The organism is Nocardia sp. NBC_01503 (assembly GCF_036327755.1).
GTDB lineage: Bacteria > Actinomycetota > Actinomycetes > Mycobacteriales > Mycobacteriaceae > Nocardia.
In genome coordinates this window covers 4,864,552-4,979,894 of record NZ_CP109596.1, presented here as the reverse complement: position 1 = coordinate 4,979,894, position 115,343 = coordinate 4,864,552, and the positions used below count along the sequence as shown (strand labels likewise).

At 66.4% G+C, this 115,343-nt stretch carries 98 protein-coding genes, 1 other RNA gene and 4 pseudogenes (2 of these 103 only partly in view); 47 read left to right on the top strand and 56 right to left on the bottom strand.

The window, feature by feature from the left end; genetic code table 11:
- The 4 genes from infB to rimP form a co-directional block, all read right to left on the bottom strand.
- Window positions 1–2,543: the 5' portion of a translation initiation factor IF-2 gene (infB, locus tag OHB26_RS22360; RefSeq protein WP_330179221.1), read on the bottom strand. It extends 568 nt beyond the left edge of the window; only the first 2,543 of its 3,111 coding nucleotides appear in the window; it begins with the start codon at window positions 2,541–2,543; its stop codon lies off the left edge, out of view.
- A gap of 104 nt (window positions 2,544–2,647) precedes the next feature.
- The gene (locus OHB26_RS22355; protein WP_442942699.1) at window positions 2,648–2,983 is read right to left on the bottom strand and encodes a YlxR family protein; all 336 of its coding nucleotides are present in this window, start codon (window positions 2,981–2,983) and stop codon (window positions 2,648–2,650) included.
- Between the two features lie 115 nt (window positions 2,984–3,098).
- Window positions 3,099–4,127 carry a transcription termination factor NusA gene (gene nusA, locus OHB26_RS22350; protein WP_067568090.1) on the bottom strand — a complete coding sequence of 343 codons (1,029 nt, stop codon included), beginning with the start codon at window positions 4,125–4,127 and terminating at the stop codon, window positions 3,099–3,101.
- Window positions 4,124–4,789, bottom strand: coding sequence for a ribosome maturation factor RimP (rimP, locus tag OHB26_RS22345; RefSeq protein ID WP_442942698.1), 666 nt, complete (start codon window positions 4,787–4,789; stop codon window positions 4,124–4,126). Before rimP ends, nusA begins: the two co-directional genes overlap by 4 nt.
- A 272-nt stretch (window positions 4,790–5,061) precedes the next feature.
- On the opposite strand from rimP, the gene OHB26_RS22340 reads away from it, so the two are divergent.
- The 4 genes from OHB26_RS22340 to OHB26_RS22325 all read left to right on the top strand — a co-directional run bounded on the left by OHB26_RS22340 (window position 5,062) and on the right by OHB26_RS22325 (window position 8,386).
- Entirely contained in the window at window positions 5,062–5,610 is a 549-nt protein-coding gene (locus OHB26_RS22340; protein ID WP_330179220.1) for a hypothetical protein, read from the top strand.
- The gene (locus OHB26_RS22335) at window positions 5,607–6,041 is read left to right on the top strand and encodes a ferritin-like domain-containing protein (RefSeq protein ID WP_330179219.1); all 435 of its coding nucleotides are present in this window, start codon (window positions 5,607–5,609) and stop codon (window positions 6,039–6,041) included. Before OHB26_RS22340 ends, OHB26_RS22335 begins: the two co-directional genes overlap by 4 nt.
- Window positions 6,042–6,173: 132 nt before the next feature.
- Window positions 6,174–6,827, top strand: coding sequence for a Uma2 family endonuclease (locus OHB26_RS22330; protein ID WP_330179218.1), 654 nt, complete (start codon window positions 6,174–6,176; stop codon window positions 6,825–6,827).
- A 155-nt stretch (window positions 6,828–6,982) separates the two neighbouring features.
- Window positions 6,983–8,386, top strand: a complete 1,404-nt coding sequence (locus OHB26_RS22325) for a three-helix bundle dimerization domain-containing protein (protein WP_330179217.1) — start codon at window positions 6,983–6,985, stop codon at window positions 8,384–8,386.
- A 94-nt stretch (window positions 8,387–8,480) separates the two neighbouring features.
- Here OHB26_RS22325 and OHB26_RS22320 read toward each other — a convergent pair whose 3' ends face one another.
- On the bottom strand, window positions 8,481–10,238 hold the full coding sequence (locus OHB26_RS22320; protein ID WP_330179216.1) for a proline--tRNA ligase: 1,758 nt from the start codon (window positions 10,236–10,238) through the stop codon (window positions 8,481–8,483).
- Window positions 10,239–10,320: 82 nt separating this feature from the next.
- On the opposite strand from OHB26_RS22320, the gene yaaA reads away from it, so the two are divergent.
- Both yaaA and OHB26_RS22310 read left to right on the top strand, forming a co-directional pair.
- The gene (gene yaaA, locus OHB26_RS22315; RefSeq protein WP_330179215.1) at window positions 10,321–11,064 is read left to right on the top strand and encodes a peroxide stress protein YaaA; all 744 of its coding nucleotides are present in this window, start codon (window positions 10,321–10,323) and stop codon (window positions 11,062–11,064) included.
- 58 nt (window positions 11,065–11,122) lie between these two features.
- Window positions 11,123–11,911 carry an alpha/beta fold hydrolase gene (locus OHB26_RS22310; RefSeq protein WP_330179214.1) on the top strand — a complete coding sequence of 263 codons (789 nt, stop codon included), beginning with the start codon at window positions 11,123–11,125 and terminating at the stop codon, window positions 11,909–11,911.
- A 48-nt stretch (window positions 11,912–11,959) separates the two neighbouring features.
- Here the strand turns inward: OHB26_RS22310 and OHB26_RS22305 are convergent, their stop codons facing one another.
- Window positions 11,960–12,451: a carboxymuconolactone decarboxylase family protein gene (locus tag OHB26_RS22305; protein ID WP_330179213.1), complete on the bottom strand. Its 492-nt coding sequence runs from the start codon at window positions 12,449–12,451 to the stop codon at window positions 11,960–11,962.
- Entirely contained in the window at window positions 12,448–13,521 is a 1,074-nt protein-coding gene (locus tag OHB26_RS22300) for an NAD(P)H-dependent amine dehydrogenase family protein (RefSeq protein WP_330179212.1), read from the bottom strand. The genes OHB26_RS22305 and OHB26_RS22300 overlap by 4 nt, the downstream gene beginning before the upstream one ends.
- A gap of 175 nt (window positions 13,522–13,696) precedes the next feature.
- Between OHB26_RS22300 and OHB26_RS22295 the strand changes: the two genes are divergently transcribed.
- Complete coding sequence (locus OHB26_RS22295) at window positions 13,697–14,176, top strand: nuclear transport factor 2 family protein (RefSeq protein WP_330179211.1); 480 nt, start codon at window positions 13,697–13,699, stop codon at window positions 14,174–14,176.
- Here the strand turns inward: OHB26_RS22295 and OHB26_RS22290 are convergent.
- From OHB26_RS22290 to OHB26_RS22270, 5 genes are all read right to left on the bottom strand, one after another.
- Window positions 14,173–14,853 (bottom strand): NADPH-dependent F420 reductase, encoded by a 681-nt coding sequence (locus tag OHB26_RS22290; RefSeq protein WP_330179210.1) that lies wholly within the window; start codon window positions 14,851–14,853, stop codon window positions 14,173–14,175. The genes OHB26_RS22295 and OHB26_RS22290 overlap by 4 nt on opposite strands.
- Window positions 14,854–15,006: 153 nt before the next feature.
- The gene (locus OHB26_RS22285) at window positions 15,007–15,966 is read right to left on the bottom strand and encodes an isopenicillin N synthase family dioxygenase (RefSeq protein ID WP_330179209.1); all 960 of its coding nucleotides are present in this window, start codon (window positions 15,964–15,966) and stop codon (window positions 15,007–15,009) included.
- The gene (locus OHB26_RS22280) at window positions 15,963–16,412 is read right to left on the bottom strand and encodes a nucleoside deaminase (protein WP_330179208.1); all 450 of its coding nucleotides are present in this window, start codon (window positions 16,410–16,412) and stop codon (window positions 15,963–15,965) included. The genes OHB26_RS22285 and OHB26_RS22280 overlap by 4 nt, the downstream gene beginning before the upstream one ends.
- A gap of 5 nt (window positions 16,413–16,417) precedes the next feature.
- Window positions 16,418–17,809: a purine-cytosine permease family protein gene (locus OHB26_RS22275; protein ID WP_330179207.1), complete on the bottom strand. Its 1,392-nt coding sequence runs from the start codon at window positions 17,807–17,809 to the stop codon at window positions 16,418–16,420.
- 15 nt (window positions 17,810–17,824) lie between these two features.
- Complete coding sequence (locus OHB26_RS22270) at window positions 17,825–19,339, bottom strand: APC family permease (protein ID WP_330179206.1); 1,515 nt, start codon at window positions 19,337–19,339, stop codon at window positions 17,825–17,827.
- Window positions 19,340–19,551: 212 nt separating this feature from the next.
- Here OHB26_RS22270 and OHB26_RS22265 point away from each other — a divergent pair, with 212 nt between their 5' ends.
- A complete protein-coding gene (locus tag OHB26_RS22265) occupies window positions 19,552–20,394 on the top strand; it encodes an SCO6745 family protein (RefSeq protein ID WP_330179205.1) in 843 nt (280 codons plus the stop codon).
- A gap of 4 nt (window positions 20,395–20,398) precedes the next feature.
- Here the strand turns inward: OHB26_RS22265 and OHB26_RS22260 are convergent, their stop codons facing one another.
- The 4 genes from OHB26_RS22260 to OHB26_RS22245 form a co-directional block, all read right to left on the bottom strand.
- Window positions 20,399–20,974: a methyltransferase family protein gene (locus tag OHB26_RS22260; RefSeq protein ID WP_330179204.1), complete on the bottom strand. Its 576-nt coding sequence runs from the start codon at window positions 20,972–20,974 to the stop codon at window positions 20,399–20,401.
- Between the two features lie 432 nt (window positions 20,975–21,406).
- On the bottom strand, window positions 21,407–22,951 hold the full coding sequence (locus tag OHB26_RS22255; RefSeq protein ID WP_330179203.1) for an HNH endonuclease signature motif containing protein: 1,545 nt from the start codon (window positions 22,949–22,951) through the stop codon (window positions 21,407–21,409).
- A 154-nt stretch (window positions 22,952–23,105) separates the two neighbouring features.
- Entirely contained in the window at window positions 23,106–23,435 is a 330-nt protein-coding gene (locus tag OHB26_RS22250) for a hypothetical protein (protein ID WP_330179202.1), read from the bottom strand.
- Window positions 23,436–23,552: 117 nt separating this feature from the next.
- Window positions 23,553–25,151 (bottom strand): PucR family transcriptional regulator, encoded by a 1,599-nt coding sequence (locus OHB26_RS22245; protein WP_330179201.1) that lies wholly within the window; start codon window positions 25,149–25,151, stop codon window positions 23,553–23,555.
- Between the two features lie 353 nt (window positions 25,152–25,504).
- Here OHB26_RS22245 and OHB26_RS22240 point away from each other — a divergent pair, with 353 nt between their 5' ends.
- From OHB26_RS22240 to OHB26_RS22205, 8 genes are all read left to right on the top strand, one after another.
- Window positions 25,505–26,995 carry a CoA-acylating methylmalonate-semialdehyde dehydrogenase gene (locus tag OHB26_RS22240; RefSeq protein ID WP_330179200.1) on the top strand — a complete coding sequence of 497 codons (1,491 nt, stop codon included), beginning with the start codon at window positions 25,505–25,507 and terminating at the stop codon, window positions 26,993–26,995.
- A gap of 12 nt (window positions 26,996–27,007) precedes the next feature.
- A complete protein-coding gene (locus OHB26_RS22235; RefSeq protein WP_330179199.1) occupies window positions 27,008–28,369 on the top strand; it encodes an aspartate aminotransferase family protein in 1,362 nt (453 codons plus the stop codon).
- A 116-nt stretch (window positions 28,370–28,485) separates the two neighbouring features.
- Window positions 28,486–29,973 carry a gamma-aminobutyraldehyde dehydrogenase gene (locus tag OHB26_RS22230; RefSeq protein WP_330179198.1) on the top strand — a complete coding sequence of 496 codons (1,488 nt, stop codon included), beginning with the start codon at window positions 28,486–28,488 and terminating at the stop codon, window positions 29,971–29,973.
- Window positions 29,974–30,244: 271 nt separating this feature from the next.
- Window positions 30,245–31,462 carry an ABC transporter substrate-binding protein gene (locus OHB26_RS22225; protein ID WP_330179197.1) on the top strand — a complete coding sequence of 406 codons (1,218 nt, stop codon included), beginning with the start codon at window positions 30,245–30,247 and terminating at the stop codon, window positions 31,460–31,462.
- 8 nt (window positions 31,463–31,470) lie between these two features.
- Window positions 31,471–32,556, top strand: coding sequence for an ABC transporter ATP-binding protein (locus tag OHB26_RS22220; RefSeq protein ID WP_330179196.1), 1,086 nt, complete (start codon window positions 31,471–31,473; stop codon window positions 32,554–32,556).
- The gene (locus tag OHB26_RS22215) at window positions 32,556–33,458 is read left to right on the top strand and encodes an ABC transporter permease (protein WP_330179195.1); all 903 of its coding nucleotides are present in this window, start codon (window positions 32,556–32,558) and stop codon (window positions 33,456–33,458) included. Before OHB26_RS22220 ends, OHB26_RS22215 begins: the two co-directional genes overlap by 1 nt.
- A gap of 1 nt (window position 33,459) precedes the next feature.
- Window positions 33,460–34,290: an ABC transporter permease gene (locus tag OHB26_RS22210; RefSeq protein ID WP_330179194.1), complete on the top strand. Its 831-nt coding sequence runs from the start codon at window positions 33,460–33,462 to the stop codon at window positions 34,288–34,290.
- Window positions 34,291–34,422: 132 nt separating this feature from the next.
- Window positions 34,423–35,841 (top strand): NAD(P)/FAD-dependent oxidoreductase, encoded by a 1,419-nt coding sequence (locus tag OHB26_RS22205; RefSeq protein WP_330179193.1) that lies wholly within the window; start codon window positions 34,423–34,425, stop codon window positions 35,839–35,841.
- Window positions 35,842–35,901: 60 nt separating this feature from the next.
- Here the strand turns inward: OHB26_RS22205 and OHB26_RS22200 are convergent, their stop codons facing one another.
- The 3 genes from OHB26_RS22200 to OHB26_RS22190 all read right to left on the bottom strand — a co-directional run bounded on the left by OHB26_RS22200 (window position 35,902) and on the right by OHB26_RS22190 (window position 38,953).
- Window positions 35,902–36,396, bottom strand: a complete 495-nt coding sequence (locus tag OHB26_RS22200; RefSeq protein WP_442942697.1) for an alpha/beta hydrolase — start codon at window positions 36,394–36,396, stop codon at window positions 35,902–35,904.
- Between the two features lie 367 nt (window positions 36,397–36,763).
- On the bottom strand, window positions 36,764–37,720 hold the full coding sequence (locus OHB26_RS22195; protein WP_330179192.1) for an Rpn family recombination-promoting nuclease/putative transposase: 957 nt from the start codon (window positions 37,718–37,720) through the stop codon (window positions 36,764–36,766).
- Between the two features lie 111 nt (window positions 37,721–37,831).
- Window positions 37,832–38,953, bottom strand: a complete 1,122-nt coding sequence (locus OHB26_RS22190) for a metallophosphoesterase (protein WP_330179191.1) — start codon at window positions 38,951–38,953, stop codon at window positions 37,832–37,834.
- A gap of 161 nt (window positions 38,954–39,114) precedes the next feature.
- On the opposite strand from OHB26_RS22190, the gene OHB26_RS22185 reads away from it, so the two are divergent.
- Together OHB26_RS22185 and OHB26_RS22180 are read left to right on the top strand one after the other, a co-directional pair.
- Window positions 39,115–39,600: an Lrp/AsnC family transcriptional regulator gene (locus tag OHB26_RS22185; RefSeq protein WP_330179190.1), complete on the top strand. Its 486-nt coding sequence runs from the start codon at window positions 39,115–39,117 to the stop codon at window positions 39,598–39,600.
- 108 nt (window positions 39,601–39,708) lie between these two features.
- Window positions 39,709–41,091: an aspartate aminotransferase family protein gene (locus OHB26_RS22180; protein WP_330179189.1), complete on the top strand. Its 1,383-nt coding sequence runs from the start codon at window positions 39,709–39,711 to the stop codon at window positions 41,089–41,091.
- Between the two features lie 109 nt (window positions 41,092–41,200).
- On the opposite strand, the gene OHB26_RS22175 is transcribed toward OHB26_RS22180, so the two are convergent.
- On the bottom strand, window positions 41,201–41,836 hold the full coding sequence (locus OHB26_RS22175) for an HD domain-containing protein (RefSeq protein WP_330179188.1): 636 nt from the start codon (window positions 41,834–41,836) through the stop codon (window positions 41,201–41,203).
- An 84-nt stretch (window positions 41,837–41,920) separates the two neighbouring features.
- On the opposite strand from OHB26_RS22175, the gene OHB26_RS22170 reads away from it, so the two are divergent.
- On the top strand, window positions 41,921–42,913 hold the full coding sequence (locus tag OHB26_RS22170; RefSeq protein ID WP_330179187.1) for an SMP-30/gluconolactonase/LRE family protein: 993 nt from the start codon (window positions 41,921–41,923) through the stop codon (window positions 42,911–42,913).
- Here the strand turns inward: OHB26_RS22170 and OHB26_RS22165 are convergent.
- The 4 genes from OHB26_RS22165 to OHB26_RS22150 all read right to left on the bottom strand — a co-directional run bounded on the left by OHB26_RS22165 (window position 42,910) and on the right by OHB26_RS22150 (window position 47,889).
- Window positions 42,910–44,370, bottom strand: a complete 1,461-nt coding sequence (locus OHB26_RS22165) for an MFS transporter (RefSeq protein ID WP_330185742.1) — start codon at window positions 44,368–44,370, stop codon at window positions 42,910–42,912. The genes OHB26_RS22170 and OHB26_RS22165 overlap by 4 nt on opposite strands.
- Before the next feature lie 90 nt (window positions 44,371–44,460).
- Entirely contained in the window at window positions 44,461–45,738 is a 1,278-nt protein-coding gene (cobA, locus tag OHB26_RS22160; RefSeq protein WP_330179186.1) for a uroporphyrinogen-III C-methyltransferase, read from the bottom strand.
- Between the two features lie 133 nt (window positions 45,739–45,871).
- Window positions 45,872–46,276, bottom strand: coding sequence for a PPOX class F420-dependent oxidoreductase (locus OHB26_RS22155; RefSeq protein ID WP_330179185.1), 405 nt, complete (start codon window positions 46,274–46,276; stop codon window positions 45,872–45,874).
- Between the two features lie 266 nt (window positions 46,277–46,542).
- Window positions 46,543–47,889, bottom strand: coding sequence for a DoxX family protein (locus tag OHB26_RS22150; RefSeq protein ID WP_330179184.1), 1,347 nt, complete (start codon window positions 47,887–47,889; stop codon window positions 46,543–46,545).
- 328 nt (window positions 47,890–48,217) lie between these two features.
- On the opposite strand from OHB26_RS22150, the gene OHB26_RS22145 reads away from it, so the two are divergent.
- Window positions 48,218–49,351: a phosphotransferase family protein gene (locus OHB26_RS22145; protein WP_330179183.1), complete on the top strand. Its 1,134-nt coding sequence runs from the start codon at window positions 48,218–48,220 to the stop codon at window positions 49,349–49,351.
- 16 nt (window positions 49,352–49,367) lie between these two features.
- A complete protein-coding gene (locus OHB26_RS22140) occupies window positions 49,368–50,468 on the top strand; it encodes a hypothetical protein (RefSeq protein ID WP_330185741.1) in 1,101 nt (366 codons plus the stop codon).
- A gap of 126 nt (window positions 50,469–50,594) precedes the next feature.
- Here OHB26_RS22140 and OHB26_RS22135 read toward each other — a convergent pair whose 3' ends face one another.
- The 6 genes from OHB26_RS22135 to mqo all read right to left on the bottom strand — a co-directional run bounded on the left by OHB26_RS22135 (window position 50,595) and on the right by mqo (window position 58,212).
- Window positions 50,595–50,978 (bottom strand): cobalamin biosynthesis protein, encoded by a 384-nt coding sequence (locus tag OHB26_RS22135; protein ID WP_330179182.1) that lies wholly within the window; start codon window positions 50,976–50,978, stop codon window positions 50,595–50,597.
- Window positions 50,979–51,237: 259 nt separating this feature from the next.
- Entirely contained in the window at window positions 51,238–52,791 is a 1,554-nt protein-coding gene (locus OHB26_RS22130) for a cobyrinate a,c-diamide synthase (RefSeq protein WP_330179181.1), read from the bottom strand.
- A 109-nt stretch (window positions 52,792–52,900) separates the two neighbouring features.
- On the bottom strand, window positions 52,901–53,521 hold the full coding sequence (gene cobO, locus OHB26_RS22125) for a cob(I)yrinic acid a,c-diamide adenosyltransferase (protein ID WP_330179180.1): 621 nt from the start codon (window positions 53,519–53,521) through the stop codon (window positions 52,901–52,903).
- Window positions 53,522–53,718: 197 nt separating this feature from the next.
- Entirely contained in the window at window positions 53,719–55,875 is a 2,157-nt protein-coding gene (locus OHB26_RS22120) for a magnesium chelatase subunit D family protein (RefSeq protein WP_330179179.1), read from the bottom strand.
- 399 nt (window positions 55,876–56,274) lie between these two features.
- The gene (locus OHB26_RS22115; protein WP_330179178.1) at window positions 56,275–56,727 is read right to left on the bottom strand and encodes a GNAT family N-acetyltransferase; all 453 of its coding nucleotides are present in this window, start codon (window positions 56,725–56,727) and stop codon (window positions 56,275–56,277) included.
- An 18-nt stretch (window positions 56,728–56,745) separates the two neighbouring features.
- Window positions 56,746–58,212 (bottom strand): malate dehydrogenase (quinone), encoded by a 1,467-nt coding sequence (mqo, locus tag OHB26_RS22110; protein WP_442942696.1) that lies wholly within the window; start codon window positions 58,210–58,212, stop codon window positions 56,746–56,748.
- Between the two features lie 283 nt (window positions 58,213–58,495).
- Between mqo and OHB26_RS22105 the strand changes: the two genes are divergently transcribed.
- On the top strand, window positions 58,496–59,497 hold the full coding sequence (locus OHB26_RS22105; RefSeq protein ID WP_330185740.1) for an alpha/beta hydrolase: 1,002 nt from the start codon (window positions 58,496–58,498) through the stop codon (window positions 59,495–59,497).
- A gap of 219 nt (window positions 59,498–59,716) precedes the next feature.
- Here OHB26_RS22105 and OHB26_RS22100 read toward each other — a convergent pair whose 3' ends face one another.
- From OHB26_RS22100 to map, 3 genes are all read right to left on the bottom strand, one after another.
- A complete protein-coding gene (locus OHB26_RS22100; protein WP_330179176.1) occupies window positions 59,717–60,280 on the bottom strand; it encodes an alpha/beta hydrolase in 564 nt (187 codons plus the stop codon).
- 442 nt (window positions 60,281–60,722) lie between these two features.
- Window positions 60,723–62,333 carry a cobyric acid synthase gene (locus tag OHB26_RS22095; RefSeq protein ID WP_330179175.1) on the bottom strand — a complete coding sequence of 537 codons (1,611 nt, stop codon included), beginning with the start codon at window positions 62,331–62,333 and terminating at the stop codon, window positions 60,723–60,725.
- Between the two features lie 61 nt (window positions 62,334–62,394).
- Window positions 62,395–63,258 carry a type I methionyl aminopeptidase gene (gene map, locus OHB26_RS22090; protein ID WP_330179174.1) on the bottom strand — a complete coding sequence of 288 codons (864 nt, stop codon included), beginning with the start codon at window positions 63,256–63,258 and terminating at the stop codon, window positions 62,395–62,397.
- 255 nt (window positions 63,259–63,513) lie between these two features.
- Between map and OHB26_RS22085 the strand changes: the two genes are divergently transcribed.
- On the top strand, window positions 63,514–64,527 hold the full coding sequence (locus tag OHB26_RS22085; protein ID WP_330179173.1) for an LLM class flavin-dependent oxidoreductase: 1,014 nt from the start codon (window positions 63,514–63,516) through the stop codon (window positions 64,525–64,527).
- Between the two features lie 8 nt (window positions 64,528–64,535).
- Here OHB26_RS22085 and OHB26_RS22080 read toward each other — a convergent pair.
- A pseudogene (locus OHB26_RS22080) lies at window positions 64,536–65,975 on the bottom strand (GMC oxidoreductase); the annotation flags it as partial.
- On the opposite strand from OHB26_RS22080, the gene OHB26_RS22075 reads away from it, so the two are divergent.
- The 7 genes from OHB26_RS22075 (at window position 65,925) to OHB26_RS22045 (ending at window position 70,569) form a co-directional block, all read left to right on the top strand.
- The gene (locus OHB26_RS22075) at window positions 65,925–66,116 is read left to right on the top strand and encodes a hypothetical protein (protein ID WP_330185917.1); all 192 of its coding nucleotides are present in this window, start codon (window positions 65,925–65,927) and stop codon (window positions 66,114–66,116) included. The pseudogene OHB26_RS22080 and the gene OHB26_RS22075 sit on opposite strands and share 51 nt — an antisense overlap.
- A gap of 223 nt (window positions 66,117–66,339) precedes the next feature.
- Window positions 66,340–66,555 (top strand): hypothetical protein, encoded by a 216-nt coding sequence (locus OHB26_RS22070; RefSeq protein WP_330179172.1) that lies wholly within the window; start codon window positions 66,340–66,342, stop codon window positions 66,553–66,555.
- Between the two features lie 213 nt (window positions 66,556–66,768).
- Window positions 66,769–67,314 (top strand): carboxymuconolactone decarboxylase family protein, encoded by a 546-nt coding sequence (locus OHB26_RS22065; RefSeq protein ID WP_330179171.1) that lies wholly within the window; start codon window positions 66,769–66,771, stop codon window positions 67,312–67,314.
- Between the two features lie 246 nt (window positions 67,315–67,560).
- Window positions 67,561–67,872: a hypothetical protein gene (locus OHB26_RS22060; protein ID WP_330179170.1), complete on the top strand. Its 312-nt coding sequence runs from the start codon at window positions 67,561–67,563 to the stop codon at window positions 67,870–67,872.
- Between the two features lie 174 nt (window positions 67,873–68,046).
- Window positions 68,047–68,451, top strand: coding sequence for a hypothetical protein (locus OHB26_RS22055; RefSeq protein ID WP_330179169.1), 405 nt, complete (start codon window positions 68,047–68,049; stop codon window positions 68,449–68,451).
- Window positions 68,452–68,872: 421 nt separating this feature from the next.
- The gene (locus OHB26_RS22050) at window positions 68,873–69,142 is read left to right on the top strand and encodes a hypothetical protein (RefSeq protein ID WP_330179168.1); all 270 of its coding nucleotides are present in this window, start codon (window positions 68,873–68,875) and stop codon (window positions 69,140–69,142) included.
- 323 nt (window positions 69,143–69,465) lie between these two features.
- The gene (locus tag OHB26_RS22045) at window positions 69,466–70,569 is read left to right on the top strand and encodes a hypothetical protein (RefSeq protein WP_330179167.1); all 1,104 of its coding nucleotides are present in this window, start codon (window positions 69,466–69,468) and stop codon (window positions 70,567–70,569) included.
- 649 nt (window positions 70,570–71,218) lie between these two features.
- Here OHB26_RS22045 and OHB26_RS22040 read toward each other — a convergent pair.
- A pseudogene (locus OHB26_RS22040) lies at window positions 71,219–72,061 on the bottom strand (IS701 family transposase); the annotation flags it as partial.
- A 56-nt stretch (window positions 72,062–72,117) separates the two neighbouring features.
- Between OHB26_RS22040 and OHB26_RS22035 the strand changes: the two are divergent.
- Window positions 72,118–73,763: pseudogene (locus OHB26_RS22035) on the top strand (ISAzo13 family transposase); the annotation flags it as partial.
- Between the two features lie 38 nt (window positions 73,764–73,801).
- Here OHB26_RS22035 and OHB26_RS22030 read toward each other — a convergent pair.
- Window positions 73,802–74,170: pseudogene (locus OHB26_RS22030) on the bottom strand (transposase); the annotation flags it as partial.
- A 744-nt stretch (window positions 74,171–74,914) separates the two neighbouring features.
- The gene (locus OHB26_RS22025) at window positions 74,915–75,262 is read right to left on the bottom strand and encodes a hypothetical protein (RefSeq protein ID WP_330179165.1); all 348 of its coding nucleotides are present in this window, start codon (window positions 75,260–75,262) and stop codon (window positions 74,915–74,917) included.
- Between the two features lie 340 nt (window positions 75,263–75,602).
- On the opposite strand from OHB26_RS22025, the gene glnA reads away from it, so the two are divergent.
- From glnA to OHB26_RS22010, 3 genes are all read left to right on the top strand, one after another.
- On the top strand, window positions 75,603–77,039 hold the full coding sequence (gene glnA / locus OHB26_RS22020; protein WP_330179164.1) for a type I glutamate--ammonia ligase: 1,437 nt from the start codon (window positions 75,603–75,605) through the stop codon (window positions 77,037–77,039).
- Window positions 77,040–77,141: 102 nt separating this feature from the next.
- Window positions 77,142–77,543, top strand: a complete 402-nt coding sequence (locus OHB26_RS22015) for a hypothetical protein (RefSeq protein ID WP_330179163.1) — start codon at window positions 77,142–77,144, stop codon at window positions 77,541–77,543.
- A 175-nt stretch (window positions 77,544–77,718) separates the two neighbouring features.
- Window positions 77,719–78,627 (top strand): tyrosine-protein phosphatase, encoded by a 909-nt coding sequence (locus tag OHB26_RS22010; protein ID WP_330179162.1) that lies wholly within the window; start codon window positions 77,719–77,721, stop codon window positions 78,625–78,627.
- 68 nt (window positions 78,628–78,695) lie between these two features.
- On the opposite strand, the gene kstD is transcribed toward OHB26_RS22010, so the two are convergent.
- The 5 genes from kstD to OHB26_RS21985 all read right to left on the bottom strand — a co-directional run bounded on the left by kstD (window position 78,696) and on the right by OHB26_RS21985 (window position 83,632).
- Window positions 78,696–80,363 carry a 3-oxosteroid 1-dehydrogenase gene (gene kstD, locus OHB26_RS22005; RefSeq protein ID WP_330179161.1) on the bottom strand — a complete coding sequence of 556 codons (1,668 nt, stop codon included), beginning with the start codon at window positions 80,361–80,363 and terminating at the stop codon, window positions 78,696–78,698.
- Between the two features lie 66 nt (window positions 80,364–80,429).
- On the bottom strand, window positions 80,430–81,023 hold the full coding sequence (locus tag OHB26_RS22000) for a TetR/AcrR family transcriptional regulator (protein ID WP_330179160.1): 594 nt from the start codon (window positions 81,021–81,023) through the stop codon (window positions 80,430–80,432).
- Window positions 81,024–81,207: 184 nt separating this feature from the next.
- Window positions 81,208–82,095, bottom strand: a complete 888-nt coding sequence (locus OHB26_RS21995) for a LysR family transcriptional regulator (RefSeq protein ID WP_330179159.1) — start codon at window positions 82,093–82,095, stop codon at window positions 81,208–81,210.
- Window positions 82,092–82,823, bottom strand: a complete 732-nt coding sequence (locus OHB26_RS21990) for a TetR/AcrR family transcriptional regulator C-terminal domain-containing protein (protein WP_330179158.1) — start codon at window positions 82,821–82,823, stop codon at window positions 82,092–82,094. The genes OHB26_RS21995 and OHB26_RS21990 overlap by 4 nt, the downstream gene beginning before the upstream one ends.
- 374 nt (window positions 82,824–83,197) lie before the next feature.
- Window positions 83,198–83,632, bottom strand: a complete 435-nt coding sequence (locus OHB26_RS21985; RefSeq protein WP_330179157.1) for a TY-Chap domain-containing protein — start codon at window positions 83,630–83,632, stop codon at window positions 83,198–83,200.
- Between the two features lie 149 nt (window positions 83,633–83,781).
- On the opposite strand from OHB26_RS21985, the gene OHB26_RS21980 reads away from it, so the two are divergent.
- Both OHB26_RS21980 and OHB26_RS21975 read left to right on the top strand, forming a co-directional pair.
- A complete protein-coding gene (locus OHB26_RS21980) occupies window positions 83,782–83,979 on the top strand; it encodes a hypothetical protein (protein WP_330179156.1) in 198 nt (65 codons plus the stop codon).
- A gap of 250 nt (window positions 83,980–84,229) precedes the next feature.
- Window positions 84,230–85,144: an oxygenase MpaB family protein gene (locus tag OHB26_RS21975; protein WP_330179155.1), complete on the top strand. Its 915-nt coding sequence runs from the start codon at window positions 84,230–84,232 to the stop codon at window positions 85,142–85,144.
- Here OHB26_RS21975 and OHB26_RS21970 read toward each other — a convergent pair whose 3' ends face one another.
- Complete coding sequence (locus OHB26_RS21970) at window positions 85,145–87,112, bottom strand: WD40 repeat domain-containing serine/threonine protein kinase (RefSeq protein ID WP_330179154.1); 1,968 nt, start codon at window positions 87,110–87,112, stop codon at window positions 85,145–85,147.
- A gap of 166 nt (window positions 87,113–87,278) precedes the next feature.
- On the opposite strand from OHB26_RS21970, the gene OHB26_RS21965 reads away from it, so the two are divergent.
- The 3 genes from OHB26_RS21965 to OHB26_RS21955 are packed head-to-tail and all read left to right on the top strand — an operon-like array spanning window position 87,279 to window position 91,181.
- Window positions 87,279–88,931: a CocE/NonD family hydrolase gene (locus tag OHB26_RS21965; RefSeq protein WP_330179153.1), complete on the top strand. Its 1,653-nt coding sequence runs from the start codon at window positions 87,279–87,281 to the stop codon at window positions 88,929–88,931.
- On the top strand, window positions 88,928–90,310 hold the full coding sequence (locus tag OHB26_RS21960; RefSeq protein ID WP_330179152.1) for a M20 family peptidase: 1,383 nt from the start codon (window positions 88,928–88,930) through the stop codon (window positions 90,308–90,310). Before OHB26_RS21965 ends, OHB26_RS21960 begins: the two co-directional genes overlap by 4 nt.
- 28 nt (window positions 90,311–90,338) lie before the next feature.
- Entirely contained in the window at window positions 90,339–91,181 is an 843-nt protein-coding gene (locus OHB26_RS21955) for an alpha/beta hydrolase (RefSeq protein ID WP_330179151.1), read from the top strand.
- Between the two features lie 129 nt (window positions 91,182–91,310).
- On the opposite strand, the gene OHB26_RS21950 is transcribed toward OHB26_RS21955, so the two are convergent.
- Window positions 91,311–92,393: an endonuclease/exonuclease/phosphatase family protein gene (locus tag OHB26_RS21950; RefSeq protein WP_330179150.1), complete on the bottom strand. Its 1,083-nt coding sequence runs from the start codon at window positions 92,391–92,393 to the stop codon at window positions 91,311–91,313.
- A 209-nt stretch (window positions 92,394–92,602) separates the two neighbouring features.
- On the opposite strand from OHB26_RS21950, the gene OHB26_RS21945 reads away from it, so the two are divergent.
- Window positions 92,603–93,424 carry a class I SAM-dependent methyltransferase gene (locus OHB26_RS21945; protein ID WP_330179149.1) on the top strand — a complete coding sequence of 274 codons (822 nt, stop codon included), beginning with the start codon at window positions 92,603–92,605 and terminating at the stop codon, window positions 93,422–93,424.
- 148 nt (window positions 93,425–93,572) lie between these two features.
- On the top strand, window positions 93,573–94,976 hold the full coding sequence (locus OHB26_RS21940) for a hypothetical protein (protein WP_330179148.1): 1,404 nt from the start codon (window positions 93,573–93,575) through the stop codon (window positions 94,974–94,976).
- 105 nt (window positions 94,977–95,081) lie between these two features.
- On the opposite strand, the gene OHB26_RS21935 is transcribed toward OHB26_RS21940, so the two are convergent.
- The 4 genes from OHB26_RS21935 to OHB26_RS21920 all read right to left on the bottom strand — a co-directional run bounded on the left by OHB26_RS21935 (window position 95,082) and on the right by OHB26_RS21920 (window position 101,929).
- Window positions 95,082–95,450 (bottom strand): cupin domain-containing protein, encoded by a 369-nt coding sequence (locus OHB26_RS21935; RefSeq protein ID WP_330179147.1) that lies wholly within the window; start codon window positions 95,448–95,450, stop codon window positions 95,082–95,084.
- An 85-nt stretch (window positions 95,451–95,535) separates the two neighbouring features.
- Entirely contained in the window at window positions 95,536–98,535 is a 3,000-nt protein-coding gene (locus OHB26_RS21930) for a bifunctional [glutamine synthetase] adenylyltransferase/[glutamine synthetase]-adenylyl-L-tyrosine phosphorylase (protein WP_330179146.1), read from the bottom strand.
- A gap of 399 nt (window positions 98,536–98,934) precedes the next feature.
- Window positions 98,935–100,275, bottom strand: a complete 1,341-nt coding sequence (locus OHB26_RS21925) for a glutamine synthetase family protein (RefSeq protein WP_330179145.1) — start codon at window positions 100,273–100,275, stop codon at window positions 98,935–98,937.
- A gap of 142 nt (window positions 100,276–100,417) precedes the next feature.
- Window positions 100,418–101,929, bottom strand: coding sequence for an alpha/beta hydrolase (locus OHB26_RS21920; RefSeq protein ID WP_330179144.1), 1,512 nt, complete (start codon window positions 101,927–101,929; stop codon window positions 100,418–100,420).
- 262 nt (window positions 101,930–102,191) lie between these two features.
- Between OHB26_RS21920 and panB the strand changes: the two genes are divergently transcribed.
- The 4 genes from panB to OHB26_RS21900 all read left to right on the top strand — a co-directional run bounded on the left by panB (window position 102,192) and on the right by OHB26_RS21900 (window position 105,538).
- The gene (gene panB / locus OHB26_RS21915) at window positions 102,192–103,043 is read left to right on the top strand and encodes a 3-methyl-2-oxobutanoate hydroxymethyltransferase (protein ID WP_330185739.1); all 852 of its coding nucleotides are present in this window, start codon (window positions 102,192–102,194) and stop codon (window positions 103,041–103,043) included.
- 165 nt (window positions 103,044–103,208) lie between these two features.
- Complete coding sequence (locus tag OHB26_RS21910) at window positions 103,209–103,691, top strand: hypothetical protein (protein ID WP_330179143.1); 483 nt, start codon at window positions 103,209–103,211, stop codon at window positions 103,689–103,691.
- Window positions 103,691–104,647, top strand: a complete 957-nt coding sequence (pip, locus tag OHB26_RS21905) for a prolyl aminopeptidase (RefSeq protein ID WP_330179142.1) — start codon at window positions 103,691–103,693, stop codon at window positions 104,645–104,647. The genes OHB26_RS21910 and pip overlap by 1 nt, the downstream gene beginning before the upstream one ends.
- Entirely contained in the window at window positions 104,648–105,538 is an 891-nt protein-coding gene (locus OHB26_RS21900; protein ID WP_330179141.1) for a CHAD domain-containing protein, read from the top strand.
- A gap of 213 nt (window positions 105,539–105,751) precedes the next feature.
- Here OHB26_RS21900 and OHB26_RS21895 read toward each other — a convergent pair whose 3' ends face one another.
- The 4 genes from OHB26_RS21895 to rnpB all read right to left on the bottom strand — a co-directional run bounded on the left by OHB26_RS21895 (window position 105,752) and on the right by rnpB (window position 109,335).
- A complete protein-coding gene (locus tag OHB26_RS21895) occupies window positions 105,752–107,209 on the bottom strand; it encodes an RNB domain-containing ribonuclease (RefSeq protein WP_330179140.1) in 1,458 nt (485 codons plus the stop codon).
- A gap of 16 nt (window positions 107,210–107,225) precedes the next feature.
- Window positions 107,226–107,435 carry a hypothetical protein gene (locus OHB26_RS21890; RefSeq protein ID WP_330179139.1) on the bottom strand — a complete coding sequence of 70 codons (210 nt, stop codon included), beginning with the start codon at window positions 107,433–107,435 and terminating at the stop codon, window positions 107,226–107,228.
- A gap of 524 nt (window positions 107,436–107,959) precedes the next feature.
- The gene (locus OHB26_RS21885) at window positions 107,960–108,790 is read right to left on the bottom strand and encodes a slipin family protein (RefSeq protein ID WP_442943033.1); all 831 of its coding nucleotides are present in this window, start codon (window positions 108,788–108,790) and stop codon (window positions 107,960–107,962) included.
- Window positions 108,791–108,910: 120 nt separating this feature from the next.
- An RNA gene (rnpB, locus tag OHB26_RS21880) (RNase P RNA component class A) lies at window positions 108,911–109,335 on the bottom strand.
- 30 nt (window positions 109,336–109,365) lie between these two features.
- On the opposite strand from rnpB, the gene OHB26_RS21875 reads away from it, so the two are divergent.
- Complete coding sequence (locus OHB26_RS21875) at window positions 109,366–110,253, top strand: alpha/beta hydrolase (RefSeq protein WP_330179137.1); 888 nt, start codon at window positions 109,366–109,368, stop codon at window positions 110,251–110,253.
- Between the two features lie 21 nt (window positions 110,254–110,274).
- Here OHB26_RS21875 and OHB26_RS21870 read toward each other — a convergent pair whose 3' ends face one another.
- Both OHB26_RS21870 and OHB26_RS21865 read right to left on the bottom strand, forming a co-directional pair.
- Window positions 110,275–111,510 (bottom strand): bifunctional RNase H/acid phosphatase, encoded by a 1,236-nt coding sequence (locus tag OHB26_RS21870; RefSeq protein ID WP_330185738.1) that lies wholly within the window; start codon window positions 111,508–111,510, stop codon window positions 110,275–110,277.
- Window positions 111,511–111,840: 330 nt separating this feature from the next.
- Complete coding sequence (locus OHB26_RS21865) at window positions 111,841–112,578, bottom strand: zinc ribbon domain-containing protein (RefSeq protein WP_330179136.1); 738 nt, start codon at window positions 112,576–112,578, stop codon at window positions 111,841–111,843.
- Window positions 112,579–112,743: 165 nt separating this feature from the next.
- On the opposite strand from OHB26_RS21865, the gene OHB26_RS21860 reads away from it, so the two are divergent.
- Window positions 112,744–113,187, top strand: a complete 444-nt coding sequence (locus OHB26_RS21860; protein WP_330179135.1) for an OsmC family protein — start codon at window positions 112,744–112,746, stop codon at window positions 113,185–113,187.
- A 231-nt stretch (window positions 113,188–113,418) separates the two neighbouring features.
- Here OHB26_RS21860 and OHB26_RS21855 read toward each other — a convergent pair whose 3' ends face one another.
- Both OHB26_RS21855 and OHB26_RS21850 read right to left on the bottom strand, forming a co-directional pair.
- Complete coding sequence (locus OHB26_RS21855; RefSeq protein ID WP_330185737.1) at window positions 113,419–114,543, bottom strand: Nif3-like dinuclear metal center hexameric protein; 1,125 nt, start codon at window positions 114,541–114,543, stop codon at window positions 113,419–113,421.
- A 31-nt stretch (window positions 114,544–114,574) separates the two neighbouring features.
- Window positions 114,575–115,343: the 3' portion of a pyridoxal phosphate-dependent aminotransferase gene (locus tag OHB26_RS21850; protein WP_330185736.1), read on the bottom strand. It continues 401 nt past the right edge of the window; only the last 769 of its 1,170 coding nucleotides appear in the window; the start codon falls outside the window, past its right edge; its stop codon occupies window positions 114,575–114,577.

Below are 115,343 nucleotides of genomic sequence, written 5' to 3'. Positions count from 1 at the left end.
ACGGTACCGGAGTTGTCGCCCTTGAGGATCAGGTTCAGCTCCGAAGTCTCCTTCAGAGCGGCATCCAGATCTTCCAGGGAGATCCGCTTGCGGCTGCGCGCGGCCAGGGCGTTGCGCTTGCGAGCGTTGCGGCGATCGGCGATCTGACGCGCGATCCGGTCTTCCTCGACCACGAGCAGGTTGTCGCCCGCACCGGGGACGGAGGTGAAACCGATGACCTGGACGGGACGCGACGGCAGCGCCGCCACGACGTCGTCGCCGTGCTCGTCGACCATGCGGCGCACACGACCGTAGGCGTCGCCCGCCACGATCGAGTCACCCACGCGCAGCGTGCCGCGCTGGATGAGGACGGTGGCGACCGGGCCGCGACCGCGGTCCAGGTGGGCTTCGATGGCCACACCCTGCGCGTCCATGTCCGGGTTGGCCCGCAGATCCAGGGTGGCATCCGCGGTCAGCACGACAGCCTCGAGCAGGGAATCGATATTGGTGCCCTGCTTGGCCGAGATGTCGACGAACATGGTCTCGCCGCCGTACTCCTCGGCGACCAGACCGTATTCGGTCAGCTGCTGGCGAATCTTCTGCGGATTCGCGCCTTCCTTATCGATCTTGTTGACCGCCACCACGATCGGCACGTCAGCGGCCTGCGCGTGGTTGATGGCCTCCACCGTCTGCGGCATGACGCCGTCGTCGGCCGCGACCACGAGGATCGCGATATCGGTGGCCTTGGCACCACGGGCACGCATGGCGGTGAACGCCTCGTGACCCGGGGTATCGATGAAGGTGATGAGCCGGTCGAGGCCGTTGACCTCGGACAGCACCTGGTAGGCGCCGATGTGCTGGGTGATACCGCCGGCTTCGCCCTCACGGACGTTCGCCTTACGGATGGTGTCCAGCAGTCGGGTCTTACCGTGGTCGACGTGACCCATGACGGTCACCACCGGCGGACGGATCTGCAGATCGTCCTCGTCGCCCTCGTCCTCGCCGTAGGTGAGATCGAAGTTGGCGAGCAGCTCGCGGTCCTCGTCCTCCGGGGAGACCACGTGAACCACGTAGTTCATCTCCGAACCCAGCAGCTCGAGGGTCTCCTCGTTCACCGACTGGGTAGCGGTGACCATCTCACCGAGGTTGAACAACGCCTGCACCAGCGAGGCCGGGTTGGCGCCGATCTTCTCGGCGAAATCGGAGAGCGACGCGCCACGGGCGAGACGGATGATCTCGCCGTTGCCGCGGGGCAGACGCACACCACCGACGGCGGGAGCCTGCATGCTCTCGTACTCGGCGCGCTTCGCCCGCTTCGACTTACGACCCTTGCGGGGCGCGCCACCGGGACGACCGAAGGCACCCGCGGCACCGCCGCGACCACCACCGGAACCGGGACGGCCACCGCCGCCACCACCGGGACGACCACGGAAACCACCCGCGGCCGCGCCACCGGCACCCGGAGCGCCGCCACCGGTACCCGGGGCACCGCCCTGGCCACCGCGGTACGGACCACCGGCACCGGCCGGACGACCCGCGCCGCCACCGGGACGCGGACCACCCTGACCCGGACCACCGGGACGACCGCCACCGGGAGCCGGGCGCGCGGCACGCGACGGCATGGCACCCGGGTTCGGGCGAGGCGGCATCGAGCCGGGGCTCGGACGCGGACCGCCGGGACGGGGACCGCCCTGACCTGCGGCCGGACGCGGACCACCCTGACCCGGAGCCGGACGACCGGCGCCACCGGGGCGCGGACCACCCTGACCCGGACCACCCTGGCCCTGACCCGGACGCGGGCCCTGGCCGGGACCCGGACGCGGGCCACCCTGGCCCGGAGCCGGGCGGGGGCCGCCCTGACCGGGAGCCGGGCGCGGCGCGGGACGCTCGGGAGCGGAGGAGAAGGGGTTGTTACCGACGCGCGGGGCCTTGGGGCTCGGCTTCGGACCGGCCGGGCGCGGCGCGCCGCCCTGCGCCGGAGCGCCGGACTGCTGGGCCGGACGCGGCGCGGGCTGCGCCGGACGCGGGGCACCCGGGGTCGGGCGCTGACCCTGCTGCTGCGGGGCGGGAGCCGCGGCCGGAGCCTCGGAAGCCGCTGCGGGAGCAGGGGTTTCAGCCACGGCGGGCTTGGGGGCCGGACCGGGCTTGATGGACGGACCCGGACGCACGGCCGGAGCCGAAGCGGCGGCCGGAGCAGCCTGCTCGGGCGCGGGCTTGGCGGCCGGAGCCGGGGTGGACGCCGCGGCCGGGGCGGCGGGAGCCGCCGGGGCCGGAGCGGACGGACGGGGGGCGCCGGGACGCGGTCCCGAGGTGGCGCCAGGGGTCGGCTTGGGACCCGCCGGACGCGGCGCATCGCCGGTCGGGGCGGGCTTGGATGCCGGCTTGGCGGTGCCGTTCGCACTCTTGGGGGTGAACGACTCACGCAGGCGACGTGCGACGGGTGCTTCCACCGTCGACGACGCCGATTTCACGAACTCGCCCTGCTCCTTGAGCCTTGCGAGTAGTTCCTTGCTAGTGACACCGAGTTCTTTCGCCAACTCGTGCACGCGGGCCTTGCCTGCCACTGCTCTCCTCACTGAGAGGTCGAGCGCGGCAACCCTTGTGGGATGGCCCGCACGACCTCAGATTATTTCCGATGGCCGATCATCGTTGGTGCTTCACGGTGTGCTCATGAGTGCTCGTGCCTGTTCTCTACGTAATGCTCCAGGGCTGAGATATCCAGATGTCCGGACACTCGTAGTGCTCTGCCGAATGCTCGGCGCCGAACCGCATTGCTCAGACAAGACGAAGTGGGGTGCAACCAGGCACCCCTTCCGGGCAGTCTGTGCCGCGTATCGGGAACGACCACAGTTTCCTGTGCCACGACTCGCAACAGTTCGACGGTCAACTCGCGTTCACGACATCCGATGCAGGTCCGCATGGGTTCTGATCTTGATTTCACCCGTGCGGCGCGCAAAGGAGTCGGGGACTCGCGCTGAGCCTGCGTCCACTCTACCGCTGACATGTCCCGATCTCCGCATCCGTACCCCTTGGAAGTTACCAAGCTGTCATCCAGGGGGTCTGTTTCACAAATCTCGGGACCGACCGGGCCGGAGCACTCCGGCAAGATCAACCCCGATTCAGCTCCGGTGCGCCTCCGAGCGCACCGAACCCGCCACATCAGGCGTCGCATCACTGCGAATGTCGATTCGCCAGCCCGTCAGACGGGCGGCGAGACGGGCGTTCTGACCCTCTTTGCCGATGGCCAGCGAGAGCTGGAAGTCCGGCACCACGACACGCGCGGCACGCGCGTCCGGGTCGACGATGGTGACCGATACAACTTTCGACGGGGACAGCGCATTCCCGACGAAGGTGGCCGGATCATCGGCGAAATCGATGATGTCGATCTTCTCGCCGGCGAGCTCGCTCATCACATTGCGCACGCGCTGACCCATCGGGCCGATACACGCGCCCTTGGCATTGACGCCCGGAACCGTGGAGCGGACCGCGATCTTGGAGCGGTGCCCGGCCTCGCGGGCCACGGCCACGATCTCGACCGAGCCGTCCGCGATTTCGGGGACCTCGAGCGCGAACAAGCGGCGCACCAGGTTGGGGTGCGTGCGCGAGAGGGTGATCTGCGGGCCGCGGGGGCCGCGCGAGACGCCGACGACATAGCACTTGATGCGATCGCCGTGTTCATAGGTTTCGCCGGGCACCTGCTCGGCGGGCGGGATGACACCCTCCGCGCCGTGCGCCTCACTGCCGATGCGGACCACGATGGTGCCGCGGGCGTTCATCCGGGCATCGCGCTGGACGACACCGCCGACGATATCGCCCTCATGAGTCGCGAAGTCGCCGAAGGACTTCTCGTTCTCGGCGTCACGCAGCCGCTGGAGTACGACCTGGCGGGCGGTGGTGGCGGCGATGCGGCCGAAACCCTCAGGGGTGTCGTCCCATTCGGAGATCATGTTGCCGTCGGCGTCGACCTCGCGGGCCATCACGCGCACGACACCGGTCTTCTGGTTGATGTCGATGCGGGCGTTGGGCTGATGGCCCTCGGTGTGCCGGTAGGCGGTGAGCAACGCGGACTCGATCGCGGAGATCACGGTCTCCATCGAGATCCCCTTGTCGGCGACAATCGCGCGCAAGGCTTCGATTTCGATGTTCATTCCACGATCCCTTCGGTCGGTGAATCGGATACAGCTGCTTCGTCTTCCACTGCTTCGACTTCGTCATCGACGTCATCGACTTCGTCGCCCTCGGGTAGCTCCTGCGCCCCGGGCTGGGGGCGGCCGGGCGCTACTCCCCCGGCCAGCTCGAGTTCGGCGGCCCCCGGTGGGGAGAACTCCACCTGGACCACGGCGAACTCGATATCGGCCAGCGGCACCGTCACCCGGTGCGGGTTCCGCTTGCCGCCCAGGACCAGCGCCACGTCCTGTTCGGTGGCCGCGCCGACTCTTGCCTCGAAACGCGGTTTGCCCTTCTCCTCCGGCGATTGCGCGCCGGTGCGGAGCGTGACCTTCACCTTGCGGCCCCGTGCGCGCCGCCAGTGTCGTAGCTCGGTCAGGGGTCGATCGATGCCGGGGGTGGTGACCTCCAGCAGATAGGGGGTCTCGCCGAAGTCGCCTGCCTCGTCGAGGATTTCCGAGATGTCCGAACTCAGATCGGCGACGGCGTTCAGTGGGGCCGCTTCGTCGCTGTCGACCGTCACCTTCACCTTGGCATGCGCCGTACCGGCGGCCGAAATCGAAACGCCTTCGAGGTCGAATCCCCGGCGTTCGACGAGCCCAGCAACTAGCTGGCTCACCCTTTCCTCGGTCGGCATCGGCATGTGGGGCGGCTCCTGGTTCAGTTGTGACGGATTGAGTTGTCGGGCGGTCTTGCTCGAGTTTCCGGTGAATTTGCGCACCGGAGGTCTAGCGTAACGCGCGGAAAGAGTGTAAAGGACCAGCCGATGTTCACGACTTCGGCATGGTCGGCGCTGCCGGACGACGGCGTGGTGGCTGCCGACGCGCCCGTATCGGCAACGTATCGATCGAGATCACAGCCTATCCGACGGCCCTGGCGGCGTGAGTGCGCTCGATCGGCTGGCACCATGTATCCGTGCCCAGCAGTCTGAGCGGCCGTATGGCCGGTGTCACGCATTTGCCCGAGCCCCCCGGTCCACCGGTGGACCGCCGTGCCGTGCTGCGCCTCGCCGGTGGTGGGGTGCTGGCCGTCGCCGCCGTCGGCGCGCTGAGCGCCTGTACGCGGGAGCACGCGCCGGAGTTGCCGGATCCCCTGCTGGCACAGGAGGAGTCGGCGCGCTCCGATGCCGCGATCGCGCAGGCCGCCATCGCCACCAATCCGGACAAGGCGGGTGCGTTGCAGATCATCGCGACCCAGCGTGGCGCGCACGCGGACGCCCTGCGCGCCGAAATCGACCGCGCCATAGGCAGTTACGGTGACGGCACGGTCCCGAGCAAGCGCGTCGCCCCGCCCACCCCCACCGTCCCGGTACCCCCGCCGCCGGTAACCCAGTTGCGCGCCAGCCTGTCTCAGGCCCAGCGCTCGGCCGCCGACCTGGCCACCCAGCTCTCCGGTTACCGCGCCGGCCTGCTCGGTTCGATCAGCGCCGCGTGCGCCACCCAGGCGGGAGTCCTGCTCGCATGACCCTCCCCGATCAGCAGGCGCTCACCGATGCCCTGAGCGCCGAGTACGCCGCTGTCTACGCCTACGGCGTCATCGCGGCCTACGCCAATAACGACCGCGACAAGTACGTCTCCGAATGCACGGCGGCGCACCGCGCCCGCCGCGACGCCACCATCGACACCTTGAAAACCCTGGGTGCCACCGTCCCCGCTCCGGCCGCCGCGTACACAGCCCCCTTCCCGGTGGACGACCCCATCCCCGCCGCGAAGCTGGCGGTCACCGTCGAATCCGACACCGCCGCCGCCTGGCACTCCGCCCTCGAGCGCGCCGACACCCCGGAGATCCGCCGCATCGCCCTGGACGCCCTCACCGAATGCGCTCTCCGCGAAGCCACTTGGAACAACATCCTCGGCAACAATCCCCCCACCACCGCCTTCCCCGGCCAGCCCTGACCGCAGGGGAGACCCGTCCGGCACACATCGTGGCACCGAATTCCCCGCACAGAATCGAACATGCGGAGGGGAACCTTGTCGAGTTGCGAGCGTAGAACAGATTTCGCTGTTGACCTCGGTACCATGACCGGTATGCCGACCTCGACGGGCGAGCGACCGGATCTGCCGGAGTACATGACGTGGGAAGAGCTCGAGCAGCTCCCTGACGAGATCGCCGGGGAGATCGAGCTGTGGGAGGGGCGCGTCGTCTGGATGCGCCGGGCGCCAGCGGAGCACCAAGATTATTCGGTTGAGCTTCGGAATGGTCTCCGGCGATGCGCACGCGAAGAGATGGCCAACAAACCAGACCGTCGCTGGCGAGCATCCACCGAGACCAATGTCTTCTTCGGAACCACCGGAAAGTCCGACTTCGTTACACCTGACTTCCTCGTCTACCCCTGTCTGAAGCAGGAATACCAGGACATCCGTGCTTCCGATGTCCTCATCGCCGGTGAAGTGTTGTCTCCCTCGAACACCGAACGCGATGTCGAGGCGAAGAAGGCTCGGTACGCGGGTGCCGGGATCCCCTGGTACTGGGAGGTGATCCTCGGCCGTAATCCCCGACGCATCAGCAGCATTCGCGCCTATGGGCTGGAAACCGGACATGGCCGCCTGCCCAATGGGGTGGCCCCGCTCCGCCCGGTCAACTACATCATCGCGGGCGAATGGACTCCCGCCGGTTCGGACGGGATCTCGTTCGACTCACCCTTCCCACTCCACATCCCCTGGTCCGAACTCGAGTTCTGACACGCCTCTCCGCGGCTGTGGCGAGGAGCTCGTTCACCAATTCGGGGGATGGTTCGGATTGGCGTGTGCGGGAATGGGCCGTAGGGTTGGTCGGACGCGGTTGCGTGTAATTCAGTGCCGCGCAAATCAATTCCGGTGTGAGTCGAGGAGATACTGTGGCGGTTGATGCTGCCCGGGAAGAAAAAGCACTGCGCGAGTTGACGAATCGCCTGGTAGATCGGTATGGCGAGGAGCATTCGGTGGAGCGGGTCGAGGCTGTGGTGGGGGCAGTCCGGCAGCGGTTCGACGGGCATAAGGTGCGTGATTTCATTCCCATTCTGATCGAGCGGATTGTGCGGCGCGAGCTGACTCCGGTCGAGGTGGAAAATATTGCCGAACAAGCGAATACGGTTAATTCGCAAGCAATTCCTTCGGGGGACAATTCGAATTCGGCCAGTAGTCACCTTTTCGACACCTTGGACCGGCTCGGGGTCAGTCGGCGGACCGCGCTGATCGGTGCGGCGGCGGTCGCGGTGGTCGGGGTGGTGGCCGTAATCGCTGTGCAGCAACCCGATTCGGATCCCGTTGCCGCGGCTCCGGCGGGGCTGACGACACTGCGCGGGGTGGTGGGGTCGGAGAAGATGGCGTTCTTCGAGGACGCGCGAGTGGCGGATGTGCTGGCCGAGCACGGGATCGAGGTGGAGGCGGATCCGGCCGGGTCGCGTCAGATCGCCGACTCGGTGGACCTGGGGAAGTACGACTTCGCCTTCCCGTCCAGTTCCGCCGCGGCGGAACGAATTCAGCGGAAGGTGGGGGTGAGCGGCAAATACACGCCCTTCTCGTCTCCCATGGCGATCGCCACCTTCAAGCCGATCCTCGACCTGCTCACCGCGGCGGGTGTCGTAAAGCCCGGTCCGACACCGACCTTCGATGTCGAGAAGTACCTCGCACTCGCCGAGAAGGGTGTGCAGTGGGATCAACTGGAGGGCAACACCACCTACCCGGTGCGCAAGAACGTGCTGGTCGGCACCACCGACCCGCGCACCTCCAACTCCGCCGCCATGTACCTGGCGGTGACCGCGTACGTCGCCAATGACAACACCATCGTGCGCGGCGGCAAGGCGGAAGACTATGCGGTGTCCCGCATTTCACGCCTGTTCACCCGCCAGGGCTTCACCGAGAGCAGCTCCGACGGACCGTTCAAGGAGTATCTGGCCGGCGGTATGGGGCAGACCCCCATGGTGTGGATCTACGAGGCCCAGTACGTGGACGCCGCGGTGCACAATCAACTGAAGCCGGACATGGTGCTCATGTACCCGTCACCGACGGTCGTCTCCCAGCACACCGTGGTTCCGTTGAACGACAAGGGCGATCAGCTCGGCAAGCTGCTCTCCTCCGACCCGGACCTGCAGCGCCTGGCCGCCGAACACGGCTTCCGCCCGAGCGATGCGAGCCTGTTCACGAAGGTCGTCACCGAACACCAGGTTCCGGTGGTGCCCAACCTGATCGATGTGGTCGATCCGCCCAACTACGACACCCTCGAGCATCTGCTCGACGGCGTCGCCAAGGCGTTCAACTAGTCGATGCCGAACGGCCGCGGCGGCGGTCCGGCCCCGAGGCGAGTCGAGCCGCGCACCGAAGGGTGCGCGGCTCGAAAAGTGTGCTGGCCGAAGGTCAGCCGCGCACCCGGGCGATAATGCTGGCCACGGCGGTCTCGGCGGGGAGCTCTTCGCTTTCGCCGGTGAAGCGGTCGCGGAGTTCGAGCTTGCCCTCGGCCCAGCCGCGGCCGATGACGACGACCAGGGGCATGCCGAGGAGTTCGGCATCCTTGAACTTGACGCCCGGGGACGCCTTGCGGTCGTCGAAGAGGACGTCGAGGCCGGCCGAGTTCAGTTCGGCGACAACCTGTTCCGCACCCTCGCGGGCGCCCTCGTCCTTGTTCGCGATGACGACGTGCACGTCGTACGGGGCGACGCTCCGGGGCCAGCGCAGACCCTTGTCGTCGTGCATCTGCTCGGCGATGACGGCGACCATACGGGAGACGCCGACGCCATAGGAGCCCATGGTGAGGCGGACCGGCTTACCGTTCTCGCCGAGGACGTCGACCTCGAAGGAGTCGGTGTACTTCTGGCCGAGCTGGAAGATATGGCCGATCTCGATGCCGCGCGCGGCTTCCAGGACGCCGCGGCCGTCGGGTGAGGGGTCGCCGTCGCGGACTTCGGCGGCCTCGATGGTGCCGTCGGCGGTGAAGTCGCGGCCCGCGACCAGGCCGACGTAATGCTTACCGGGCTCGTCCGCGCCGGTGATCCAGGCGGAGCCGGAGACCACGCGGGGATCGACCAGGTAGCGAACGCCGTTGGCCAGCAGTGCCTTCGGGCCGATGTAGCCCTTCACCAGGAACGGGTTCGCCTTGAAGTCGGCGTCGTCGAGCAGTTCGACCTCGGCGGGTTCGACCGAGGCGCCCAGGCGCTTCTCGTCGACCTCGCGGTCGCCGGGGACGCCGACGCCGAGGATCTCGGTCTTGCCGTCCGGGTAGCGCAGCTTCACGAGCACGTTCTTCAATGTGTCGGCGGCGGTGACGGGGCGGCCGAACTGTTCGGCGATACCGGCGCCATTGGCCCAGTCGACCAGCGAGGCGATGGTGGGGGTTCCGGGGGTGTCGTGCACGACGGCCTCGGCCAGACCCGCGAGAGGGATCTCCGGCGGTGCGGCGGTGATCACGGCCTCCACGTTTGCGGCATAGCCGGATTCGCGGCAGATGACGTAAGTGTCCTCGCCGACGGGGCTGTCGGCCAGGAACTCCTCGGAGGCCGAACCGCCCATCGCGCCGGAGGTGGCGGCCACGATCACGTACGACACGCCCAAGCGCTCGAAGATCTTCTGGTACGCCTCGCGGTGCGCGTTGTAGCTCTTCTTGAGCCCGTCCTCGTCGAGGTCGAAGGAGTACGAATCCTTCATGATGAATTCGCGCCCGCGCAGGATGCCCGCGCGCGGACGGCCTTCATCGCGGTACTTGTTCTGGATCTGGTACAGCGTGACCGGCAGATCCTTGTACGAGTTGTATTCACCCTTCACGGTGAGCGCGAAGAGCTCCTCGTGGGTGGGGCCGAGCAGGTAGTCCTGTCCCTTGCGGTCCTTGAGCCGGAACAGCGCGTCGCCGTATTCGGTCCACCGGTTGGTGGCCTCGTACGGTTCGCGCGGCAGCAGCGCCGGCAGTGAGATCTCCTGGGCGCCGATGGCGTCCATCTCCTCGCGGACGACATTCTCGATCTTGCGCAGCGTGCGCAGGCCCAGCGGCAGCCACGAGTACACACCCGGGGCGATGCGACGCACGTATCCGGCGCGGACCAGCAGCTTGTGGCTGGGCACCTCGGCGTCGGCGGGATCGTCGCGCAGGGTGCGCAGGAAGAGGTGGGAGAGGCGGGTGATCACGGGTCCACACGATAGCCGCTGCTCCGCCGATGCTCACAGTGCCTCACTGCTCGCTCGCTCGCGTGCATTACCGTGTTGGCTCGTGCTGGTGCTGCTGCCTCCCTCCGAAACCAAGTCCGACGGCGGTTCGGGCCGTCCGCTGAACCTGGATGCCCTTGCGATGCCGCAGCTCACGGCGGTGCGGGACAAGTTGGTCACCGAATTGATCGAACTGTCCGGTAATCCGGACGCCTCGCGCACCGCGCTGGGATTGGGCAAGGGGGCTGACGCGGAGATCGCGCGCAATGCCGCGCTGCGCACCTCACCGACCCGCCCGGCGCTGGACCGCTACACCGGGGTGCTCTACGACGCGCTGGACGCACCCGGTTTCACCAAGGCGCAGCGGGCCAAGGCCGATGCCCGCCTCGCGATCGGTTCGGCGCTGTTCGGCGTCGTCCGCGCGGGCGACCCGATCCCGGCCTATCGACTCTCCGGCGGCTCGAAGCTGCCGGGACTGCCTACGCTGCAAGCACTCTGGAAGCAGGCCCTGCCCGAAGCGCTCCGCGAGGAGACCGACGGACACCTCACCGTCGACCTGCGCTCCGGCACCTACCAGAACCTGGGCCGCATCCCCGGCGCGATCACGGCGGCGGTGCTCACCGAACGCCCCGACGGCAGCCGGACCGTGGTGAGCCACTTCAACAAACACCACAAGGGCCTGTTGGCCCGGGCGCTGGTGCTGTCCCGCACCGAGCCGACCGATATCAACGGTCTGGCCCGGGTCGCCGAGAAGTTCGGCCTCCGCTGCGAAATCGCCTCCCCCACCGAACTTCTGGTGCTCACCTAAGGAATTGGAACGGGTTTCAGTTAGGGTGACGGCGGATTCCGATGTGAGGAGACTTGCCGTGCCATTCGTGAGCTCTGCCGGGGCGAAGGTGCATTTCACCGATAGCGGGGGCGACGGGCCCGCCGTCGTATTCAGTCACGGGTTCTTCCTGGATCAGGAGATGTTCGCGGGTCAGGTGGCGGGGCTCGGTGCGGAGTACCGGGTGATTTCGGTGGATGCGCGAGGGCATGGGCTGACCGAGGATTCCGGCGGGGCGTTCACGTATTGGGATCTGGCACGCGATGTTTGGGCGGTGCTGGATTCGCTGGGTATCGACGAAGTGGTGGCGGGCGGGATGTCGCAGGGTGGGTACACCGCTATGCGGATGGCCTTACAGCAGCCGGAGCGGGTGCGCGGGTTGATTCTCATCGCCACATCGGCCGAGCCGTATTCGGCGCAGGAGCAGGCGCGGTATCGGGGAATCATGAAGGCGTGGATGGGGATGACGCCGTTCGAGCCGATGGCAGAGATCACCGCCAAGACCATGATCGGAGGCACCGAGGCCGATCAGCGGGCATGGATCACCAAGTGGTGCAATGACGATCGCACCCGGGTCCGGCTTGCGGCCGATTGCCTGATCGGGCGGGAGTCCGTGGCCGAGGCCATCGGAGAGCTCGAGTGCCCGGCGATTCTCATTCGCGGCGAGCATGATCAGGCCGAGAGTCACGACGATATGTCAAGCCTGGCAAGGCAATTCAGAAGTGCGACGGAGTTCTATACCGTCGCGAACGCCACGCACGCGGTGAACATCACCCATGCGGATGAGGTGAACGCGCACCTGCGGCAATTCCTGGTGGGGCTCGGCTGAGCCCAATGGTGTTGTCCGCCAACCTCGGACAACACCGGGTGCCGGATTCTATTGTCCGGCTGCGTGACCCGGGAGGACGCAGACCGCGTCCAGGCCCAGGACGTGGTTCAGGCGACCGAAGGCGAGCCAGGAGCCCAGGCACATGGAGAGCTCCACCACCTCGGCCTGCGAGTAGTGGGCGAACATCCGCGCCCAGAACTCGTCGTCGAGATTGTGGTGATCCTCGGCGTAGCGTTCGGCGTATTCGGCGGCCAGGCGGGTGCGGTCGTCGAAGTTCTCGGTTGTGCGCCAGTTGGTTACGTCCTGCTCGAAGGACTCCTCGACCTTTTCGCCATTGCGGTCGGTGCGCCAGTCCAGACAGAAGAGGCAGCCGTTGATCTGCGCGATGCGCAGCCGGGCGGCCTCGAATTCGCGCAGGCCCAGGGTGGTGTGCGAGTAGACCGCGAGGGAGAACGCGGCGGCGGCGGTGCCGATACCCGGGACCATTTCGCCCCATACGTAGCCGATGGGGTCTTTACCTTCGGGAATGTCGATGATCACGGCTGGTTCCTTCCGAGAGTGCCGGGGCGCAGGGGGATGTCGAGGGCGTCGTAGAGTCCGGGTTCGGCGGTGGTGAGCCAGTCGATCGCGCCCACCAATCTGCCTACGGCGGTGGCGTTTCCGCCCGCGGAGTGATTGCCGTCCTCATCGGTGGCCTGAATGGTGACCTCGATGGTGGGGCGGCCTTCGATGATCACGCGGTGTGCGCCCGCGCCACTGGGCGGCATGGGCCAGTCGGTGGCGCAGGAGGCGTGGATGCGGGTGACGTGTTCGATGACGATGCGCGGGCGGCCGTCGATGATGCCCTGCACCTCGAAGCGCACCGCGCCCTGTGTACCCGCCTCGAAGTCACCCATGCGGTCGGTGCTGACGGTGTTCTCCAGTTCGCGCCGGTGCACCACCTCGCGAATCTCCTCGACCTCGACGCCGAGCCCGCGTGCGATGAGCCGAATCTGCCCGCCCCACACCATGGTCGGCACCGACGCCATGAGCATCGGCGGGTCGTACTCCATGGGCTGGCCCATCCCGACCAGGTAGCGCACGGAGTCGGGCTGGTCGTAGGTGGTGTAGTCGAAGATCTCCTGGCAGCGCACCACATCGACGGTGTGCCCGAGCCCGCTCATGAGCAGCGGCAGCACATCATTACCCCAGCCCGGGTCGATACCGGAGACGAAGAGCGAACCACCGCCCTCCGCAATGGCTTTCAGCACGGCTTCGCGCATTTCGGCGGGTGCGTTCCGCTGGTCGTAGAGCGCGTACAGCGCGGGCGTGACCACGACGGCTCCGGCGCGAATGGCCTGGAGGATATCGGCGAGCGCGTCATCGGGGCGGATGTCACCGGAAGCGGCGTATACGACGGCCTGCGGTCCGGCGGCCAGTGCGGCGGCGAGATCATTCGTCGCGGCCACGCCGAGTTCGGTGTCGAGTCCGGCCAGTTCGCCCGCGTCGCGCCCGACCTTGTCCGGCTTGTGCACGAGCACCCCGGTCAGTTTCAGCGCGGGATGCGCGGAGACGGCGCGAATCGCGGCCCGGCCGACATTGCCGGTGCCCCAGACCAGGGTGGAAATCATGACGGGAGCCTAGCAACCGCTTGGTAGGTAGGGAGTGGATTCGGAGACGAATACCTGCCCCATTTGTCCCAATTCCCGCAACTCCTGTCCCACTCACCGCGACATGAGTCCTGACGACTGTCCGGTCTGCCGGATTTCCCATCGCGGGACGGCGGCACCTGTGTTCAAATTCATCATGGATTCGATTGCAATGGAGCAGATCCGAGCGCTCAAGCACCGCTACCTACGCACCCTTGATCTCAAACTGTGGGACGAGTTCGCCGATACCCTCAGCAAGGACATCGTCGCCTCGTACGGCTCCCCGTCGGGCGGTCAGCCGCTGGAATTCACCGGTCGGGATGCCGTTGCCGACTACATGCGCAATGCCCTGAGCGGCAATATCATCACCGTGCACGTGGCCACCCACCCGGAGATCCAGGTGGATGGCGAAACCGCCTCCGGCTCTTGGCTGCTGGAGGATACGGTGATAGCGCCGGACTATAACTTCCTGATTCGCGGCGCCGCCTACTACAACGACACCTACCGCCTGGAAGACGGCGTATGGCGGATCGCGAGCACCGGCTACAAGCGCATCTTCGAGGCCAAGATGGCCCCCGAAGCGCTGCCCGGCTTCGAAATCACCGCCAACGCCTGGGCTCCCAGCACCGCGGGTTAGCCCCGCTCGGCGGCCTCGACCGCCTTGCGCACCGTCTCGGCGTCACCGGGCTTGGCCTCGCTCTCCCAGAACGGCTCCGACACCGCGTAAGGCGGACCGTAGACCGGGGTACCGGGCTGGGTCCGCCAGCTGTCGCTCGCACCGCCGATATCGACGGTATCGAAGCCCAACGCGCTGATCAGTTGTGCCGCAGCCGCTTTCGCCTCGGAATCATCGCCCGCGATCGGCAGCGCCGAGCGATCCGGGGCGCCTGCCGGGCGACTCAGCACCGCGAGATGCTTGAAGTAGATGTTGTTGAACGCCTTCACAACTCGTGACCGCGGCAGATGCCGTTGCAGCAGTTCACTACTGGTGGCGGTACCCGCCTCCAGATCCGGGAACTCACCATCGCGTTCGGGGTAGTAATTATTGGTGTCGATGACGACCTTGCCGACCAACGGTTCGGCCGGTACATCGCGATACGCCTTGAGCGGCACCGTCACCACGACGATGTCACCGGCCGCCGCGGCCTCCTCGGCGGTCCCGGCCCTGGCCCGCTCCCCCAGCTCCCCGACCAACTCGGCCAGTGATTCCGGCCCCCGGGAGTTACTCAGCACCACGTCGATTCCCGCGGCCACGGCAAGTCGTGCCAGCGTACCGCCGATATTGCCGCTCCCGATAAGTCCCAGAGTTGTCATAAGTCGTGCCAACCGCGACCACGGCGCAGATGTTCCCGAGGGACATGACCCCCAGCTCGATCGCCCGGTCCCCGAAGGCTCGCACGGCGCAATCCCGAGTTCGTTCCCGCGGCCGCCGTTGTTCCGACGGCCACGGGAACCCGCCAGGTGGTCTCAGCCGAGGGTGATGGCGTCGAGTCGAGTTCGCAGGAACTCGGCGGACACCACCGGTCGCAGGCCGCCGGTCCGGCCGATCGGCGGTTCGAGGGGTGTCACCCGCGCATCGTGATCGAGTTCGTAGAAGTAGATGAGGGACACCAGGTCCTCATCGGGTGCGGCGGCCTGCGGCGGGAGGACGCGATGTCGTCCGGCGGGCCAGCGCTGACCGCTCCAATGTGCCAGCAGGTCACCGATATTCACGGTGAGAGCCGTCGGATCGTAAGGCGCGTCCGCCCAGCCGCCTGCTTCGGTGTACACCTGCAGCCCGCCCGCGCCGGGCTCACGATCGAGCACGGTGACGGTGCCGAAGTCGGTGTGCGGGCCGATGCGGAATTGTCCGGGTTCGGGTGCGCCGACGTGGGTCAGCGGCGGATACCAGTTGATATTGCAGGTCCAGGTCGGCAGGCTCGCCAAACCTTGAAAAGGGTTGTGCGGCAGGTCGAGTGCGGCGGCGAACAGGGCCAGCAGCTCATCCGAGAGCACGCGCATGGCAGCGGTGTAGGTGGTGAACAGCTCGCGCAGTTCGATCACCTCGTCGGGCCAGACATTCTCGAGAAACCAGACGTCATCCACCCGCGCGTCCCCGGTGCGGGTGTCCGCGCCGATGGCGAAGGTCTCCTTGAGATCGGGTGGCGTCGCGGTGCCCTCGGCATAGCCATTGGCCTCCATACCCGGACCGATCCAGCCGCGCCCGCCGACCGCGGTGGCGTAGCGCTGCTTCACCTCGGCGGGCAGGGCGAAGAAGCGGCGGGCCGCCGCCCGGAGGTCGGCCGGAAGTCCTTGCGGCACACCGTGTCCGCGCACCAGCAGGAATCCGGCGCGCTGCATGCCCGCGTCGACCTCGCGCAGCACCTGCGCGGCGTCCGCGCCGCCCGCACGCCAGCGGTCCAGGTCGACGGTCGCGATGGCGTTCACTCGGCCACTCCGATGTCCTCGTTCCAGAGCTCCGGGCGGGCGGCGATGAACCGCTCCATCATGTCGACACAGCCGGGATCGTCCAGCACCGTGATCGAAACCCCTTGCTCGGCAAGCCATTCGTGGCCGCCGTTGAAGGTCTTCGCCTCACCGACAATGACCGCGCCGATACCGAATTGGCGCACCAGACCGCTGCAATACCAGCACGGTGAAAGCGTGGTGACCATGATGGTGTCGCGATAATCGCGACGGCGACCGGCATTGCGGAAGGCGTCGGTCTCGGCGTGCAGACTCGGGTCTCCGGCCTGTACGCGGCGATTATGCCCGCGCCCGAGCAGGTTTCCGGCGGAGTCGAACAGGGCCGCACCGATCGGAATACCGCCCTCGCTGAGCCCGAGCCGCGCCTCTTCCACCGCGGTGACCAGCAGATCCTTTGCATTGACCATGGTGATCATGCTGCCACCGCCTGCCGGGAAATCCGGGACCGGTTGAGGATCAGATAGCCCGCGCCGGAGATCAGGAAGCCGACGAAGAAGGTGATATCGCCCAGTTCGGGGACCTGCCGCGCGATATAGCCGACGAATTTCGCCTGATTGGAGAAGAGCAGCACCGAGGCGATCAGGCCGATCAGGAAGGCCGCCACCCCACCCCAATTGGTATAGGAGCGGTCATAGAGCAGATGGTCGATGCGCTGACCGCGCCGCAGATATTCGTCGGCGAAGACAATGCCCAACCACGGCCCGATCCAGTAGGCGACGATCAGCAGGAACGCCTCATAGCTGGCGGCCGCGTCGGGCAATGCCCACCAGGCGACCAGGAAGCCGACCAGACCGAAGAGCGCCGAGACGAGCGCGCGCTGGGTGCGCACCGGCAGTTCGAAGCCCATGGTCACGAAAGCCATTGCGCCCGAATACACATTCAACGCATTGGCGGCGACCGCACCGACGGCGATGGCCAGCAGGGTCAGTTTCGCCAGTGCCGTAGGAAGATTCGCGGTGAAGACATCGGTGGGACTGCCCTCGACGGTGGTCGCGACGGTCGCCGACGCGGCACCGACCACGGTCAGCCAGACACAGGAGATGAACAATCCCGCCGAGGCATACAACCCGGTCGCCGACTTGGACACCGACGATGGCAGATACCGGGAGTAGTCCGCCGCGTAGGGATTCCAGCCCGCCGCGTAGCCGAAGGCGGTGCCGACGGTCAGCAGGAAGCCGCCGATGCCACCCACTCCCCCGGCCGGTGCCGCCGCACCGAGATCGGCCTTACCGAAGATCACCACGGTGCCGATCGCGAATACGATCGCCAAGAGCGGGAAGGCGATTCGCTCGAACGCGTGCACCAGATTGTGGCCGAAGAACGCGAAAGCGGTCTGCGCCAGCACGATCACGATGAGCGAGAGCAGTTTCGGCATGCCGGTCAGCGAGTTGAGGGCGAAGGCTCCGCTCACGCTATTGGTGGCGAACCAGCCCACACCGCACATGATGGCCATGAATCCGGCGGGCAGCGCATTGCCCCTATAGCCGAATCCCAAGCGGCCCAGCACCATTTGCGGCACGCCATGCAGTGGCCCGCGCGCCGACAGCAGATAGTGCGCGACGGCGCCGAGGCCGACACCGACCGCGAGTCCCAGGCTCGCCTGCCAGAAATTCATCCCGTACACGGTCACCGCGAGCACGCCGACGAAGATCGTCGCGAACTCCATATTCGGAGACATCCACGTCCAGAACAGCTTTCGTGGTGCTCCGTGCCGTGCGTCATCGGGGATGTAGTCGTCACCGCCGGGTTCGACGGCTATGACGCGGTCGCCGTAGGCGGCCTGGGGCTCATCGGTCAGTGCCACTGTCGTGTCCTATCTCTACCGCTCATGAGTCTCTTCGAGCACGGCGCGGCCCAGCAGCGCGTACCTGGCCGGCTCCCTGCGCTTGAGATATGTCGCGTAGCCGAGGCCCGCGAGGATGACCAGCCCCACCAGGTACGGGGTCGCTTTCAGTACCAACGATCCCGCTTCGGAGCCCGCGGCGGTGCCCATATTGACCACCAGCAACACCACCACGCCGAGCATGGCGACACCGCCGATGAGCGGAGCCAGGAAGGTCTTGAACCAGTGCCGGGTCTCGGGATGGTTATTGCGGAAATACGCCATCACCGCGAACGAGCAGACGGCCTGCACGATCAGGATCGCCATGGTGCCCAGCACCGCGAGCAGGGTGTAGAGACCCGCGTAAGGATCCTTGCCCGCGAGACCGAAGGCCAGCACCAGTACGGCGGCGACCACGGTCTGCACCAGACCCGCGATATGCGGTGAGCCGTGTTCGGGATGCGTGCGCCCGATGGTGTTCTCGAGCCCGGGAATCGCACCCTCACGCCCGAGGGCGTACAGGTAGCGGGCCGCGCAGTTGTGGAATGCCATGCCGCAGGCGAGCGATCCGGTGATCATCAGCCACTGCATGGCGCTGACCGCCCAGTGCCCGACGTAGGTTTCGGTCGGCCCGAAGAACACATTCATCGGATTGTCCGAACCGGCGAGCTCCATCGCCTTGTCCTGGCCGCTGCCGGAGATGGCCATCCAGGAGACGAAGACGTAGAACGCGCCGACACCGAGCACCGCGATCATGGTGGCGCGCGGGATGATTCGCTTGGGATCCTTGGATTCCTCGCCGTACATGGCCGTGGACTCGAAGCCGACCCAGGACCAGAAGGCGAAGAACAGGCCGAGTCCGGCGGACGCGCCGTGGAAGGCATTGATCGGGTTGATCGGCGCGAGCGAGATCCCCTCCGGACCGCCACCGTGGAACAGCACCGAGACCGCCATGATGCTGAGCACCGTGACCTCGGTGGCGAGCAGCACCACCAGCAGGCGCTCGGCGACCGCGACACCGAACCAGGTACCGACGGCATTGATCGCCAACATGATTACCGCGAAAACCCACCAGGGCACATCCACGCCGATCTGATCGGAGACGGTGTTGTGCGCGAAGTAGGAGAAGATGCCGATCAGCGACGGCTCGAACACCATGTACGCGAAGGCCGCGAGCAGCCCCGCCGCCAAACCGACGGTGCGGCCCAGGCCGAAAGAGATGAAGCCGTAGAACGCGCCGGTGGCGGTGATGTGCTTGGACATGGTCGTGAAGCCGACCGAGAAGATGCCGAGCACGACCATGGCTAGGAGAAACGCCGCGGGCGTTCCTATTCCACTGCCCGAGGACATCATGAACGGGACATTGCCGGTCATCGCGGTGATCGGTGCGGCGGTGGCGATCGCCATGAACACCACGCCCAGCAGACCGATGACATTCGGTTTCAGTCGGGAAACACCCGATTCAGATGTTTCGGTTCCCCCCGAAAGCACGTTCGTCGCACTCGGTTCCATGTAGAGCTCCTCATCCTGGCCAGTCCTGCGGCCTGTGAGGATTGTGCGGACGAATGTGTTGCCTGGATATGAAACAGAGTTACCAGCAGAAACCAAAAGCGTGACCCAGGCCACTTTTCTTACATTCGATGTGATTGCGACGCATCGGATTTACAGAACGTCGGGGCCGAATCTGGCTTCAGTCCGCTGAACTCAGGCGGTACTGTGCCGATATGGACTCTGGCTTCGCCCGCGCCATATGGCGAGTACTCGAACCCCTGCATGCGGTGACCTACTTCAGCCCCGACTGCGTCGCCGCACACAAAGCCGTTGGCCTGCGCGGCTTTTGGATGGGCTACTTCGGCACTCGCTCCGCACCCTTCGGCCCGGCCGGACCGAACCTCGTCGAGGCCACCTTCTACAACTTCCATCCGTCGATGATTCGGCGCGCACTCCCGGACGCCTGGACCTTCGCCAGCCCGGAGGCCGTCCTGGAGGCTCGCCGTACCGCCGCCGCCTCGGTGCTGCGCACGATCACACCGGATATCGAAACAGCTACCGCCGCAGCGCTTCCCGAGCTGCAAGCCGCGATCGACGCCGCACCCGCGCCGGGTCGGCCGCTCTTCGCCGCCAACCGCGACCTGCCCACACTCACCGATCCGGTGGAGGCGCTGTGGCAGGCGGCGACCACCCTGCGCGAGCACCGTGGCGACGGCCATATCGCCTGTCTGCTCGCCGAGGGCATCGACGGCTGTGAGGCGCATGTACTCTTCTCCGCGCTCACCGGCTCCTCCCCTGCCATGTGGCAGGCCAACCGCGGCTGGACCGAATCCGATTGGGCCGCAGCCCGACACCGCCTCGAATCCCGGGGCCTGCTCGCCGACGGCGCACCGACCGACGAAGGCCGCGAACTGCGCGCGCACATCGAATCCCGCACCGATGCCCTCGCCATGACCGCCTACACGAATGTCCCCGGGATCACCGACGCCCTGAGCGCGCTCACGCCGATCGCGAAAGCCGTGGCCGGCAGCGGCGCTGTCCCCTACCCCAACCCGATGGGCGCGGACCCGGCTTGACCGATCACCACACGCCGGGGACAAGCCGCTTGGTGTTGGCGCTGTAGTCGAGATAGCTGTGGCCCATCGCCTGTACCAGAACCTTCTCCTCAACCTTGATTCGGCGGATCAGGCCGTAGGTGGGGATCAGGGTGACCATGAGCAGGGAGAGCCAATTGTCGGCGGCCAGGCCGTATCCGAGGGTGATCAGCAGAATGCCGCTGTAGGACGGGTGCCGTACCCAGTGATACGGCCCGCGATCGACCACGGTCTGGCCCGAGTGCACCTCGACCGTGGTGCGAAATGAACTGCCCAGCACCGTGATTGCCCAGACGCGCAGCGCCAAACCGAGCCACATCACGGCGACTCCGACTGTCTCCCAGAGGCCGAGGGGGCCGGGGAATCGCAGGGGGCTGTCGTCGGGCAGCGCTCCGCTGATGACGCTGGCGATGAAGATTGTCGGGAACATCAGTAGGAAGATCATCAGTCGAGTGCGCTGGTCCAGTGCGGTTGAGCCGGTTCCGCGGACTCGATCGCGTACTTGCAGTGCGACCTCCAGGGCCAACCAGATCCAGCTGGTGATGGCTGCGGCTGTGTTCACGGTGGTTGCCCCCTTTGTCGGCGTTCGGCCTTAACAGGGAAGCAGTTCTCGGGGGTGGTGGCATCGGGATAGTCACCCAGGTTTGCCCTGGTTTCGTACGGGAGATGAGGTGGCCGACCCATGTCTTGGTCGAGTCGAGACGGTTGCCGCACCCCCTGGATGGCAGAGAAGATCAGGCACTGTGGCCGGGGTGGGAGCCGTACCCGGTTTGAGCTTCCGGACTTGGGAATACACCGCACGTTCCAGCTCGGTCGACCGGCTGTGGTTGCGTTTCGAGGTGGGGAGGATATGGCGGAAACTCCCGTTCCAGCCCTCTCACCACTGCCGAAGGTATCCCACTCGGGGTTTCCACCAATGTGCATGTACTTGGACAGGGGAAGGCGCCGGTCCGCGACCGCGAAAGCCGTTGGTGCGGCCCCAGTCCGCAGAGCATCACTCCGCAGGTGTCAGCCCGGCAGGCTCACGATCGTGAGTTACGTGCCGCCGCAACCGTTTCCGATACTCGGCAGCTTCACGTTCCTTACGTACGGTGATCCTGGCAACGGTCTGCGCGAGCAACTCCCCCGGATGATGCCGGTGATTGACCCGAGCGGTCCGAGTGGGGTCGATATGCCGGGGCGCGATCCAACCCGTCCGCCCGGGGTACGCCGAATCCTGACCCAGGACAATGGTTTTCCAACCGCCGGGCCCGTCATGCACCAGGCCATGGCAGTGATCGCACGCCAGCGTCTCATTACTCACATCCGTCGGCCCATCCTTGGACCATTCGGTGACATGGTGCACCGCCGAAAGACTCGCGGGCGCATCACAACCCGGGCGTGAGCATCCTCGAATCGAGGCGATCAACGCCAACCGTTGCGCCAAGGTCGCCAGGCGTTTATCGCGCCCGAGATGTAGCGGCATGCCCGCGTGGTCGAACACCGCCAAATAGGGGCGCGAGCGCTCGGCCAATCGCAGCGCCGTCGTCAAGGGCACGGTGCCGCCCGTCGCGGTGGTCGCCACCCCGGCGGCCTCCTCGACCTGATTGATCGTCATGGTCAAAATCGTGGCGACCGGCAGCCCTCGATGCGTGCCCAAGCCGTCGGGGGTGACGCCGGGTTGCAGCAGGGTCAGCAACGCGTCATGGGTGCGCTGGGCGGCGGAGCGCAGGTCCCGCCCGGCGGCCATACGCAACTGGTCAGGATCGATGGAAGTATTTGCGGCGGTGGGACTTTCCGCGTCATCCGGATTGCACATACCGGGGCGCGCGAACTTGGCCAGCACCGGTTCCAGCAGTGCGCAGAACTCCGGGGTCAGCTCACCCTTGATACCGCGCATTCCATCCGCGCGCTGACGCCCCAGCACAATCCCGCGCATGCGCTGCTGATCCTTCTCCTCGATCAATGTCCCATCGGGATCCAGATGCGCCAGAATGCGATTGCCGACCTTGACCACATCGTCCGGCCAACCGGTGCGCGCGTAGGTGACCAACTGGTCCTGCGCGGCCTCACGGTCGGTGGCAGAACACCTGTCGGGCAGGCGATCCATCGCCTTCTCGATCGCCCGCACATGATCAGGCGAGATATCGCCCTCCGCCTGTGCGGCCGCGGCGAGCGCCAGGGTGACCGGCTTCGGTTCGCCTTGCAGGTCGTGCCAGGTACCGAGTTCCTCCGCGGCCTTCGCACGCGCCCCAGCGTCAGCGGAAGACAACCGCAGCGTCTCGATCAGAAATCGCCGCACGGTATCCGCACCGGTGGTCTTCGGCAACTTCCGCTCGGCCGCTTCGATGGTCAACCGGCGCGACACCACCACCAATTGCCTTGCGCAGGTTTCCACTTCGCGCAGTGCCTCGATGACCTCATCATCGGTGAGGTTCAGGAACGAACCCTCCAACAACCCGATGACCGCATCGGAGAGTTCGGTACAGCAGTCGACGCGCAACGGCGGAGCGGAGTCCCCGACCCCGTCTACACTCGCATCTCCCCCACTCGAACTCATGTGCTAATTCTATCAATGAAGATCGCCGAAAGGAACGCGAAAAGCCGTCTGAACTGCAAGTTTTCACTTAGACACGCAGCTGACACGCCAGCCCAGCCGATCGAATATGGCGCGAGGTCGGCGATTTCGACGTCGCCGACCGCTGCGGGTGACGTTATTCAGCGGGGGCGCGGGCCGCGAGAGCGTCCAGGATTGCGACCTGCCCGGCGGGGACTCCGATTCGCATAGTCGTTCCGGCAGTACCGGTTTCGAAGTCGAAGGTGAAGAACGCGCAGCATTGGGATTCGCGGGCGGCCAGATCCCGCGCGGCCGCCTCGGCCTCGGCGGGCAGAGTCAACTCGAGACTGGTGGAGGTTGGTCGCGTGATCGCGCCCACCGCCGTGGCGAAGAGTTGGTCGAACTCCGCGACGCGGGTCGGCTGTTCGACGGTGGGCAGGGTGCATGCGTCCGGAACCCAAGGCGCTGCGGCATTCTCGATTGCCATCCCCCGACGGTAACCCTTTCGACCGGTTACCACCACCCGTGGCCGGGTGCGCGTTCGCCGATCGATATGGCGCGGACATAGCGCCCCCGGGCACGGCATACGCCCGAGCGCAGGGCGCTACGAGGTGCCGGTGATGGTCAGGTCGCGGATCAGCAGGGCGGTGTGCAGGGAGGTTCGGGTCTCGCCGTCGTCCAGGTCCACATCGAGGATGCGCTCGATGCGGGAGAGCCGGTCGTAGAGGGTGGGACGGGAGATGTTGAGGCGCTTGGCGAGCTCGGTCTTATTGCCCGCGAGGTCGAGGAAGTGGCGGAGGGTGCGGGTCAGGTCGGTGGCCTGGCGGATGTCATGTCGCAGTAGTGCGCTCAGTTCGGTTTCGGCGAAGCGCTGGACGCCGGGCTCGTCGCGGATCAGGGACAGCAGGCCGCGAAGGCGGACATCGCCGCTGCGATAGTAGGGGCGGGGCGATGAAGAGCTCAGGGCCAGCGCCACTTCCGCGACGTGCGCGGCCTGCGCCAGTTCGCGGGCGGTGTCCAGCAGGGAGTCCGATTCCGCGCCGACGCCGACCACCGCGCGCTCCACCCCGGAGACGCGGCGGATTTCGCCGAGCATGCCATTGCAGACCACGGTGAGGGTGCCGTCGAGGTCTCCGGTGCGGGAGAGCGCGAGGATCATATTGACGCGATTGCCGTGGTCCGGCGCGGCCAGGGCGGTGACGCGGGCCAGGCCGACGCCGTGCGTGGCGGCGTCGAGAATCGCGGCGGTGCGGCGCTGTTGGGCCACCGGATCGGATTCGACCGGTGCCGCGACATCGATGGCGAGCGGGATGTAGCGCGAACGCCGGGCCAAGCCGAGGGTCGCGGCGAGCGCTACCGCATCGCGTTCATCGGTGAGGCGGCCGGTGATCATATCGTCGATGAAGCCGGTCTGCGCCTGTCGATGCAGGCCGAAGCGGTCGCGCTCCACCATGCGGTGCAGGGTCAGGGTTTGCGCGGCGCGCTCCAGAACCATGCGCGCGCGGGCATTGGGAACGCGGCTGGAGCGCAGGATGAGTCGGCCCCAGCGCTGGGTGTGCGGGCCGACGGGAACCACATTCGCATCGTGATCGGGCAGCAGCCGTGAGGTGGTTTCCCAGTGTTCGAGCAGTGTCGAGGTGGCGGTGTGCCGGGCCGTGGAGGCGAGCACGCGGTGGGTCAGATCCTCCAATACGACGGAGGCGTCGAGCATTCCGGCGGCGGTCTTGACGATCTCGGCGAGTGCGGCGCGGCGCACGCTCAGCGCGGTGAAGGTCTCGTGCACGGTACGCGCGAACTCCAGCTCCGCGTATTGATCCGCCACGATGACGCGGTGCACCGCCTCGGTGACCTCGACGAAGCGCACCACCTGTGCGAGGGCGACCACCGGCAGGTTCAGCCGGTCGGCGGTCCGCGCCACGATCGGCGACAGCTCCTTCACATAGGTGCCGAGTTCGACGACCAGGCCGGAGACACCGGCCGCGGCAAGGGATTCCAGATATTCGACGGTGGCGGCATCGTCATTGGAGAGCGCCTGCCCGGTGGTGAGGATCAATTCACGACCGACCAGTAGTTTCGCGACATCCGACAGTTCGCTGACGTGCACCCACCGCACCGGCCGGTCCAGGGACCCACCGCCGACGAGTTCCGGCTGCCCGGCGCGCACCACTGGAATCGCCAGGACATCAGCTACGGAGAGGAGCACCGACGAATCGTAATACGAGACCCTCGAGAGCGTACAAAGTGTCGGGGTGCGGCAACGTCAGGATGGTGCAGAGTAGGACTCGGGCCACCGCAGTCCCGCCCCACGACTGTCCGACACCGGCAGTAGCGGCACCCGGATCCGCGCATCCGCCGCCGCGATCTCCGGTAGCCGTGGGCAACGGTTCCGCCCACGCCCGCCTCCGCGGCCCGCCTCCCGTCATGCCGGTGACGGGGGTCGGGCCCATCTCCATATGCCGAGATGAATCCGGCAATGCAGATAGGGCGGGCGGCTACGAATACAGGGCGAGACATCGCCACCGCGGTAACCCGAGAACTTCCATGAATCGAGGAGATATGCAGACCATCGCACACTGGCTCGACGGCAAGCCGTTTGCCGGAACCAGCGAGGCCACCGCGCCCGTGACCAACCCGGCGACCGGTGCGGTGACCGGACAGGTCGCACTCGCCAATATCGCCGACGTGCGCACGGTCGTCGACGCCGCCGTGGCCGCCTTCCCGGCCTGGCGCGACGCCTCCCTCGCCAAGCGCACCCAGGTGCTCTTCCGCTTCCGCGAGCTGCTCAATGAGCGCAAGCAGGAGATGGCCGCCATCATCACCTCCGAGCACGGCAAGGTGCTCTCGGACGCCCTGGGTGAGGTCACCCGCGGCCTGGAGGTCGTCGAATTCGCCTGTGGCATTCCGCATCTGCTCAAGGGCGGGTACACCGAGAACGCCTCCACCAAGGTGGATATCTTCTCCATCCGCCAGCCGCTCGGCCCGGTGGCGATCATCTCGCCGTTCAACTTCCCGGCCATGGTGCCCATGTGGTTCTTCCCGGTCGCCATCGCCGCCGGAAATACCGTGGTGCTCAAGCCCTCCGAGAAGGATCCGTCGGCGGCGCTGTGGATCGCGGCGCTCTGGGAAGAGGCCGGCCTGCCCGCGGGCGTCTTCAATGTCGTACAGGGTGACAAGGTCGCCGTGGACGAACTGCTGGAAAACCCTGCCATCAAGGCGGTTTCGTTCGTCGGCTCCACCCCGATCGCCAAGTACGTGTACGAGCGCGGCACCGCGCACGGTAAGCGCGTACAGGCCCTGGGCGGCGCGAAGAACCATATGGTGGTGCTGCCGGATGCCGATCTGGATCTGGCCGCGGACGCCGCGGTGAACGCGGGCTTCGGCTCCGCCGGTGAGCGGTGCATGGCCATCAGCGCGCTGGTCGCGGTCGGTCCGATCGCCGATGCTCTGGTCGCTCGGATTGCCGAGCGCACCAAGACCATTCGCACCGGTGACGGCACCACGGGCGCGGATATGGGCCCGCTGGTCACCGAGGCGCACCGCGATAGGGTCGCCTCGTACGTGGCCGCCGGTGCGGCCGCCGGAGCCACCGTCGTTCTCGATGGCCGCACCGTCGAGGCCGATGGCGCAGAGAACGGCTTCTGGCTCGGCCCGACCATTCTCGACAATGTCACCACCGATATGAGCGTCTACACCGATGAGATCTTCGGTCCGGTGCTCTCGGTCGTGCGCGTCGAAACCTATGACGAGGCACTGGCTCTCATCAATTCGAACCAGTACGGCAATGGCACCGCCATCTTCACCAATGACGGCGGCGCGGCCCGGCGCTTCCACAACGAGGTCGAGGTCGGCATGGTCGGCATCAACGTCCCGATCCCGGTTCCCATGGCGTACTACAGTTTCGGTGGCTGGAAGAACTCACTCTTCGGCGATTCGCATGCGCACGGCATCGACGGCGTGCACTTCTTCACCCGGACCAAGGCCGTCACCTCGCGCTGGCTCGATCCGAGCCACGGCGGGCTGAATCTCGGCTTCCCGCAGAACAGCTGAGGAGGAACCGCAATGACTCTTCCCAATGGTTTGACGCCCGAGCAGGCGCGCGAACAGGCCGCGCGCGCCTACGAACTCGACCGTAAGCATGTGTTCCACTCGTGGTCGGCGCAGGCGCAGCTGAAGCCGATGGTCGTCTCCGCCACCCAGGGCTCATATGTGTGGGACGGCGACGGCAATCGGCTGCTGGACTTCTCCTCGCAGCTGGTGAACACCAATATCGGTCATCAGCATCCGAAAGTCGTTGCGGCCATTCAGGATCAGGCCGCCAAGCTGTGCACCATCGCACCGCAGCATGTGAACGACGCGCGCTCCGAAGCCGCCCGGCTGATCGCCGAGCGCACTCCGGGTGAGCTGAATCGGATCTTCTTCACCAATGGTGGCGCGGACGCCGTCGAACACGCCGTTCGGATGGCGCGCCTGCACACCGGGCGCTACAAGGTGCTCTCGCGGTACCGGTCCTACCACGGTGGCACCGAGACCGCGATCAACCTGACCGGCGACCCGCGCCGCTGGCCGAATGACCACGGCAACAGCGGAATCGGGCACTTCTTCGGCCCGTTCCTCTACCGTTCGCAGTTCCACGCGAGCACCGAGGCGGAGGAGTCGCAGCGCGCGCTCGAGCATCTCGAGCAGACCATCCTGTTCGAGGGTCCGGCCGCCATTGCCGCCATCGTGCTCGAATCGGTCCCCGGTACCGCCGGAATCATGGTTCCCCCGCCGGGGTACCTGGCCGGTGTGCGGGAGATCTGCGATAAGTACGGCATCGTCTTCATCGCCGATGAGGTGATGGCGGGCTTCGGACGCACCGGAAAGTGGTTCGCCATAGATCATTTCGATGTTGTGCCGGATCTGATCACCTTCGCCAAGGGCGTGAACTCGGGTTACGTGCCACTCGGTGGCGTGGCCATCGCACCGCATATCGCGGCCACGTTCGATGATCGCGCCTATCCGGGTGGTCTCACCTACTCCGGGCATCCACTGGCTACGGCGGCGGCTGTCGCGACCATCAATGCGATGACCGATGAGGGCATCGTCGAGAACGCGGCCGATATGGGCGAGAACATTCTCGGCCCCGCGCTGCGCGAGCTGGCCGAACGGCATCCGAGCATCGGTGAGGTCCGTGGCCTCGGGGTCTTCTGGGCCCTGGAACTGGTGAGCGATCGCGAGACCCGCGAACCGCTCGCACCCTACGGCGGCACCAGCCCGGCCATGACCGAGACCGTCGCCGCCGCCAAGGCCGCGGGTCTGTTGCTGTTCATGAACTTCAACCGCCTGCACGTCGTCCCGCCGTGCACCGTCTCCGAGGCCGAGGCCAAGGAGGGGCTGGCGATGCTGGATCAGGCACTCACGGTTGCGGATTCGCACCTGTAGTAGCTGTTCGCTATAGCGGCCTGTGCGGTGCCCCGCGCAGGCCGCTGGCAAACCCCCGGTAACAAAGCGCACATACGGTGTCTCTACGGTGAACACCGACACAAGCTAGGAGAGCAGTGAGTACGCAGGAACTGCAATTCATCGGCGGCGTCCGCCGCCCCGGGTCGGGTGAGCCGCTGTCCATCACCGCGCCCGCCACCGGCGAGGTCATCGCCTCCGGTGCGAGCGCGAGCATTGCCGATGTGGAGGCCGCGGTCGCCGCGGCCCGCGCGGCCTTCCCGATCTGGTCGGGTATGACCCCCGGCGAACGTTCGGACATCATGCAACGCTGGGCGCAGCTGCTGCGCGAGCGCGCCGATGAGCTGGCCGCGGTCGAAAGCCGCAACGCGGGCAAGCCGATTCGGCTCGCCACCGAATTCGATGTGCCCGGCACCATCGACAATGTCGCCTTCTTCGCCGGTGCGGCACGCAATCTGGAGGGCAAGGCGGCCGCGGAGTACTCCGCCGACCACACCTCCTCGATTCGCCGCGAGGCGCTCGGCGTCATCGGCTCCATCTCGCCGTGGAACTATCCACTGCAGATGGCGGGCTGGAAGATCCTGCCCGCCATCGCGGCCGGAAACACCATTGTGCTCAAGCCTTCCGAGCTGACCCCGCTCACCTCGCTGCTGTTCGCGGAGATCGCGACCGAGGCGGGCGTGCCCGCCGGTGTGATCAATGTGCTCACCGGAGTCGGTCCCGTCGCGGGTCAGGCGCTGGTCGAACATCGCGATGTGGCCATGGTGTCATTCACCGGTTCGACCGTGGTCGGTCGTCAGGTCGCCGCGACCGCGGCGGGTTCGGTGAAGCGAGTGCATTTGGAGCTCGGCGGTAAGGCACCGTTCGTCGTATTCGACGATGCCGACCTGGAGGCCGCCGCGCGCGGTGCGGTCGCGGGCTCGCTGATCAATGTCGGCCAGGATTGCACCGCCGCGACTCGCGCCTATGTGCAACGGCCGCTGTTCGACGAATTCGTCTCGCGTGTAGCCGAACTCATGGATCAGGTGACATTGGGTCCGGTCGATGATCCGGAAACCGATATGGGACCGCTGATTTCACTCGCACATCGCGACAGGGTGATCGGTATGGTCGATCGGGCCCGCGAGTACGGCGCGAAAGTAGTGCGCGGGGGACGAATTCCCGAGAACACCGCGCCGAGTGGTTCCTATTACGAACCGACTTTGATCACCGGTGTCGCACAGGATTCCGAGATCGTCCAGCACGAGGTCTTCGGACCGGTGCTGGTGGTATTGCCATTCGATTCCGATGACGAGGCGATCGCACTCGCCAATGACACCGTGTACGGACTGGCCGCCTCGGCCTGGTCCCGCAATGTGTACCGCACGCAGCGCGCCGGGCGGGAGATCCAGGCCGGATGCGTGTGGATCAACGACCACATTCCGATCATCAGCGAAATGCCACACGGCGGGTACAAGGCCTCCGGCTTCGGAAAAGACATGTCCACGTACTCATTCGACGAGTACACCAATATCAAACATGTCATGTCGGATATCACCGCCGCCGCGCACAAGCCGTGGCACGACACCATCTTCAGCGCCGAATAACACACTTCGACAACCGAATAGAGCCCGACGAGCAGTGCGGCAACCTGCTCGTCGCCCGCGAGGGTGGGCACCGATGACTCTGCTCCATCGGTGTCCGCCCTCGTAGTCGTGCCTACGCATCAGAAACCATGGTGGACAACTGAATTCGTTGCGTAACGTGGATTTTTCAATGGAATCGCTTGATTTGTAACAAGACTATGGAACTATCAGTTCCACACCGCAGCAAGGGCTGCGAACTTCTTTATCCCGTTCCGATGAAGGTGCGACCCTCATGAACAAGTCTCCGGACTCACTCCCTCCCGAGCTGCGCAGCATGCTCTCCGCCCGGCCCTCCCGCCGCGGTCTGCTGCGCGCCGGAGGTCTTATCGCCGCCGCGGGCACACTGGCCGCATGTGGTACCAAGGGTTCGTCCTCCAAGGGCGGCGCGCCCGCCTGCACGCCGCCCACCGATGATTCGGCCACGGAGAAAACCCTCAATTTCTCCAACTGGCCCGGCTATCTCGACGAGGCCGCAGACAATGCCGAAGTGCATCCGACCATGGCGGAATTCACCGCCAAGTCCGGCATCAAGGTCAGCTATGTCGCCGATGTCAATGACAACAACGAGTTCTGGGGCAAGGTCAGCGCACAGCTGACCAACTGCCAGAGCATCTCTCGCGACATCATGGTGCTCTCGGACTCCACCGCGGTGCGCGTGGTCCGCCAGGGGTACACACAGAAACTCGACGTCGCCAAGATGCCGAACTTCGTGAAGAATCTGCACCCCATGCTGCGCGGTGCCGATATCGATCCGCAGAACAATCAGATGGCACCGTGGCAGTCCGGTCTCGTCGGCATCGGCGTGAACACCAATGTCGCCAAAGAGGTGCGCACCATCGATGAGCTGCTGACCCGCCCCGATCTCAAGGGCAAGGTCGTCTGCCTCACCGAAATGCCGGACACCATGGGGCTCATGCTGCATTCGATCGGCAAGAGCGCGGCCAAGTTCACCGATGACGATTACGACAACGCACTCGCCAAGTTGCAGAAGGCCGTTCAGTCCGGGCACGTGCGCAAGTTCACCGGCAATGATTACGTACAGGATCTGGCCAAGGGCGATATCGCGGCCTGTATGGCGTGGTCCGGCGATGTCATCCAGCTCAGCGCCCAGGACCCGAAGATCAAGTTCATCAGCCCGGACGAGGGTCCGATGCTCTACTCCGACGAGGCGCTGATCCCGGTCACCTCCCCGCATGCCGCCAATGCCATGGCGCTGCTGGACTGGTACTACGACCCGGCCATCGCGGCGCGACTGTCGGCCTTCGTCAACTATGTGTGCCCGGTCGCCGGTGCGCAGGAGGAGATGGCCAAGTTCAATCCCGAACTGGCACAGAACGAATTGATCTTCCCCAGCCCGGAAATGCAGAAGACGCTGCAGATCTTCATGTCCCTGACCGAGGCCAAGGAAAAGGACTATCAGTCCAAGTTCCAGGCCCTGACGGGGGCGTGATAATCGACATGTCCGATCAAGACCTGCGTATCGAGGGCGTTTCCAAGAGCTTCGGCGATTTCCACGCCGTCAAGGATCTCGACCTGACCATCCCGGACGGCTCGTTCTTCGCCATTATCGGCGCCTCCGGCTGCGGTAAGACCACCACACTGCGCATGATCGCGGGGCTCGAGGAGCCGACCGCCGGGCGAATCATGTTGGGCGACAAGGACATCACGACGCTGCGGCCGTACCGTCGGCCGATCAACACCGTTTTCCAGAGCTATGCCCTCTTCCCACATATGACCGTCGAGGACAATGTCTCGTACGGCTTGCGGCGCAAGGGAATCAATAAGGGCGATGCCCGCCAGCAGGCGCATCAGATGCTGAAACTGGTGCAGCTGGAGGGGTTCGCGGGGCGCAAGCCCGCACAGCTGTCCGGTGGTCAGCAGCAGCGCGTGGCATTGGCCCGCGCACTGGTCAACCATCCCGAGGTGCTGCTGCTCGACGAGCCCTTGGGCGCACTGGATCTCAAGCTTCGAAGACAGATGCAGCTCGAGCTCAAGCGGCTGCAGACCGAGGTCGGCATCACCTTCGTGCACATCACCCACGATCAGGAAGAGGCCATGAGTATGGCCGATACCGTCGCGGTGATGAACGCCGGCAAACTCGAGCAATTCGGTGCGCCACAGGAGATCTACGACTTCCCGGCCAGCGGTTTCGTGGCCAACTTCCTCGGCCAGACCAATCTCATCGAGGCCGATGTCACCGGTAGCGGTGCGACCGTCAGTATCGACGCGCAGGGCAATCGGCTCGCGGTTCCGGCCACCCGCTGCCGGATCACCGCCGGTGCGGCCGCGCTCGGTATCCGGCCCGAAAAGGTCGCTCTCGCAAGTGATCCCGAGTCGGTGCCGGAGGGGCGCGCACACGTCACCGGTGTGGTCACCGACGCCATTTTCCTGGGTGTCTCGACCCAATACCTGGTCAAGGCCCCGTGGGGTCAGGAGCTCACCGCGCAGGTGCCCAATGCCGGACCCGGCAATATGATCGCGCCCGGTTCCCAGGTCGCGGTGCACTGGCATCCCGAGCACGCGTTCCTACTCGGGCGGTCGTAATGCCCGCAGTCCTGCCCGCCGCCACGGCCGCCGCGGCCCCCGTGGCCGCACCGCGCGGAAAGCGCGGTCTCACACCGTATCTGCTGCTCGCGCCCGGCATCATCTTCCTGCTGGTGTTCTTCGCGGTGCCGACGGTCCAGCTGCTCGCTGCCAGCATGTACGACCGCACCGGGTCCATCGAAACCGGTTACGCGCAGACGTTCTCGCTGGACAATTTCAGCTACGCGTGGAATCTGTATCAGCCGCAGATCTTCCGGTCGCTGACCTATTCGCTGATCGCCACCGTGCTGTGCATCGCTATCGGCTATCCACTGGCATACGCCATCGCGCTCAAGAGCGGGCGGTGGAAGAACCTCATGCTGATCCTGGTGGTCGCACCGTTCTTCACCAGTTTCCTGGTGCGCACCTTCGCCTGGAAAGCCATTCTCGCCGATACCGGTCCGCTGGTCTCGGTGCTGCGGGCGATCCATCTGCTCGGCCCGGACGGGCGACTGCTGGCGACGCCGGTCGCGGTGATCGCGGGCATCGTCTACAACTTCCTGCCGTTCACGGTGCTACCGCTGTACACCTCACTGGACAAGCTCGATCCGCGACTGCTGGAGGCCTCGGCCGATCTCGCACACGGTCCGGTGCGGAGCTTCCTGCGAGTTACCCTGCCGCTCACCATGCCCGGCATCGTCGCGGGCACCCTGCTCACCTTCGTGCCCGCCACCGGTGACTATGTGAACTCGCAACTACTGGGCAATACGAGCACCACCATGATCGGCAATGTCATCCAGTCCCGCCTGCTTGTGGTGAAGGATCTGCCGGTCGGCTCCGCGCTCTCGGTCGTGCTCATGGTCGCGATTCTGGTGCTGGTGATGCTGTACCTGCGTAAGACCGACACCGACGAGGTGGTGTGAGATGGCACGTCGACTCTGGGCCTGGATTCGGGCCAATGCCGTTCTCGTACTCGGCTGGGTGATTCTGGCGTACATGCTCGCGCCGATCGCGGTGATCATTCTGCTGTCGTTCAATCAGCCCGGCAGCCGCAACACCACGTATTTGCTGGATCTGCACGACTTCAATTTCACGCTGCGCAATTGGACGCATATGTTCGATCCAGCGGGGTTGAAAGACGCGCTCATCATGAGCCTGTTCATCGGTGTACTCGCCGCGATCATCGCGACCGCACTCGGAACCGGAATCGCATTCGCGCTGGCCCGCTACCGTTTCACCGGTCGCTCCGCGGTGCAGGCGCTCATCTTCGTGCCGATGGCCACGCCCGAGATCGTTATGGGCTCTTCACTGCTGACACTGTTCATCGGATTCGGTATCCCACTCGGTTTCTGGGCTATCCTCATCGCACACGTGATGTTCTGCCTCTCGTTCGTCGTGGTGACCGTGAAAGCGCGGCTGGCCGGATTGGACCCGAGGCTCCAGGAGGCAGCGATGGACCTTTACGCGACGCCGTTCCAGGCGTTCCGGTCCGTTGTCCTGCCGCTCGCCTGGCCCGGCATCATGGCCGCGGCGCTACTGGCGTTCTCGCTGTCATTCGACGATTTCGTCGTCACCAACTTCACCTCCGGCACGACCGAGACGTTCCCCATGTATGTCTGGGGCATCAACCTGCGTGGTATCCCGCCGCAGGTGAACGCGGTCGCCAGCCTCACCTTCCTGCTCTCGCTGGTCTTCGTCATCGCCGGGCAGCTGCGTAACCGCCGCCGCTCGGACGATCGCGCGTCCTTCAGCTGAGCTTCCCGCAAGCCGCCGGGCCCGGTCGTATCGACGACCGCCTGGCGGCTTTCGCGTACCCCCGAACCAACACAACAGTGAGTTGGGCCGTACGGCCGGACCGTGCGGCTAGAGAGAAGGAGTTGATCGGCCATGCAGGCCAAAGGAAGCAAACTGTTGGCGTCGGCACTCTCCGAGGCAGCGCCGACGCCGTTCTGGACCGACCGGCCGGAGCGTCCGCACCCCAATGATCCACTGACCAAGGCCACCACCGCGGATCTCGCGGTGATCGGCGGCGGGTACAGCGGATTGTGGACGGCGCTGCTGGCCAAGGAGAGGTTTCCGGATGTCGACGTGGTACTCGTCGAATCCGCCATATGCGGGCACGCCGCCTCCGGCCGCAACGGCGGCTTCTGCGCGGCGAGCCTGACCCACGGCCTCTCCAATGGTGTGGACCGCTTCCCCGACGAGATCGACACCCTCGAACGGCTGGGCCGGGAGAACCTGGACGCCATCGAGGCCACCATCCGCCGCTACAACATCGACTGCGACTTCGAGCGCACCGGTGAGCTCGAGGTGGCGACCATGCCGCACGAGCTGGAGTGGTTGCAGGAAAGCCATGACGCCGCAGTCGAACTCGGCTACCGCAGTGAACTGCTCAGCGCGGAGGAGGTGCAGGACCTCGTGCACTCCCCCACCTACCTCGGCGGCTGGTGGGATCGCGACGGCGTCGCCATGCTCGATCCGGCCCGCCTGGCGTGGGGTCTGCGCCGCGCCTGCCTCGAGAAGGGCGTGCGCATCTACGAGGGCACGCCGGTGCAGCGGATCTCCAAGTCCAAGGGCGGCACGCTGACCCTGCACACCCCGCACGGTGAGGTGCGCGCACCTCGGGTCGCATTGTGCACCAGCGCCTTCCAGGGTCCGCTGGCCAAGGTGTCACGCCACGTGGTGCCGGTCTACGACTACGCGCTCATGACCGAACCCCTGACCGCGGAGCAGTTGGACTCCATCGGCTGGGGCAAACACCGCATGGGCCTGGGCGATGCCTCGTACCGCTTCCACTACTACCGCCTGACCAGCGACAACCGCATCCTGTTCGGCGGCTACGACGCGATCTACCACTACAACGGAAAGATCGCGCCCGCACTGGATTACAACGAGGCGACCTTCGAAACGCTGTCCAAGCACTTCTTCCAGACCTTCCCGCAACTGGACGGCGTCCGCTTCACCCATCGCTGGGGCGGCATCATCGACACCTGCGGCCGCTTCTGCGCCTTCTTCGGCAAGGCGTACAAGGGCAAGCTGGCGTACGCCGTCGGCTACACCGGATTGGGTGTCGGCGCTACACGATTCGGCGCGGAGGTCATGCTCGACCGGCTGTGGAACCTGGACACCGAACGCACTCGCCTGCGCATGGTGAAGTCCCGCCCGCTCCCGATGCCCCCGGAGCCGTTCCGCTCCATCGGCATTCAGCTCACCCGCTGGTCGCTGGCCCGCGCCGACCAGCGCGGCGGTAAGCGGAACCTGTGGCTGCGCGCCATGGACGCGACCGGCCTGGGCTTCGACAGCTGATCCACAACTGAATACCGCACGGCCGCAATCGAATTCACCGATTGCGGCCGTTGCGGCAGGTCATCGCACGAGTGCATCAGCGACTGCTTCGAATGCGCCCAGCACCGGATTTCGCCCGAGTACGGCACGCGCCCCCGGCAACCGCGGATCGAGCAGGCAGGTGGCGACCACCGCATCGACTACTTCCGTCCTCCGCGCCGCAGCCTCGTAGGCGAGCATTCCGCCCATGCTCGCACCCATCACGACAAGTGGCCGCGGATCAGCCGCCTTCTCCGCGCGGACCAGATCGGCGATGCACTCGACCCAATCCGAATAGCGAACGCCGACCGATGGCACCCGCGTCTTTCCATAGCCAGGCAGATCCGGCACCGCGACCTCGAAGCCACGCTCCGCCGCGAGCGCCGCGAACGGCCACAACACCGCAGCGTGACCACCTCCGCCATGCAGCAACAGCATTCGCGCGGGGGCCTCCGGCTGCCGCACCCGTTCGATGTGAACGTCGCGGTCCCGCCACCGCCAATAGGTCGACTCCGGCCGGGCGTCCGTATTCTTCAAAAGTCCCGTGGGAAGGCATCGCGCAGTTACGACAGCTCGAAGAGCTGGCCGCCGCCGAGGTGGAGTTCCACCTGCGGCGACTGGGCGTGGGTGGAGCAGACCCGGGATTGACTGCGCTACTTATGGTTCAAGGGGTCGAGGCGCAGATACACGGGACCGTTCTGCGGCCGCCGACGGGGCGCACGTTCGATGAATGCGCGCAAGCCGTCATCGACGGCTGCGTCCGCTCGCTCACATGTCCGACGTGCATGTAATGGCGCTGGTGAAGGTCGAGTGGACACCTGCGTGAGTGCGTGAATATCCAGTTGAGGTCGGAGGGCGCGGAAGATTCGGATCGCTGCGCGGGCCTTGAACTCGCATTCGCGGACTATTGCTGGAAGACCTCGTCGAGGCTCGTTGCGGTGAGCACCGAGGCCGTCCAGCTTCGTAACTGCGCCGCATCCGCGGCACGAACGGTGGCAGCGGTCTCGGCGGGCAGCGGACCGAACTTCAGCGCCAATAGTTCGAGGACAGTCTCGGCGCGGCCCTCAGCACGGAGTCGTTGTGCGGTTGTCACGATGACCTCCTTGGCGTGGGGACCGAGTCGGTCGATAACAGGTCCCAGATCGGTATCGCTGGTTTCGCCGACAGTAAGAATGTACGTCACCACGCACTCGAGGTCATCGGTACCGCCGGGTGCGGCCAGCAACGCCCGCAGATCTTGCAGCAGTGGCAGTAACTCGGTATCGAGGTTCGGATTGCCCGCGGCGATCTTCAATAGCACCAGCATCACCCGGGCCGCGGGGGTCAACTCCCGCGCACATAGGGCCGGGACCGCATGTGCGGTGAGGTCGTCGAGCAGAAAGCGGAAACGGGGCAGGTAATCACCCAGCGCGTCTCGGGTGGCAGGGTCGATATCGATCAGGTCGGCCAGCTCGGTCGGAGTATTCCAGCGGCGCCCGCGCCGGCTGGCGTGCACCACCAGCGGAATCACCGCGGGCACCGTAACGGTGCCGGGGTGTTCGCGCACATACCGGTTCCAGATCCCGACCAGATACTCCACCAGCCGCATCGGCATCAGCGGGTCCGATCGGCTTTGATGCTCGACCAGCAGATAGATGTACGCCTCGTGCCCGTCCAGGCGGGTTCGAAAGAGCAGGTCGCTGTATCGGGAACGCAAATGCTGGGAGACGAAGCTGCAGGGCTGCAACACCAGCGTGTCCCAATCCAACCGCGCAGCAACCGCCTTCGGGAGCATCGTGCGTAACTCACTGGCGGCGTCAGCCGGGCGGGCCAGCACCTGACGGAAGTAGGCGTCATGCGGATTGGACGGCGAGTCGGCCATGACCGGGCAAGTTACCCTCAGAATGGCTGCGACACGCAGGTTTTCACCGCGAGATACCCCGGCTACAGCTCGGCAACCATCGATGGCCGCGCTCGCTCGCGAGCGGTGGGGTCAGGGGGTGCGCAGGATCAGGACGGTGATCTCACTGGGGGCGAAGACGCGGAGCTGCGGACCCCAGAAGCCCGTTCCCCGGCTGGTGTAGAGCTGGGTTTCGCCGTGGCGGCTCAGGCCCGCTACGACGGGCTGGTCGAGGCGGACCAGATAGCGGAAGGGCCAGATCTGGCCGCCGTGGGTGTGGCCTGAGATCTGTAGGGCGACACCGCCTTCCACCGCGTCGGCGATTTGTTTGGGCTGGTGGGCCAGCAGGATTACCGGCAGCTCGGGGTCCGCGCCGGCGAGTGCGGCGGGGAGGTTCGGGCCGTGGCCCGCGAGCGAGGTGCCGGTGGGGTCGTCGATACCCGCCATGATGAGGCGGTCGCCATTGCGTTCGATGATCTCGTGCTGGTTGCGCAGGGGCTGCCAGCCGAGACCTTCCATATGCTCGATCCAGCCGGCGGCGTCGCCGAAGTATTCATGGTTGCCGGTGATGTAGAAGCGGCCGAACTCCGCGTTCACCTTGCCGAGCGGGTCGACTTGAGCGCGGCGGGCGGCCACCGAGCCGTCGGCCAGATCGCCTGCGTGGCAGGCGATATCGGGGCGTAGTTCGTTGACGATCTCGACTACGCGCTCCGACCAGCGCAGCCGGTCGGTGGCGGCGTAGTGGGTGTCGGTGACCACGACCATGCGCAGGCCGTCGAGACCGGGGGCCAGTTTCGGAATGGCGACTTCCACGGTCTCGACGCGGGGAATACGCCTGGCTTCGTAGATTCCCCAGACCGACAGCACGGCCGAAATCGCAAGGACGCCAAGGGCTACCACGCGAGACCGGGCCGGATCATCGACACCGGCGAGGATCAACACGGTGCGGACCACCGCGCCGATGACCGACCAGCTGAACAGCACCCACATCACACCGAGGGCGGTATCGCCGATCAGAGCGGCCGTATCCGATTGCCGCGGACCGTGACCGGTGAACATGGCGGTGGGCAGGCCGATATAGCCGAGTACGAAAAGCGCCGACAATGCCCAGAACACCGCACCGGAGGTGGTGGTGAAGACCAGCACCCACCAGGGGACGAGGAAGAGCAGCGCCGGAATCACCAGCATCAGGGCCTGGCGGGGAATCCTGTTCAACAGAAGTACGTCCTCATGGAGCCATGGGCACTGATCGATCCACAGCGCCGTCAACCCCCCGCACCGACGATACCCGTACCGGGCAGTAGTGGCTGGGCGGCGAGAACGGCCGCGACGCGCCGCCGCAACACGATTGGTCGGATGACACCCGGTCGGGAAGGATGGCGAAGGTGAGCGATCTGACCTCCAGCCGGACCAACCCGGCGCTCGATGACATCTCCAAGCGGATCATCGCCCAGCTACAGGAAGACGGGCGGCGCGCTTACGCGACCATCGGCAAGGCGGTGGGCCTGTCCGAGGCGGCGGTGCGACAGCGGGTGCAGAAGCTCTCCGATGCGGGCGTCATCCAGATCGTCGCCGTCACGGACCCATTGCAGGTCGGACTCTTCCGGCAGGCCATGATCGCCATCACCGTGGACGGTCCGGTGCAGGCGGTGGCCGATGCGCTCTCCACCATCGACGAGATCAACTATGTGGTGGTGTGCGCGGGGCGCTACGACATCCTCTGCGAGGCGGTCTGCCCGGATGACGAAGCGCTGCTCGATCTGGTCTCCAATCGGATTCGGGCGCTCGCGGGGGTGCGGCATGCGGAGATCATGGTCTACCTGAAATTGAACAAGCAGACCTACAAGTGGGGCACCCGCTAAATTTACAACGAAATCCGAAGCTGACAATCTTGTAACAACGAAATCGGTTGCTGAACCGGTTCAGATATGGGATAACCGAAGGGATACCAGACTTCGAGGAGTCCCACCATGACCGCCACAGCCGAGCCCGTCCACGCCGACGCCGCCCGCGTCGTCCGTGACCATCTCTGGATGCACTTCGCCAGCCACAACGGACAGGATGAGGCCGACACCCCGGTCATCGTCCGGGGTGAAGGTGCATACCTCTATGACGACAAGGGCAAGCGCTACCTGGACGGACTGGCCGGACTCTTCGCGGTGCAGGTCGGACACGGACGCGAGGAGCTCGCCGAGGCCGCGGCCCGGCAGATGCGGACGCTGCCGTACTTCCCCATCTGGGGTTACGCCCATCCCCCGGCCCTCGAATTGGCCGACCGGCTCGCGGCTTCCGCGCCGGGCGATCTCAATCGGGTGTTCTTCACCGTCAGCGGCGGCGAATCCGTCGAGACCGCATGGAAACTCGCGCGGCAGTACTTCAAGGTGATCGGCAGGCCCACCAAGCACAAGGCCATCAGCCGGTCGATGGCTTATCACGGCACCTCACTGGGCGCACTGTCGATTACCGGAATCCCGGGCGCCAAAGCACCCTTCGAACCGTTGGTTCCCAGCACCATTCGGGTGCCGAATACGAACTTCTACCGCGCCACCGAGCACACCGACGCCTACGACGCCTACGGGCTGTGGGCGGCGGACCGCATCGAAGAGGCCATCCTCATGGAGGGCCCGGACACCGTGGCCGCGGTCTTCCTGGAACCGGTGCAGAACACCGGCGGCTGTTTCGTCCCGCCGCCCGGGTACTTCCAGCGCGTGCGCGAGATCTGCGATCGGCACGATGTGCTGCTCATCTCCGATGAGGTCATCTGCGCGTTCGGGCGGCTCGGAACCGCCTTCGGCGCACAGCGTTTCGGCTATCAGCCGGATATGATCACCACCGCCAAGGGGCTCACCTCCGGGTACGCGCCGCTGGGCGCGGTCATGATCAGCGATCGGATCATGGAGGCGTTCCAGCGCACCGAGAGCATGTTCATGCACGGCTCCACCTACGGCGGACATCCGGTGTCCTGTGCGGTGGCATTGGCGAATCTCGACATTCTCGAGAACGAGGGCCTCTACCAGCATGTGCTCGACCATGAAGACGCCTTCCGCACAACGCTTTCCCAGCTGAACGATCTGCCCATCGTCGGCGAGGTCCGGGGCGCGGGCTTCTTCTGGGCCGTCGAACTGGTCAAGGACAAGAACACCCGCGAGCGCTTCACCGATGAGGAATCCACCCGCATCCTGCGCAACCACGTCTCGCGCGAACTCTTCGCCAACGGCCTCTACTGCCGCGCCGACGACCGCGCCGAACCGGTGATCCAGTTCTCGCCGCCGCTGATCTGCGGACCGCAGCAGTTCCAGGAGATCGAGCAGATCGTCCGCGGGGCACTGTCCAGCGCGTGGAAGCTGCTCTAGCCCGCCGTCATGCTTTTGGCCGGGATCCACATCAGTGGCGCTCCACCGAGTTTCGTGCATCCCGGCCAAAAACGCGCCGGGATGACGCGGCGGATCGGCGAGGCCGTGGTCAACCTTCCGGGCTGGTGAGTTCAGCCAGCTCTGCGGCGAGGTTGGCTCGGGCGGCATCGTCGTAGCGGGATCGGCCGATAGGGGTGCGGAAGAGGTGGGGTTGGTCGACGAGGCCGCGCAGGACGGCGGCTCGGCCCGCTCGGAAGAGATCCGGTGGGACGTGGGCGTATTCGGCTCGGACCGCCGCGGTGTAGGCGGCGTAGGCGGGCTCGGGGGCGGCGAGGATCGCCAGGTCCGCATCGCAGAGGACGGCACCGTTGTGGTCGTCGGGGGCAGGGTGGTGGCCCGCGGTCAGGCGGACCAGGCGGGCTACCTCGGCGACCGTCGCGGCATTCAAACCCAGTGCGGGGAGGGTGGATTCGGCCAGTTCGGCACTGACCTCCTCGTTGTCGCCGCCCTCGACCGAGTAGACGGCGTCGTGGAAGAACGCGGCGTAGCGGACCGCCTCGATATCGGTGGCATCCGCGGCGAGATCGTCGATGACCGCGAGCATGGCGGCCAGGTGTTCCACGGTGTGATAGCGGCGGTGCGGTTCACGGTAGCGGCGGACCAGGTCCTCGCCCACCTCGCGAGCGGCCGGACCTGCGAGTTCGGTCCAGCGGTCCAGCAGTTCTACGTCCAGGTTTCTCCCCATCACCGCAGTCTGCCGAATCGGCGGGTGCGGCAACAGCCCTGAGAGACGGTCGTTTTCGCCACTTCGCACCCGATACAGTGAGCCATGCCGATGCAGCCCCGCCGGTGGACACCGCCGCATGCCACAGCCCGTGCCCGTGACACCCGCAGCACTCCGGAGATGCCCGCATCGCGATTGCTCGAATTACCCGGCAGGGGACCGGAAGATGTGGTGATCGGCGCGGACGGTCGGCTCCGCACCGGGATCGACGACGGTGCGATCCTGGCGGTCGATCCGCGGACCGGGGTCGTGGAGCAGATCGCGCACACCGGCGGTCGGCCACTGGGCCTGCACGCGGAATCCGATGGCTCCCTGCTGATCTGCGATGCCAAGCGCGGATTGCTGCGCCTGGACAAGCCGGGCGGGGAGATCGAGGTGCTGGTCTCGCATATCAACGGCGAGCCGCTGGTCTTCACCAGCAATGTGGTCGCCGACGCCACCGGCACGATCTACTTCTCCGAATCCTCCCGGCGCTGGCCGCTCGCCGAATGGAAGGGTGACATTCTCGAGCACTCCGGCACCGGTCGGCTCCTGCGCCGGAACCCGGACGGAAGTATCGAAATCCTCTTGGACGGACTCGATTTCGCCAATGGCGTGGTGCTCGCACCGGACAGTTCCTGCGTGCTGGTCGCCGAGACCGGGGCCTACCGCGTCACCCGATACTGGCTGACCGGTCCACGGGCGGGCACGCATGACCGGCTGGTCGAGAACCTCCCCGGATTCCCGGACAATATGCTGCTCGGCAGCGATGGCCTGGTGTGGGTTTCGCTGGCCTCATCGCGAAACCCGTTGCTGGACACCCTGCTTCCACTGCCCGGCATCCTGCGCAAGATCATCTGGGCGATTCCCGAAGCGCTGCAACCGAAACCGGCGCGCACCGTCTGGGCCATGGCCTTCGACTTCGCCGGTACCCTCGTGCACGATCTGCAACGCGAGGGCACCGACTATGCCATGGTGACCGCGGTCGCCGAAGTGGACGGCACCCTCTATCTCGGCAGCCTGAGCGAATCGGCGATCGCGGTGACCCGAATCCCCTAGGACTTCTGCGCTTCGTCCTGCGCGTGCTGCGCCTGCTGCAACTGGGCGGGCGTGTACCGCAGGGTCAGCGCGAGAATGCCGAGCACCGCGGTGCCGATCGCGCAGACGAGCAGCACCAGGGTGTAGCCGCTGCCCAGCGCATCGATCTCGAGCGGGGTCATATCGGTGACCTTGTCGGTGCTCCCGCCCAGCGACAGCGTCCGCGACAGCGCGACCGGGCTCAGCACGCCGACCGCGAACGGGGTGCCCATATTCATGAACATCTGACCGACCGCGGACAGCGGACCGATATGCGCCATATCCACGCCGACCAGTACGCACAGCGGCAGGATCACGATCGCGGTGCCGACGCAGAAACCGACGACGCACAGCAGGAGCAGCAGGGTCGGGAAGTACTCGACCGAACCGTCGATGGTGGAGCCGAAGTACAGCCCGCCCGCGAGCACCAGGGCCGCGGCGAACAGCAGCCAGCGCGGGGCCACGTACTGCGCGGCCTTGGAGGCCACCGCGGTGCCGACGCCCGCGCCGAGGGTGAACGGGATGCTGGCCAGACCCGCCATGAGCGGGCTGTAGCCGAGCACATTCTGCAGGAACTGCGCGACGAAGAAGGTCGTCGCACCGAGTACGCCGGAGGTCAGGAAGATGGCGATGAAGGTGATCACGCGATCGCGGCTGTCGAACAGCGACCACGGCAGCAGTGGATTGGCCACATTGCGCTCGGCGAAGATGAACACGATCAGCATGACGAGCCCGCCGATCACCGAGCCCAGGATAATCGGGCTGTCCCAACCCATTTCGGGGCCTTCGGTCGCACCGAACACGATGGCCACACACGCCAGGGTGCCCAGTACCGCCCCTCGAATATCGAGCGAGATGCGCTGGTGCGCGGTATCGCGCAGCTCATTGACGGCGCCGATGACGATGAGGATGCCGATCGGCACATTGATCCAGAAGATCCAGCGCCAATCCAACTGGGTCAGCGCACCGCCGATGACAAGACCGCCGACCGAGCCGATACCGACCATGGATCCGAAAATGGCGATGGCCTGATTGCGCGCGGTACCCGGCGCATAGGTGCTGGCCACGAGCGCGAAAGCGGTCGGCGCGGCGATCGCGGCGCCGGTGCCCTGTAGGGCGCGAGCGGCGATCAGCCAGGCTTCGTTCTGCGCGCTGCCGCACAGTGCGGAGGCGACCGTGAACATCGCGACGCCGAGGATCAACATGCGTTTGCGCCCGAACGAGTCGCCGAGACGGCCACCGAGCAGCATGAGTCCGGCGAAAGGCAGACCGTAGGCGGTCACCGTCCACGCACTGCCCGCACTCGAGAGGCCGAGCTGTTCCTGTAGTCGCGGTAGCGCCAGAATCATGACGGTGCCGTCGAGCACCACCATCAGCTGTAGCCCGCTCAACACGAGAATCGCGAGGCCGAACGCCCGCTTGGTCACCGGATACTGCATTGTCGCAGCGGGATTATCGAGCACCCCGACACTGTAATGGATACCCGCCGCACCCAACCGAACTCGTGTGGGCGGACGGGATGCACAGCGTCAGTGGATTTCGGCGGCGGAGTTCTCACCGTCGGGAGTTCCGGCGGTGAAACCGGCGGTCGGGCCGACGACGATGATGGCCGGGGGGCGAATACCTTCGGCGCGAACACGATCGGCGACCGTCGACAGGTCGGCACGCACGATGCGCTGGGTGCGCAGGCTGCCCTCCTGGACGATGGTGACCGGGGTATCCGCGGCCCGACCACCCTCGAGCAGGGCGGCGGCGAACTTGTCGATGCGCTCGACCGCCATCAACAGCACCAGGGTGCCGCGCAGTCTGGCCAGCGCGGGCCAATCGACCAGCGAATCCGGATGGTCCGGGGCGATATGGCCGCTGACCACGACGAATTCATGGGTGACACCGCGATGGGTGACCGGGATTCCGGCCAGGGCGGGCACCGAGATGGCACTGGTGACACCGGGTACGACCGTCACCGGGATACCGGCCTCGACGCAGGCTTCGAGCTCCTCGTACCCGCGGCCGAAGACATAGGGATCGCCGCCCTTGAGACGGACCACGAACTTGCCCGCCTTCGCGCCCTCGATGAGCGCGGTATTGATGGCCTCCTGTGCCATGGCGCGACCGTACGGAATCTTGGCGGCGTCCACCACCTCGACCTCCGGACCGAGTTCGGCGAGCAACTCCGGCGGCGCGAGCCGGTCCGCGACAACGAGATTCGCGCGCGCCAGCAGTCGGCGGCCGCGCACGGTGATGAGATCGGGATCGCCGGGTCCGCCGCCGACCAATGCGACGCCGGGGGCGACGGGCGCTGAATCGTCGGTCACCACACCGGATTGCAGGGCCTCGAGCAGGGCGTTGCGCACCGCGGCCGAACGCCGGTGCTGACCGCCCGCGAGCACGCCCAGGCTCATACCGTCATAGCGCGCGGTGGCCGGGGTGACGGCGGTGCCGAGCCGGGCATTGTCGGCGCGCACGCAGAAGATCCGCCTGCGCGTCGCCTCTTCGACCACGGCCGCATTGGTTTCGGGCTCATCGGTGCAGGTCATGGCGTACCAGGCGCCGTCCAGATCACCGTCGGCGTACGCCCGCAGCTCCAGCGTGATCTGCCCGGAGGTGGCCATGCCCTCGACGGCCGGGGTGGCCTCGCGGCTGATCACATGCACGTCCGCACCGGAGGCGATGAGCAGTCCGAGCCGGCGTTGAGCGACGGTCCCACCGCCGACGACAACGACGCGGCGGCCGTTCAAATCGAGCCCGACCAGGTAGTTCGGGTCCCCGGCGGGCTGTTCATCGGATGCGGCTGACGTGTGTGGCACAAGGGTTGAGCCTACGGCGTGGCCGGACGAATACGACAATCGCCCGGCTTCCGCACGGCAACCGTTACAGATCGCACCGCGATCGGCCCGCCGCCGGAATGATGCCGGTAACCGGCGCCATCGCATCTGCGAGTCAGATGCGGCTCATGACCTTGGTGGGAGTGATGCGCGCGATCACCCGCTCGGAATCATTGACCGAGGCGGGATTGAATTCGGCGTAGGGCTTACCGGTGAACTTGTGCGAGATCTTATTCGGCAGCGCGCGCTCCGGATCGGGTTCGAAGGTGACCGTGCCCCGGATCTCGGCGTAGACGTACGGGTTCTCCGGCGGGTTGATCATTACCGTCGCGCGCGGGTCACGAACCAGATTGAGATACATCTGACGCGTCACCGTGGTGGAGAAGATCAGCTCATCACCTTCGCGAATGAGCCATATGACGGTGAGATGGGGGTGTCCGTCTTTGCCGAGCGTCGCCACGGTGGCGAAGACGTTCGACTTGTCGATATGACTCTTCAGATCCTCGGGGAGTGTCGTCACGGGTGATGTGAACGTCGTGCGGCACAGGCGAATTCCCGGGCGGCCCGTGCGTCTGCCCGAGAAATCACCTCGATGTTTCTATGCTTTTCCGCTATGACTCGCCGCGCCGTGGTCGTTCGGATGCTCGCTGTGGTGACCGCTCTGCTGCTGCCGGGCGCCGCGCCCGCCGCAGCGGATAAGCATGCCTCCTGACGACCCGGGGCGAGTTCTTCGCCCCGAATCCCAACTGGGCCAATCAGATCGGCGATATTCCGAACTGAGACCGGTTATCGCACACCGTCGGGCTCGTCCTGGACGAGGTGTAATCCGCCCTGCCGCACCGGCATTCGATCGCTGTCCACCAGGGTGAGGGTCATTGTCACCGGATGGCCATCGAGTTCACCGGTGAGAATCAGTCGGTCCTTCGCGGGGCGCTCATAGGTGAAGGTCGCGAGCGGGTCCGTGCCGGTGGGCTCACTCATGGTGAGACGGTGTGCGCCGGAATCGTATTCGGTCAGCACCGGGCTCAGACTGTCGTTCATGCGCTGATACTCGGCATACTCCGGATTGTCGAAAATAATGCGCCGCCAGCGGGTCTCATCGGTGAGCAAAGGCGGCACCGACTGCCCGTCACGGGTGAGTTCGGTGACATTCCAGACGCCGAGGAGTTCGGATTGCGGCCGACCCGGGCCGTATTTGTGCCAGCCCTCCCAGCTGGTGTGGACGCAGGCGGCCGTCATCCAGAACAGGAGTGCGATCAGGGCGAGGTCACTTATTCGACGGGATCGCGGTGTTCGGAACGGGGTGGGCGCGGTCGAGGCCGCGGCGGATCGGCCCAGCAGCACCGCGGTCAAACGGCGCGCATCGGGGGCGAGCAGCGCCAGCGAGAGCAGCATCAGGTGGAATGAGAGCAGTTTGACCGGCACATCGAAGGTCATATTCAGAATCCACACCTGGGCCATGCTGACCAGGCTGAGCATGGCGCCGGCCAACTGGGTGCGCGGGAGCAGCAGCAGGACGCCGCCGACGATCTCCGCCAGGCCGAGCAGGCTCTCGTACACCGGTGAGGTGCCGACCTGATTCCACAGCACCCCCATATGGGTCAGGTCGCCGTACGGCGTGACCAGCGTGGACAGGGTGGGGACAGGCATCTGCAGCGGAATGAACTTCGCGAAGCCGTAGCCGAGCATCTGCCCGGCCAGGATGATGCGAATGAACAGCAGGAACCAACCGGCCGGACCGCGGTATTCGGTGCGGCGGCGATCCAGCAGTGACCAGACCGCCGTCACCACGACGGCGAGCGCCAGCACGCAGAAGGTGAGCACCCACAGGTACGCCTGATCGCCGCTGCCGGAGTTCAGATTCAGGCGTACATCGGTGCCGAAGACGGTGCGGCCCACCCACTCCACGATCGGATGCGGGAAGTCCGCGTACCGCATCACCAGCGAATCGGGCAGCCAGATCTGCACGATGCCCAGCAGTGCGAAGAGAGGTTGCGGGTAGATGACACAGAACAGCGTCAGGTAGGCGCTGACGAATCGGAATCCTATGCGGGTCAATGGTTTCCACGGTGGCGCCGGTGCGCCTTCCGGTTGGTCGAGCTCGTCCGCCGCGGCCATCGCCGGTGCACTCATTCCCGTCCCTCCACCTCGGAATCACTTACCTGTGAGGGTAGGAATCGCGGCCGCCGCTCCGGAAGAACCCGGGGTCGCGTTTCCTGCTGGGGGCATACCCCCGGGGTACGGGCGGGAGATACATCTTCAGGACTACGTGCCAGCACTAGCGACTTACCAGATTCAGCGTCGGGACACATCCCATTCACCGGTACTCGCCCGCCGAACCCCTGCACAATCGGGCTGGAACACGTTACATTTCGGGACACCGTGTTAACCGTGTCACAAACGAGCCCACCGGCCCGGACCCGCACTGGCACGCCTGTCTTTCCACTGCAGGAGGAAATGAATGTCGGCCGACGACCCCAACCAGAGATGGGAACTCACCGTCTCGGACCGGGACAATGATCAACTCGCGGAGCAGTTGGCGGCGTGGCTCGCCACCAAGGTCGACGCCGATGACGCGCCGCGCGTGACGTCGCTGACCAAACCGCAGGCGGGTGGCATGTCCAGCACCACACTGCTTTTCGAGGCCGAATGGACCAAGGACGGCGAGCCCGCGGGCGGCTCCTTCGTGGCCCGGATGCCACCGGAGCAGAGCGCCTTCCCGGTCTTCGAGAACTACGATCTGGAAACCCAGTACGCCGTGATGGCCGGGGTCGCCGAGGCCACCGATATTCCGGTGCCGCCGCTGTGCTGGATGGAGAGCGACGCGTCCATCCTCGGATCGCCGTTCTTCGTCATGCGACGGGTGAGCGGCCGTGTGGCGGAAGACAATCCGCCGTACGTGTTCTTCGGCTGGGTCTTCGACTCCACCCCCGAGGAGCGGCTGGAGATCACTCGTAAGACCGTCGAGGCCATCGCCAAGGTGCACGGCATCGAGAATCCCGAGCAGAAGTTCCCCATGCTGGACGGCGAGGGGTCGGCGCTGCGGCGGCACTTCGAGGCGCAGAAGCAGTGGTACAACTGGGCGCTGGCCAATGACGGATTCCGAATCCCGTTGCTGGAGCGCACCTTCGAATACCTGGAGCAGAACTGGCCGGGCGACTCCGGACCGGATGTGCTCAGCTGGGGTGACGCGCGACCGGGCAACATCATGTTCTCCGAGGAGACCGGCGAGACCGCCGCGGTGCTGGACTGGGAGATGGCCGCCATCGGCCCGCGCGAACTGGATGTGGCCTGGCCCATCCTGATTCACCGCTTCTTCCAGGACATCGCCACCCAGTTCGATCAGCCCGGACTCCCGGACTTCCTGCGCCGCAGCGATATCGAGAAGCTGTATCAGGAGCAGACCGGGCACACCTTGGTCGATCTGGACTGGTACCTCACCTACGCGGCGCTGCGGCACGGCATTGTCATGGCCCGTATCAAGCGCCGCATGATCCATTTCGGCGAGGACACCGACACCGCCGACCGCGACGACTACGTCATGCACCGACGACTGCTCGAGGCCCTCCTCGACGGCACCTACGCCTGGGATTGAGAGATATATGCGACCCATGATCGGCCCGCTGGACGAATACCCGATCCACCAGACTCCGCAGCCCATGGCGCGAGTTGCCAGCAGCGACAAGAACTTCTACGACCGCAGCTACTACAACGCCATCGACACCAGCGGTGATCTGATGTTGGTCACCGGCTTCGGCGTGTACCCGAACCTGGGTGTGACCGACGCGTTCGCCACCGTGCGACGCGGGGATATCCAGCACGCGGTGCGCTTCTCCGACGCGCTGGAACAGCGCGGGCTGGACCTGGCGGTCGGCGGCTATCGCATCGAGGTGATCGAACCGCTGCGCAAGCTGCGGGTGATCTGCGAGCACGACGATCTGTCCTTCGATATGACCTGGGAGGGTTCCTTCCCCGTCGTACAGGAGGAGGCGCACACCATCATCACCGGTATGAACAAGGCCATGATCGAGGCGCAGCGCTTCGCGCAGGTCGGATCCTGGTCCGGCACACTGCATGTGGACGGCACCGACTTCGCCGTCGATCCCGCGAGCTGGATGGGCACCCGGGACCGGTCCTGGGGTATCCGGCCCGTCGGCGAATCCGATCCGCCGGGGCGCGTGGCTTCGGAACCGTCCGAGGGCTTCTGGTGGCTGTACGTGCCGCTGCGCTTCGACGACTTCTCGATCATCGTCATCGTGCAGGAGGAGCCCAACGGCTTCCGCACCCTCAACGATGCCACCCGCATCTGGCATGACGGCCGCATCGAGCAATTGGGTTGGCCGCGAGTGCATCTGACCTATAAGTCCGGCACCCGCATCCCCACCGCGCTGCGTCTGGAACTCACCACCCCCGACGGCAAGCCGTTGGAGGTGGAGGTCGAGGCGGGCACCTTCATCGCCCTGCACGTCGGCGCGGGCTACGGCGGCGATCCGGACTGGCAGCACGGCCAGTGGAAGGGCCGCGACTGGTCCGAGAGCAAGGTCTACAACCTCACCGATCCCGCCAACGCGGGCCGCATCCCCTTCGGCGTCATCGACCACGTCGGCAAAGCCCGCTGCGGCGACGCCGAGGGCTGGGGCCTGTTCGAACACGGCTCCCTCGGCCGCCACGACCCCACCGGCTTCGCCGATTGGGGGTCGGTGGCCCCCTGACCCATCCGAATCGAGCGAGGCCACCCGCGTGACCCGCTCCCCCGCCGCGCCGCCGATACCCAACCGGTCGGCGAGCGCGGCGGACCCTGTCCGGTGAAGTGGCCCATCACGGCGACGGCTTCGGAATCAATCGCGAATTAGCGCGGCGGCCAGGGTAATTCCGCTGATGACGGTCTTCGGCACGGTCAGTTCGCCGCCCCGCGAGGCCGAGAGCGCGGCGGCCTCGGCGACGCTGGGCGTGCCGAGTGCCTCGGCGGTGCGGGCCGAAGGATTCGGCACCGGGACCCGGGCCAGCTGATCGACGGGGAATACCACCACCGGCACCCCGAGCAGCTGCGCCGCGCCTACGAGGCCCGGCTCGTTCGCGCGACGATCGACCGTTGCCAGGCAGGCGATCTCGAAGTCGCCCAGGCATGCTCGGACGGCGGCGGCGATGATGGCGGCTTCCGCTCCCGCGCGCAGCCCGATCCCCACCGCGTAGGGACCGGGTGGGAGGTCGCGCGATGTCATGCGCTCACGCCCGGGGAGTCCCGGACCGGCTCCGCGTCAGCGCTCCCTGAGCGGGAGCGAAATTCGCGCCCCGATGGTCGTTCGGGGTCGATGTCGGCGGCAGCCGCCAGGAGACCCGGCTCATTTCCTCGGCCGTCCGCTGTGGCCGGGCATGCGACCGTCGCTTGTCGAACTCCAGCAACGAAGGCGGCGACCCGCGGACCGGGGCGACCGCCCACGCCCACGGTGCGCGATGCGGCGGAACCCCGGTCGAAGCGGGTCATGCCGGGGTGCGGGTGCTGGCGAAAGTTTTTGCGGCGGTGACGAAGCGGGCTATAGCGGCGGGGTTGCCGGCGGGGTGGGTGTGGAGGTAGGAGGCGTGGACGTTGTGGAGGGTCGCGCCTTCGCGGACTGTTTCGCCGGAGGGGGCGCGCCAGGCCCAGGCGACCGAGTCGGTGGGTGGGGCGGCTAGGCGGGTGCGGTGGAACTCGTGGCCTCGGACGCGTTCGCCCGCCCGCCAGAGGGGAGAGTCGGTGAGGGCCACGGCATCTCGGTAGCCGAGGGTCAGGCGGGGGCCGAACTCCGCGTCGACGTCGACCACTCCGGCCATGCGGTGGCCGTCCAGGGAGCGGGTCAGGTAGAGCAGACCCGCGCATTCGGCGTGGATGGGCAAGCCCCGGCGAGCCTGGTCGGCGATGGATGCCAGGAGAGCGGTATTCGCGGAGAGGTCGGCGGCGTGCTCTTCGGGGAATCCACCGGGAATCACCAGACCCGCTGTGCCGGTGGGGAGTTCATCACGGGTGGGGTCGAAGACCACCACCCGCGCTCCGGCCGCCTCCAGGAGTTCACGGTGCTCGGCATAGCCGAAGGTGAAGGCGGCACCGCCTGCCACCGCGATCACCGGGCCCGCGCTGCGCTCGGCTGACGCACCTTCGGTGATATTCGCCAGCGCTGCCTCCACCACACCGCCACCCGTGCCCGGTCCCGAAGTATTCGTGAGACCTCCTACGCCAGTGCCTGATTCATCGTTGCCGCCGATCCCGGTGGCGACCGCCGGTGGTCCGGCGACGGCTTCGAGTTCGGCGGCAGCCCGCAGCTCGGCGCGGGGATTCCAGGCCGGGCCGGTGGTGCGAGAGTCTGCCAGCGCGACTACTGCGGCCAGGTCTATGTGGGCGGCAACGAGATCCGTCATGGCGTCCACGGCGGATTGGGCGGCGGAGCCGTGCTCTATCGCAGGTATCAGGCCGAGATGCCTTGACGGAACAGACAGTTCGGCCAGGCGCGGGAGTGCGCCCAGGACCGGCAGGCCCACTCGGGTGCAGGCGGCGCGCAGGACCTGTTCGTGGCGTTCGCTGCCTACGCGGTTGAGAATTACTCCACCCAAACGGATTCCGCTGTCGTAGGTGGCGAAGCCGTGCAGGAGGGCGGCCAGGCTCTGGCTGTGGCCGCGAGCGTCGACGACCAGGACTACCGGGGCGCCGAGCATGGCGGCGATCTGGGCGGTGGAGCCCTCGGCGATGGGGTCGGTGTTGTTATCGTCGATACGGCCGTCGAACAGGCCCATAACGCCCTCGACCACGGCGATATCGCAGTCGGCGCTACCGTGGCGGTACAGCGGGACAACGCGTTCGGCTCCGCAGAGCACCGGGTCCAGATTACGGCCCGGACGTCCGGCGGCCAGACCGTGATAGCCGGGATCGATATAGTCGGGGCCTACCTTGAACGGTGCGACCCGATGTCCGGCGCGCCGCAGGGCGCCGATCAATCCGGTTGCGAGCGTGGTCTTTCCGCTCCCCGAGGCGGGCGCGGCGATCACCACCGCGGGCACGCTCACCGCGTACCCCCGGCACGAGCGGTATTCAGGCGTACGGGCACACGCACAGCGCACCTGCGGATGCCCCAGCGCCCCAGGGCGTCCATAGACGCCGCGAGTTGATCCGTGTTCACCATTCGATGCCGCGCTGGCCTTTACGGCCCGCGTCCATCGGGTGCTTGACCTTCGTCATCTCGGTGACGAGATCGGCGGCATCCACGAGCGCCTGCGGGGCATCGCGTCCGGTGATCACCACATGCTGGTTGCCGGGCCGATCGCGCAGCGTCGCGACGACCTCGTCCACATCCACCCAGCCCCATTTGAGCGGGTAGGTGAACTCGTCCAGCACATAGAAGCGATGCTGTTCGGCCTCGAGCCGCCGCTTGATCTCCTGCCATCCGGCCAGCGCCGCGGCGGCATGATCCTCATCGGACCCCTGTTTACGGGTCCAGGACCAGCCCTCGCCCATCTTGTGCCATTCGACCGCCCCGCCCGCGCCGGTCTCCTCGTGCAGCTGCCCCAGGGTGCGGAAGGCGGCCTCCTCCCCCACCTTCCATTTGGCGCTCTTCACGAATTGGAACACCGCCACATCGAAGCCCTGATTCCACGCCCGCAGCGCCATCCCGAACGCGGCCGTCGACTTCCCCTTGCCCGGTCCGGTGTGCACGGCCAGCACCGGCAGATTGCGCCGCTGCCGCGTGGTCAACCCGTCGTCGGGAATGCTCTCGGCCAACGGAACACCCTTGGGCATGGAATCGAACTCCTTTCACCGCGCGGCCGTCGCCGCACGCTCGCTCCACGGTGCCATACGCCCACCTCGCACCCCGCGCCGGGCGCACTCACCACGTTGCGGGTGCCTCGCGCAGGTCAGCTGGTCTTCGAGCAGGAACTGGTGGCGCGGTTCGGGGCGAAACGCTGCCATCAGTTCCTGGTGAGCGGGTGAGCAGGTCAGGCGGCGCGGGTGGCTCGGACCACGCCCGCTACGGAATCGCCGGTGAGTTCGGCCAGTTGCAGGTAGCCGCCGCGGAGCTCCCGGGCGAGGTCGCGGGCCAGGCCGAGGCGGATCATGCCGCGTTCACAGTCGACGACCATGGCGGTGACCGATTCATTGGCCAGCAGGCGGGCGGCGGCGCGGGCGCGCGGGACCGGATCGGGGCCGCCGGTGGCCCGGCCGTCGGTGAGCATGACGAGCATGGGGCGGCGGTGCGGGTCGCGGATATGTTCGCGGTGGACGACCTCGCGGGCCTTCAGAAGTCCTTGGGCGAGTGGGGTTTTGCCGCCGGTGCGCATATCGGCGAGGCGGCGGACGGCGATATCCACCGAGGAGGTGGGCGGCAGAACCAGTTCGGCGTCCTGACCGCGGACCGTGATGACGGCGACCTTGTCGCGCCGCTGGTAGGCGTCGCGGAGCAGGGCCACCACCGCGCCGGTGACGGCGGAGAGGCGGTCGCGGGAGGCCATGGAGCCCGACGCGTCGACCACGAAGACGACCAGATTGCCTTCGCGGCCTTCGCGATACGCGCCGCGCAGATCACCGGGGGCGAATTCGAGGGGGCCGGTCAGGCGGCCACGGGCCCGCTGGTGCGGGGCGGCGGCGAAGATGGTGCCGAGCAGGTGCAGACCGGTGCCGGTTTCGGGGGTGGGGCGGACGACGCGACCCTGACGAGTACGCGCGCGGGAGCGACGACCGGGAGCGCCCTCACCTACGCCGGGGACCTCCCAGCGTGGAGGTTTGGCGATGGATTGGGCGGGTGCGGCGGAGCGACCCTCACGCTGGGATGGCTTGTCGCCCTTGCCATCCGGTTCGTCGCGGTCGCCCGGACGCTGCGGCGAATCCGAACCGGCCGAGCTGTCGAGGGTGGACCAATCCCGATTGTCCGCAGGGCCGTCGTGCACACCATCCAATGGCCCATCGTGCGCACCGTCCGGGGCTCCACCGTCCGGCTGCGCCGAGTTCTGCCGATCAGCACCCTGCGGTGAATCCTGTTCACCCGCAGGCGGATCCGCGCCACCACCGGGACCGTCGGGATCGTCGTCCGGATTCGGTTCCCGCGACTCCGCATCATGCCGCGGAGCCGCTTCAGCTTTTCCCAGGTCGTCACCGGCTCGCGCCGCTTCCTCGGCCGCCTGCGCCATGGCGTCGTCGAGTTGTTCCTCGCTGATACCCGGTTCATCGAACGGATCGCGCCTACGACGGTGTGGCAGTGCGAGTTCCGCGGCAATGCGCACATCGGCCTCGGTGACGGTAGCGCCGCCGCGCCAGGCGGCGTGCGCGGTGGCGGTACGGGCGACGACCAGGTCGGCACGCATACCGTCGACATCGAAGGTCGCGCAGAGCGCGGCGATGCGGCGCAGCTCCACATTGTCGAGGGTGACCTCGGCGATGCGGTCGCGCGCGGTCAGAATGCGTTCCGCCACTTCGTGATCCGCACCGGCGTAGCTCGCGGCGAACCCGGCGGGATCGGCTTCGAAGTCGAGGCGGCGGCGCACCACGGCCATCCGGACATCCACCTCACGGGAGGCGACGACGTCCACGGTGAGCCCGAAGCGGTCGAGCAGCTGCGGGCGCAGCTCGCCCTCTTCGGGATTCATGGTGCCCACGAGCACGAATCGCGCCGGATGCGAATGCGATACGCCATCGCGCTCGATATGCACCCGCCCCATGGCGGCGGCATCGAGCAGCACATCGACCAGATGGTCGTGCAGCAGATTCACCTCGTCGACATAGAGCACGCCGTGATGCGCGGCCGCGAGCAAACCGGGCTTGAACGCCTGCTCCCCATCGCGCAGCACCCGCTCCAGGTCCAGCGACCCGACCACCCGGTCCTCGGTGGCCCCCACCGGCAACTCCACCAGCCGTGCGGGCCGGGCCCCACTCTCGTCCACCACCGGCGGCAACAATTGCGCCAGCGCCCGAACCACGGTCGACTTCGCCGTCCCCTTCTCGCCCCGCACCAGCACCCCACCGATCCCGGGATGGACGGCGCAGAGAATCAAAGCCAACTGCAACCGCTCCTGCCCCACCACCGCCGAGAACGGAAACCCGACCTCGACATCGGAGGCCGCACGCTTGGATTCGGAGTAAGTCACAGAGGAGACGGACACAGCCCAACTCTATGCGCGCCCCGACCGACCGCCCCCGCTACCCCCGCACCGCTACCAGCCGAACCGACGCAGCCACCCCGGCACCGCCGCACGTCACCCCACCCGCCCTGTCGCCGACCGCCGCCCTGTCGCCCGCGCGCCGCCCGTCATCCCGGCACACCCGCCCGTCATCCCGGCACACCCGCCCGCCAGCCCGGCACACTCCGCCCGTCTTCCCGGCGCGCTTTTGGCCGGGATCCACGAAACCGGCTGAAGTGCCGCTCGTGTGGATCCCGGCCAAAAACATGCCGGGATGACGGGGGTGCCATCGCGTTCAGATATCCAAACGTCCGTGGCGGCCGAGCCGGAACGAAAAGTCCCGCAACCGGGAGTGGTTGCGGGACTTTATGTTTCGGGTGATCAGCCGCGGCGCATGGGGATGTGCGGGATGCCGTCTTCGATGTACTCTTCGCCGTCGATCTTGAAGCCGTGTTTGGTGTACATGTCGACCAGGTAGGTCTGGGCGTTGAGGCGGACGGTGGCGCCGGAGCCCGCTTCGGCCAGGGCTGCTTGCAGGACGCGGGTGGTGTAGCCGTGTCCGCGGGCCGAGGGGGCGGTGCAGAGGCGGCCGATGCGGAAGGACTTCACGCCGTCATCGTGCTCTTCGAGCAGACGGAGGGTGCAGATTACCTCACCCTCGTCATCGAGCCAGAAGTGACGGGTCTCGACGCCTAGGTCGAGACCGTCCAGTTCCGGGTAGGCGCATTTCTGCTCGACGACGAAGACTTCTACGCGAAGTTTCAACAGCTTGTACAGCGTCGCGGTATCCAGATCCTGGGCCCACGACCTTTTGAGAGCAACCGTTGACATCATCGATTGTTGCTATCACACCTACGCGTGAGATGCGACCCCGGATTGTTCGGGCGTGTTGGCGGAATCCAGGTGCAGGGCCTTCTGCGACCACTCCCAGACATCCTTGAACAGCGCCTGATTCTCCGAGAGCTTGACGCCCAGCGAGGGCACCATCTCCTTGAGTTTCGGCTCCCACGAAGCGAATTCGCTCGGGAAGCAACGCTTCATCACATCGAGCATGGCGCTCACACAGGTCGACGCGCCCGGCGAGGCGCCGAGCAGACCGGCGATGGTGCCGTCCTCGGCCGCGACCACCGCGGTACCGAGCTCGAGCACACCGCCCGCACCCTTGCGGCGAATCACCTGTACACGCTGACCGGCGATGATCAGATCCCAGTCCTTGCCCTCGGCGCGCGGGAGGAACTCCTCCATCACCTCGACGCGACCGTTCTGCGACTTGAGCAGTTCGGAGACCAGGTACTGCACCAGGCTCATCTCGGTGACACCGACGCCGAGCATGGAGAACAGGTTGTTCGGCTTGACCGACTTGAACAGGTCGGTGTTCTTGCCGTCCTTGAGGAACTTGGGCGTCCAACCGGCGTACGGGCCGAACAGCAGGCCGCGCTCACCATTGATGACGCGAGTATCCAAGTGCGGCACCGACATCGGCGGCGCGCCGACCGAAGCCTGGCCGTACACCTTGGCCTCGTGCTGGGCGATCAGCTCCGGGTTCTTGCAGCGCAGGAACAGACCCGACACCGGGAAACCGCCGAAACCGGAGATCTCCTTGATGCCCGACTTCTGCAGCAGCGGCAGCGCGCCGCCGCCCGCGCCGACGAAGACGAACTTGGAGTTGATGACACGGGTCTTGCCGGTGCGCAGATTGCGGACCTTGACCAGCCACGAACCATCGGACTGCTTGGTGAGGTTCTTCACCTCATGCCCGAAGGCGATATCGCCACCGGAGCGACCCAGGTACGCCAGCAGCTCCTTGGTGAGCTCGCCGAAGTCGATATCGGTGCCGTAATCGGTCCAGTTCAGCGCGACCGGATCGGAGAAGTCGCGGCCCTTGGCCATCAGCGGTAGTCGCCGGGAGAACTCGTCCTTGTCGGCGATGTACTCCATACCCTCGAACAGCGGATGCCGCGACAGCGCCTCATGACGCTTGCGCAGGTATTCCACGCCGTCCGCGCCGTGCGTGAAGCTCACGTGCGGGATGGGGTTGATGAAGTTCGACGGGTCGGCCAGGATGCCGTTCTCGACCGCGTGCGACCAGAACTGGCGCGACACCTGGAAGCGCTCGTTGATATCGATCGCCTTGGTGATCTCGACCGAACCGTCGGCGGCCCGCGGCGTGTAGTTCAGCTCGCACAGGGCCGAGTGACCGGTGCCCGCGTTGTTCCACGGATCACTGGACTCCGCGGCGGCGGCGTCGAGGCGCTCGAAGAGCGAAATCGACCAGTCCGGCTGCACCTGTCGAAGCAGTGCGCCGAGGGTGGCACTCATGATGCCTGCGCCGATGAGGACTACATCGGTCTTTTCAATCGTGGCAGCATTGTTCGACACGGCGTTGATCGACTTCCTTGTCTGTGTAGGGCAACCCAGCGGCAGTTAGGTTACCCGTCGTTCACCTACGTTCGATTGTGCCCCTGGACACGCCGAAATCAGGCAACGAAAAGCCCGAATGTGAGAGATGCCTCGAAGCTCACTCTTCACCTCGGGCGATTATCTTGGGCTGGTGACCTCTGATACGTCATCCACCGGAACCACGTCCGCATCGCCCCGGGCCATCGGCGACTGGCAGCCCGACGAGCTCGGATCGGACTATCAGCAACTCACGCTCGCACTGGGCCCGGACCCCGACGGCGAGGGCGACGCCTTCGCCACACTGATCCGCTACACACCCACCGGGCAGCCGGTCCCGACCAGCGCGGTGCTGTACGTGCACGGATTCACCGACTACTTCTTCCAAGAGCATCTCGCGCAGCATCTGGCGGCGCAGGGCATCGCGTTCTACGCGCTGGATCTGCGCAAGTGCGGACGGTCCACGCGGGCCGGGCAGACACCGCACTATGTGAGCGATCTCGCGCTGTACGACGTGGAGCTGAACCGATCGCTGAAGATCATGCGTGAGGAGACCGGACTGCCCGTGATCGTCATGGGGCATTCGACGGGCGGGCTGGTCACCTCGCTGTGGCTGAACCGGCTCAACGCGGCCGGAGGGTCACGCGCACAGGGGATTTCGGGGCTGGTGTTGAACAGCCCGTGGTTCGACCTGCAGGGGCCGTCGTACTACCGGAACCCGGTGAGCAACGCACTGCTGCAGGGGATCGGCCGAATGCGCGCGTTCGCCGCGCTGCCGCTGGGCAAGGTGTCGACCTACGGGGACAGTCTGCACCGCAGCGTCTCCGGTGAGTGGGATTACAACCTGGACTGGAAGCCGTTGAGCGGCTTCGCCGTTCACGCGGGCTGGTTGCGGGCGATCCGGCGCGGACACGCCCGGGTGCATCGCGGACTCGATATCGGCGTGCCCGCGCTGGTGCTGCGCTCCAAGGTGACCAGGTTCATGAGCAAGTACGGCCCGGCCGCCGATGTCTCGGATGTGGTGCTGGATGTGAAGCAGATCCAGCGCTGGTCCGGATGCCTGGGCGATCGCACCAATATCGTGCCGATCGAGGGGGCGCGGCACGATGTGTTCCTGTCCTCGGAGCAGCCCCGCACTCGAGCCTTCGCGGAGCTGGATTCATGGCTGGAGTGGCTCGCCGCCAACCCGGAGGCCGACGCTCGCTGAGCCTCTGACGGGGTGGGTCCCGCGGTCATCCAGGTCGCGGACGAAGTCCCGTCGTGCAGGCAGCAGATGACGTCCCGTCATCCGGGCGCGTTTTTGGCCGGGATCCACCGAAACCCGCAGAAGTGCGCGGGGGTGGATCCCGGCCAAAGCATGCCGGGATGACGAGGGGGCCGGGGGCCGGGGACCGCTTGAACGGGAGTCCGCTGGGTGGGGCTCAGGTCACCAGAAGCTGGTGCGCAGGACTATTTCGGTGGCCAGTTCGTGGCCCGCTTCGGAGGCCACGTCGGCGACGTCGACCGGGACGAGGCGGAATTCGCCGTAGACGTAGCGGCCGGAGGCTTCGGCGGCCTCGCGGGGCAGGCGCTTGGTGGCCAGCAGGGTGGTGGGGATCTCCACCGGGGGGCAGGTCGCGTCGGCGATGGTGCCGTCGGCGCCGGCGGCGGCCGGATGACCGCTGCCCGCGGCGATGAGGCTCATGAACCGGCCGAAGCCACGGGCCGCGAGTTGCCAGGCGAGGTCCGCGCCGGTGCCGGCGCCGACCAGGTTGGCCCAGGGCACCTTCAGTTCGTCGAGGATGCCGAAGACCGCCGTATTGTCGAGCCCGTCGGCGGGCTCGATGACGATGGTGCGCAGGTCCGAGGTCTGCAAACGCTCACAGACCTGGTCATATACATCGGCCGGATCGCCCGCGTCAGGGAGTAGGAGCACATGATGGCGGGATTCGGAGCCTCCGACCCGCACGGCCCATACGCGGTCACCGACCGTGATCCGCCGAGATTCCATATCGGATAACGCTACACGGCGCGCAAATGCCGCGAACGCGTGTCGGCGGGATTGCGGTGATCGGCGTCACCGATTCGGCCGGTCGAGCCGGAGGATTCCCCGGGATAGCCGGTCCGGGAGTGCCGCAGACCACTGATTAGCCTGGCCGACAGGGCTTCCCGAGTGTCGGCGATCACCAAAGCCGCGGCCGGAAGTCACACGTGGTCTTGGACACCGATCCCCGCTGGAGCGGACTACTCCACCCCTCCCCGCCATCCCGACACGACCCCACCCCGGCATCCCGGCGCGCTTTTGGCCAGGATCCATCGAAACCCGTTGGGCCATAACCCGTGTGGATCCCGGCCGAAAGCATGCCGGGATGGTGGGGCATGGGCCTGCTATTCGATGGCAAGGGCCGGGCACTCCATGACACGGGCTGGCCGGGTATTCGTGGCCGTCGTGGTCAGCGGCTGACCGTCAGGGTGGGGAGGTCGGCGGGTGCGCCGCTGTCGATGAGGCGCTCCAGGGCGGGGAGGTCGAGGTATTTCTCCATGAGGTCGGCCAGCAGGTCCAGTTGGGTGGTACGGACCTGATCGACCGAAATATCTTCGGCTACAACGAAATCTGCCTCGACGTGGGTGGCGACATCGCGGAGGAAGGCGCGGCGGAAGTCGTCGGATTCGAGTGCGCCGTGCAGGTGGGTGCCCCAGACCGCGCCGCGCACGCTGCCTTCGGGTTCGCCGCCGAGCAGCAGCCACGGACGGTCGCCGGTGGAGCGGACCCGGCCGTGATGAATCTCGTAGCCGTGCACCGGAATTCCCGCCGGGCCAACCTGGCCGAGGCCGCCGCGGGCTGCCCCTCCCCCACTGGCGTCGGACAGACCCGCCGCGCGAGCGGGGTAGCCGGCGGCGTAGCCCGTACTGCGGCGCAGGACCTTCGGGTCGGCGAATTCGATGTCGAGGTCGAGCAGGCCCAAGCCGTCGACGGTGCCCGCGGTGGATTCGACGCGGTCCTCGATGGTGCGGGCGAGCATTTGGTAGCCGCCGCAGATGCCGAGGATGGGGCCGCCCCTGGTCGCTCGCTCCTGGAGCGCGGCGGCTATTCCGGTGTGCCGCAACCACTCCAGATCGCCGACGGTGGATTTGCTGCCGGGCAGGACGACCAGGTCGGCTCCGGCGAGGCGGGAGGGGTCGGTGACCCAGCGGACGGAGACGCCGGGTTCGCAGGCGAGGGCCTCCACGTCGGTGGAGTTGGAGATGCGGGGCAGGCGGATGGCGGCGACGGCGAGCCAGTCCTTGCCGAGCGGGGGCCGGGAGCGGCCCACGGGGGCGTCGGCGATGGTGCCGAGGGAGTCTTCGGCGTCGATCCAGAGGTCTTCGGCGAAGGGGATGACGCCGAGGGTGGGGCGGCCGGTCAGATCGGTGAGCTGATCCAGGCCGGGGCGGAGCAGGTCCACATCGCCGCGGAACTTATTGATGATGTAGCCCGAGATGAGTTGCTGGTCTTCGGGTTCCAGGATCGCGACGGTACCGAAGAGGTGGGCGAGCACGCCGCCGCGGTCGATGTCGCCGACCAGCAGCACCGGGAGGTTCGCGGCGCGGGCCAGGCCCATATTCGCGAGATCGGTTGCGCGCAGATTGATTTCGGCGGGTGAGCCCGCGCCCTCGCAGATCACCACGTCGAATTCGTCTCGCAGCGAGGCCAATTCCTCGGCGACGATGGCGCGCAACTCGGTGCGGTGGCGGAAGTAGTCCTTCGCGCCCACCGTGTCGATCGCCTTGCCGCGCACCACGAGTTGGGAGCGGCGGTCGCTGCCGGGCTTGAGCAGCACCGGGTTGAAGCGCACGCTCGGTTCCAGCCCGCAGGCGCGCGCCTGCAGTGCCTGGGCGCGGCCGATCTCCCCGCCGTCCAGGGTGACGACGGAGTTGTTGGACATGTTCTGTGCCTTGAACGGCGCGACTCGCACTCCGCGCCGGGCCAGCATGCGGCAAAGCCCAGCCACCACAACGCTTTTCCCCGCGTCGGAAGTGGTGCCCGCGATCAGCAGCGCGCCCTTCACACGCGCTCCCCCCACGTCATTCCAGCGCGCTCGAGCAGCTTCCGGCCACGAGCACGCCGGAATGACGGGGAATGACTCACGGCAGGGTGAGGATTTCTGCGCCGTTCTCGTTGACCACGAGGGTGTGCTCGAACTGCGCGGTCCACTTGCGGTCCTTGGTGACCACGGTCCAGCCGTCCGGCCAGATCTCGTAGTCGATGCCGCCGAGGTTGATCATGGGCTCGATGGTGAAGGTCATGCCGGTCTCGATCTCGGACTCCACGGCGGGCTGGTCGTAATGCAGGATCACCAGGCCGCTGTGGAAGGTGGGGCCGACGCCGTGCCCGGTGAAGTCGCGGACCACGCCGTAGTCGAAGCGGTTGGCGTAGGACTCGATGACGCGGCCGATCACATTGAGCGCGCGGCCGGGTTTGACCGCTTTGATGGCGCGCATGGTGGCCTCTTCGGTGCGCTCGACGAGCAGGCGCACCTCCTCGTCGACATCGCCCGCGAGGTAGGTCTTGTTGGTGTCGCCGTGCACGCCGCCGATGTAGGCGGTGACATCGATATTGACGATGTCACCGTCCTCGATGACGGTGGAGTCCGGAATGCCGTGGCAGATGACCTCATTGAGCGAGGTGCAGCAGGACTTGGGGAAGCCCTTGTAGCCCAGCGTCGACGGGTACGCGCCGTTGTCGATCAAGTATTCGTGCACGATGCGGTCGAGCTCATCGGTGGTGACGCCGGGGGCGACCGCCTTGCCCGCCGCTTCGAGGGCCTGGGCCGCGAGCTTGCTCGCGACGCGCATGGCCTCGATGGTTTCGGGCGTCTGCACCCAGGGCTCATGGCCCTCGTTGGCGGTTTTCTTCCAGACGTACTCGGGCCGCTCGATGGACTTCGGCACCTCGCGGATGGGCGACTGGGTGCCGGGAACGAGGGGTTGGCGGGTGCGCACTGACATGAGAACAAGACTATCCGCCCGATGCGGGCGGCTCGCCTCCACCGGGGATTTCCCGGACCTCACCCCCGGACCCCGTCTGCGCTCGATGTCCGAACCGCAGGCCGGCTCGCGCCGTCGCGGCCGCCGGGGAGGCTGTCCGATGCGCCACCTGAACTGAGCGAGGGCACCGCCCGTACCAGCGCGGAATGTTTCCGGACCGTAGTCCGTTTAAGCTGACAGGTTGACAGGGAAACAACATTGGAAGGTGCGTAAGCCGTGGAACTGGGACTGACGACATTCGCCGAGACTCATCCCGTCGGCGGGGATGGCCCGGTGCCGACCGCCGGTGAGCGGCTGCGCCAGGTCGTCGAGGAGGCCGTGGCCACCGAACAGGCCGGTCTGGATGTATATGGCGTGGGCGAACACCACCGCAAGGATTTCGCCGCCTCCTCCCCCGCCGTGGTGCTGGCCGCCATCGCCTCGCGCACCGAGCGCATTCAGCTCACCAGTGCGGTGACGGTGCTGAGCTCGGCCGATCCGGTGCGGGCGTACCAGGATTTCGCCACCCTGGACGGATTGTCCAATGGCCGAGCCGAACTCATGGCGGGCCGCGGCTCCTTCATCGAATCGTTCCCGCTGTTCGGCTACGACCTGGCCGACTACGACGAACTCTTCGAGGAGAAACTCGCCCTGCTGCTGAAGATCCGCGAGGAGGGGCCGCTCACCTGGGAGGGCAAATTCCGCGCCCCGCTCACCGACGCGATCGTCTACCCGCGCACCGAGAACCGGCCGCTGCCGGTATGGATCGCGGTGGGCGGTAGCCCCGAATCGGTGGTCCGCGCAGGACTTTTGGGCTTGCCGCTGGCCATCGCGATCATCGGCGGGCAGCCCACCCGTTTCAAGCCGCTGGTGGAGCTGTACCACCGCGCGCTCGAGCAGGGCGGGCATGAACCGCAGCCGGTCGCGGTGCACGCGCACGGCTATGTCGCCGACACCGATGAGCAGGCGGTCGCGGACTTCTACGCGCCGTATGCCCGCGCCATGTCCGGCATCGGCCGCGAACGCGGTTGGGGACCGATGACTCGTGAACAGTTCGCGGCCCTGCGCTCGCAGCGCGGATCGCTGTTCGTGGGTACGCCCGACTACGTGGCGGGCAAGATCGCCGCCGTCCGCGACGATCTCGGCCTGGATCGGTTCATGCTGCACACCAGCGTGGGCACCCTCCCGCACGAGAAGGTGCTGCGCAATATCGAACTGCTCGGCGAGAAGGTGGCCCCGCAGGTCCGCTGATCCGGCTGGATCACCGTGCCGACGTCCTGGGCGATCAGGACGTCGAGCGCGCGTTCGGCGACCGCCGCGATGGTCAGGGAGAGATTGCAGGCGGCGGTGTTTCCCGGCATGAGGGCACCGTCGAGGACGTAGAGTCCGCGCTGGCCGAGGACTCTGCCCTCGAGATCGCATACCGTACCCATGGACGCCCACCGAGCGGATGCCAGGTGGAGGGGAAGGCGGCGTTGGTATCGGTGAGAATGCCTGCGGGACCGGCGATTCGGCGGGTGGTCGGGCCGAGGCGATTGTCCTGGATGAAGCTGTCGCCGTCGCTCGGCCAGTACAGGCGGGCGGCGTCGGTCGTTGCGTCGTAACGGAATTCGCCGCGGCCGTCGCTGACGCCGTAGCCGACCATCATGGTGCTCTCGGGGTCCACCGACAGCGGTGGAATCGATGCCTGGATGACCGTATGCGCGCCGTGCGGGTCGTCCCGGTTCAAACTGCCGTAGACGACCGGACCGCCTTGCGCGGTACCGAAATTCGAGGCCGGGTCGGTCCAGACGTAGATGCGGTCGGCATTGGTGCCCCAGCCCTGTCCGAGCGCGGCGGGCAGGTCGGGGATCTGCCCTGTGGCACCGGCGCGCATGAGCAAACGGGTGGTATTGAGGCTGCCCGCCGCCATCACGAGGGCCGTGGTGGTGATGATCTTCTCCGCGACCACGGTTCCGGAGGTGTCGAGCTGTTCGACATGGACGGTCCAGCGGCCGTCTGCGGCGCGTTCGATCTCCGAAACCTGTTGCAGCGTCTGGATTGTCACCCGGCCGGTGGCCTCGGCGGCGGCGAGATAGGTCACGTCGACCGAATGCTTGCCGTCATTGTTCACGCCCATGGCTCCGTCGCCATTGGTGTAGGCGGGCTTCATCTCGCCGCACAGTTCCGCGAGGGCGTAATTCCAGTCGATGGGCATGAGGATCTTGGACAGCGGCAGACCCGCCTGCCGCACTCGATCGGCGAAGTGTCGGGCGGCGGCGTAATTGGGGCTGCTGATCAGATCATCCGGTGCGACAGCGAGATTGAGCATGCGGGTGGCGCGCGGATAGTGCACGCGGTTCATGGTCTGCCAGTCCAACCGCTCCGGGAGATGGGTGTTGAACACCGCTTCCGAGGGTTGTAGTGACATGCCCTGGTAGATGAGCGATCCACCGCCGAGACCGGCCGCGCACAGGGCGATTCTCCCCAGGCACCGCCTCGACCAGTCCGGTGCACGGCTCGAAAACCATTGGCTTGCCGAAGAGTTCGGGGCTGGAGCGATACCAGAGCATGCGTTTGTCGGGTGCGGAGGCGCGGGGAAAGGTCTCCGCGTCGGGACCGGTGGGCCAGCGCATACCGCGCTCGAGCACCAGTACCGGGACGCCCGCTTGCGCCAGGCGCAGGGCGGTGACGCCGCCGCCGAATCCGGAGCCGATCACGACGACGCGATGCTCTTCACGGGTGAGGGGGACGCTGTTGACGCGCGCGGCTATTCCGGTGCGCGCGGGGGTGTTTCGGGTTCCGGCGAGGACGGCTCCGGCCGCGGCGGCGCCGAGCAGCAGGGAGCGACGCGAGAGTAGGGCATGCGAGACCTTCGAAAGGTGCGGAGAGTGCTTATGCCGCAGGGTGATCAGGAGCCGACGGTGGAGCGTTGATCGGCGGGCGGGGTGTAGACGGCGGCATCGAGTTCCAGCGCCAGGAATCCGTTGTCGGCGCAGGTGGTCCACAGCTGATCGCCGTGCCATTCCGGGGCACGGCATCGATCAGTCCTATATCGACGACATCGCCGTCATCCTGCCGAATATGGTCATGGCCCTGATCGCCCGATTCGCCACCGGCACAATGGAAATCACCGCCATCCTGCCCATTCTGGAGCGCACCGTCTACCGCCTCACCGCGGACAACGAATCCGCCGCGACCACCAGAACCCCCACCCCACCTCCCGTGCACCCCACCCTGGCCAATATCTCCGCCACTCTCGGCGGCATGGTCACGCGCCGGGAAGACTCCGCGCGATAGCCCGACGGTTCAGGTGTTCACGGACCGCATCATGGCGGATTCTGTCCGCCGACCAACACTCTCCCCGGTCCTAGGGTTTCAACCAGCGGTGCCAGCTCCGGAAAGTCTCTTCGCGATTCGGGAATGCGCCACCGCTGTCTAACCTTCTATATGTCAGTGACCGGTTACATCGAACCGGTCATTGAACATCCTCCACGAGAACAGGATCGACCCATGTCCCGTCTGCCCTTGATTCAGCCCGACACCGCGACCGGTAAGGCTGCCGACCTGCTCGCCGGTGTGCAGAAGGCGCTCGGCGTCACCCCGAATATGACCAAGGCCATGGTCAACAGCCCGGCCGTACTCGAGGCCTACTTGGGTTTCTCCGGAGCCCTCGGCGGCGGCGCGCTCTCGGCGGGTATCCGGGAACGGATCGCACTGCTGGTCGCCGAGGAGAACGGTTGCGACTACTGCCTTTCCGCGCATTCCTACATCGGTGCGAATATCGCCAAGCTGGATAGCGCCGAGATCGAGGCCAGCCGCCACGGCGAGTCCAGCGATGCGAAGGCCGCCGCGGTACTGGCGTTCGCGACCTCGGTGGTGCGCACGCGCGGGGGTGTCGAGGAAACCGATATCAAGACTGCCCGGGCGGGCGGTCTGACCGATGGTGAGATCACCGAGGTCATCGCCAATGTCGCGCTCAATGTGTTCACCAACTACCTGAACAAGGCTGTCGAGACCGATATCGACTGGCCGGTCGTGCGCCACCACGAGCACTGATCATCGATCCATATCCGGCCCGGACCGTACCCCGAGTGCGGTTCGGGCCGATAGCCGTTCTCGGAGCGGGTGGAGTAGACCCTGGGACCCAGACGGCGGAGACCGTGTTCGCACGGCTCATCGAAGTGAGCCGACCTTCGACACCGACTGCGTGACGGTTGGGCCATATGCCCGATACCGGGAAGGGCTTAATCTGCCTACCGTCGATGACGCTCGCCCTATCCCTATCCAGTAGTAGAGGTCAATATGTCGAAAATCCTTGCCGGTGTGCTGCTCGGCGCCGGTGTGCTCGGTTCGGTGATCATCCCGGGACCGGCAGCTCACGCGGGTTCGCCGGTGTGCTCGAAGGCGATTGAGCTGATCAACACCGCGATCGACAGCCCGGCGGGACTCGATGCGGAGACCGCGGAAGCCCTTGCCGACCGGCTTTCCGGATTGTTGGTCGTCGCCGGTGGCGCGGAGCGCGATGGCATCTCCGCCTATGTCGATGCGCTGCGCGACCCCGAGATCACCGACCTGGCCACGGTCACCGATGAACTCAACCGCGCCTGCGCCTGACAGTTTCCGGTAACCCGAACCCCCGTGTGCGCGCCTGGATTTCGTGAGTGCGCACACGGTTTCGGCAATGGATACCCGTCACCCCGTATGGCCTCCAGCAGAGGGCACTTCTCGAATCACATTGGGTAACTTGCCCGATACCGCCCACCTGGCGCGGCTTGTAGTTTCCAGCGTATGCCGCGCCGATTGACAGCCCTGTTGGGCATCACCAGCCCGTTGTTCGCGATTGCCGTCGGTGTTGCCGCACCGCAGGCCGCCGCGGCCGATACGGTCGTGCTGGCTCCCTGGGTCTCGTGCACCGGCAAGTGGTGCCGCAACGAAACTGACGACACCTATCGCGTGGACGTGATCTTCGACTGCGGTAGAGAAAAGCCACACGTAATCCGTGCCTACCTTCCGGCACACAGGACATCGGTCGTGGGTGGTGATTGTGGTAGTCATCGCGAGCGCTGTCCGACCGACCGTGAGCGCTGGTGCGACGAGGACAATCAGATCTTCGGGATGCGGTACGACAATGCGGTGGTCGACAACGGGCCGATTCCGCCGTGGCCCTTCGGCGGCACGGGCTCATCGTTCTGAACGTGGAATAGCGGGCCGGGACCCTGTGAACGCGTAGTGGATCTACATCTGCTCGATTCGTCTCGCCGCGATCCGTATGCCCCGGATCGTGCACGCGAGTTGATGGTCACCCGCTGGTATCCAGCCGCCGGTCACGCCGCAATACCGATGCGGCCCTGGATTTCCGGACCGATGGCGCGGGCCTACGCAGAAAGCCTGGCCACGATGGGCTTACCGATCACCGGATCCTGGACGTTCGCGCCCAGCCACGGTCAATTCGACACACCCGTGGACAGCGCGGGCGGGCGGCGGGCGATCGTGCTGTTCTCTCCCGGCATGGGCCTGCCGCGGGAGCCGACCTCAGCACCGGCACGAGCCGGACGCCGACGGGCATTCGCTGCCCACAAATCTCGCCGGAATACTCGACCTGTCGAAAATCGCTATGGCCGGGCATTCATTCGGCGATCGGCTCGAGGGAGCACAGCACCTTTCGTTCAGTGACCACCAACTGATCGTTCCCGTCCTGGCCAGGATGGGCATCGTGCCCGCCGAATTCGCCACCAAAACGGTCGGCACCATCGACCCACACAACTCACTGGACTTGCAGCGCGGCTACCTGCGCGCACTCTTCGACACGGCATTCGGCCGGTACGACGATCTCGCGAAAACCCCTGCCACAGTGGTGCACCCGGAAATGGTCCCGGTCCCATAGGCGGCCGCCCACCGACCTCGAGCAGCTGGCTGAACCGCGGTCACAGACATCCTATTCTGCCGATGAGGGGTCTCCATCGAACGCTGCGCTGCTCGCTTCGAACGGCAGTTCCGATCGGCACTATCACGCCAGTTTATTCGGGTGTGCCTGCACCGCCTACGGCGTACAGTTACTGCGTGATATCCCGGTGTTCGATCGTGTGTCCCGGATGCAATGTGACATTCGTGGTGAGGTTGGGCATCGCGCCCACCAAGATGACACGATTCTATGTCCCGTGTCCGGCCTGCAAACTTCCAATCCGCGGCCGATCACATGGCGAGGCTTTGGACACTTTCAAGGTTGAGTTCGAGGCCACGCAACTCAGCGACGATGCAAACCACGAGATGATAGTAACTGTTGACCCTAACGTGCCGAGTCGTTATGAATCGGTTACGTTTGACGGTCTCGGATCCGGCCCATCGCTGACTTTACTAATGCTTGCTGGAAATGATCGAATCCAAGACCTCATGATGTGCCTGTCGCGAGGGAATTACGCGGCTGAAAATCTATGGCCACAGGCCCGACGCCTATACGAATACTATCTGGAGGGCGATTGGGTAAGGTTCAGCAAGATTGCCGAGGAATCTTTCGGAGACGAGTGGACGCGGGGCGAGACCACTCATGAGCGCGCCGCTGTGGCGCACCATGCGGTCGGCACGGCTTTGGCCAATATGATCGATGACCACCATGAAGCCTCATCCATCTTCATGGGGAGATTTCTCCGAAAACACATGGCAGCAATACAGAATGATCGCTACCGGGCCTTCGCAGTGGCGGAATCCGAATCAGGACGGATCAGCGCACTCCAACGATCACTACTCGACGTGACTGACCACTTCGTTCAGCGCTTCGAATGCTGGACGATGGGCGTACTGGGCAGAGTAATTCCCGATGAGAATCGCGAAGCCCTCGCTGATCTTCGATTGTTCAGGGATGAATTCGACACTTTGCGCGATCTCTATCAGCAGGGCTTTGAGATCGCCTGCAAATTCTTGCGGTACCTGGTTGCCGTGCAGAATGTCATAAAACGTGGAGATCCCGAACTTTTTGGCGTCGACGTTCCCGCAGGCTTGACCCGGAAGAATAACCCAACCGGAATTGCCTCTTTCGAGAAGATGGCGAACGCGGATAAGCTCCATTACGTCTCGGCTGTACCCGGCTGGGAAGGCTGGGTAAGCCTGTTAAGTAACAAGACCCGCAACGACATCGGGCATGCAACAGCAAGGCATGATTTGCGACGCGGACTGATTGTCAGTAGTGAAAATCCTGCTGGAATTCCATATCTTGATATGGTAGCAAAAGTCTATGGAGTATTCGACGTACTTGCGACTTGCTTTCAGATAGTTCGTCAGATCCGTGTCGTATCTTCACCGGACTTTATCGACTGACCGCCGACACGGCTGGCATATTCGGTGGGGTCTCTGCTCCACCGCTGGCAGGTATTTTCGATTTGAGATGCCAGAGTGCAGTCGAAATGACTTGCTCTGACGAGGGTCGGCGCAGTTCAACCGATTTGGGTGATGACGGCAACCCATGACCGGTGCAGTGGGGCGCGACCTTCCATGATGGCGGCTCTGCGGTCAGTGTGAACACGGGTGGATAGTCAGGGGGGTTGGTTGGAACGATGAACGTCGGCATGAGGCGCGGTGCCCGGCATTCGCCGGGTCCGTTTCCTCAAGCCGCGTTCCCTAACCGGACAGGCCAGTTTCCCGGCATCCGGCTCTCCAGCAACCATCGCAGCCGAAGCTGCATGGGATGTCCGATCCCGTTTCGGCGCTCCGCATTTCGCGTACCTCCCGGGGTCCCGGACATCCCGGTCGCCTGTTCCGCTTCGCCCGTGTGGACGGCTTTCCCGTCCTCCCTGGTGGGGCGTGACTCCCACGACTACTACCGGAACTCTGTCGCCCTAGTACTCCAGCAGCACTTCGTGATGTAGCTCCTGTCGTCGCTGGTAGTGGGCTTGTTTAGCGCGGTGTTGGTGGCGGCGACGCCAGATCGACCACCGCCAGGTGTTCTCGAAGGCGTGGGCGGTGGTGATCAGGTGTGCCAGGAGACGCCGGATTTCGCCGATAGTGAGTGGGATGAGTTCGCTGCCAACGCTTTTGGGGCTATGGCCGCAGTGACGGCGAGGTAGGTGTGGGCGAGCATCGCCAGGGTGGTGTGCCGGTACCAGGCGTCGTAGCGGCGGACCTGGTATTGGTCGAGTCCGACCTCGGTCTTGGCGGTCTGGAAACAGTCCTCCACCGCCCAGCGGGCTCCCGCGACCCGGATCAGTTCCTCGTCGGTGGTCCCGACCGGTGCGCAGCACAGGTAGTAGGCGATTTCGAGTTCGCCCTTGGTGTTCGGGGTCAGGGCCCGCCGGGCCAGCAGCCAACGGTCCCAACCGGGTGCGGTGGTGTCGGGGTAAGTCGGCAACGAGGCCACCGCCCAGTCGAACAGCCGTGGCCCCTTGGCCCCCTCGCCGCAGGAGAGTCGCTTCCATGCTCGCGAAGGGGCCTGTGCGACAAAGTGATCCGCGCGCGAGCTGCCCGCGGTGAACGGAATGGGCTGGCTGCACGGTACTGCCACGACATAGCCGATACGCTGGTTCTCGAGCCAGGACCGGAACTTCGAATCCTGGCCGTACGCTTCGTCGGCGGTCACCCACCGCGCCGGCACCCCGGCATCGAATGCACGGGCGAGCATTCTCTTGGCCAGGGTCGCCTTGGTCGCGAACTCGACCGAATCGGGGACGTTCGCTTCCCGGCACCGGTCCCGGTCCTCGGTCCAGGACTTGGGCAGATACAACTCGCGATCGATGAGCGTGCGCCCCTTACCGGTGGTGTAGGCGCAGAAGACACCTAGTTGACAGTTCTCGATCCGGCCCGGGGCGTGTGAATGAATAACTGTCAGTGTTGATCTGGGGCGTTTCCGGGGCTGTGGTGGGAGGCTGGGGTATGGCTGTGCCTGCACGAGTTCGCATTCCCATCACCGAACTGAAGGTCAAGTTCGATCGGATCCTGCCCCACCTCGATGAACGACGTCGTCGTCTGTATCTGGCCAGCGAGGCCGCCGCGCTGGGCCATGGAGGGATCGCCGCCGTGGCTGCAGCCTCGGGTGCCAGTACCGCCACCATCGCGCGCGGCGCCTCCGAACTTGATACTGCTCCTGTTGCACCCCAACGTGTTCGGGCTCCGGGGGCCGGTCGTAAGCCGCTGACGGGCACCGACCCTGGTCTTCGGCCGGCGCTGGAGGCGCTGATCGAGCCGCGTACTCGTGGCGATCCGGTGTCCCCGCTGCGCTGGACCACGTTGTCGCTGCGCACGCTGGCCTCGGCGCTGACCGTGCAGGGCCATCCGGTCAGCGCTGCGACCGTCGGGCATCTGCTGCACACGATGGGCTACAGCCTGCAGGGCACCGCCAAGACCACCGAGGGCACTCGCCATCCCGATCGTGACGCCCAGTTCGCTCACATCAATGCCACTGCCACCGCTTTCCTCGACGACCACCAGCCGGTGATCAGCGTCGATACCAAGGCCAAGGAATGGATCGGCAACCGCGACCGGCCCGGCCGCACTTGGCGACCGGGCAAAGACCCGATCATGGTGGACTGTCACACCTTCGTCACCGAGGACCAGCCGGTCGTCATCCCTTACGGGATTTACGATCTGGCCCGCAACACCGGCTGGGTCAACGTCGGCACCGACCACGACACCGCCGAGTTCGCGGTCGAGTCCATCCGCCGCTGGTGGCGACACCGCGGACAGGCCGATCACCCGGACGCGACTCGGTTGCTGATCACCGCCGATTGCGGTGGCTCCAACGATCCCCGCCGCTGGACATGGAAGAAACACCTGCACTCCTTCGCCCACGAGAGCGGCCTCGAGATCAGCGTCTGCCACTTCCCTCCCGGAACGTCGAAGTGGAACAAGATCGAGCATCGGATGTTCTGCCACATCACCGCCAACTGGCGCGGACGACCGCTGACCAGCTACCAGATCGTCGTGGAAACCATCGCCGCGACCACCACCACGAGCGGATTGGTGATCGGCGCCGAACTCGACACCGGCAGTTATCCGCTCGCGGTCGCCATCGCACCGGCGCAGTTCCTTGCCCTGCCGATCAGGCCCGCAGCGTTTCACCCGGACTGGAACTACACTCTCGACCCCGCGCCACCTCGCGATCCCGAAGTTCCCGCAACCCGCCGCCCGATCGATCCCGACGTGACCGCACTGCTCACCGAGCCAGCCCTGACCGGAATGTCACGGGCGGAGTTCACACATCTGGCAGCCGTCTCGGAACCGTACTGGGATGGGTTGGCCGAGGCCGCTTTTCAACGTCGCTTCCACCGTCCGCGCAGCTACCTGCATCCGCAAACCAGCAGTATCGACCACTTCCACCGACTCCTGACCGCCCTGCTGCACCGGCGAAGAGCCGCCACCACGACACTGATGGCCCAGCTACTCGGCGTCAAACGCACCAACCTGAACATGCAGTTCCGAGACGGCCACCGGATTCTCGACCTACACCGGCTCGACATCACACCCATACCCGGAACCCCCGCACGCACACCGAGCCAACTAAACGCCCGCGCCGAACCCGCAGACCACAGCGCCCCAGATCAACACTGACAGTTATTCATTCACACGCCCCGGCCGTCCCGGAGTACTGGCGTTGCACCCCAGCGGATTTGGTGCCCTTCTTCAGAAAACCGGTCTCATCGGCGATCAACACACCATCCCGGTCGCCGAGCTGCTCGACGACGTAATCACGCACATCGTCACGCACCCCGCCCACATCCCAATCGGCCTTACGCAACAACCGCTGCATCCCGTCCGGGCACACCTCACCCGCCCGCTCGGCCAGCGTCCACCCGTTCTTGCGTTCCAAGCCCGCGACCAGCCCCGACACATACTCCCGCGCTCTCGCACGCGGCTCGGACCGACAGAACCGGGTCCCGACGCACGCCATCAACGAATCCAGCTCGGCCACCAGCCGATCCAACATCACCCGACAGGTCTACCAGCACCAATTCAAACGAGTGCCGTTGCAGTATTAAAGCCAGGGTCCACCGGACAGGGGGTCAAAATTCAGGTTCCGTGCAGTGATCAGTTTTCACGTGCCGGCGACAACATGCGAGTGACCGATCCGCGATATCGCTTGGCGAAACATGCACGGCCGCAGTATGTATCGCCAATCCCGCGACATCGCCGCCCGCCCGGCGTTCGGGTTTATCGTCAGCGGAGGGGGGGCTGTTGACGGTGCCGACGGCAGCGGTGTGCATGTTCGAGTCCTGCTGCACTCGCGGCGCGTCAACTCCGGACATGCCCACGGACTCGGGCCGAAATGCTCAACCCCGCAAAGGTGTCACGACCAGCGGCGGCATTCGCTACCGACATGTCGTTGGGGATGATCAATCCATCGCCGACGGGATCACCGGCGACCTGGTTGATGACCATCAACGCCGTTCCGGCTCTACGAACGGCGGTTGATTCCGTCATGATCGTCCGTACATGACCCCGGAATCCCGAATCTGAAGGGGTTCTCGTTGCACGCGAAGTTGGGGTGTCAGTCGATCCGGCCTCAGCCGGAGGTGCTCCAGGACCCCATCCACGGCGAAGGCAACCATGGAGGAATACAACCGGCATCCGGACCTCGAGACGCATCCGCCGCATGAAGGATTGATAGTTCACGGAAACGCACAACACCCCCGCTGTCGATCAGCGGTGGGGTGTTGTGGTTAGAGCTGGCGGCCTACTCCTTGCTGAGGTGGTAGGAGATGTTCTGCTGCGTCATCCCAGAGAGGTCGGCCAACCGCTCCTGCGTGTAGTACTCGGGCACGGTCGCTCGCAGCTTCGCAATGAGATCGAGTCTCGCTCTCTTGGCCATCTCGCCGACGGCAATGGCCGCAGCCCACTCCTCGAAGTGCTTCCGAATCAGAGCATCACGGTCGACGGTGTCCATGCGCGGACCCTGAACCCACGCACCGACCGTCGGCACAAAGGTTTTGTACTCTGATTCAGCCGCCGATGCGTCGGTCCGGGAGGGTGCGCCAGCGCCCTCCTCAGAGGGGGCGAAGATGCGGATCTCCGGAGTGCTCATGCCCCGCTCCAGCGAGGTTTGCTGGATGGATGCCCGGGTCGAAAACTCCTCGGCGTGTCGACTTTCGACACGCTGGAGTGATTATCGTCTCCAGGTCGCGGAGTAGTCAGATTTGTAGTCAGATTGACGGAAGCGTTCGGTATCCGCTGGTAAGCGGGTTGATTGGCTCGGGTAGCCTGACCTGGAGAACAGGTATGTGCCGGTAACCGTCGGTAACACCTAACGTGTAACACTGGCGAAACACAGCCTTGATTGCGGGGAAACACCGCGTCCATACCGTCTGGTCGCGACGAACCCATGCAGTTGAACTGGCTGGGAACCGATCCGTAAGGAGTACTAAGTGGCGTTCAGCACGGCCGACGAGGTCATCAAGTTCCTCAAGGAGGAGGAGGTCGAATACGTCGACGTACGGTTCACCGACCTCCCCGGAGTGCAGCAGCACTTCTCGATCCCGGCGAAGGCTTTCACGGCCGATCTGGCTGAAGAGGGTCTCGCGTTCGACGGTTCGTCCGTCCGCGGCTTCCAGTCGATCGACGAGTCGGACATGCTGCTGCTGCCCGATTTCAGCACCGCGCAGCTCGACCCGTTCCGCGCTGCCAAGACGCTGAACCTGAACCACTTCGTGCACGACCCGTTCACTCGCGAGGCCTACTCGCGTGACCCGCGCAACGTTGCCCGCAAGGCCGAGCAGTACCTGGCCTCCACCGGCATCGCGGACACCTGCTACTTCGGTGCCGAGGCGGAGTTCTACATCTTCGACTCCATCCGCTACGACTCGGCGATGAACGGCTCGTTCTACGAGATCGACTCGGTCTCGGGTTCCTGGAACACCGGCGCGGAGTACAACGCCGATGGCACCCCGAACCGTGGTTACAAGGTCCGCAACAAGGGTGGTTACTTCCCGGTTGCCCCGTACGACCACTACGTCGACCTGCGCGACAAGATCTCGACCAACCTGCAGAACGCGGGCTTCGAGCTGGAGCGCGGCCACCACGAGGTCGGCACCGCCGGTCAGGCCGAGATCAACTACCGCTTCAACACGCTGCTGGGCGCCGCTGACGACCTGCAGCTGTTCAAGTACATCGTGAAGAACACCGCGTGGCAGGAAGGCAAGTCTGTCACCTTCATGCCGAAGCCCCTCTTCGGTGACAACGGCTCGGGCATGCACGCCCACCAGTCGCTGTGGAAGGACGGCAAGCCGCTGTTCCACGACGAGGCCGGTTACGCGGGCCTGTCGGATCTGGCGCGTCACTACATCGGCGGCATCCTGCACCACGCCCCGTCGCTGCTGGCGTTCACCAACCCGACCGTCAACTCGTACCACCGTCTGGTGCCGGGCTACGAGGCCCCCATCAACCTGGTGTACTCGCAGCGCAACCGCTCGGCCGCGATCCGCATCCCGATCACCGGCGCCAACCCCAAGGCCAAGCGCATCGAGTTCCGTGCGCCCGACTCCTCGGGTAACCCGTACCTGGCCTTCGCCGCCATGATGATGGCCGGCCTGGACGGCATCAAGAAGAAGATCGAGCCCCAGGCTCCGGTCGACAAGGACCTCTACGAGCTGCCGCCCGAGGAGGCCAAGAACATCCCGCAGGCCCCGACCTCGCTGGCGTCGGTCATCGACCGCCTCGAGGAGGATCACGACTACCTCACCGAGGGTGGCGTGTTCACCACCGACCTGATCGAGACCTGGATCGACATCAAGCGCACCCAGGAAATCGCGCCGGTCAACCTGCGGCCGCACCCGTACGAGTTCGAGCTCTACTACGACGTCTAAATCGTCTGAGCTGTAAGCGTTCTCGTGGAGCCCCATCCGCTACAGCGGGTGGGGCTCCGCCCGTTTCGCGGGCGAGGGGAATCACGGCGGTAGATTGCCGGTATGAACAGCGACTTTGACGTGATCGCGGGGGAAGTGCGGGCGCTGCACGAGGATCTGGCCGAGTGGCTGGGGACCGCGGGGGCCGATGCGGCGGGGGCGCGGTTCATCGGGCAGCAGCATGCGGAGTTCTCGATGGTCAGCATGGACGGGGTGATTCTGGAGCGCGCGACGCTGGCGGAGGGGTTACAGGGGGCCGGGAATTCCGCGCCGGGGCTGGTGATCGATGTGGTCGATATCGATGTGCTGCATCGGTCGCCGGAGTGTGTGGTGGTGCGGTTCAAGGAGATTCATCGGGTGGGCGGCGCGGCGCCGGCGCGGCGCACCACGGCGCTGTTGGTGACAGACTCCCGGGCTCGGAATGGGTTGCGGTGGCGCAGCGTGCACGAGACCGCTTCCAATTGATATGTGACTGATCAAAATATGCTGGGGTAGAATAGATTCGGCACTTCCGCCCCTGTATCAATTCGAATGCGATTGCGCCAGAGGCCATCTCGGTGACCGAGCCGCGAATCTCGTTGGGTGAGTAGGCTTGGGCGAAGCGTTAGGGTGCTGGTAAGCCGCCTTTAGCGTCGCTCGGATGAATTTCTTCAATATTTCGCGTGTTCGACGATCCCTACTATCCGCGATTTTCGTACCGGTCGCGGCGGTGGCACTGACAGCCGGGGTGGGTGCGGTGGCCGATGCCGCACCGGCGGCCGCCGGGCCTACCAAGATCGATTTACAGGGCGCGGTGAATGTTCGGGACCTGGGCGGGTACTGGACCTATGACGGGGCGAAGGTCAAGAGCGGGAAGGTTATTCGGGCCGATGCGCTCGGCAAGCTGACCGATGCCGATGTGCAGAAGCTCGGCGGGTTGAAGTTGCAGACCGTCGTCGATCTGCGGACCAATGCCGAAGTGCAGGGGTTGGGGGCCGATAAGCTGCCCGCGGGGGTTCCGCTGGTGGCCAGGCCGATCGACGACACCGGCATGTTCGTGAAGATGTCCCAGGCGATTCAGTCCCGAGATCCGCAGCAGCAGCAGGCGCTGCTGGGCGATGGCAAGGCCGAGCAGATCATGGGTGATGTGTATCGGAGCTTCTTCACCGCCGATTCGCTGTCGAAATTCGGGCAGACGGTGCGGGATCTGGCCAATACCGGTAATGCGACGCTCTACCACTGCACGGCGGGCAAGGACCGCACCGGCTGGCTCTCGTATGTGACCCTGCGCGCGGTCGGCGTGCCGGAATCGGTTGCACGGCAGGACTATCTGCTCTCCAACCGGTACCGGGCGGCGGCGGACGCGGCCACTCGGGCGCAGCTGAAGCAGGCGGGGTACATGCGGAATCCGGATCTGCTGATCCCGCTGCAGGAAGTCCGCGACGACTACCTCGATATCGCGGTCGATCAGGTGAACAGCCAGTTCGGTGACTTCGGGAAGTTCCTCACCCAGGGACTCGGCCTGGATGCCGGAACCATTCTGAAGCTGCGTAAGAACCTCGTCGGCTGACCTCACATCCCGACAACCCCTGACGGCTCCGCGCGGCGTGCGGAGCCGTCAGGGGTTGTCGGGGGTGACTAGCGGGCGGCGTCCAGGGCCGCCAGATAGCCGAAGACGATGGCGGGGCCGATGGTCGCGCCGGGACCGGCATAGGTGTGGGCCATGACGGGGGCGCTGGCATTGCCCGCCGCATAGAGACCTTCGATGACGGAGCCGTCCTCGCGCAGGACGCGAGCGGCGGTGTCTGTGACCAGCCCGCCCTTGGTGCCCAGATCGCCCGGGACCAGTTTGGCGGCGTAGTACGGACCCTGTTCCAGCGCACCGAGATTCGGGTTCGGCTGCTGCCGGGGATCACCGTAGTAGCGGTCGTAGGCGCTCTCGCCGCGACCGAAATCCTGATCCTTGCCCGCATGCGCGAATCCGTTGAAACGCGCGACCGTGGACTGGAATTCGTCCGCGGGCAGGCCGAGCTTCTCCGCCAGTTCGGGCAGGGAGTTCGCTCGCGTCAGAATGCCGGATTTGAACCAGCGGCCGGGCAGCGGCTGACGCGGCGGCAGGCCCGCGAAGAGATACCGGTTGCGGTAGCGCTGGTCGAAAATCAGCCAGGCGGGCAGGTTTTCACCGGGCCCGTCGCCTTGACCGTTCTCGCCGCCGTACATGCGATGGGTCGCCTCGACATACGGGAGAGATTCGTTCATGAAGCGGACGCCGCGATCATTGACGATGAGACTGCCGGGCAGATTGCGCTCGGCGAGGCAGAACCAGGCCGTACGCGGGAGCGGGATCGACGGACCCCACCAGGCGTCGGACATGAATTTCACCGCGGCGCCGAGCGATTGGCCGGAGCGGATGCCGTCGCCGGTATTGGCCTTCGCGCCCACGGTCCAGTCGGTGCCGATCGGATCGCGCTGATACTGCTTGCGCATCGCCTCGCTCTGCTCGAAGCCGCCGCTGGCGATGACCACGCCGCGACGGGCATTGATCACCTGCTCGATACCGTCGCGCCGCACCAGAATTCCGGTCACGCGATCGCCTTCGGTGCGTAGCTCAAGGAGCGGAGTATCAAGCAACAGCGGAACATTCGCCCCAATGAGACCCGCGCGCAGCATGGCGCTCAATGCCTGCCCGCGGGCCAGCAGATGCTGGCGCAGGAGTTGCGCCTTGGCCCAGCGCGCACCGATACGGAGCGCCCGGAACGGCGCGCGGGGATTGCGCAGACCCAGATGGAATTGCCGGAAGTCGGCCTGGGTCGCGACGAAGTTCTTCGGCGCTTTGGCGTAGTCCGGTTCCAGCGTCGCCAGCTCCGCGCCCAACCCCTTGGCATTGAACGGTTTCGGTTCGACGGATCGCCCGTGCCCGCGCCCGCCGGGAGCCTCCGGATAGTAGTCGGAGTAGCCCGGCACCCAATTCAATTGCAGCGGAGCGTGTTCGGCCAGGAAGGCGAGTGCCTCGGGACCCCTGTCGATATAGGTGTCGATCCGCTCGGCGTCTCCGTATTCGCCGGTGATCGACTTCAAATAGGTGCGGGCGGATTCGATATCGTCGGCCGGAGCCAGTTGGCGCAGTGTGGCATTGCCGGGAATCCACACTCCCCCACCGGAGCGGGCGGTGGATCCGCCCCAATGCGCGGCCTTCTCCACGATGACGGCGGAGAGCCCATGATGGGCGGCGGTGAGTGCGGCGGCCATTCCGGCCGCACCCGAGCCGACGACCACCAGATCGAATGTTTCACTGTTTTCGGACATGCGGGAGCCCCCAAGATTCGTGTGGTGAATACGCCTGTCGGCGTGTGATTTTCGAGTGAAGCGAAGTCAGGGCGCGGTATGCCAGCGCTCGCCGATGACGGCGTTCAACGCGCCTTCGACACAGACCAGCAGTGATGCCCCCGGGTGATCGGCGCTGCGCAGCCACTGCAGGTATCCGAATTCGGCGGCGGCGAGCATGAGGTGAACCAGCAGGCCGGGATTGGAGTCGGAGCGCGGATCGAGCGACATACGCTCCCCCACCAGCTCGACCAGTCGGGTGCGATGTTCGGGGGTGATGAGCGCGACGCGATCCAGCAGATGCGGGGCCGTGCGGAATGCCGCTCGCCACTGCTCCAGCTCGGCGGCGGCCAAGGTGGTGGACCTGGTCAGAATCGACTGTGCCAGTGCGATATCCGCCGACTCCCCGGCGGGCCGCTCCTCCAGCAACGTGGTGATACCCGCGCCGCCCTCGCGCACCGGATCCAGCAGCAGATCTTCCTTGCTTCGTACATGCCGGAAATAGGTGCTCGGCGAGATGCCCGCGGCTGCGGCGATCTGTTCGGTGGTGACCTCGTCGAATCCCTTGTGCGCGAACAATTCGAAGGCCGCGCGCTGGATCTCGGCGCGAATCTGACGGCGTTGCCGTTCCCGTAGTGACATCGGCACTCCTCCCACTCGTGCGCGGCCGCGGGACCCGCCACCGTGCCATGACAGTATCTGGCTATATGACAGGAACTGTCAAGAAGCGACTTGATGGCACAACGCGAACGGCCCCACTCCGGAGCGGGGCCGTATCGATCGCGAGGGCAGTGGTGTACTCGTTCCAGCGGGCGAGCACGCCCCCTTACTGTTCGACGGCTATGGCGGCCAACTCTCGAACGCGGGGATTGTCGGTGTCCTTGCGCCACACCAGAACGACCCGGGCATCGGGCATGCCGGTGAAGGGTACGAACACCACGTCGGGGTGCAGGAAGTGCCGGGCCATGGCGGCAGTGGTGACGAAGACGCCCGCGCCGTGCGCGACCGCGCCGAGCATCTCGGGTTCGGTGATGGCGGAGATGCCGCGGCGGATCGGGCGGCCCGACGGGGTGGTCTCCGGTGGCCAGAAGGTGCGGGCCAGCTCGGGCGGGACCGTATGCGGGGCGATGATCGTCATTTCGGCGAGGTCTTCGATATCCAGGGATTCGGCGGTGGCTCGCGGGTGGTTGCGGGCGATCGCCAATCGCCTTGGGAAGACGCCGATCTCGGGGCCGATGGTGAGGTCGCGCTGTTCGACCGGGAGCAGGCAGATCTGGACATCGACCTCACCGCGCCGGAGCGGTCCGTAGACATCGGCCCAGGACAGTTGGGTGAGGGTCACCGCGCATTCGGGGTAACGCTCGCGCAGGCGCTGTAGCGGAACGTCCAGGGTGCTGAAGTACGGGCCGAGGAAGCCGACGCGCAGTCCGTAGCCCGCCGCCCGGGTGCCGACTACCGCCCGGCGTAATTCGTCGAAGGCGGGTCGTACATCACGAAGTAGTCGCTCCCCCAGTGGATTCAGCTCCACGCGCCGACTGGTGCGCTCGACCAGCCGCCGTCCGACGCGGCGCTCCAGTGAGCGCAGCAGTTGACTGACCCGGGGCTGGGAAAGTCCCAAACGCGCCGCGGTGCGGCCGAAGTGGAGCTCCTCGGCCAGGACGACGAAGGCCTCCAACTCCAGGGGGTCGATGCGGCCGATCTCCACACCGGTCATGCGGACCACCCCGGGAGCCTGGTCTCGAGCCCGTCCAGAATGCGCTCCAGGCCGAATCGGAATTTGGCGTCGCGCGCCTCGACTACCGACGATTTCCCGCGCGCGGCAATGGATTCCCCGATGCGCGGATGTTCGCGGGCTATCCGCTCCAGTACCGGGAGCATGCTCGCGGCGCAGCTCTGTTCGTCCTGGCCGCTGCGGGCGACCAGGGTGAGCCAGGATGCCTCGCCGAGGCAGACGCCGACGACGTAGCCGAGCACGGTGCTGATGGCGAGATGGGCCTCGGCGATCGGGAACTCGGCGATGGCGAAGACGGTGAACAGGGATTCGTTGAGCCGCAGCATATTCGGGCCGAGATGGGCCAGTCCCGCGCCGGGTAGCGCCTCTGCGATCCACGGATGGCACAGGATCATGCGCCGGTAGCTCTCGGCGCAGACGATCACCGCCGGGCGCCACTGGTCGACTCCCTCGATCACGGGCACCTCGATATCGCCGTAGACCTCGTCGACGGCGAGCTCGATCAGCTCCTCGCGACTGGCCACATGGCGATACATGGAGGTCGCGCCGGCGTTCAGGCGGGTGCCCAGCGTTCGCATGCTCAGGGCCGCAATACCTTCGGCGTCGAGCAGTGCGATCGCCTCGGCGACTATGCGCTCTCGATTCAGGGCCGGGCGTGCGCGTTGCCTGGGTCGCGTCCACACCGACAGTCCGGGATGCGATGCCGACATGACGACCTCCTGCGGGACCTCCGCACGACGCTCCACCGCACCTCCGCTCCCGAGTCCGCGGTCCCGAGCGCCCGTCGAACGACCCGCATCCGGGCCGGTACGAGCGTAGCGCACACTGTGCGCATCTGCGAACGCTCATCGCAGGACGGCGGCAATGGGGACGGTGGATCCCGGCCGAAAGCGCACCGGGATGACGGAGGTCTTCCGCACGGGAAATCGGGTGGACCGGCAGCGCGGAATGTCAGGCGACCTGCGGCGCGAAACGTAGGGCGACCGGCAGCGCGGAACGTCGGCGGGACCGGCAGCGCGGAAAATCGGGAGGATTGCGTCGGAAGTCGGGGCGCGCGTTCGGATTCGGCGATGCGAAGGAGTGCTCAGCCGAGGCCGCGGCGGGCTATGGGACCCAGGGCGCTGAGGTCGAGATCGCCGGAGGCTTCGGTCCAGCCGGTGGCGCGGAGTTCGCCGGGGGTAGCGATGCCGAGGGCGTCGCGCAGGCCGATCACCACCGAGCGGGCGAGGTCGATCAGGCGGCTCGGAGGGATGGGCCAGAGCAGCGTATGCCGCCAGTTCTCTATTTCACGCTGCATGACGGGGGCGGTCCAGCCGAGTTCGCGTAGGCGCTGTGCGGCTGACTCCGGAATGGGTTCGGCGAGATAGTAATTACCGGTGAGCTCGGCCGATAGTCGGATGTCGAACTGCTGGAACTGAACGTATCGGTTTCCGGTGGAGGTAATGATCAGGGTGGCGCGCGAAGGTAATTCGGTAAGTGTGCGCCCCAGCGCTCTGGCGAACACGTCCCAGTCGGTCATTACCTTTTGTTCGTACTGCCCCCGGGTGCCCATCCTGGCCGATCATACGCCGTCAGATCGTCTGGGTCACCGAATAATGATGGCGCACTTGTGATCCAAACCAGGAATGCCTCCTGATCACCGCGGGGGCCGATCTTCGGCTACCGCCGGTGGTCGACGGTGCCGAGAACTGCGAGCGGACCGAATCCGAGCGCGTGCGCGGCGCGTTCGTCCGCCGTAAAGCTGTGTCGCGCAAGGAATTCCCGAAGAATGCGTACCGCCGCCATATCACTCCCGTTCTCGAATCCATTGCACCTGAGAGAACATTCTCTCAATCAAAAGACCAGGTGGCCGTTAATCTCTCGTGAAGAAACGGCACGTGGGCGATCAATCGGCGTGAACGACGTTCAGGCCGGGCGGGCAGGCCGAGTTCGCCGCGGCGGGGTTTTTCCGGTCGGCGGCCATGGCGGCCAGTTGATGGGCCGGGCACCGATCGCGCACATACTGAACCGCTGAGGCGGTTGCCACCGGGACGACAAGATGAGAAGATTCGAATGCAACTCTCTCATTCTGTCGAGGCGTGGCGCTTCGACGGGACCGTGATCAAAGGAGATCACCATGACCGCCGCCGTAGCGCCGATCGATCATGCGAACCGGGGAGCCCGACCGGAGCGCCGACCCTTCGAGCCGGACACTCGAATCTGGCAGGACACCGGGCTCATCACCTTCTCGCTGACCGCCGGATCGGCGTTCCTGCTGCAGACGATGGAGCCGACCATAGCGGCTGTGGTGGACGAACATTCGTCATTTCGCACCGATCCGATGGGCCGCGCGCTACGGAGTATCGCCTCGGTCATGATGTGGATCTACGGCGGCGATGAGGCGCTCGCCGAGGCGGATCGCCTGCGCGCCATGCACGCGAGCCTCAATACCGTCGACGCACACGGTGTGAAGCATCAGGCGCTGTCGTCGGGGCCGTGGGCGTGGGTGCTGCACACCGCGATCTTCGCGTTCGTCGAGGGCAACAAATACTTCTGCACCGAAAAGCTCAGCGATGACGCCAAGGAATCGTATTACCAGGAAGTAGTGCAACTCATGCGCAATTTCTCGGTGGCGCCCAAGGAGATTCCCGCCAGCTTCGCCGAATGGGAGCCCTGGTTCCGGGATCAGGTCGAAAATCATTTGGAGCCTACCGATGTGGCACAGGACTACCTGAAAGTGATCCGGAATATCGCCCCGCCCAAGCAGATTCCCGCGGCGCTGCGCCCGGTCTGGCGCGCCGCCACAACTCCCATCGGACGGATGCAGTACTTCTTCACCGTCGGCACCACACCCGAGGTAATTCGGGAAAAGCTCGGTCTCACTTGGACTTCGAGCGATGAGCGCAGACTGCGCGCCCTGAGCTGGGTCATCGGCCGCACCGTCCCGGCACTACCCGAGCGCGTTCGCTACTTCCCCATCGCCTACGAGGCGCGCCGCCTCGAGCGCGACCGCGCCCGACTGCGCCGAATCATCGACCTGCGCCCGATGTGATCAGCGCAGCGCGCTGATATCGCGCAGGCACACCCGATCATGCTGTGCCGCAGCGAAAGTGCGGCCGTCGGGGGCGAAGACCACCGGCGGCACCGCATCCGCGCCGAGCTGAACCCGCGCCTCGATATCCCACAGTCGCAGCGCCGCGGCATTGCCGACGATCAGCAGGGCGCCGTCGGCGCTGAAGGCAACCGAACGCACCGGCCCGGCATCGGCGGCGAGTGGGAAGCGGATGGACTGTCCGGTGTGCCGATTCCACAGCACCACCCAATCCTGATGTGCCACCGCGAATCTGCTGCCGTCGGCGCTGAACGCCGCCTCGACGTCGATGCCGATCGGTTCCATCGGGAGTACCAGTTCGACGCGATACCGGTCGTCCGCGTAATCCCAGAGCCGGGCCGCACGGTCACTGACGGTGAGCAGAGTCCGGCTGTCCGGGGTGAACAGGACCCGGCGCACCTGTTCACGCGGATGCTCCAGGGTGCCGCGGGCGGCCCCGAAGGGCGAACCGCGCCGCGACTCCCCCTTGCGGTAATCCCGCAGGATCACCTCGTCCCGACGGGCGGTCGCGACAATCGTGGCATCCGGGCTGAAGGCCACCGAGCTACAGCCGAGGCCGAAACCGGTATGCATCTCCAGCTTGCCGAAGGCATTGCGCCGGTGCGTATCCCAGAGCAGTACCGATTGACTGTTCGAGGTGGCCAGCACGGCCGCGTCCGGACTGAACGCGGGCATGGACGGCACCGCGGTGTACACGTCGTCGCAGAGTCGCTGACCGGTCTCGGCCTGCCACAGTCGCGCGTTCCGTCCGCTCGCCGAGGCGAGCAGACTGCCGTCGGGGCTGAATACCACCGCGTGCACCGCGAGATTCTCCGCCAGCGGATCACCGATCTGCTTGCCGGAGCGGGTATCCCAGATCCGCACCGTCTGATCGTCACCGCCGGTGGCGATGCGTGAGCTCCACGGATCGAAGGCGATGGCGCGCACGCGGCCGGTGTGCCCGATGAGATCGACCGCCATACGACCGGGTGGCGGCGCGGCGGGCTCGGGAGTCACGGGGGCGAGCAGATCCAATCCGGTATCCGGCCGATGCGGCGGATCCGGTTGCGGCGGAACCACAATCGTGGTCGCGGCGCGCACCGGTTCACGCAGTGCGGCGAACGCGGCCGCCGCCAGCGCTCCACAGGAGTCGTAGCGGTCGCCCGGCGCTTTGGCCAGCGCGGTGGCGATGACCTTGTCCAGCCCCTCTGGCATACCGGGGCGCACCTGCGTGATCTGCGGCGGCGGGGAGAACAGATGCGCGTTCACGATCGCGTACACGGTGTGCAGCGGGAATGGCAGCGCACCGCAGAGCAGGTGAAAGAGCGTGCAGCCCAGCGCGTATACGTCGGCGCGATGATCCACCGCACCACCGCCGAACTGCTCCGGCGCGGCATAGGCGAAGGTCGCCCGCACCGATCCGCTGGTGGTGGCGGGTTCACCCAGCCCGCGCGCGATGCCGAAGTCGGTGATCTGTACGTGCGGCTGCCCGGCATGCTCGCTCACCAGCAGATTCGCGGGTTTGACGTCGCGATGCAGCACGCCCTTGTCATGCGCGTAATCGAGCGCCGCGGCGGCCTGCCGCACGATCTCCACGGCCTGATACACCGGCAGCGGCCCGGTCCTGACCAGTCGCTCGGCATCCGAACCGGCCACGAAGTCCATTGCGATCCAGGGTGTTTCACCCTCGGTACCGCAGTCGTGTACGCGCACGATATTCGGATGCTGCAGCGCGGCGGTGAGTCGCGCCTCGCGCTCGAACCGCGCCCGCACCTTGGCATCGGCGCCCACATGCGTGGAGAGCACCTTGACCGCCACATCGGTGCGCAGTCGCGGATGCCGCATCCGGTACACCGCGCCCATCCCGCCCGATCCGGCGAGCTCCAGCACGGTATAGCCCGCGAATTCCGACCCCGGCTCGAGTGCCACCGGTTCCCCCGCCTTTCCAACCCCCGTACGACTGCCCGGGTTTCGGACGCCTCGAGCACGATTATGGCCGAGGTATCGGATATGCACCGCCCGATCAGGGACCGTACACCCTGTTTCCGGGGGCTGGTCTGCGCTGACGCCAGGCACCAAGGTCACTATGGTGAGCATGCGGATGGTGTTGTGGCGAGCCCTGGTCGGGCTGCTGCTGGTGCTGGGTGTGGTGGCGGTTCCGGGGCGCGCGGTCGCTGATCAGGGGTTTGTGTGGAAGCAGGAGTACATCACCGCGGCCGACGGGACACGGTTGCACGCCGATATCCTGCGGCCCTCGGGTATCGCCGACGATGCGAAGACGCCGGTGATCATGACCGTCAGCCCGTATCGCTCACACTTGGCGTACCTCACCGCACCGCGGCTCGAGGGCGGGCCGTCCACCGAGAATCTGCCGGTGTCGACGCTGCTGGCCGCCGGATACACCTATGTGATCGTGGATCTGCGCGGTTACGGCGGCTCCAACGGCTGCCCGGATTTCGGCGGGCCGGGTGAGCGATCCGATGTGAAGACCGCGGTGGAGTGGGCGGCCGGGCAGTCCTGGTCCACCGGCAAGGTCGGGTTGATGGGTGTGTCCTATGAGGCGTGGACCGGGTTGATGGGGTTGTCGGAGAAACCCGCCGGGCTGGCGGCGGTGGCGGCGTTCGAACCGGTGCCGGATCCGAACGCGTACCTGTACATGCAGGGCATCGCCTGGAAGTTCTCCGGAAAGCCGGTTACCGAAACCGGGGTGCGGCCGGGGGATTTCGCGGGGCTGGAGCATCTACTCATCGCCTCCACTCCGGCGCGCTGGGACGATTCCCCGGAGTATCAGGCGAATGCGGTCAGCATCGATCCCGCGTGCTATGAGAGCCTCGCCGCGCAGACCGAGAATCACGATGACTCGTCGGCGTTCTGGCAGGACCGGGATCTGGTGGCCAAGCTGCGCGGCAACACCATTCCGCTCTTCCTCGGCCAGGGCTTCATCGACTACAACACCAAACCGGATCGCGTCTTCCAACTCTGGAATCAGCTCGGCCCGGGTGAGCACCGGGCCTGGTTCGGACAGTGGGGGCATCGCACCTGCGAGGACAAGTGCGGCACACCGCAATTCACCTCAGAGCTGGTGGCCTTCTTCGATCGGCTGGTGGCGGGCAAGGATGTTCAGGTGCCCGGACCACGAATCACGGTCGGGCAGTTCGACGGTCGGTGGCGGTCCGAAAACCAGTGGCCGCCCGCCGATATGCGGCAGGTACCGGTGGATCTGCGCACCGGGACGTACACCGATCGCGGGCTGATTCCGGGCGCGGATCGCGAAATCTGGTCGGTGAGCCAGCCTTTGGCGCAGGATCAGCACCTCTCGGGTACCACGACCGCGACCCTCAGCGTGGACGGACCGCCGCAGGCGAGCGTCACCGTGGAGATGTACGACGTGGACCCGAGCGGGCGCGGCACGGTGATCACCCGCGGCATCGCACCCGCCACCCCGACCACTCAGCTGCGGCTGCTCGCACAGGATTGGCCGATCGCGGCCGGGCATCGCATCGCCTTCCGCATCACCGATGTCCTCGATGATGTGTGGGCGCATATCCCCTCACTCGCCAAGGTCACCGTCACCGCGGCGCGCGTACAGCTGCCGCTGCTCACGGCGGTGCGCACCCCGGATCTGCCGGGCGGGATCTCCGAGGGGATTCCGAAGTGGCGCAATGAAAAGTGGATCGCGGTACCCGCCGACGCACTGAACAATGCGACAGTGAACATCGACTTCCCGCCCAGGACAGGTGATCGATGACACGGACCGCACCCGGCAGCACCCCCACGGTGGACGATGCCACCGCCGAGCGGCTGGGCGCGGCGCTCCGTTGCGTGACCATCTCCCGGGAGGATCCCGCCGAGACCGACACCAGCGAATTCGACCGGCTCACAGCCCATCTCGAAGCCTGCTTCCCGCTGGTGCACCGGCACCTCCAGCTCGAGCGGTTCGGGCACGCCCGCCTCTACCGGTGGGCCGGGGCCGACCCCGAGACCCCGGAGCGGGTCGCGGCGATCCTGCTCGGCCATATGGACGTCGTACCCGTCGATGACGAGCGGGGCTGGACGCATCCACCCTTCGCCGGTGTGGTGGATGACGAATTCATCTGGGGGCGCGGCGCCATCGACGACAAGAGCCGGGTGATGGCCATACTGGAGGCCGTCGAATCCGCGCTGGCTGCGGGCGTACAGCCCAGCGGGACAGTGTATTTGGCCTTCGGACACGATGAAGAGGTGTTCGGGCTCGCCGGAGCCGGACGCATGTCCGCGCGCTTGCGCGCGGCCGGGGTGCGCGCGGAGCTGCTGCTGGACGAGGGCGGAGTCGTCACCACCGGAGTCGCACCGGGTGTGGGCGTCCCGGTCGCCACGATCATGGTGGGCGAGAAGGGTTTCGCCACCATCCGGCTCGCGGTGACCGCCATCGGCGGGCACTCCTCCATGCCCGGTCGCCAGACCGCCGTTGGGCGGCTGGCGCGGGCGGTGGCCCGGCTCCAGGATCATCCGTTCCCGCTGCGCCTGACACCGGTGACGCTCGACATGCTCACCCGGCTCCGGAGTGTCATGTCCGAACCGCGCCGCACCCTACTCGGCCTGGTCGGGGTCGCGGGCCCGGCGGTGGCCCGGGTGCTGGCGGCCCGGCCGACCACCGAGGCGCTGGTGCGCACCACCACCGCGCCCACCATGATCCACGGTGGCGTGAAGCCGAATGTGCTGCCGCAGCGCGCCGAGGCCTTCGTGAATTTCCGTATTCTGCCCGGCGATTCGGTCGACGATGTGCTCGCGCACTGCCGCCGCGTGGTCCGCGACGAACAGGTGACCGTCGAACTCGTCGGCACCGCGTCCGAGCCCTCCCCCGATCCGGCCGCCGGACCGCTCTTCGACCTGATCGCCGATCTCACCCGCGAGGTGGTCCCGGATACCGCCGTCACCGTCGGCATGGTCCCCGGCGCGACCGACTCCCGCTACTACGACGATCTCGCCGCCACCCGCTGCAACTTCGCCCCCATCGTGCTGACCGCACACGATCTGGAGCGCATCCACGGCACCGACGAACGCCTCTCCCGCGCCAACTACGCCCGCCTGATCACCTTCAATCGGCGACTCATCGACCGCCTCGCCCAACCTCGGGTGCGAGAATGACCCGGCGGATATTCGACCAGAGGGAGCGATGATGACCCGAAACGAGACCGGCGAGTTCCAGGGCAGTGCGGGGCGGGTGTTCTGGCAGGCCTGGCTGCCCGAGGGCGAACCGCGGGCCGTGGCGGTGATCGTGCACGGGTACGCGGAGCATTCCGGGCGGTACGCGCATGTGGCCGAGCGTTTGAACGACGCCGGAGTCGCGGCCTACGCGCTCGACCACACCGGGCACGGGCGTTCCGAGGGCGGGAAGGCGAATGTCGTCTCGCTCGACGGTGCCGCTGACAATGTGCGGTCGCTGCTGGATATCGCCGCGCGGGAGCATCCCGGACTGCCGCGGTTCGTGATCGGGCACAGTATGGGCGGGCTCACCGTCGCCTATCTCGCGACGCGCGCGCCCCTCGATGTCGCCGGGGTGGTGCTGTCGGGTCCGGCGATCGTGGTCGACGCGGGCAATGCGGTGCAGCGACTGTTCGCGCCGATCGTCTCCAAACTCGCGCCGACACTGCCCGTGGTGAAGCTGGATTCGAAATTGGTGAGCCGCGATCCCGAGGTGGTGCGCGCCTACGACACCGATCCGCTGGTGTATCACGGTGGGGTGCCCGCCCGCACCGCCGCCGAAATGCTCAGGGCCGGAACGTATGTGCTCTCGCATCTGAATCAGCTGACCGCTCCGCTGCTGGTGCAGCACGGCGCGGCCGATGGGCTGGCCTCGCCGGAGGGCGCGGATCTGCTGGAGCGGGACGCGGCCTCCAAGGACAAGACCGTCATCCGCTATGACGGTCTGTTCCACGAGATCTACAACGAGCCCGAGCAGGACAAGGTCATCACCGATCTGGTGAACTGGCTCGACGCGCATATCGCCTCGGCCTGATTCAGCCGGCGCCGGAGCCCTTCGAATGGGCTCCGGCGCAAGGTGTCTCGGCTATTTGTAGGCGCTGTCACCGTCTCGCACCCGGTCCGCGATCGCGGACGGCGATGCGGGTTCCTCTCGTTGTAGCGCTCAGAGACACAGGCGTGCAACGACTGCGCGGTGATCGGATCGCGGAATTGTGAGTGAACGGATCTCGGTGGCGTGCCCGCCCGCGACCAGTACCCGATCCAGGCCGAGTAGTGGACCCCAGGCCCGATCGTTCGGCCAGGTGGGAAGCGCGCCCACGCCGAGGAGTTCGGCGGCGTCGGCGTACCTGTCGTTCAACAGGTTCCGGTACGCGGAGTGGTCGAAGGTGGAGTTGAAATCGCCGCCGACAATGACCTTTCCGGGCTGCCGGTCGAGCAGGTCGCCGATGGTGCGTAGTTCATCGGTCCAGGCGCCGAAGTCGAGATTCGGTGGGATGGGATGGAATTGGAAGACCTCGACCCGGCCCAGGTCCGGGTGAATCATGGTGGCGCGCACATTGTTCAGCAGGAAACCGGTGAGCTTGGCACCCGACTCCAGGGGATAGCGGCTGAGAATGCCCGAGCCCTGACCGCCCTGCGCGGGCTCGAGGTACCGGTACGGCAGGACCTCCGCGATGCCCGCGTTGTCCAGCCGGGTGACGATCTCGGGTGTCAGCTCCTCGAGGGTCAGCGCCTCGACGCGATTCTCCCGCACGGCCCGCACCACCGCGTCCGCGTCCGCCAGACCGAACAGCAGATTCGACTGCATGACGGCCACATCCACACCCGGCGGGGCGCTACCGTCCGGCCACAGCATCGGCAGCTGCGACCACAGCGCGGCGGCGGTCACGAGTGTGGCGGCGATCGCACTGCGCCACGCCCGGGCGAGCAACAGGATCAGCAGTCCGAGAACCGCACCGATCATCAGATACGACGCGAACGACGCCGCGAGCACCAGTGCCTTCGACGACCCCGAGCTGTAGTGCAGACCGACACCGGTCAGACCGGCGGCGAGCGCGATCCAGCCCAGCACCACCCCGATCCATCCGAACCACCCCCGGCGACGTGCGGGCCGACCGCCCCAGCGCAGTCCGAATCGGCCGCGGGGCCGTTCTCCCGACCCCTCCGCGTCGAATTGCCCCGGGCGCGGCTGCGTCCCACCCGGTATCACCACGGTGACGTCGGCCACGCGCTGCTGTTCGACCACTACTCCCCCATCCCGGCGTTGTCCCGCCACCCTCACCAGTCACGACCACCGCGGTGTACTCGCGGGCCAGGGCCGACAATTCCGCTGAAACCCCCACGACCGCGCGGCCGCCGACCACCCTACTGCACTGCGGGAACGCGCTGACCTGCGTGCGACCCGCGCGTAAATGACCGGCGCGGTGGGGCATCGACGTGGCACAGTCGGTGGACGTGAGCGATTACCGGGTTCTGAACCGCGACAATTGGGATGAACGCGCGCCGCTTCATGCCGCCTCCTCCGACTATGCCCTCGACAAATTCCGCACCGACACCAGCTTTCTGAGCGAGGTGGTGCGATTCGATCTGCCACTGCTCGGCGATATTCGCGGACTGCGCGGGGTGCATCTGCAATGCCATATCGGCACCGACACACTGTCTTTGACCCGGCTCGGGGCGAATATGACCGGGCTCGACTTCTCCTCCGCATCGCTGGCGCAGGCGCGGAAGCTGGCCGAAGACGCAAGTGCGGCTATCGAATACGTGGAATCCGATGTCTACGAGGCCGTGCATGTCCTCGGCGCGGGGCAATTCGATCTGGTGTACACCGGGGTGGGCGCGCTGTGCTGGCTGCCCGATATCCGGCGCTGGGCCGAGACCGTGGCCACACTGCTGCGCCCGGGCGGGCGGCTGTTCATTCGTGAAGGGCATCCGGTGCTGTCCGCGATCGACGAGACCCAGCTGGATCGGCTCGTCATCGGCTACCCGTACTTCGAGACCGCCGAACCGATGGTGTTCGACGACGGGAGCACCTATATCGAGACCGACGGGGTGATCACGAAAACCGTTACCCACGAATGGAATCACGGTCTGGGTGAGATCGTCGGCGCGGTGCTGGCCTCGGGACTGTCCCTCACCGGATTGGTCGAACACGCCACCGTGCCGTGGAATGCCCTGCCCGGACGGATGGTTCCCGACGAGGGCGGGGAATGGCGGCTGGCCGAACACTCCGAACGGCTGCCGCTGAGCTTCACCCTGCAAGCCCGGAAGGACTGAGGCGCGCACGACGCACGCGCTCGCATTCCGCGGGTCGCCGATGTCGCCCCGGACGTCCGCCGATCCCGCCGAGACGAATCCCGCCGATGCGGTGCGGGAACCACTCGCCCGCGCGCCGCGTCCAAAACGGTGAGGGAAGGGAGGTTCGATGAATTCGAATCGATCACGCGCACAGGCGGAGCGGGCTCAGCAGGGCGCGGAGCGTGAGCAGCGAAGGATCTCGCAGGGCGGTGTCGATCCCGATTACATCGAACGGCTCGAACACTTTCCGGGGATGTCACACGCGGAGATCTACGCGCACGCCCAGACCATGGATCCCGGGGCCATGCGGGCGCAGGCCGCCGTCTGGGTGGATATCGCGGACAGTCTCTCCGGCGCGATCACGGGGCTGCACAGCACCGTCCAGTCCGCCCTCGCCGCGGGGATGCGCGGGCATATCGCCGATGCCGGAGCCCAGGCGGCGCGGGACTTCGTCCAATGGGCCACCGATATCACCGAAATCGCGCACAGCACCGGGCATCGCATACTCGCCGCGTCCTACGGGGCCGAGGCGGTCCGGCGTACGGTGCCACCGCCCGCCGCCGGTGTCACCGGCCCCTCCTCGGCCACTGTCGCCGCAATCGTCGGCGATCCGCCCGGCGACGCACACAGCCGCGAGGCGGCCCGCGAAGAGCTCCGACAGGTCGCCATCGCCGCCATGGAGGCCAACTACATTCCGACGTATCCGCCCGCCGGATCGGGAGTTCCGGCCTTCGGCTCATTCGCCGTGGCCGATGGTGCGGCACCGGGTGACGATGCGCCGGAGGGCATCTCGTCGAGCGGCACGAATTCGCTTCGGGGCCTGCCGCACCGCGCGGACCCGGCGGATTCGATGCACCCCACCGTGGACAGCGGCGCACGACGATCGGGCAACCCGAATCAGACAGCCGCACACAGCAATAACGGGCAGCCCAGTACGGCCGACGGGGCGACGGTATCCAGCGGCGCGCGGTCCGAGGAAGACACCTCGCCCTCATCCGCCGCGCAGAACCCGGGCACGAACGCCGACCGTTCCACGGCGCTCACCTCGCCCGCGAGTACCTCGGACAGCGGAAACCCGCTGTCCGCAACGGCTTCCACCGACCCGCAACGCGCGACACCCCGAGCCCCGAGCGGTTTCCCCGTCGGGTCCCCCACTCCGCATACTCCGAGCGGCCTCCCCATCCCCGGCGGATCACTCATTCCTCGTTTTCGGAACGATCTTCCCGCGCAACCCGATCCGGGCCGCAGCTACCCGGCTCCGCCCCCCTCCGGAAAGCCCGCCACCCCCACACCTCCCACCACCGCGCTCCGGTCTGCCGCCCCGTCGATGGGCCTGCTCCCCGGCATGCATCCCGTATCGGGCGGCCCCGCCTCGGATTCCGACAGCTCCCATCGCACGCCGGATTGGCTGGTCCGCGATCGTCAGCAAGAACTCCTCGGCACCCCGCCCCCGGCGGTCCCCGCGGTCCTCGGAGCCGAAATCCCTTCGGCCAGAACAGACCTCACCTCAGACCCCGAAGCCCTCCCCTGATCGCCGAGCTGGGCGGCATGAAGCCGCAGAGTCATCCCGGCGCGATCCAGGCCGGGATGACGAGCGGTGACATCGCGCATCGAAGCTCAGTGGGTCCGAAGCCGATCAGTCGTGGGTGGTGATCGAATAGACCTTGCGCAGTGTCTCGTGCACGGTCCAGGTGGTGCGATCACCTTCACGGAGCACACATGCGTCGCCCGGACCCACTTCCAAAGTCGCGCCGCCCTCGATCGCCACCGTGGCCCGCCCCGACAGCACCACGAACAGCTCATCGGCCTCGGTATCGGTCACCACGCCGGGCGTGATCTGCCAGATCCCGTGCGTCCGCGCGCCGTCGGCGGACTCCCACAGCACCAGTCCCGACACCTCGGGCGTGCCCGAGATGATCTGCGCGGGATCGAGCGGATCCGGCGTCAGCTCGGCGTCGGGGACATTCCGGACGAACGACGGAATCAGCTGCTCAGCGACACTCATGAGTATCGAGCCTAATGCCGTGTCCGGCCGCGACGGCCCGACGGAACGTATGGGCTGCCCGGGCGAACGATACGTTCCGTAGCCCCTATTCGCCGCCGAAGACTCGCTCCACGACCGTCTTGGCTCGCCGGGTCACCCGCATGTAGTGGTCGAGGAATTCACTGCCGTCGTCATTGGGCCAACCGGCGACCCGGGCGACCGCGGACAACAGGGTGCCGGGGCCGGGCAGCTGGTCGGCGGGTTTACCGCGGACCAGGACCAGGGCATTGCGGGCCTTGGTGGCGGTGAGCCAGGCATCGCGCAGGAGGGCGACATCGGCGGGGTCCACCAGATCCGCGGCCTCGATGGCGTCGAGGCATTGCAGGGTCGAGGTGTTGTGCAGCGCCGGGACGGCGTGCGCGTGCTGGAGCTGCAACAGCTGAACCGTCCACTCGACATCGGCGAGACCGCCGCGGCCGAGTTTGGTGTGGGTGGCCGGATTCGCGCCGCGCGGCAGGCGTTCGGCGTCCACGCGCGCCTTGATGCGCCGGACTTCGCGAACACCCTCGGCGGACATACCGCCCGCGGGATAGCGGACCGGGTCGACCGTATGCAGGAAGCGGACACCCAGTTCGGGGTCACCGGCCACCTGCCGGGCGCGCAGCAGCGCCTGCACCTCCCAGGGCTGTGCCCACTGTTTGTAGTAGGCGGCGTAGGCGGCGAGGGTGCGGACCAGTGCGCCATTGCGCCCCTCGGGGCGCAGGCCCGCGTCGACCTGAAGCGGCGGGTCGGTGCTGGGCGCGCCGAGCAGGCGCTGGACCTGTTCGGCCACACCGATCGCCCATTTCACCGCGACCGTCTCATCCACGCCGGGGCGCGGATCGCAGACGAAGAGCACATCGGCATCGGAGCCGTAGCCGAGCTCCATACCGCCGAGGCGGCCCATGCCGATGACGGCGAAGTCGGCGGGTTGCGTTCCGCTGGAACGGATTACGGACTGGAGGGCGGCCTCCAGGGTCGCGATCCACACCGAGGAGAGCGCCTCGCAGACCTGCGGTACCTCGAGCATGCCCAGCACATCGGCCGAGGCGATGCGCGCGAGTTCATGCCTGCGCAGCGAGCGGGCGGTGGCGACGGCGCGCTTGGGGTCCTCGTAACGCCTTGCGCCGGAGAGGATTCCGCGCGCGACATCACCGATGGCGGGAGCCAGCAGCAGTGGTCCGTTCGGTCCGTCGGCGTACATGCGGATGGTCTCGGGCGCGTTGATCAGCAGATCCGGCAGGTACGCCGACGAGCCGAGCACGATCATCAAACGCTGGGCGATGGCACCCTCGTCGCGGAGTTCGCGCAGGAACCAGATCTCATTGTCCAGGCCCTCGGAGACCCGGCGGTAGGCGAGCAGTCCGGCATCGGGATTCGGTGTCTCCCCGAGCCATTCGAGCAGGGTGGGCAGCAGCAGCGCCTGAATACGGCCCTTGCGGCCGACCTCGCCGGTGAGCGCCTTCAGATGACCGAGCGCGTTCTCCGGTGCGGCATAACCCAGCGCCGCCAACTGCCGGACGGCCGCCTCCGGACTCAGCCGCAGCGAGTCCGCGTCAAGGCGCGCAACCGATTCCAGCAGCGGACGGTAGAAGAGCTTGGCGTGCAAGCGCCGCACCCGCACCGCATTGCGTCGGATCTCGCTGGTGAGCACACCGACCGCGTCCTGGCGGCCGTCGGGGCGCATGTGCGCGGCGCGCGCCAGCCAGCGCATGCCCTCCTCATCCTCGGGCGCGGGCAGGGTGTGCGTGCGCTTGAGCCGCTGCAACTGCAGGCGATGCTCGAGCAGGCGCAGAAACTCGTAGGAGGCGGTCAGATTCGCGGCATCATCGCGGCCGACATATCCGCGCGCGGCGAGTGCGCCCAGCGATTCGACGGTGCCCTGCGTATGCAGCGCCTCATCGGCCTTACCGTGCACCAATTGCAGCAGCTGTACGGCGAATTCGACATCGCGCAGACTGCCATGCCCGAGCTTGAGTTCGCGCTCGCGCATATCGGCGGGCACCAGATCCTCGACGCGGCGGCGCATGGCCTGCACATCGGTGACGAAGTCCGGGCGCTCCGAGGCCGCCCACACCATCGGCATGAGCGCTTCCCGATACTGCTGGCCGAGATCGAGATCGCCGGTGGCGGGGCGCATTTTGAGCAGTGCCTGGAACTCCCAGGTGCGCGCCCAGCGCTTGTAGTACGCGATATGCGATTCCAGGGTGCGCACCAGCGCACCCGCCTTGCCCTCGGGGCGCAGTGCGGCGTCGACCTCGAAGAACGCGGCCCCGCCGACGCTCATCATCTCGGCGGCGAGCCGGGTGGTGGTGGTATCGGCGGGTTCGGCGACGAAGATGACGTCCACATCGGAGACGTAATTCAACTCGCGCGCACCGCATTTGCCCATGGCGATCACGGCCAGCCGCGCGGGCACCTCACGATCGGGGCAAACCCGCGCGACCGCCACCGACAGCGCCGCGGTCAAGGCGGCATCGGCGAGATCGGTGAGATGCCAGCCGACCTGCTGGTACGGCAGTACCGGTTCATTCTCGACGGTGGCGGCGAGATCGGTGGCGGCCAGCAGCATGAGCTCATCGCGATACCGCTTGCGCAGCAGCGCGACCGCCTCCGGCCCTGCGATTCCGGCACGGAACAGCATGGGCCCGGCATTGGGCCCGGTCTCCGGCGTCGCGTGCACGGCATCGAGCAGTGCGGTGAGCACCTCGTCCCGCGAGGGCAATTCGGCGCGCAGCAGCAACCGCCAGGCGGCCGGATCGGCCACCAGATGATCGCCGAACGCACTCGACGATCCGATCAGCGCGAAGAGCCGCCCGCGCAGCGCCACATTGCTCCGCAGCGCCGAATCCAGCGCACCCCAGTCACTTCCGAGCTGCTCCCGCAATCGCATGAGCGTCAGCAGCGCCAGATCGGCATCGGGTGAGCGGGACAGCGCCCACAGCAGTGGAACGCTCTCGACGTTGTCCCACGCCAACTCTCGCAGTGAATCGGCGGCCGACGGCTCGAGTAAACCGAGCCGTCCGACACCGGGGACAGCGGAGCGGGTCGTCGGTGGCCGGACCATGTCGTTCAAATTACATGTCACATTCCGTAAGCGGACGATCGAACCCTCCGATACCAGACATCGTTGCGCGCTTGCCGCCCGACCGCCTCCACACCGAAGCCCCCGTTCCACTCACCCACACAGTTCGCGACCGTCCCGGTTCTGGACTGAGCGCGGCGGAGGAGCGGAAGGAGGGAAGAACCAGGACTCCAGGGCCCCGAACCCCGCCCGCAGCGAAGCGAAGGGCCGAAAATGCAGCCCCGAACCCGCCCGAAGCGAAGGGCCGAATTCGCCCGTAGTGCAACGACCGTCAAGGTTCGCGGCCGTCCCGGTTCTGGACTGAGTGGAGCGGAGGAAGGGAGGGAAGAACCGGGACTCCAGGGCCGCGAACCCCGCCCGCAGCGAAGCGGAGGGCAGAAACTACAGCCCGAGGTATTCCTTCAGCTCGTAGGGGGTCACCTGATTGCGGTAACCCGCCCATTCGCGGCGCTTGTTGCGCAGGAAGAAGTCGAAGACGTGCTCGCCCAGGGTCTCGGCGACCAGTTCGGACTTCTCCATATTCTTGAGCGCCTCGTCGAGGCTGGCGGGCAGTTCGCGGAAGCCCATGGCGCGACGCTCGGCGGCGGTCAGCGACCACACATCGTCCTCGGCCTCGGGCGGCAGGGTGTAGCCCTTCTCGATACCGCGCAGACCGGCCGCGAGGATAACCGCGAAGGCCAGGTACGGGTTGCAGGCCGAATCGGGGCTGCGGACCTCGACGCGCCGCGAGGACGACTTGTTCGGCGTGTACATCGGAACGCGAACCAGTGCCGAACGGTTGGAGCGACCCCAGGACGCGGCGGTCGGCGCCTCACCACCGTGAATGAGTCGCTTGTACGAGTTCACCCACTGATTGGTGACGGCGCTGATCTCGTGCGCGTGCTCGAGAATGCCCGCGATGAACGCGCGCGCGGTCACCGACAGGTTGATCGGGTCGTCGGGATCGTGGAAGGCGTTCTGCTCACCCTCGAACAGCGACATATGCGTATGCATCGCCGAACCCGGGTGATCGGCGAAAGGCTTGGGCATGAACGTCGCCCGCACGCCTTCGTCGATGGCCACTTCCTTGATCAGGTAGCGGAAGGTCATCACATTGTCGGCCATGGAGAGCGCGTCCGCGTAGCGCAGGTCGATCTCCTGCTGGCCGGGTGCGCCCTCGTGATGGCTGAACTCGACCGAGATGCCCATGGACTCCAGCGAGTCGATGGCATGCCGGCGGAAGTTCGGGGCCTCGTCGTGCACGGCCTGGTCGAAGAAGCCGCCCTGATCCACCGGGATCGGGGTCGAGCCGTCATGCGGGCCGGGCTTGAGCAGGAAGAATTCGATCTCCGGGTGCACATAGCAGCTGAAGCCGAGGTCGGCGGCCTTGTTCAGCTGGCGACGCAGCACATGCCGCGGATCCGCCCAGGACGGTGAACCGTCCGGCATGGCGATATCGCAGAACATGCGCGCGGAGTGCTGATGCCCCTTCGAGGTGGACCACGGCAGCACCTGGAAGGTGGACGGGTCCGGCCTGGCCACCATGTCCGCCTCGGAGACCCGGGCAAATCCCTCGATGGCCGAACCGTCGAAGCCGATGCCCTCCTCGAACGCGCCCTCGAGCTCGGCGGGTGCGATGGCCACGGACTTCAGATAGCCCAGCACATCGGTGAACCAGAGCCGCACGAAACGAATATCGCGCTCTTCGAGCGTGCGGAGGACGAATTCCTTCTGACGGTCCATGACCGCGAGCGTAGGCAGTCGGAGTTAAATCCGTGTTACATGCGACGCCCAACTCGCGTCGCGATCCGAGAGATTCGGTTCCGAACCCTCGAAAAGCGGGTTCGGGGGCGTTCGACACGCCCCCGAATCGCGGGATTCCGGCTCAGCAGGTGAGTCCGGCGGCGGGCTCCTTCAAGTCCACCAGGTACGCGATAACCGGGTCGTCCACGCACTCCACACCCGAGAGCGACACGGTATGGCGGTCACCGTTGAAGGTGATCAGGGTGGCTTTCAACTGATCCGCCAGATCGACACCGGCCTGGTACGGGGTGGCCGGATCGTTGGTGGTGGAGATCACCACGGTCTTGGGCAGATCCGGAATCGAAAGCCGGTGCGGGGTGCTGGTGTTGGGCACCGGCCAGATGGCGCAGAGTTCCAGCGGTGCGGCATCGCTGCCGTGCGCGTCGTCCAGGAACGGTGCGCCCTTGCGGTATTCGGCATCCTGTTTGGCGGCGACGGCGCGATCGGTGATCGGCGGATCGTCCACACAGCGAATGGCATTGAAGGCATCGGCGCTGTTGTCGTAGGTGCCGTCATCGCGGCGGCCGTCGTACATATCGGCCAGGGCCAGCAGGGTGTCGCCCTTTCCGGCGACGAGTTCGCGCAGACCCTTGGTCAGCGCGGGCCAGTACCGGTTCGAGTACAGCGTCTGCTGCACACCGGTGATGGCGTCGCCGTAGTGCAGGCCGCGCGGATCATCGGTGGGAACGGGCTTGTCCCACAACGGATTCATCAGAGCGCGGAAGCGGGCCACGGCCTGCGCCGGATCATTGCCGAGCGGGCAGTCCTGCTTGGTGGCGCAGTCCTGGGCGTATTTGTTGAACACGCTCTGGAAGCTGGTGGCCTGCAGCACCGACTCCTTGACCGGATCCTGCGACGGGTCCAGTGCGCCGTCCAGTACGAGCGCGCGGACCTTGTCCGGGAACTTCTCGGCGTAGGCGTAGCCCAGGCGGGTGCCGTACGAGTAGCCGACATAGCTGAGCTTGGCATCGCCGAGCGCCGCGCGGATCACGTCCATGTCCTGCACGACCTCGCGGGTGCCGACGTGCGCGAGGAAGTCCTTACCGGTGCGCTCGACGCATTTGTCCGCGTACTGCTTGTTCTCGGTCTCCGCGGCGGCGATACCCGAGGGCGAATTGTCCTTGGGCGCCTCGGCGCGCTCGGCATCGTTCTCGGTGGCGGTGAGGCATTTGATGGACGGCTGCGAGGCGCCGATGCCGCGTGGGTCGAAGCCGACGCGGTCGAAGCGCTCGGACAGTTGGGTGTTGTCGGCGATATTCACCATGGATATGCCCGGCACACCCGGTCCGCCCGGATTGAACAGCAGCGACCCGATCTTGGTCCCGGTGGCCTTGATACGCGAGATCGCGATCTTGGCGGTCGCGCCGCCGGGATTGTCGTAGTCGACCGGCACGGTGACGCGGGCGCACTCGGCCCCCGCGGGCATCTCGTCATCGCCGAAGTCGCTACAGCTCCCCCACTTGACCTGCTGGTTGTAGTACTGCCCCATATCCTTCGGCGCGGTGGCCGTCGGGTTACCTTCCACCACCGTGGAGCATCCGGCGGCGGTCATCACCAACGCCGCCGCTATCAGCACGGCTCGGTTGGTTCGCATCAAGACCATTCCCCGATCGTGCCATCCCGCTGTACGCACCCTCGAATTCCCTTCGGTTACCGCGACGCCGCGCTAAGTGGATCGCCTCCGCCGCACGCTTCCGCAACAACGCGGGAGCAACGCAAAGAGTTCGGAGCGGCGAGCGCCCGCGGGTGTGAGCAATTGCATCCGGGCGGGGACCTGCCGCGATGGCACACTGAGAGGCGTCAGCAAAACCCGGGGACCCGCTCATGGGCCTCGAGGATCGACGAAAGGGACGATGATGTCCGTATCCGATGCGGAGACCCCCGCCTACGGTGCAGCACCCGCCAAGACCGCCAAGCGCAAGACCCGTGTACAGCATCTGCAGCAGATGAAGAGTGAGGGTGAGCGCTGGTCCATGCTCACCGCCTATGACTACTCCACCGCCCGGCTCTTCGAAGAGGCCGGTATCCCGGTACTGCTGGTCGGCGATTCCGCCGCCAATGTGGTGTACGGCTACGACACCACGGTCGCCATCTCGGTCGACGAACTGATTCCGCTGGTGCGCGGTGTGGTGCGCGGTGCGCCGCATGCGCTGGTGGTGGCGGATCTGCCGTTCGGCAGCTATGAGTCCTCCCCGGAGCAGGCGCTCGCCACGGCCGTCCGATTCATGAAGGAGGGCGGCGCGCACGCGGTGAAGTTGGAGGGCGGCGAGCGCATGGCCGACACCATTGCCAAGATCACCGCCGCCGGCATCCCGGTGATGGCGCATATCGGCTTCACCCCGCAGAGCGTCAACACCCTCGGCGGTTTCCGCGTCCAGGGTCGCGGTGACGGCGCCGAGCAGCTCATCGCCGATGCCATCGCGGTACAGGAGGCCGGGGCGTTCTCGGTCGTGATGGAGATGGTTCCGGCCGAGCTCGCCGGACAGGTCACCCGCAAGCTGACCATTCCGACGGTCGGCATCGGCGCGGGCGCGGACACCGACGCGCAGGTGCTCGTCTGGCAGGACATGGTCGGCTACACCTCCGGCAAGACCGCCAAGTTCGTCAAGCAGTTCGCCGATGTGGGTGGCCAATTGCGCAGTGCCGCAGCCACTTACGCGGATGAGGTGCGGCGCGGAGTATTCCCCGGCCCGGAGCACAGCTACTGATTCGGCACACCGGTACCGAATAGGAGAACGCCCCCTCGGACAACCGAGGGGGCGTTCTCATAGCCGTACGCTATCGATTACGGGTTCCGCACTGTCTTCACAGACCACGGTCACAGTTTGATGGCAGAGTGGATTGGAACGAGCTGGACCGACCAAAGGGAACTCATGTCGCATCGCCGTTGGATCAGTAGTCGCCGAGTTCGGCTGGTGCCGCTACTCGCGGGGACCGCGGCCGTCCTCGCCTTCACCGCCGCGTGCGGAGATGGCACCACGACGGGATCGTCACAGCCGCAGGGGTCTTCCTCACCGCTGACGACCACTCTCGGCAAGCCGTCGCCCTCCGGCAGCGCCAGCCCGACCACCGGGAACGGAGCGCCGCTCACAATCTCCGATGAGGCCGGAAAACAGTTGTGCGACATGCTGCGTCCGCAGCTCTCGGATTGGCGCGTACAGGGGCCGACGCTCGGCAAGATCTCGTTGAACGCGAGCGTGCACGAGTGGGCGCTGCGCAATGGCGGCATCAATCTTCAGGTGCTGGGCGATAAGGATGTGATCGACCGGGTCACCACCAAGAACTGCTCGGACGTTCGGGATCAGGCGATTTCGGCGCTGGAGATCCCGAATCTCGCGTCGGGTCTGGCGGGCTGATGCGCACGCTCTATCCACCGATCGAGCCGTACGAGCAGGGCATGCTCGACGTCGGCGATGGTCAGCTGATGTATTGGGAGGTCAGCGGCAATCCCGACGGTAAGCCGGTGGTGTTCCTGCACGGCGGGCCCGGCGGTGGCACCGCGCCGTTCCACCGGCAGTTCTTCGATCCGGCGGCGTATCGGATCGTGCTGCTGGATCAGCGCGGCTGCGGGCAGTCGACACCGCATATCGCCGACGGCGCGAGCCTGGAGACCAACACCACCTGGCATCTGGTCGCCGATATCGAGGCGCTGCGAACGCATTTGGGTATCGAGCGCTGGCAGGTGTTCGGCGGATCCTGGGGGTCGACGCTGGCGCTGGCGTACGCGCAGACCCATCCGGAGCGGGTCACCGAACTGGTGCTGCGCGGGATATTCCTGTTGCGCCGCAAGGAAATCGATTGGTACTACAATGGCGCTGCGGGGTTCGTCTACCCCGATGAGTGGGAGAAGTTCCTGGCACCGGTGCCCGAGAGCGAACGCGGGCAGGACCTGATCGAGGTCTATCACCGGTTGTTGCACTCCCCCGACGCCAAGCTCGCCACCGACGCGGCCGTCGCGTGGTCCACCTGGGAGGGCGCCACGAGTTCCCTACTGCCCCAGCCGGATCGGGTCGCCGAAACCGCCGATCCGCGCTTCGCTCTGGCGTTCGCCGCGATCGAGAACCACTATTTCCACAATCGTGGGTTTCTCGAGGACGGGCAGCTGCTGCGCGATATCGACCGCATCGCACATATTCCCGGAGTTATCGTGCAGGGCAGGCATGACATCGTCTGCCCGGCCGTGAGCGCGTGGGATCTGCATAAGGCGTGGGCGAATTCGGAGCTGCACATGGTTCCCGATGCCGGGCATGCCGCCGCCGAACCCGGTATCACCCACCATCTGATCGAGGCCACGGACAGATACAGGACGTAAATGAACAGCACAGCCGGTCCCGCCCTGGTCGACGCCCTCGCCGCCGATGTGGACCGGCTGCGCGCCGCCGAACCCGATGTGCGCCGGGATCATCCGGATTCGGTGCACAAGATGCGGGTGGCGACCCGGCGACTACGCAGTCTGCTGCGCTCGTATCGGCGGGCCTTCGCGCGTAAACCGGTCGGCGAGCTCAGTGCTGAATTGCGCTGGCTGGCAGGGTTACTCGGAGTGGCACGCGATGCCGAGGTGCGCGGCGAACGGTTCGCCGCACTGCTCGGCGAGACCGGCGCGCCCTTCGACGACAACACCGCGACCGGTGAGAAGACAACGCCTCGAAACGATTTCGGCGCGCGGCTGGTCGCCGAGGAGCGAGAGCGGTACGAGACCGCGCACGCGGAGGCCGTGGCCGCCTTCGATACCCGGCGCTATCGGACCCTGCTCGACCGGCTGCACGGCCTGCTCGCCGATCCGCCGCTGCGCCCTGCGCAGGCGAAGCGGCCCGCCGCTGAGGTCTTCACCGATGTGCTGCGGCACGACCTCCGCGATCTGCGCCGCCTGGTGCGCACCGAACCGCAGGACACCGATGCCGAGCGCATCGAGCATCTGCATGAGATCCGCAAGGCCGCCAAGCGATTGCGGTACTCGGCCGAGGCCGCCACCGCGGTGCTGGACGAACCCGCCGCCCTGCTGGCGCGGCGGGCCAAACAATTGCAGACCGTGCTCGGCGATCATCGCGATGCCATCGAGGCGCTCGAGGTGCTGCGCGAACACGCCTCCGCGGCCGGGGAGACCGGATATCAGCGGCTCTGCGATGCCGAGGAGGCAGCGGCCGCCAAGGCACTCGAGGAGTACCCGGCGGCCATCGAATTCCTGCGGCATCACGCGCTCTGAATTCGGCGCTCCAGCAGCGGCGGCAGGCGGCATGATTCGGTCAATCCAGGCCGGCATGACCACCGAGCTCACGAAGCTCGGATGAAATGATCCACGGCCACATATAGCTGCCATGGTGCGCGCCCGGATTCGGATCCTGCTGATCTTGATGAAGGTGGTGAGCAGATGGACCGAGGAGGATGCCGCAGTATCAGAGCGGGCCGTGATGAGTGGTCAGCGCTCCGGCGGCGGGTCCGGCTGGTAGGCGAAAGTCACCGTGCGGGTGGTGGGGTCGGCGACGGTGAGCCGGACCCGGACCTGTTTGCCCTCGGGTGGTTCGCCGGTGCACTTGGCCAGGACCGGCGGATCGGCGACGAAGATCTCGGCGGGGCGGGTGCCATTGTGTTCGCGCAGGACGACGGCGTCGAAGTCGGCGCCGACGCGTGCGGCCAGCAGCGTCGATTCGGTGAGGTCCACGCAGGCGCGTTCGAGTTTGTTCGCCACCGCGTCACTGCGGCGCATGGATTCGGCGGCCGCGGCCAGGCCCTCGCGAACCCAGTGCGGGACAACGGTTCCGGCGCAGCGGCACAGGCAGATCTCGGTGCTGTAGCGGTCCGAGAGGCGGCGCAGCGGGGCCGTCACATGCGCGTAGGGCGCGCCGATTCCGCTGTGCTGCACGGTGTCCGGGGATTGACCGTCCAGCAGCGTGTAGGAGGCGCCGCGCAGCAGACCGGTGGCCTCGGACATCAGCACCAGGGCGGCGGGGGAATTGGGGTCCAGACCGGCGAGCATGCGGCCGACGGGCTCGCCCTTGGGCCACGGTACGCCGACGGCGGCGGCGGTGCGGCGCATGGACTCCACGGTCGACGCGGCGGGCGGTGGCATGGTGCGCAGCAGGCCCAGATGTTCGGGCCCCTTCGCCTCCAACATGATTCGCGCCGCGCACATACCGGTGAGCAGCGATATCTGCTCATTCCAGTCGTCGGCGGCGGTGCGCGGTTCGATAACCAACTGCCAATGGTCGGGGCTCTCGGGTCCGTCGACCCGGATGACGCTCTGCGAGGGCAGGCGCAGATTGATCGCCCCGCGGTTCAGGCCCGCCTCGATGCGCAGGCGGCCGAACTCCGGCAGGGCGGCGATCGAGGGGTGCAGTCGGCCGGCATCGGCATCGGCCTGCACGGACGCGTAGTCGAGCCGGGCGCGCGAGCGCACCAGGGCGCGGGTCACCGAACAGTCGCGCGGCTCGGCGTTCTCATCGCAGTCGATGGTCCACAGCGCGGCCGGGCGGTCCTGATCGGGCAGCAGCGACGCCCGGCCCTCGGAAAGCACGTTCGGATGCAGGGGCACGGTGCCGTCGGGCAGGTAGAAGGTTTGTCCGCGCTCCAGCGAGACACTGGCGAGCGCCTCGTCGGGTTCGACGAAGGCGGCCACATCGGCTATCGCGTAGTAGAGCCGGAACCCTCCGGCGGGAGTGCGCTCGAGCGCGAGCGCCTGGTCCAGATCCAGGGCGCCGGGCGGATCGATGGTGACGAGTTCGATCTCGGTGCGATCGACCCGGGCACCCGCGAACGCGTCGACCGCGTCGCGGGCCTCCGAGACGGCCTCGGAGGGATATTCCGAGGCCAATCCGAATTCGGTTCGGACGGCCCCGAAATCAACCGGGGCCGACAGAATCCGCTGGTGCAGTTCCACGGGAGCTGCGCTATCCCTACTGCAGGGCCAGCATGGTGCCGTTCAACTGATCGAACGGGCCGTACACGGTGAAGACCACGCGGCCGCCCGGGTACTGCGAAGAAACGGCGGCCGCGGAATCCAGCGACTCACCGAAGGACGCGGCCGACGGATGCGGCAGGCCCGCGATCGCCTGCCCGATGTGGGAATTCGCCACCCAGGCGGTATCCGCCGGAGTGAGATCCACCTGAACTCCACCCGGAAGCGGAGTCACCGCAAACGCGGAGGCCGAGCCGGCGCCCAGCACAACCGAAACGGAAGCGGCAGCCGCGAGGAGGGCACCAGCTGCCAATTTGCGAGCAATTCGCATATAGACGAGACCTGCTTTCCGACGTTCGTTGTTGAGACCCTTTGCCCGTTGCGGGCCGCAACGGAACTTTCCAACGCGCAACACTTTATGACGTCGATCACGTTCGGTGCCAGTTCCGGGCCAATCACCCGTTCGACACGCCGAGCCGCGCCGATACGCACCATGCGACGCGCCGTTATTGTCGTCCAACTCGGCGGTTTTCGCACAGGTGTCGACGAGCGGTGTATCTCACGCCGCTATCAGGTTTGACGACGCCGGACGCGTTTGCCCGGCGATGCGGGGGCGCTATCTGTCGCGCAGTCCGCCCGGCAGGACCGCCGAGAGCAGCTTGAACAGATAGGCGATTGTGAAGAGCACGATTACGGCCAGCGGCTGGATCAGCATCGAGGTGGACATTGCCCTCATCCTTCTTCGGGTTTCTCCGGTGGAGCCTTGTTCTCGGGGGCAGCGTCGACCTCGGGTACGGAGTCTTGTTTTTCGGAGGTGGCGGCCGCATTGCGTACGGTGCCGCTCTCCAGGAAGCGCAGCAGTTCCACCGGGAACGGCAGCACCAGCGTCGAATTCTTCTCGGCCGCAACCTGAACGACGGTTTCCAGTAGGCGCAGTTGGAGTGCGCCGGGCGCCGCGGACATGCGGGTGGCGGCATCGGTGAGCATCTGCGAGGCCTGCAATTCGCCCTCGGCGGAGATAATGCGGGCGCGGCGTTCGCGTTCGGCCTCGGCCTGCCGGGACATGGAGCGTTTCATCGAATCCGGTAGCGCCACATCTTTGATCTCCACGCGATCGATGTGCACGCCCCAGCCCAGCGCCGGATTGTCGATCATGATTTCCAGGCCCTTGTTGAGCTGTTCGCGATTGGAGAGCAGATCATCGAGATCACTCTTGCCGATCACCGAACGCAGTGAGGTCTGCGCGACCTGGGCAATGGCGAACAGATAATCCTGCACCTCGACTATGGCGCGCATGGGGTCGATGACCCGGAAGTAGACGACCGCGTCCACCCGCACGGTGACATTGTCACGAGTAATACCGTCCTGCGCCGGGACCGGCATGGTGACCACCTGGGTGGAGACCTTGCGCATGCGATCCACACCGGGAATCAGCATGCGCAGCCCCGGATCTCGCACCGCGCGCACCCGGCCCAGCCGGAATACCACGCCTTTCTCGTATTGGGCGATGATCCGAACCCCCGAAGCCGCGGTCATCCCCGCCACGACCACCAGCACTGCCATCAGAGCGACGAGCACCAACAGAACGTCCATAGCGTGTCCTGCGAATCTCACACTGTGCCACGGGTATCCGGCCGCGGCCCACCCTCCATCATGACACTGTGCGAACACCCCTGAAAGGGGCGGACGAGTCGGTATATAAGCCGGATCCTGTCCCCGGTGCGAGCACCGGGTGGCGACCATCCATCTGGACACACCGTTGCCGGGTGCCTCGAGCAGTCAACCCGCAGGCTCGGGCGAGCAGCCCTCGAACACCTGCGCAGCCGCACTCTCGCGAATGCGACCTTCGACCTTGCTCCGGGCGGGGTTTACCTAGCCGCGCCGGTTACCCGGCGCGCTGGTGCGCTCTTACCGCACCGTTTCACCCTTACCGGTTTCGGACTCTTTCGAGCCCGCCACCGGCGGTTTCTTTTCTGTGGCACTGTCCCGCGGGTCACCCCGGGTTGCCGTTAGCAACCGCCCTGCTCTGTGGAGTCCGGACTTTCCTCGACGACGGGCAGCGGCACTCGCGTGCCCGTTCCCATCGCCGCGGCCGCCCAACCGACTCGTCCGCGGCCACCAAGGTACCGTAATGGGCCATGGAGCGTGTCGAGGTGGGGTTCCCTTCCGGTGGTGAGCAGTGTGCGGGGTGGCTGTATCTGCCGGATGGGCCGATACGCCCGCGTCCCCTGGTGGTGATGGGGCACGGGCTCGGGGCCGATCGGGAAATGGGATTGGATCGGTACGCGCGGCGCTTCGCCGCGGCGGGAATCGCGGTGCTGGCCTTCGACTATCGGCATTTCGGGGCCAGTGGCGGTGAGCCCCGCAATGTCATTCATATCGCGCGGCAGCGCGAGGATTGGCATGCGGCCATCGCCTACGCGCGGACCGTTCGAGGGATCGACGCGACGCGAATCGCGCTGTGGGGCAGTTCGTTCGGTGGGGGGCATGTGCTCTCGGTGGCGCCCGACGATCACTACATCGCCGCGGTGGTGGCGCAGTGCCCGTTCACCAGCGGCTGGTCCTCGGCCATGGCGAAGGGGCCGATCAGTCTGGTCAAGACCGGGACGCTGGCACTGACCGACATGATCGTGGGGCCGGTGATCCGCAGACCCATCTCGGCGCGGCTGGCGGGCAAGAGACACTCCGCCGCGCTGATGAGCGCGGCCGATGTGCCGGACGGATATGGGCGCCTCGCAGAGGAATCCAGTCGGTACCGGCCGAAAGTGCCCGCGCGGATCGGAATGTCGACGCTCTTCGACTCACCGGCACGGCGCGCCAAGGACATCAAAGCGCCGGTGTTCTACGCCATCTGCGATAACGACACCGTCGCACCCGCCGGGCCGACGCTACGCGCGGCGGAGAAGACCAAGCACGCGGTCGTGAAGCAGTACCCGATCGGGCACTTCGACATCTACTTCGACGACTGGTTCGAGAAGGCCGTCTACGACCAGGTGGAGTTCCTCACCGCCACGCTGCGGCCGTAACGGGCTCCGCCCCGGGCGTTCTCACAGGTATGAGGTGTCGTTGGCCAGGCGGACCGATGAGCCGCCGTCGGGGTAGAACTCGGCGATGGACAGCGATGCCAGATCCAGGTGCAGGCGGTACAGCAGCGAGGGGCCCACGCCGAGTGCCAGTTGGAGCAGCATCTTTATCGGCGTGACATGGCTCACCACAAGCACATTCGCGCCGGGGTGCAGGGCGACCAGGTCGCGGCGGACGCCCTCGATACGCTCGCGCACCTGATCGAAGCTCTCACCGTTCGGCGGCGCGATGGACGGGTCGCCCAGCCAGCGGGCATGCAGCTCCGGATCGTGTTCGGCCGCCTCGGTGAAGGTAAGCCCTTCCCACGCACCGAAATCCGTCTCGATCAACCCGTCGAGCACGCGCACCGGCAGCCCGAGCGCCTGACCGGCGGCCTCGGCCGTCTCCCGCGCCCGCCCGAGCGGCGAGCAGACGATAGCGGCGATATTCCCTTTGCCCGCAAGCATTTTCGCCGCATTGGCGGCCTGATTGCGCCCCAGTTCGGTCAGCGGCGGATTCCCCCGCCCCGAATACCTGCGCTCCACCGACAATTCCGTTTGGCCGTGCCGCAGCAGGAGCAGCCGGGTAGGCCGCCCCACCGCCCCGGTCCAGCCGGGCGCGGGGGTCGCGATCGCGGGCGAATCCGCCTGCGAGGGTGCGGCGGGGGTCGCCGACCCGAGTCGCGCCAAGGTAGCCGAGTCCGCCGTCGAGGTCTGTGCCGACACGAATGAGGTCGCCGAGTCCGCCTGGGCCGGAGCAGATTCCGCCACAGCCGACACCGGCTGGTTCAGCGCGTTGCGCACTTCACCGACGATGGCCGCATCATCCATGGCCTCATTGGCCAGCTGATCCGCGTGCGAATTCTCCTTGCGCGGAATCCACCTGAAACTCACCCGATCGAATCCGGCGACGAGCCGTCGAGCCCGATCCGCCAGCGGAATCATGGCCTCGTGCTTGACCTTCCACCGCCCGGACATCTGCTCGACCACGAGCTTGGAGTCCATCCGCACCGAGACCTCACGCGCCCCGAGCTCGGCGGCGGCCTCCAGCCCCGCGATCAGCCCCCGGTACTCGGCCACATTGTTGGTGGCCACCCCGAGGAACTCTTTCCGCTCGGCGAGCACATGCTCACGCCCCGCATCCCACACCACCGCGCCGTACCCGGCAGGCCCCGGATTCCCCCGCGACCCGCCATCGGCCTCGACAACAACCTTGTCCATCACCGCAACTCACCTTCCGTAGGTGCCTGGTGGCAGCCCGGGAAGCCAGGTGCCACCGCCTTACGCCGCTCGATCGGCCGCCGGCGCGTCCGCCACCCGCTCTCGACAGCGACTGCGCCACATCCTGCCAGCCGACCGCTCGCACTCGGCGACGCCACCCGGACGACAACGAGCGGCGGGCGGGACCAACACCCTCCGCTCGTGGTGAACCGCTTGCGCCTGAACGCCCCGGTGTCAGGGGCGCTCGATCGGGGGCGGTGTGCCGGTGAATGACCGGCGGCCTACCCGTCGGTGTGCGTTACGCCGCCAGGTTGGGGCGGCGAGGAATTCTTACAGCCCGGAGTGCTTGGTGCGCACCATGATCGAGTTGCATTCGGGGCAGCGCAGGACCACGTCGGGGGCGGTCTTGGCGATGCGGGCGATCTCGCCGCGGTCGAGTTCGATGCGGCAGGCGCCGCAGCGGCGGGCCTGCAGCAGGGCCGCGCCGACACCGTAGGAGGCGCGTTGCTTGTCGTAGGCGGCGAGCAGGTCGGCGGGGAAGCCGCCGGCCAGTGCCGAACGGTCGGATTCGCAGCGCTGCTGGGCGACATTCAGGTCGGCGACGGCATCGTCGCGGCGGCGTTCGGCGTCGACGAGGTCCTGTTCGGCCTGGTCCAGATTGGCGCCGGCGTGCGCGTGATCGGCGGCGGCGGCCTCGCGGCGCTCCAGCACATCGATCTCGTCGTCCTCGAGGACCTTGCGGCGGCGCTCCAGGCTGGTGAGCTCGTGCTGGAGTTCGGAGAGCTGCTTGGCGCCGACCGAACCGGAGGTCAGCATGCCGCGGTCGCGGTCCTCACGCTTGCGGACGGCGTCGATCTCGCCCTCCAGCTTGCGGATATCGCGGTCCAGGTCGTCGATGAGGATCTCGACCTTCACCGCCGCGTCCTTGCGCGCCGTCCGCTCGGCCTCCAGCCGCTGCACCTCCTGCTCCTCGGGCAACACCTTGCGGCGATGCTCGATCCGGGTCAGTTCGGCGTCGACGGCGGCAAGGTCGAGCAGCTTGGACTGGATCGAAGGTTCGGCATTCAACGCGGAAGGTCTCCTGGACGCTATGGACGGATCAAGACTCCCACCGTACCCGTCCGGCGCACCCCGATTGCCCAACCCCACCGCAACCTGGACATTTGATCGCGCCAGCCGCTCTCGCCGGAAAATAGCCGGACGCGCGACCGGGCGATATGTCAGGCTCGGGGAATGGGCGAACACCGCTATGAGGTCGAGGTCACGTGGTCGGGCGCGACCACCGGGTACCGCGATTACACCCGCAATCACGAACTACTCGCGGCGGGGCGGCCGAATATCCCCGCCACCGCCGACCCCAAATTCCGCGGCGACAAGACCCGGTGGAATCCGGAGCAACTGCTGGTCGCGTCACTGTCGGACTGCCACATGCTCTGGTATCTGCACCTGTGCGCCGAGGCGGGCATCGTGGTCACGAACTACCACGACACCGCCGAGGGGGTCATGGACAATGTGCGATTCCAGCAGGTCACGCTGCGCCCCCAGGTCACCATCCGCGACGCGGAGCAGGCCGAGCAGGCGGCGGCCCTGCACGCCGAAGCTCATAAGCGATGCTTCATCGCCAATTCGGTGAATTTCCCTGTGGCACATGAGCCAACGGTCATCACGGCTGACTGAACACCCCGCCCGGGAACCGACTGCCCGAAACCAACCAACCGCAGTCATCCCCCGCTATCCCGGCATGCTTTTGGCCGGGGTCCACACCGCCTGTGTTCCAGCGAGTTTCGTGGATCCCGGCCAAAAACGCGCCGGGATAACGAAGCTGGCCGACCCGACCACGGGCTGGGCCGATCGGCAATAGGGCTGGGCCGACCCGGCGACCGGTCGCGAGGCCGCGAACCGCGGGTGTCAGCAATCGGCCGCGCCGACCGTCCAGGGGTCGGTGCGGATGGTCGAGACTCGGGTCTCGAGGGTGGGGTGGGCGGCGCGGACGACCGCTTCCGCCTGTGCGCACCAAGGGAATTCGGTGGCCCAGTGGGCGGCGTCGACCAGGGCCGGGCCGCCCGCGCGCAGGTGTTCGTCGGCGGGGTGGTGGCGCAGGTCGGAGGTGACATACGCGTCCACGCCGAGGCGGGCGACGGTGCTCAGGTAGGAGTCGCCCGCGCCACCGCAGACCGCGACCGTGCGGATCAGGCGGTCCGGGTCACCGGCGGCGCGCACACCCCAGGTGGTGGCGGGCAGGCCCTTGGTGACACGAGCGGTGAACTCCCGCAGGGTTTCCGGGACCGCCAGTTCCCCGACGCGCCCGATGCCCAGCGATGACGGGAGCTTGGCGCGTTCGGTGACGTGGTAGGCGGGCTCCTCGTAGGGGTGGGCGGCGCGCAGGGCTTCGAGAATCTCCGCGCGGCGGGACGGCGGCGCGACGACCTCGATGCGGTCCTCGTCGACCCGGTGCAGCTCGCCGACCGTGCCGACTGCGGGTTTCGCGCCTTCGACGGGCCGGAACTGTCCGATCCCCGACGACCGCCAGGCACTGTCACGATAGTTTCCGACCGCGCCCGCCCCCGCTACGAACAACGCCGTCATCATCTGCTCGACATGAGTGCGTGGGACGAGAATCTCCCATTCATCCTGCGCGGCGATGGGTTTCGGATCGATCGGACCGAGGACCGTCAATCCGATGGCGTGCGCGAGCGCGTCCGAGACGCCCGGGTCGGCGGAATCGGCATTGGTGTGCGCGCTGAACAACGCGCACCCGGAGCGAATGAGCCGGTGCAGCAGAGCGCCTTTCGGCGTATCGGCCGCCACCGTGTCGACCCCGCGCAACAGCAGCGGATGGTGCACCACCAAAGCCTGTGCGCGCCAGTCGATCGCCTCGTCGACCACGGCCGCGGTGGCATCCACCGCGAACAGCACGCGTGAGACCTCTTCGGCCGGATCTCCGGCGACCAATCCGACCGAATCCCACGACTCGGCCAGTCTGGGCGGATATGCCGCATCGAGCGCCGCGATCACCTCGGCAAGTCGAACCATCACCGAACCTCCTCCGCCACAGTCACTTTCATTACAGCCCGACCTCGGCTATCGCGGCCACCAGCTGATCCACCGCCGCGGCGGGCCGCACCGCCAACCGCAGGAATCCGGTCTCCAGCCCGGGGAAAGTATCCCCCCGCCGCACCGCGATCCCCTTGTCCGCGAGTTTCTTCCGCAATAATTCCGCATCCGGCACCCGAATAAGCAGGAACGGTCCATGAGCGGGCTCATGCACATCGATCCCGAGCACACGCAAGCGCGGAATCATCGCCTCCCGCTGCGAGGCGATACTTTCCGCCATTCGCTGCGATTCGGCGACCGCCGCGGCCGAACAGGTCGCCGCGATGGCCTCCAATTGCAATGTCCCCAAAGCCCAATGCGCCCGCCCGTGGTGCAACCGCGCCAGCAACTCCGGAGCCCCGAGAAAGTATCCGCACCGCAGCCCGGCCAGCGCCCACGTCTTGGTGAGGCTCCGCAATACCAGCACATCCGGGTACGACTCCGCCGCAAGCGATTCCGTCTCCCCCACCACGGCGTCGGCGAACGCTTCATCCACCACGACAATCCGCCCGGGCCGTCGCAGCGCGAGCAGGCTCTCCGCCGGATGCAATACCGAGGTCGGATTGGTCGGATTCCCCACCACCACCAGATCCGCAGCCTCCGGCACACCATCGCTCGCCGCCGGGCCCCGCACATCCGCACTCAGCGCATCCGCACCCGGGGGTGTTCCGGAGCTATTGTGGCGCTGCGACTTCCATCGCATACCCACGGCTGGGCGGGGTGGACGTCCTCCATCCCCA

Coding starts and splice junctions, on each gene's coding strand:
- OHB26_RS22355 (WP_442942699.1), bottom strand. CDS start 2,983: ATGTCAGCGGTAGAGTGGACGCAGGCTCAGCGCGAGTCCCCGACTCCT.
- nusA (WP_067568090.1), bottom strand. CDS start 4,127: ATGAACATCGAAATCGAAGCCTTGCGCGCGATTGTCGCCGACAAGGGG.
- rimP (WP_442942698.1), bottom strand. CDS start 4,789: ATGCCGATGCCGACCGAGGAAAGGGTGAGCCAGCTAGTTGCTGGGCTC.
- OHB26_RS22335 (WP_330179219.1), top strand. CDS start 5,607: ATGACCCTCCCCGATCAGCAGGCGCTCACCGATGCCCTGAGCGCCGAG.
- OHB26_RS22330 (WP_330179218.1), top strand. CDS start 6,174: ATGCCGACCTCGACGGGCGAGCGACCGGATCTGCCGGAGTACATGACG.
- OHB26_RS22300 (WP_330179212.1), bottom strand. CDS start 13,521: ATGATTTCCACCCTGGTCTGGGGCACCGGCAATGTCGGCCGGGCCGCG.
- OHB26_RS22295 (WP_330179211.1), top strand. CDS start 13,697: ATGGATTCGATTGCAATGGAGCAGATCCGAGCGCTCAAGCACCGCTAC.
- OHB26_RS22290 (WP_330179210.1), bottom strand. CDS start 14,853: ATGACAACTCTGGGACTTATCGGGAGCGGCAATATCGGCGGTACGCTG.
- OHB26_RS22280 (WP_330179208.1), bottom strand. CDS start 16,412: ATGGTCAATGCAAAGGATCTGCTGGTCACCGCGGTGGAAGAGGCGCGG.
- OHB26_RS22270 (WP_330179206.1), bottom strand. CDS start 19,339: ATGGAACCGAGTGCGACGAACGTGCTTTCGGGGGGAACCGAAACATCT.
- OHB26_RS22265 (WP_330179205.1), top strand. CDS start 19,552: ATGGACTCTGGCTTCGCCCGCGCCATATGGCGAGTACTCGAACCCCTG.
- OHB26_RS22255 (WP_330179203.1), bottom strand. CDS start 22,951: ATGAGTTCGAGTGGGGGAGATGCGAGTGTAGACGGGGTCGGGGACTCC.
- OHB26_RS22250 (WP_330179202.1), bottom strand. CDS start 23,435: ATGGCAATCGAGAATGCCGCAGCGCCTTGGGTTCCGGACGCATGCACC.
- OHB26_RS22240 (WP_330179200.1), top strand. CDS start 25,505: ATGCAGACCATCGCACACTGGCTCGACGGCAAGCCGTTTGCCGGAACC.
- OHB26_RS22235 (WP_330179199.1), top strand. CDS start 27,008: ATGACTCTTCCCAATGGTTTGACGCCCGAGCAGGCGCGCGAACAGGCC.
- OHB26_RS22225 (WP_330179197.1), top strand. CDS start 30,245: ATGAACAAGTCTCCGGACTCACTCCCTCCCGAGCTGCGCAGCATGCTC.
- OHB26_RS22220 (WP_330179196.1), top strand. CDS start 31,471: ATGTCCGATCAAGACCTGCGTATCGAGGGCGTTTCCAAGAGCTTCGGC.
- OHB26_RS22215 (WP_330179195.1), top strand. CDS start 32,556: ATGCCCGCAGTCCTGCCCGCCGCCACGGCCGCCGCGGCCCCCGTGGCC.
- OHB26_RS22210 (WP_330179194.1), top strand. CDS start 33,460: ATGGCACGTCGACTCTGGGCCTGGATTCGGGCCAATGCCGTTCTCGTA.
- OHB26_RS22205 (WP_330179193.1), top strand. CDS start 34,423: ATGCAGGCCAAAGGAAGCAAACTGTTGGCGTCGGCACTCTCCGAGGCA.
- OHB26_RS22195 (WP_330179192.1), bottom strand. CDS start 37,720: ATGGCCGACTCGCCGTCCAATCCGCATGACGCCTACTTCCGTCAGGTG.
- OHB26_RS22185 (WP_330179190.1), top strand. CDS start 39,115: ATGGCGAAGGTGAGCGATCTGACCTCCAGCCGGACCAACCCGGCGCTC.
- OHB26_RS22180 (WP_330179189.1), top strand. CDS start 39,709: ATGACCGCCACAGCCGAGCCCGTCCACGCCGACGCCGCCCGCGTCGTC.
- OHB26_RS22175 (WP_330179188.1), bottom strand. CDS start 41,836: ATGGGGAGAAACCTGGACGTAGAACTGCTGGACCGCTGGACCGAACTC.
- OHB26_RS22170 (WP_330179187.1), top strand. CDS start 41,921: ATGCCGATGCAGCCCCGCCGGTGGACACCGCCGCATGCCACAGCCCGT.
- OHB26_RS22165 (WP_330185742.1), bottom strand. CDS start 44,370: ATGCAGTATCCGGTGACCAAGCGGGCGTTCGGCCTCGCGATTCTCGTG.
- OHB26_RS22150 (WP_330179184.1), bottom strand. CDS start 47,889: ATGAGTGCACCGGCGATGGCCGCGGCGGACGAGCTCGACCAACCGGAA.
- OHB26_RS22145 (WP_330179183.1), top strand. CDS start 48,218: ATGTCGGCCGACGACCCCAACCAGAGATGGGAACTCACCGTCTCGGAC.
- OHB26_RS22140 (WP_330185741.1), top strand. CDS start 49,368: ATGATCGGCCCGCTGGACGAATACCCGATCCACCAGACTCCGCAGCCC.
- OHB26_RS22135 (WP_330179182.1), bottom strand. CDS start 50,978: ATGACATCGCGCGACCTCCCACCCGGTCCCTACGCGGTGGGGATCGGG.
- cobO (WP_330179180.1), bottom strand. CDS start 53,521: ATGCCCAAGGGTGTTCCGTTGGCCGAGAGCATTCCCGACGACGGGTTG.
- OHB26_RS22115 (WP_330179178.1), bottom strand. CDS start 56,727: ATGATGTCAACGGTTGCTCTCAAAAGGTCGTGGGCCCAGGATCTGGAT.
- mqo (WP_442942696.1), bottom strand. CDS start 58,212: ATGAGTGCCACCCTCGGCGCACTGCTTCGACAGGTGCAGCCGGACTGG.
- OHB26_RS22100 (WP_330179176.1), bottom strand. CDS start 60,280: ATGGAATCTCGGCGGATCACGGTCGGTGACCGCGTATGGGCCGTGCGG.
- map (WP_330179174.1), bottom strand. CDS start 63,258: ATGTCAGTGCGCACCCGCCAACCCCTCGTTCCCGGCACCCAGTCGCCC.
- OHB26_RS22070 (WP_330179172.1), top strand. CDS start 66,340: ATGGTCATGGCCCTGATCGCCCGATTCGCCACCGGCACAATGGAAATC.
- OHB26_RS22065 (WP_330179171.1), top strand. CDS start 66,769: ATGTCCCGTCTGCCCTTGATTCAGCCCGACACCGCGACCGGTAAGGCT.
- OHB26_RS22060 (WP_330179170.1), top strand. CDS start 67,561: ATGTCGAAAATCCTTGCCGGTGTGCTGCTCGGCGCCGGTGTGCTCGGT.
- OHB26_RS22055 (WP_330179169.1), top strand. CDS start 68,047: ATGCCGCGCCGATTGACAGCCCTGTTGGGCATCACCAGCCCGTTGTTC.
- OHB26_RS22050 (WP_330179168.1), top strand. CDS start 68,873: ATGGCCGGGCATTCATTCGGCGATCGGCTCGAGGGAGCACAGCACCTT.
- OHB26_RS22025 (WP_330179165.1), bottom strand. CDS start 75,262: ATGAGCACTCCGGAGATCCGCATCTTCGCCCCCTCTGAGGAGGGCGCT.
- OHB26_RS22015 (WP_330179163.1), top strand. CDS start 77,142: ATGAACAGCGACTTTGACGTGATCGCGGGGGAAGTGCGGGCGCTGCAC.
- OHB26_RS22010 (WP_330179162.1), top strand. CDS start 77,719: ATGAATTTCTTCAATATTTCGCGTGTTCGACGATCCCTACTATCCGCG.
- kstD (WP_330179161.1), bottom strand. CDS start 80,363: ATGTCCGAAAACAGTGAAACATTCGATCTGGTGGTCGTCGGCTCGGGT.
- OHB26_RS22000 (WP_330179160.1), bottom strand. CDS start 81,023: ATGTCACTACGGGAACGGCAACGCCGTCAGATTCGCGCCGAGATCCAG.
- OHB26_RS21995 (WP_330179159.1), bottom strand. CDS start 82,095: ATGACCGGTGTGGAGATCGGCCGCATCGACCCCCTGGAGTTGGAGGCC.
- OHB26_RS21990 (WP_330179158.1), bottom strand. CDS start 82,823: ATGTCGGCATCGCATCCCGGACTGTCGGTGTGGACGCGACCCAGGCAA.
- OHB26_RS21985 (WP_330179157.1), bottom strand. CDS start 83,632: ATGACCGACTGGGACGTGTTCGCCAGAGCGCTGGGGCGCACACTTACC.
- OHB26_RS21975 (WP_330179155.1), top strand. CDS start 84,230: ATGACCGCCGCCGTAGCGCCGATCGATCATGCGAACCGGGGAGCCCGA.
- OHB26_RS21965 (WP_330179153.1), top strand. CDS start 87,279: ATGCGGATGGTGTTGTGGCGAGCCCTGGTCGGGCTGCTGCTGGTGCTG.
- OHB26_RS21960 (WP_330179152.1), top strand. CDS start 88,928: ATGACACGGACCGCACCCGGCAGCACCCCCACGGTGGACGATGCCACC.
- OHB26_RS21955 (WP_330179151.1), top strand. CDS start 90,339: ATGATGACCCGAAACGAGACCGGCGAGTTCCAGGGCAGTGCGGGGCGG.
- OHB26_RS21940 (WP_330179148.1), top strand. CDS start 93,573: ATGAATTCGAATCGATCACGCGCACAGGCGGAGCGGGCTCAGCAGGGC.
- OHB26_RS21935 (WP_330179147.1), bottom strand. CDS start 95,450: ATGAGTGTCGCTGAGCAGCTGATTCCGTCGTTCGTCCGGAATGTCCCC.
- OHB26_RS21930 (WP_330179146.1), bottom strand. CDS start 98,535: ATGGTCCGGCCACCGACGACCCGCTCCGCTGTCCCCGGTGTCGGACGG.
- OHB26_RS21925 (WP_330179145.1), bottom strand. CDS start 100,275: ATGGACCGTCAGAAGGAATTCGTCCTCCGCACGCTCGAAGAGCGCGAT.
- OHB26_RS21920 (WP_330179144.1), bottom strand. CDS start 101,929: ATGCGAACCAACCGAGCCGTGCTGATAGCGGCGGCGTTGGTGATGACC.
- panB (WP_330185739.1), top strand. CDS start 102,192: ATGTCCGTATCCGATGCGGAGACCCCCGCCTACGGTGCAGCACCCGCC.
- OHB26_RS21910 (WP_330179143.1), top strand. CDS start 103,209: ATGTCGCATCGCCGTTGGATCAGTAGTCGCCGAGTTCGGCTGGTGCCG.
- pip (WP_330179142.1), top strand. CDS start 103,691: ATGCGCACGCTCTATCCACCGATCGAGCCGTACGAGCAGGGCATGCTC.
- OHB26_RS21900 (WP_330179141.1), top strand. CDS start 104,648: ATGAACAGCACAGCCGGTCCCGCCCTGGTCGACGCCCTCGCCGCCGAT.
- OHB26_RS21885 (WP_442943033.1), bottom strand. CDS start 108,790: ATGGCAGTGCTGGTGGTCGTGGCGGGGATGACCGCGGCTTCGGGGGTT.
- OHB26_RS21875 (WP_330179137.1), top strand. CDS start 109,366: ATGGAGCGTGTCGAGGTGGGGTTCCCTTCCGGTGGTGAGCAGTGTGCG.
- OHB26_RS21870 (WP_330185738.1), bottom strand. CDS start 111,510: ATGGACAAGGTTGTTGTCGAGGCCGATGGCGGGTCGCGGGGGAATCCG.
- OHB26_RS21860 (WP_330179135.1), top strand. CDS start 112,744: ATGGGCGAACACCGCTATGAGGTCGAGGTCACGTGGTCGGGCGCGACC.
- OHB26_RS21855 (WP_330185737.1), bottom strand. CDS start 114,543: ATGGTTCGACTTGCCGAGGTGATCGCGGCGCTCGATGCGGCATATCCG.